Consider the following 113,365-nt stretch of genomic DNA (forward strand, 5'->3'; position numbering starts at 1 on the left):
GGGAAACGCCCGGTCACATTCCGAACCCGGAAGCTAAGACTCTCTGCGCCGATGGTACTGCAGGGGGGACCCTGTGGGAGAGTAGGACACCGCCGGACTAAACTTGAAACACACAAAATGGCCACCTCAAGGGGTGGCCATTTTGCGTTAAGTTACGCTGGACAAGCCGGTCGTCATGACAGGCCAAATTACACAGGAGACACAGTGAGCCCTTCAGGAACGAACGACAACGAATCACGCGACGGCGGACGAGGCGAACGTCGTTCCAACGGGGGTTACCAGGGTCGGTCGGACCGCCCCCAGCAGGGTGGTGACCGTGCCCCGCACCGGGGCAACTCGGACCGTCCGCAGCGTGATGGCGAGCGTCCTCCCTACCGCGGCAACTCTGAGCGCCCCTCCAACGGTGGAGAGCGTGCGCCTTACCGTGGCAACTCCGATCGCCCGTCCACCGGTGGATACCGCGGCAACTCCGAGCGTCCCTCCAATGGGGGAGAGCGTCCTCCGTACCGCGGCAACTCCGAGCGTCCGCAGCGTGACGGGGAGCGTCCTCCGTACCGTGGCAACTCCGACCGTCCCTCCACCGGTGGCTACCGTGGAAACAACGACCGTCCGCAGCAGGGTGGCGAGCGTCCTCCGTACCGCGGCAACTCCGAGCGTCCTCAGCGTGATGGTGAGCGTCCTCCGTACCGCGGCAACTCGGACCGTCCGCAGCAGGGCGGCGACCGTCCTCCCTACCGTGGCAATTCCGATCGCCCCTCCAGTGGCGGCGCCGAGCGCAAGCCGTGGGCCAAGGACGGCGAACGTGCTCCGTATCGTGGCAATTCCGAGCGTCCGCAGCAGGGCGGCGACCGTCCTCCCTACCGTGGCAATTCCGATCGCCCCTCCAGTGGCGGCGCCGAGCGCAAGCCGTGGGCCAAGGACGGCGACCGCCCCCAGCGCAACGATCGCCCCCAGCAGGGTGGCGACAAGCCCTGGACCCAGCGCGGCGGTTCACCGAACCGGGCCGGCGCCCCGCGCGGAGACGCCGGGAAGAAGCTGTGGACCCGCGACGGGGCACCGGCCCGCGGTGACCGCGATGCCCGTGTCGTCGAAGAGGAGATGACCGAAGAGCAGCGCATGCAGCGCGAGCTGCGTTCGGTGCGCCCCCGCCACGACGACCCCGAGCTGCCCGACGACATTACGTCGCAGGACCTCGACCGGATCGCCCGCAACGAGCTCAAGACCCTCAGCAAGGACAACGCCGAGGCCGTCGGCCGTCACCTGGCCATGGCTGCCCGGGTCATCGACGAGGACCCCGAGCTGGCTCACCGCCATGTCATGAGCGCCGCACGACGCGCCGGCCGGATCGCCGTTGTGCGTGAGAGCCTCGCCATCACCGCATACGCCACGGGCGACTTCGCCCTGGCGCTGCGGGAACTGCGCACCTACCGTCGCATCTCCGGTTCCAACGATCAGCTTGCGCTGATGGTGGACAGTGAGCGCGGCGTGGGCCGCCCCGACCGGGCGCTCGAGCTGGGACGCTCCGTCGAGCGGGCCTCGCTGCCTGCATCCGTTCAGGTGGCCCTCGCGATCGCCATGTCCGGCGCCCGTCTGGACCTCGGCGAGACCGAGGCGGCCCTCAGCGAACTCGAGATCCCGCAGCTGAACCCGAAGACCGCGTTCTCCTACAGCGCCGAACTGTTCGCCGCCTACGCCGAGGTTCTCGGCGAGCTGGGCCGCGAGGACGAGGCCGACCTGTGGAACGAGCGGGCCGAACGGGCCGACGCCGCGGTGTCGGGCGTGACCGCGTTCGACGAGACCATGGAGATCCTCGAGATCGACGAGGAAGAATCAGACGACGACGACGACGCGACTGACGTCTCGGACGAAGAGTTCGCGGACGAGTCCGACGAGATCGACGAGTCCGACGAGGACACCGACTCCGAGGACACCGACTCCGAGGACACCGACTCCGAGAACACCGACTCCACCGACGACGAGGCGGAGCACGATGCTGAGGCGTCGCCGCGTGCGTGAGCCGGTCACCCCGCTAACCGGCGTCGACGTGGTGCTGGCCGACCTGGACGGCGTGGTCTACGCCGGTCCGGCGGCCATCCCGTTCGCGGTCGACAGTCTGAACCGCGCGGCTGAAACCGTGCGCGTGGGCTACCTCACCAACAACGCATCGCGCACCGACCAGTCCGTGGCGGACCACCTCTCCGACCTGGGCCTGCACACGGTGGCGACGGATGTCGTGACCTCGCCCCAGGCCGCCGTGCACCTGCTCGCGAACGAGGTGCCGGCCGGTTCGCGCATCCTCGTGATCGGCGGCGAAGGTCTGCTGAACGAGGTCGAGAAGGGTGGCTTCGTCGTCACCCGCTCGGCCGACGACGCTCCGGCCGCCGTGATCCAGGGCTTCTCGCCCGACCTCGGCTGGAAGGATCTGGCCGAGGCCGCGTTCGCCCTGCACCCGAACCAGGACGGCGTGGAGATCCCGTGGATCGCCACGAACACCGACTGGACCATCCCGGTGGCCCGGGGGATCGCCCCCGGCAACGGCACGCTCGTCTCGGCCGTGCACATCGCCGTGGGACGCCTGCCCATCGTGGCCGGCAAGCCCGAGGTGGCCATCTTCACCGAGGCCGTGACCCGGTTCGGCGCCCAGGCGCCGCTGTTCATCGGCGACCGCCTCGACACCGACATCCTGGGCGCGAACCGGGCCGGCATCCCGTCCGCCCTCGTGCTCACCGGTATCGACAAGGCCAAGCAGACCCTGGCCGCCGATGCCAAGTCGCGGCCGACGTTCATCCTCGACGACCTGCGCCAACTGCACGAGCCCTACCCCGAGACGGTGTTCTCCAAGGACGGCTCCTCCGCCACGGTCAGTGGGGCCACGGTGCGCATCGTGGGTGCCGACGTCGAGGTCGTGGCCGACGGCGACGGGGCGATCAACCTGCTGCGCGCCGCCTGCGCCGTGATCTGGGCATCCGGTCGACCCATCTACGGGCTGAATGTTCCGGAGCGACTGTATCTCGGACGGTAACGTGGAGAGGGTGAATCAGCCCCAGGTGACGACGCACGACGAAACCCCCGATCTTCTCTCGCGGCTGGCCGCGATCGAAGGCCGGCCGCTCGAGGAACGCGCGGCAGCCTACGTGCAGGAGCACGACCGGCTGCAGCGCGATCTCGAAGGCGGAGACGTACCCCGGGTGGGCCGGTCATGACGGGTTCCGACGGAACCCCGCTGGATGCCCCGGAGAGCAGCGTGCCCGACGCCAGCCCCACCGATCCCAGCGTCACCGGCGACCGGATGCCCGACCAGCGCCTCGACTCGGCCCTCGCCGAGCGCGGGCTGGCCCGGTCGCGCACCGTCGCCGCGCAGCTGATTGTGGCCGGACTGGTCACGGTCGACGGCGTGCCCGTGGTCAAGGCATCCGCCAAGGTGCGCCTCACCCAGGTGATCGAGGTGGCGGCCACCGACCACTACGTCAGCCGCGGCGCCCACAAACTCATCGCAGCGCTCGACGCCTTCGCCATTCCGGTCGACGGGCGCACGGTGCTCGATGCCGGCGCGTCCACGGGCGGCTTCAGCCAGGTGCTGCTCGAACGCGGCGCCGGCCAGGTCATCGCGGTCGATGTCGGGCATGGGCAGTTGGCACCCCAGCTGGCGAGCGAGCCGCGGCTCGTGCTGGTCGAGGGCTTCAACCTGCGCTACGCCACGGCCGAGAAGATCGCCGCGGCCTCCGGCGTTCCGCAGCGGGCCGACCTGGTCGTCGGAGACCTCTCCTTCATCTCACTGACCACCGTGTTGCCGGCCCTGGCGGCGACGGCAGCCGAGGGCGCCGACTTCGTGCTGCTGATCAAACCGCAATTCGAAGTCGGGAAGGGCAGCATCCGTGAGGGTGTCGTGCACGATCCGGGTCTGCGCGCCGATGCGATCGCCGGTGTTCTCTGGGCCGCCTGGGACCTCGGCCTCAAGACCAACGGCCTGATCGCGTCGCCCATCGCCGGCGGCGCCGGAAATCGCGAATACCTGTGCTGGCTGTCGAGCGCGGTCGGCAGCAATCCGACAGAATGGATCGAACGCACGACAGCACTGGTGGGAGTGACGAAATGAGCGCACCGCGCAACATCCTTGTCGTCGCGCACACAGGTCGCACGGATTCCCTCGAAGCCGCCGTCACCGTCTGCCAGCAGCTGCTCGCCGCGGGCGCCGTGCCGGTGCTGGCCCGCACCGAGCGCGCCGACCTGCTCGCGCACTGCCCGCACCTCGACGACCAGCTGGCGATCCTGCACGAGACCGTGGCCACCACCGAGCTCGAGCTCGTGATCGTGCTCGGCGGCGACGGCACCATCCTGCGCGCCGCCGAGATCGTGCGCGGCTGCTCCGCGCCACTCCTCGGCATCAACCTCGGCCACGTCGGGTTCCTCGCCGAGAGCGAGCGCGACGACCTGGGCGAGGCGGTGCGCCGCGCCCTGCTGCGCGACTACCTGGTCGAAGAGCGCATGGCCCTGGCCGTGCGGGTCAAACTCGGCGACGACGTCATCTATGAGACCTGGGCTCTGAACGAGGCCACGGTCGAGAAATCCAGCCGCGAACGGATGCTCGAAGTCGTCATCGAGGTCGACGGCCGCCCGCTGTCCTCCTTCGGTTGCGACGGGGTGGTCATGTCCACGCCCACAGGCTCCACCGCCTACGCGTTCTCCGGCGGCGGCCCGATCGTCTGGCCGACGCTCGACGCGCTGCTGCTCGTGCCGCTCAGCGCCCACGCCCTCTTCGCCCGCCCGCTCGTCGTCGGCCCGGACTCCTCGCTGGCCGTGGAGGTCCTCGCCCGCACCGGGGGGGCCGCCGTGCTCTGCGCCGACGGCCGTCGCGTGCACGACCTGCCGCCCGGATCGCGCGTGATCGTGCGCCGCTCGCCCGTTCCCGTGCGCCTGGCCCGCCTGCACAGCGGCCCGTTCACCGACCGCCTGGTCAACAAATTCAACCTGCCCGTCACGGGCTGGAGAGGCCCGGTCGGGCGTGAATAGGCGTTTCGCATGATCGAGGAACTCGTCATCCGCGACCTCGGCGTCATTGCCGAGGCCACCCTGCCGCTCGGTCCCGGCTTCACCGCCGTCACGGGCGAGACCGGCGCCGGCAAGACCATGGTGGTCACCGCGCTCGGCCTGCTGCTCGGTGAGCGTGCCGACCCGGGCCTGGTCCGCCAGGGACAGCCGAAGAGCTCGGTCGAGGGTCGCTGGCTGATCCCCGCCGACGGCACCGTCGCCGGTCGCGTGCGCGACGCCGGGGGAGACCTCGACGGACCCGAACTCATCCTCAGCCGGTCGGTGTCCGCGGAGGGACGCAGCCGGGCCGTGGTCGGCGGACGCAGCGCCCCCGCCAGCGTGCTCAGCGACCTCGGCGGCGACCTCGTGGTCGTGCACGGCCAGTCCGACCAGGTGCGACTGCGCACATCCGTCGCCCAGCGCGCCGCGCTCGACCGGTTCGCCGGTCCGCCGCTCGCCGAGACCCTCGCCCTGTTCCAGGAGGCGTACCACCGCTGGCAGGGCCACCAGGCCGACCTGGACCGACTCGTCGACGAGCAGGAGCAGCGCACCCGCGAGGCCGGGGAGCTGCGCACCGCCATCGACGAGATCGAGCTGGTCGCCCCGCAGCGCGGCGAAGACGAGGCGCTCGGCGAACGCGCCGAACGCCTCGGCAACCTCGAGGAGCTGCGCGTCGCCGCCGCCCAGGCCCGGGAATTCCTCTCCGCCGAGGAGAACCTCGACGACCTGCCCGACGCCGTGGCCCTGCTCGACTCCGCCCGGCGTCAGCTCGAACGGGCCGGCGAGCACGACCCGGCCCTGCCGCCCCTCGCCGAGGCTCTCGCGAACGCCGGTTTCCTGGTCGCCGACATCGCCGCCCAGCTCTCCAGCTACCTGGCCGGGCTCGACGCCGACGGTGCCCGCGAACTCGAGGTCGTGCAGGAGCGCCGCGCCGCACTCACCGGTCTGGCCCGCAAGTACGCGGGCGGCATCGACGAGGCCATCGACTTCCTCGACACCGGCAGCGCCCGCCTGCTCGAACTCGACAGCGACTCCGACCGCATCGACACGCTCCGGGGTGAAACGGATGCCGCGCGCCAGTCGACCGACGACCTCGCCGACCGGCTCACCGGCATCCGCCTGGCTGCCGCGGAGGCCCTCGGAACGGCCGTGACCGCCGAACTGGCGGCCCTGGCGATGCCGAACGCATCGCTCGTGGTGGAGGTCGACGGCCGCGCCGAGATCACCGCCACCGGACGCGACACCGTGAAGATCCTGCTGCGCCCGCACGCAGGGTCGGAGCCGCGCAGCCTGGCGCGCGGCGCCTCCGGGGGCGAACTGTCCCGGGTGATGCTCGCGATCGAGGTCGTCATCAACGCGACCGACCCCGTGCCGACGTTCGTCTTCGACGAGGTCGACGCGGGCGTGGGCGGTGCCGCGGCCATCGAGATCGGCCGCCGGCTCGCCCGGCTGGCCGAAACCGCCCAGGTGATCGTGGTCACCCACCTCGCCCAGGTCGCCGCGTTCGCCGGCAACCACCTCAGCGTCGTCAAGGACAGTGACGGCTCCGTCACCGCCAGCAGTGTGCGCCAGCTGCACGGCGACGAGCGCGCCGCCGAGATGGCACGACTTCTCTCCGGCCTGCCCGATTCCGCGAGCGGACTCGAACACGCCCGGGAGCTCATGAACCTCGCTCGCACCAACCGTTAGGTCAGCCCTCAATGCTAGAGTCGAAGCCCGTGGTGGAAAATAAAAGCACGGACGAATCAGTACGCAACGACACGACGCGGCACATCTTTGTGACCGGTGGTGTCGTCTCTTCTCTGGGCAAGGGCCTGACGGCGGCAAGCCTCGGCAACCTGCTCACGGCCAGCGGTCTCCGCGTGGTCATGCAGAAGCTCGACCCCTACCTCAACGTGGACCCGGGCACGATGAACCCGTTCCAGCACGGCGAGGTCTTCGTGACCGACGACGGCGCCGAGACCGACCTGGACATCGGGCACTACGAGCGGTTCCTCGACATCAACCTCAACCAGGCCGCGAACGTCACGACCGGCCAGGTCTACTCGCAGGTGATCGCCCGGGAACGCCGCGGCGAGTACCTCGGCGACACCGTGCAGGTCATCCCGCACATCACCGACGAGATCAAGCGCCGCATGCGCCTGCAGGCCAGCGACGCGCTGCGCCCCGACGTGATCATCTCGGAGATCGGCGGCACGGTCGGCGACATCGAGTCCCAGCCGTTCCTCGAGGCGGCACGCCAGGTGCGCCACGAACTCGGCCGCAACAACGTCTTCTTCGTTCACGTGTCGCTGGTGCCGTTCCTCGGTGCCGCGGGGGAGCAGAAGACCAAGCCCACCCAGCACTCCGTCGCCGCCCTGCGTTCCATCGGCATCCAGCCGGATGCGCTCGTGCTGCGCAGCGACCGGCCCGTCTCCGACTCGAACAAGCGCAAGATCGCGCTGATGTGCGACGTCGACGAAGACGCCGTGGTCAACGCGGTCGACGTGCCCAGCATCTACGAGATCCCCACCATGCTGCACGACCAGGGCCTCGACAAATACATCACCGACCACCTCGACCTGCCCGTCACCAGCGTCGACTGGACCGGCTGGCAGAAGGTGCTCGACGCCGTGCGCGAGCCCAAGCACACCGTCACCATCGGCCTGGTCGGCAAGTACATCGACCTGCCCGACGCCTACCTGTCCGTCACCGAGGCGCTGCGCGCCGGCGGGTTCGCCAACCAGACCAAGGTCAACATCACCTGGATCGGCTCCGACGACTGCGAGACCGAGGAGGGCGCGACCCGCCTGCTCGGCGAGCTCGACGGCATCTGCGTTCCCGGCGGCTTCGGCGTGCGCGGCATCGAGGGCAAGCTCGGCGCCCTCAAGTTCGCCCGCGAGAACGGCATCCCCGTGCTCGGCCTGTGCCTCGGCCTGCAGTGCATGGTCATCGAATACGCCCGCAACAAGGCCGGCCTCGCCGGCGCATCCTCGTCGGAGTTCGACGAGGAGACCGAGTTCCCGGTGATCGCGACCATGGAAGAGCAGGTCGAGATCATCGCCGGCGGCGACCTGGGCGGCACCATGCGCCTCGGCCTCTACCCGGCCGCACTGGCCGAGGGATCCATCGTGGCCGAGCTGTACGGCGCCCCCGAGGCGTCCGAGCGTCACCGTCACCGCTACGAGGTCAACAACGCGTTCCGCGGTCAGATCGCGGATGCCGGCATGTGGTTCTCCGGCACCTCGCCCGACTCCCACCTGGTCGAGTACGTCGAGCTGAAGCGCGACGAGCACCCGTTCTACGTGGGAACGCAGGCGCACCCGGAGCTGCGCAGCCGGCCCAGCCACGCGCATCCGTTGTTCCGCGGCCTGATCAGCGCCGCCCTGGACCGCCAGCAGGCCAGCCGCCTGTTCGAGGTCGAAGCCAAGGAAGAAGCCTGAGTCGTGACTGACGCCAGCGTGACCGCCTCGAACGTGACCGCCGAGAAGTCCGGCGAATCGGCCTCCGCCCCGCTGGCGGATGAGCCGGCCTTCGCGGCGGTCTCGGCCAGCGCGATCGTGTTCGACGGCAAGGTCTGGGATGTGCGCCGCGACACCTTCGGGTACAACGGCTCCGGCATCATGCGGGAGTACCTGGACCACCCGGGCGCCGTCGCGATCCTCGCCCTCGACGAGCAGGACCGGGTGCTCTTGATCAAGCAGTACCGGCACCCCGTGCGCACGCGCGACTGGGAGCTGCCGGCCGGTTTGCTCGACGAAGACGGCGAACACCCGCTCGTCGGTGCGCAACGGGAGCTGGCCGAAGAGGCCGACCTCGTCGCCACCGAGTGGAATGTGCTCGGCGAGTTCGCCACCTCGCCCGGCGGCTCCAACGAGGTCATCCGCATTTACCTGGCCCGCGGTCTCGCCGCGGCCGCGGACGTCTTCGAGCGCACCGAGGAGGAAGCCGACATCGAGGTGCGCTGGGTACCGCTCGACGACTGCGTCGACGCCGTGCTCGCCCGCCGGGTGCAGAACCCGTCGCTGGTGATCGGCGTGCTCGCCGCCCAGGCCGCCCGCGCACGCGGGTGGAGCACCCTCGGCGCAGCGGACGAGCCGTGGCCGCGGCATCCGGTCAATTGGGACCACACGGTGTGACCGGTTGGCCTCGCCTAACGATGTGAGCGGTGCGGGGGACGGTTCCGGCGTCGAAGTCGGCGTTGCCGCGGGCAGTCGCGTGCCGCCTGTCGGCGTTGTGCCGCCTGTCGGCGTTGTGCCGCCTGTCGGCGTGCCGCCTGTCGGGCCGGCCGTCGCGGCGGCCGTGGACTCGTATCTGCGCCACGTGGCGATTGAGCGTGGGTTGAGCACCAACACGGTGTCCGCCTACCGGCGCGACCTGGCCATCTACAGTCGTTGGCTCGGGGCCGAGCGCCTGACCGGCCTGGCCGAGGTGACCAGCCGGCACATCTCCGAATATGTGCGGTACCTCGGTTCCCGCGAGGAGTCGCCGCTGACGCCGGCGTCGATCGCGCGCATCCTCTCGACCGTTCGCGGGTTCCACCGGTTCCTGCTGGAGGAGGGCGTGGTCGAAACGGATGTCGCGCACGAGTCGAAGCCTCCGAAGCTCGGCACCCGGCTGCCCAAGGCCATCTCGATCGAGCAGGTGACCCGGCTGCTGGCGGCGACGGACGGCGACGAGGTGGCGAACCTGCGCGACAAGGCGCTGCTGGAGTTGCTCTACGCCACGGGAGCCCGCGTCTCGGAGGTGGTCAACCTCAACGTGGATGACGTGCTCGATCCCGAGGTGGTGCGTCTGACCGGCAAGGGCGACAAGCAGCGCATCGTGCCGGTGGGCAGCTACGCGCGCACGGCCATCGACACGTTCCTCGTGCGGGGGAGACCCCTGCTCTCGGCGCGCGGTCCGGCGACGCCGGCCCTGTTCCTGGGTCTGCGCGGCAAGCGGCTGAGCCGGCAGAACGCGTGGCTGATCATCCGGGCCGCCGCCGAAAGAGCCGGACTCGAGGGGCACGTGTCGCCGCACACGCTGCGGCACTCGTTCGCCACGCACCTGCTCGAGGGTGGGGCCGATGTGCGCGTGGTGCAGGAGCTGCTCGGTCACTCATCGGTGGCCACCACCCAGATCTACACCCTCGTCACCGCGGACACCCTCCGCGACATGTACACGACGGCGCACCCCCGAGCCCGGGTCGCCCGCCCTGCGCCGCTGGTCGGGCCGCCCGCGGTGGTCGAGCCGCCCGCGGTGGTCGAGCCGCCCGCGGTGGTCGAGCCTGTCGATGGTTGAGCCTGTCGGTGGTTGAGCCTGTCGGTGGTTGAGCCTGTCGAAACCCGGTGACCTGCCCCCTTCCGTTGGTTGACCCGGTCGGTGGTTGAGCCTGTCGAAACCCGGTGACTCGGCCTCCGAGCCCCGCCCCCAGACATCCGTCACCAAGGCCGTCCTTGCATAACTCCTGCAATTTGAGAGAGGCACCGTAATCGCCCGCGTGTTTCCGGGGGTTCCGGTGCCGATCCTGAGAATTTGCAGGAGTTATGCACGTTCGGTGCTCGTTTTAGGAATGCCAGCCTGCAGCTGCCCAGCGAGCCGTCCAGCCGGATCCGCCCGCGGCCATGGCGGCGCCCGATCGGTGGTTGAGCCTGTTGAGACACGGTGACCTGACCCGCAATGCCGCGTGACTGTTCCCGTTTCGGACAACTGTTGCCCGTGTGCCGGCAACAGTTGTCCGGAACGGGAACATTAGCGGTCGGGAGCCGGCGCGCCGCCCGCGCGCCGCCCGCCGCCCACGGGCATCCGTCGCGTTGCTAACTTCGGAGATTCTCGCAACACGCCGTTCGTGCAGCGACGAAATGCGGCGTGTCGCGCTTTTCTCCGAAGTTACGTGACGGATGCCGCGAGCGCCCCGTTCGCGGCCGGTGCGGCCCCCATCGGTGGTTGAGCCTGCCGAAACCCGGTGACCCGGCCCGCGAACGCGCCTGACTGTTCCCGTTCCGGACAATTGTTGCCCGTGTGCCGGCAACAGTTGTCCGGACCGGGAACAATCGCGGCGGGGTCACCGGTTCAGGTCGGCCTCAGAGCAGCCGCAACCCCACCGCGGTGATGATCGGTTCGCGCTGCCCTCCGGAATGCACGATGTGCGCGCCGTCGACGGTGAGCTGGCTCGCGTGGCAGCGCAGGGCATCCGTCACCGTGGCGAGGTACTCCGACAGGTCGAACCACTCCGCACCGTCAACCATCGAGTGCACGACCTCGGCGAACGCGACCCGGGCCGTGCGACTGGCCGCCAGCGCCGCCTCGTGCATGCGCACGTGATCCGGATGCCCGTACCCGCCGCCGTTGTCGTAGCTGATCACCAGCGCCGGCCGAAGTCCCGCCATCAGGGCGGCCACATCCGCCGTCACCTCGGCCAGCGGCGCCCGCACCAGAGCGTCGTCGTCGATGTCGGCGGCTGGCCCGGCCAGGCCGGGGCGGATCCAGGTCATGCCCGAATCCCGGTAGGCGCGCGGTGAGAGGCCACGAGCGCGAGCGGGCGCGGCCCCCAGCCAGAACCGGTCTCCGGCTGCGATGCCGAGGGCCGCTGTGGCGCCCGCGAGTTCCCGTTCGCGTTCGCGGGTGAGCGCCTCCGTGCCCTCGAGCACCGACAGCGGCCCGGTCACAACCTCACCCTGCTCGCCGCGCGTGGCGGTCAGCAGCGACACGCGGATGCCGCGGGCCACCAGCTCCGCGATCAGCGCACCCGTCGCGATGGTTTCGTCATCGGGGTGGGCGTGCACGAACAGAACGGTGGGAACCCCGTCGAGCAGGCTCACGCGCGCAGCAGTGAGGGGCTGCGGTCGCCGGCCCCGGGCCGCACCAACGAGCGGTAGACCGTGACGAGGCCGTCGGCCGATCGCGGCCAGTCCAGGTGCTCGGCCCGCTCGCGCGCGGCCAGCGACAGGCGCCGGGCGAACGCGGGGTTCGAGAGGATCTGGGTGAGCGCCCCGGCCCAGACCTGCGGGTCGCGCGAGTCGACTACCACGCCGGTGTCGCCGTCGAGCACCGCTTCGCGCAGTCCGCCGGCCGCCGCGGCCACCACGGGCACGCCGCTCGCGGCCGCTTCGAGGGCCACGAGCCCGTAGGTCTCGGAGTGTGAGGGCACGAGAACGATCCGGGCTCCGCTGAGCAGCAGGGCCAGGTCCACGCGGGACTGCGGCCCCACGAATCGCACGCTGCGCTCGATCCCATGCCGGGCCGCGAGGGCCCGCAGCTCGTCGATGTAGCCGTCGTAGTCGGCCGACGCGTCGCCGGCGATCACGAGTTCGGGCCGGATCGCCTCGGGCACGGCCGCGATCGCCTCAATGGCCAGGTCGAGACCCTTCAGCGGCTGCAGGCGGCCGGCGACGACGGCGTAGCCACGGATGTCCCGCGGCCCCGCCGCGTAGTCCCGCGGCTCGGCCGGCAACAGGTCCGTCGGCCGGAACAGGATCCCGTCGACACCGGGCAGAACGATCGTGATGCGCTCGGGCGAACCGCCGAGCCGCTGCACGATGGTGTGCGCCTCGGCCTCGCTGATGGCGACCAGGGCGTCCGACTCCTGGGCGAGCCATTCCTCGCCGGCCATCCGGCCGGGGGACTCGGGGCGCTCGCCCGCCGACAGCGGCGTGGACGGGTCGGCCGCGATGCTGTGGAAGCTCTGCACGTGCGGAACGCCGCGGCGGCGGGCGAGCGGCAGCGCGGCCATCCCGGAGAACCAGTGGTGCGAGTGGATGACGTCGTAGGGTCCGAGGGCATCCATCTGCAGTCGGAAGGCGTCGATGAAGTTCTCGTGGTCGCCCTTGGGCACGGGCCGAGCCGGGCCGGCGTCGAGGAAGCGGAGCGTCACCCCGGGGCTCAGCTGCTCCGTTTCCGACAGGGGGGAGGACCGCCGGGTGAGGATTTCGACGTGGTGGCCGGCGGCGGCGAGAGCCTCGGCCTGGTGGCGCACGACCACGTTCATGCCTCCGGCGTCACCCGAGCCAGGCTCAGCGCCCGGCGAAGTGTGCAGGCAGACGAGAGCGATCCGGAGGGGTGTGATGAGGAGAGGCACTTCAAAATCTTAACTCACGACCCTGTGACCGACCCCGTTCCGTCCCATCCAGCGGATGACACGCCCGATTCCCGCCGGATTCAGGCCGCAGACCGGCGATTTTCGGCGATCCGTGCCGCACCTTGCCCGATCCGATCGCTACAGTGGACACAGTGACAGGTGTAAGACGGATCGAGGACATCTCAGTGGCGCGCAAGCAAGATGACCGGACGCGACTTCCCGGTTTAGACGAGGTACCGGTCGGTGTGACCGGCCGCCCCAAGCGTGACTTCGACGAGCCCCCGGTTCTGCCCGGCCACGGCCCGGCGCGCATCATCTCGCTGTGCAACCAGAAGGGCGGCGTCGGCAAGACGACGACCACCATCAACCTGGGTGCCGCCCTCGCCGGCTACGGCCGTCGCGTGCTGGCCATCGACTTCGACCCGCAGGGCGCCCTGTCCGCCGGTCTCGGTGTGCCTACCCACGATGTGACCACCATCTACGACCTGCTGCTCAGCGGCTCGGTCAACCCCTCCGACGCCATCCAGAAGACCTCGGTGCACAACCTCGACATCATCCCGGCGAACATCGACCTGTCCGCCGCGGAGGTGCACCTGGTCAACGAGGTCGCCCGCGAGCAGATCCTGGCCCGTGTGCTGCGCAAGGTGTCCGGCGACTACGACGTCATCCTGATCGACTGCCAGCCGTCGCTGGGCATCCTCACCGTCAACGCCCTCACGGCCAGCCACGGCGTGCTGATCCCGCTCGAGTGCGAGTTCTTCGCCCTGCGCGGGGTGGCGCTTCTGATCGAGACCATCGACAAGGTGCGCGACCGGCTCAACCCGGCCATCGAACTCGACGGCATCCTGGCCACCATGTTCGACTCCCGTACGCTGCACTCCCGCGAGGTGCTCGAGCGGGTCGTGGACGCGTTCGGCGACAGCGTGCTCGAAACGGTCATCGGCCGCACGGTCAAATTCCCCGACGCGAGCGTCGCGGGCATCCCGATCACCGAGTTCGCGCCCGAGCACGCGGCGGCCAAGGCCTACAAGCAGGCGGCGCGGGAACTGATCCAGCGTGGCGCCGTCGCCTGACGCGGCCGCACCGAAGTCGTTCTCGGTTGCCCTCGGCAACTTCGAGGGGCCGTTCGACCTGCTCCTGTCCCTGATCGGCAAGCACGAACTCGACATCACCGAGATCTCGCTCAGCCGCGTCACCGACGAATTCATCGCCTACCTGCGCGGCCTCGACCACGACGAGGAGCTCGACCAGGCCACCGAGTTCCTGGTGGTCGCGGCCACCCTGCTCGACCTCAAGGTGGTCGGGCTGCTGCCGCAGGGTGAACTCGTCGACGCGGAGGACGTGGCCCTGCTCGAGGCCCGCGACCTGCTGTTCGCCCGGCTGCTGCAGTACCGCGCCTTCAAGAGCGCGAGCGCCTGGTTCCAACAGAGGCTCGACACCGAGTCCACCCGGCACGTGCGGGCGGTGCGGCTGGAGGAGAAGTTCCGCCGAAAGACGCCCGAACTGGTCTGGACCCTGTCCCTCGGCGACTTCGCCGCCCTGGCCGCCCTCGCCCTCACTCCGCGTGAGCTGCCCCGCGTGGGGCTCGAGCACCTGCATGCGCCGCTGGTCAGCATCCGTGAGCAGGCAGCCTACGTGGTGCGGATGCTGCGCGGCGGCGACACCCTCACGTTCCGCGAGCTGATCGTGGGGGCCGAGGAGAAGGGCGTCGTGATCGCCCGTTTCCTGGCCGTGCTCGAGCTCTACCGCCTCGGCGCCCTCTCTTTCGACCAGCTCGTGCCGCTCGGCGACCTCAGCCTGCACTGGAGTGCCGAGAACTGGTCCGACGACACCCTCGCCAACCTCGGAGCCGACTATGAACAGTGACACAGCGACCGCGACAGCGACCGCGGCAGTGAACGCACAGAACGCACAGAACGCAGAGAACACAGTGAACGACGAGGGCGCGGATGCCCGCCGCCTCCCGCTCGAACGCACCCTCGAGGCCATCCTGATGGTCGCCGACGAGCCGCAAGGGCTGCTGCAGCTCGCGGCCGCGGTCGATGCCACGCTGGCCGAGACGCGGGCATCCGTCGCCCGGCTCGTGGCCGACTTCGACGGGCTCGCCGGCACCGTGCGCCGCGGCTTCGAGCTGCGTGAGGTGGCCGGCGGCTGGCGCATCTACGTGCGGCCCGAACACGATGTGACGGTGGCCGACTTCGTGGTGACGCAGAACCCGAGCCGGCTCTCGCAGGCGGCGCTGGAAACCCTCGCCGTGATCGCGTACAAGCAACCGATCAGCCGCGGGGCTGTAGCCTCGATTCGTGCCGTAAATGTGGATTCGGTCGTGCGCACGCTGCTCGGCCGCGGTCTGATCACCGAAGCGTTCACCGACAGTGAGACCGGTGCGATCAATTACGGCACCACAGACCTTCTGCTAGCCCAGCTCGGAATCAACTCGCTCGACGAGTTGCCCTACCTATCGCCGTTGCTCAATGACGGCGCGAACGGATTTGAGGAACTGCCATGACGAACGACAACCAGGGGATTCAGGGGACACCCACCAACCCCGAGGCCGCCGCCGACGGCGTGCGCCTGCAGAAGGTCATGGCCTCCGCGGGCGTCGCCTCGCGGCGCGTGTCCGAAGAGATGATCGCCGCCGGCCGCGTGCGCGTGAACGGCAAGGTCGTCACCGAGCTGGGCCGCCGCATCCACCCGGACTCCGACCTGATCATGGTCGACAACGTGGCCGTGCAGCTGGACACCAGCCGCCGTTACGTGATGCTGAACAAGCCCGTCGGCGTGGTCTCGTCGATGCAGGACGAGAGCGGACGCCCCGACCTGCGCGAGTTCACCGACCAGTTCGAGGAGCGCCTGTTCAACGTGGGCCGCCTCGACGCGATGACGAGCGGCCTGCTGATCCTGACCAACGACGGCGATCTCGCGCATGTGCTCGCGCATCCGTCGTTCGGGGTTCTGAAGACCTACATCGCCAAGGTCGAGGGCCGCGTGTCGCCGCAGACCATCCAGCTGCTGCAGAACGGTATCGAGCTGGACGACGGCCCCATCTCCGCCGACAAGGCGCGCCTCCTGACCAGCCCTCCCGGCGACGGTTTCAGCCTGGTCGAGCTCACCCTGCACTCCGGCCGCAACCGCATCGTGCGCCGCATGATGGAGGCCGTCGGCCACCCCGTCGTCGACCTCGTGCGCCGCCAGTTCGGCCCGCTGCACCTCGGCACGCTGCGCGTGGGCGATGTGCGCGACCTGACCAAGGCGGAACTCGGCCAGCTGCTCACGGTGTCGCGGGCCGAAACGAAGATCTAGTCCAGGAGCTCCACGTGGTTGAATCTCGCCTGATCGGGCCCGTGCGCGTCGTGGGTGCCGGCCTGCTCGGCACCAGCATCGGCCTGGGCCTTCGCGCGCGCGGCATCGACGTCATCCTCGCCGACGCGTCGCCGACCAACCTCAGCATCGCCGTCGACTACGGCGCCGGCCGGGCCGGGCGACCCGGTGATGCGCCCCAGCTGATCGTGGTCTGCGTGCCGCCCGATGTGACGGCCGAGATCGTCGCGCGCGAGCTGGCTGCCTTCCCGCAGGCGATCGTGACGGATGTCGCGAGCGTCAAGCTGGCCCCGCTGCAGGAGCTCCGAATGATGGGGGCCGACGTGTCCCGCTACATCGGCGGTCACCCGCTGGCCGGCCGCGAACGCGGGGGACCGCTCTCCGGCCGCGCCGACCTGTTCGTCGGCCGCCCCTGGGTGGTTGCCGCGCACGACGCGATCAGCTACCAGCAGGCCACCGCGATCGACGACCTCATCCTCGACCTGGGCGCGACCCTGGTGGAGATGAGCCCGGAGGAGCACGACCGCGGCGTCGCGTTGATCTCTCACGTGCCGCAGGTCGTCTCCACGATCATGGCCCGCCGGTTGACGGATGCCCCCGGCTCGGCCCTGAACCTCGCCGGGCAGGGTCTGCGCGACGTGACCCGCGTCGCCGCGAGCGACCCGGATCTGTGGGTGCAGATCCTCGGCGCGAACGCCGAACCCGTGCGGGACATCCTGCTGGCCTACCGTGACGACCTCGACCGGTTCATCGACGCGCTCGCCGACCCGGCCGCGCCCGGAGCACGGCGCAAGGTGGCCGAGGAACTCACCGGCGGCAACGCCGGGGTGGCCCGCCTGCCCGGCAAGCACGGCCAGGACCGCCGCTACGCCTCGTTCATCGTGATGATCGACGACCGGCCCGGCCAGATCGCCCGGCTGCTGCACGAGATCGGCGAGCTGAACGTGAACATGGAAGACCTGCGCCTGGAGCACTCTCCGGGCGCCCAAATCGGCTTGGCCGAAATTTCTGTACTCCCTGAGGCCGTAGGTCGCCTCACCGAAGAGCTGGCCGCCCGCGGCTGGCGGATTGCTGGTTAATCATGGGTCGTCACTCAAGCCCCCACATCGTCGCGATCGACGGACCGGCCGGCAGCGGCAAGTCCAGCGTCAGCCGCGCCGCCGCCCGCCGCATCGGCTTCGACTACCTCGACACGGGCGCTGCCTACCGGGCCTTCGCCTGGTTCGTCAGCGACCGGGGGATCGACACCGAGAACACCGACGCCGTCGTGGCCGCCCTGGGCGACTTCGACTACTCCATCGGCATCGCCCCCGACGAGCACGTCGTGCGGGTCGGTGAAACGGATGTCACCGACGCGATCCGCGATCCCGCCGTCTCCGCCCTCGTCTCCTCCGTGGCCCGCATCCCGGAGGTGCGCACGCACCTCACCGAGCTGTTCCGCAGCATCGCGGCGAGCTCCCAGCGCACCGGAATCGTGATCGAAGGCCGGGACATCACCACCGTGGTGGCCCCCACCGCGGAGATCCGTATACTGCTCACGGCTTCCGAGGAGGCTAGAATGGCTAGGCGCTCTGCGGAAATATCGACCCAATCGGCTGAAACCGTGGCGGAACAGATGCGATCGAGGGATCGCGCTGACTCACAGGTAGTCGAATTCATGAGCGCCGCAGACGGTGTGACCACCGTCGACTCCACCCATCTCGACTTCGAACAGACCATTGACGCGGTCCTCGACGTCATCAATACATACCGCGAGGCCATCGCATGACCAACAACAACGACTTCGACGACACGATCCCCGACCTCGACTCCGAGCTGGTAACGCGCTTGGACGACCTCGATGACGATCTGGTGACGCAACGCGCCGCCGCGCTTCGCACCGGGCTCAATGAGTACGATCTCGCCGACGAGGACTTCGACGTTCTCGACTCGGTGACGGAAGACCCCGACGCCATCCAGTACCTGCCGGCCCTGCCGGTCATCGCCATCGTCGGCCGCCCGAACGTGGGCAAGTCGGCACTCGTGAACCGCATCCTCGGCCGCCGCGAGGCCGTCGTGGAGGACACCCCCGGGGTGACCCGCGACCGCGTGACCTACAAGGGTGAATGGCACGAACGCCGCTTCAGCCTCGTCGACACCGGCGGCTGGGAGCCCGACGCCAAGGGCATCGACGCCTCCGTCGCCGCCCAGGCCGAACTGGCCATCGAACTCTGCGACGTCGTCATGTTCGTCGTCGATGCCAACGTGGGTCCCACCTCCACCGACGAAGCCGTCGTGCGTCTGCTGCGCAAGGCCGGCAAGCCCGTCTTCCTCGTCGCCAACAAGGTCGACGACATCCGCCAGGAGCCGGAAGCCGCGAGCCTGTGGGCGCTCGGCCTCGGCCAGCCCTGGCCCGTCTCGGCCCTGCACGGCCGCGGCGTCGCCGACCTGCTCGACGCGATCCTCGAGGAACTGCCCGAGATCTCCGCCGTCGCCAAGCAGGAAGTCGGCGGACCGCGCCGCGTCGCGATCCTCGGCCGCCCGAACGTGGGCAAGTCGAGCCTTCTGAACAAGGTCGTCGGCGAGGAGCGCGTTGTCGTCAACGAGCTCGCCGGCACCACGCGCGACCCGGTCGACGAGCAGGTCGAGCTCGGCGGCAGGGTATGGCGCTTCGTCGACACGGCCGGCATCCGTCGTCGCGTGCACCTCTCCCAGGGCGCCGACTTCTACGCGTCGCTGCGCACCAGCGCCGCCCTCGAAAAGGCCGAAGTGGCCGTGGTCCTGATCGACGTGACCGAGGTGATCAGCGAGCAGGACGTGCGCGTGATCGACCTGGTGCTCGAATCAGGTCGCGCCCTCGTGCTGGCCTTCAACAAATGGGACCAGATCGACGACGACCGTCGCCGCTACCTGGAACGTGAGATCGAGCAGGACCTGGCGCACGTCTCCTGGGCCCCGCGCGTGAACATCTCGGCCAAGACCGGCCGCCACATGGAGAAGCTCGTTCCGGCCCTCGAGACCGCTCTCGAAGCCTGGGACACCCGCATCGCCACCGGCAAGTTCAACGCGTTCCTCGCCGAGCTGGCCGCGTCGCACCCGCACCCCGTGCGCAGCGGCAAGCAGCCCCGCATCCTGTTCGGCACCCAGGCGTCGAGCCGCCCGCCGACCTTCGTCATCTTCACCACCGGGTTCCTCGACCCGGGCTACCGTCGCTACATCCAGCGTCGCCTGCGCGAGGTGTACGGCTTCGAGGGAAGCCCGATCAACATCAGCATGCGCGTGCGCGAGAAGCGCAAGCGCTAGGCAGCCGCTCAACACCAGACCCCGGACAGGCGTGGAACTCCACACCCCCCGTTCGGGGTCTTTGGTTTGTCCGGGGGCGCGTCTAAATTTATCGTGAGTCAATTTCAGAGACTCCCACAGCAGTCCCAGCCCGCATGCCCGACGGCACTGGACCCGAAATCCGCTTCGCCCGAACACTCCGGGACCTCTCCCGACGACCCGCCGATTCGCCAGACCCGATATCTCGCGAATCGATTCAATCCCTGGCCCTAACCGAGGATTCTCCATGCTCACGAAGCCGAAAACTTCGCCTGCCCGCAAACGTCAATTCGGTGCCGAACGCAGCACCACACCCCTCCCGATCGTGCATGACCGGCCCAGTGACGCCAAGATCACCTGGGGTCGTGTGGCCATCCTGGTCACCGTTCTCGCCTGGATCGTCTACCTGGTGTACACGATCATCCGTGAGTTCCTGAACAACGGAACGCAGAGTTTTCGGTTCACCACCGAGGCCATCTCCTATGTGGTCGTCGTCACGTGCCTCACCTTTTCCGCGCTGATGTACCTGATCATGCGTCAGGGTGCCCTGCGCCGGTTCCGGGACCACGTGCGTGTGCCCCGCGCCGAGCTGGACAGCCACTTCGCCGTGAATCAGGGATCGATGACCGTGCTGGTGCCCTCCTACAGCGAGGAGCCCGGCGTCGTGCGCGGCACCCTGTGGTCGGCCGCCCTGCAGGAATACCCGTCGCTGCGGGTGGTGCTGCTCCTGGACGACCCGCCTCACCCGGCCGACCCGGCCGTCGCCGCGCAGCTCGCGGTGTCCCGGGCGATCGCCCAGGGCATTGCCGACGCGCTCGAGGAGCCGCGGTCCCGCTTTGCGAACGAGCTGCTGATCTGCGAGCTCGAACTGGCGGCGAACCCGGAGGTGAGCGCCGACGCCGTGCGCGAGCTCGCCGGCAACTACCGCTGGGCCGTCTCCTGGCTCGACCGGATGGCCGCCGCGGAGACCGTGGCCGACCACGTGGACACGTTCTTCGTGGAGCAGGTGCTCGGTGGGCTCGCCGCCGAACTGGCCATCACCGCCACGGCCCTGCACGCCGCGGCCGACGAGAACACGGCCCCCACCGGGCAGCGGATGCTGGAACTGCACCGCCGTCTGGTCTGGACCTTCTCGGCCGACCTGGCCACCTTCGAGCGCAAGCGCTACGCCTCCCTGTCGCATGAGGCCAACAAGGCCATGAACCTCAACGCCTACATCGGGTTGATGGGCGGCTCGTACCGCAGTGAGGACACCCCGGCCGGTACCGTTCTGCGGCCGCTGACCGGCCGGGACGCCGCCGGCGCCGACGTCGTCGTGCCCGACAGCGACTACCTGCTCACCCTGGACGCCGATTCGCTGCTGCTGCGCGACTACTGCCTGCGCCTGGTCTACTTCCTCGAGCAGCCCGACAACGCCCGCGTCGCGGTGACGCAGACCCCGTACTCGTCGTTCCGCGGTGCGCCCACCCGCATCGAACGTCTCGCCGGGGCGACCACCGATATTCAGCACATCCTGCACCAGGGCATGTCGTTCTACGGCGCCGCCTTCTGGGTGGGAGCCAACGCCGTCATCCGCAAGCGGGCGATGGAGGACATCGTCGAGGTCGAGACCGTCGGCGGCTTCGAGGTGCGCCGCTACGTGCAGGACCGCACCGTGATCGAGGACACCGAATCGAGCATCGACCTCGGCACCCACGGCTGGACCCTTGCCAACTACCCCGAACGGCTCAGCTACAGCGCCACGCCACCGGACTTCGGTTCGTTGATCGTGCAGCGTCGCCGCTGGGCGAACGGCGGGTTGCTGATCCTGCCCAAGCTGTGGCGCCAGGTGCGCGAGCGCAAGCGTCAGGGGCACCCGGTGCCGCTGACCGAGCTGTTCCTGCGCATCAACTACATGACCTCGATCACCTGGGCCAGCTTCGGCCTGGTGTTCCTGCTGGCCTACCCCTACGACAGCAAGCTGCTCAGCCCCGTCGTGGTGCTCGCCGCCCTGCCGTACTTCCTGGCCATGGGCAGCGACCTGCGCTACTGCGGCTACAAGTTCAGCGACATCTTCCGCATCTACGGGTTCAACCTGGTGCTGCTGCCGGTGAACCTCGCCGGTGTGCTCAAATCGCTCGAGCAGGCGCTGACGAGCAAGAAGATCCCCTTCGCCCGCACCCCGAAGGTGAAGAACCGCACCGCCGCTCCGCTCCTGTTCGTGCTGGCGCCCTACTTGATCGTCGCGTTCTCGGCGCTCACCCTGTGGCGTGACCTGCTCGCCGAGAACTGGGGCAACGCGGCGTTCGCGGCGTTCAACGCGGTGTTCGCGCTGGCGGCGATCCTGGCCAACATCGGCCTGTGGAGCTCCGTCGTCGACGTGTGGCTGGGCCTGACCCAGTGGATGTACGTGGACCGCAAGCCGCGGGCATCCGCCGAGCAGGCGACCGCCGGTCGACCGGATGCCGCGCTGGGCTGGCGTGCGGTGATCTACCATGGGTATGCGCCGGGCGAGGTTCCCTCGGGGGTGCGGTCGGCATCCGATGCCGGCGCTGACCTGCACAGCATTCGGAGCCGTTCATGAGCGCAGCGACCGCGAAGGCCCACTCGACCGGACGTTCGCGCCGGCTGTCCCCGTTGCGGGTGCTGCTGTCGATGGTGCTCGTGGCCATCCTCAGTGTCAGCGGCTATTTCGGCTTCCAGCTGTGGAGCAGCGCCCAGGCGGCCGACGCCTACGAGCCCTGGTTCGCCGGCTACACCGACCTGACCGCCACCCCCGTGTACAACTTCGAGACGCCCGATTCCGAGGCCGGGCGCGACGTGGTCTTGTCGTTCATCGTGGCCGATAAGACGGATGCCTGCACGCCCACCTGGGGTACCTACTACACCCTGGACGGAGCGGCGGAGGGGCTCGACCTCGACCGGCGTCTCGCCCGGGCCGAGCAGCTCGGCGGGCAGGTCGTGGTCTCGTTCGGCGGGTTGCTGAACGACGAACTGTCGACCGGCTGCACCGACCCGGCCCAGCTGGTCGAGGCGTACACCGCGGTGATCGACCGCTACGAGGTGACCACGATCGATCTGGACATCGAGGGTGGCAACCTGACCGACACCGCGGCTGGTGAGCGCCGGGCCGCTGCCATGGCGACCCTGCAGGAGAAGCGCAGCGCGGCCGGCCAGGACCTGGCCGTGTGGCTCACCCTGCCCGTGTCTCCGGCCGGGATGACCGCCGACGGCGCGGCATCCGTCAGCCAGATGCTCGAAGCAGGTGTGGATCTGGCCGGCGTGAACCTGATGACGATGGACTACGGCGCCAGCCGGGCCGACGGCGACAGCATGGCTGAGGCGTCGATTCAGGCGTTGCAGGCCGCGCACAAGCAGTTGGGCGGGCTCTACAAGCTGGCCGGCATCGACCTCACCGCGGCCACGCTGTGGACGAAGATCGGTGCCACGCCGATGATCGGCCAGAACGATGTGGAGGGGGAGATCTTCAGCCTGAAGGACGCCGCCGAGTTCAGTGCGTTCGCGCAGGAGACCCGGATCGGGCGCATGTCGTTGTGGTCGCTCAACCGCGACCAGACCTGCGGCTCGAACTATGTCGACCTCAAGCGGGTGTCGAACTCGTGCAGTGGCGTCGACCAGGGTGACACCCGGTTCGCCGACGTGCTCGCGAAGGGCTTCGACGGCCGCCCCGAGGCCGGGGCGTCAGCCCAGACGACGGATGAGGCGGACCTGATCGGTGACCTGACCGATGACCCGGCGACGAGCCCGTACCCGATCTGGGCCGAGGAGTCGTCGTACCTCGCCGAGACCAAGGTGGTCTGGCACCGCAATGTGTACCAGGCCAAGTGGTGGACGCGCGGCGACCTGCCCGACAATCCCGTGCTGAACTCGTGGGAGACGCCGTGGACGCTGATCGGGCCGGTGCTGCCGGGGGAGAAGCCGTTCGAGGCGGCCACCCTGCCGGCTGACACCTACCCTGCCTGGGACGGGGCCGCCACCTACGAGAAGGGTGCGCGCATCCTGATGGACGGTGTGCCCTTCGAGGCCAAGTGGTGGAACCAGGCCGAGAGTCCCGAGGCAGCCTCGTCGAACCCCGACGGTTCCCCGTGGACCCCGCTCACCGCGACGGAGATCGCCGCCCTACTGAAGTGACCCGTCCCGGTCTCGACAGGCTCGACCACCGCTCGCCCCGGTGGTCGAGCAACCCGGTGGTCGAGCTTGTCGAGACCCGGCGACCCAACCTCAAGACGCTCGCACACTCTCCTCCAACTCGCTCTCCTGCTTCTCCGCCGTCTCCGCCTTCTCACCCTCGCCGCTCTCAACGCCCGACTCACCAGCATCCGTAACCGGCACCGCCGTCACTCCCAGCTCGTCCTCAAACTCCTCCTCCTCGTCAACAACAACGACGTCCTCCACAACACTCGCCACCACGGCACCCCGCACCCGCACCTGCGACGCCAGCGCCAGCAGCATCCCCAACACTCCCGCCCCAATCAGCACGCTCCCCAGCGTGCTCCCGGACTGCGCGGCAAAGTACCCCGCATAATCCTGAGACGCCGAGGTGTAAAACTCGGCCTGAGCGCCATTCGACGAGCTCAGCACCAGCCACCCCACCACGGTGACAATCACGCCGGCCACCCATAGCGCCACCAGGGGAAGGTTGAGTTTGGTCAGGATGCCTGCAGTCTTGTTCGCCATGATTTCCTTCTCTCGTGATGCGGCCCGTTCGGCCGATCGCCAAGGTACGTTCGCAACCTATGAGCCCGCTATCAACGCGCGCGGGAATCCCTGAACGCCACCTGCGCGCCCGCGGTGAGCCCTGCTCCACAGGATTCATCGCCCGGATTTGCCCGCTGAGGCCCCATACTGTGCGCGAGTGCTCTCCGGACGCGGTAAGCTATTCGAGTTGTCTCCTGTTGGTTCTGTTAGTCGGAATCGCGCAGGAGCGGCGGGCTGTGGCGCAGCTTGGTAGCGCACTTGACTGGGGGTCAAGGGGTCGCAGGTTCAAATCCTGTCAGCCCGACCAAATGTCCCGGGAACTCAAGGGTTTCCGGGACTTTTTTGGTTAAGAGATTTGATGTTCCCATCACTACCCCATCACTTTCAGCCCATTTCAGCCGCTTTGCCGGCCCTGCCGTGCGGTGCGCCGAGGTTGGTTTCGGTTCCTCCCGATCGTCCGGGATCGCCCGGCACACCTCCTGGGTATGAGCATTCACAACGAGAACCCAACCTCTCCTTCCACCGACGACTGGGGCCTGGAGCCCCTGGTGGACGTTGCCGAGCTGGCCGCCTACCTGGGCATCCCGATCTCCACCGTCTACGACTGGCGGGTGCACGGCAAAGGCCCTGCCGCCTGCCGGTTCGGCAAACACCTGAAGTTCGTTGTCTCCGATGTGCGGGCCTGGATTGCCGAGCAGCGCGAGCCGGGTGGCGCCGTCCGGTCGGTTCGACGCTCGGACCCGTTACCGGGACTGGGACGGTCGGACGCGCCAGAATTAGGCCACCGGAGAGACCACCAGGGCTGCTGAGCGATCGCTGAAGAACAAGCTCACGACGAGATACCTGCAGCAGCCGATGAATACGTCGCTGACGCCGGAGAGATCGTTCGAGGACTTGGCGACGTACTGGCTCGAGGGCATCGACATGGAAAAATCGAACCGTCGAGGACGACCCGGAATCTGTGCGAGCGCAACATGCGGACGCTCGTGATCCGAGTGTGCCGCATATTGCGATCAGACAGTCGCAGAGATACTGTCACGAAACCCTCTCAAAGGAAGCCTCCAATGAAACCCAACCCCGAGTCCGACGGCGAGTACACCGACACGGAACCTGAAGCCGACGCGACGACCCCAGCTGACGGGCGTGCTTTAACTGAATCGGACGTCGAAGGCGAGTACACAGATAGCGACACCCCCAACGAGGCCAACCCCCAGGACACCCCTCCGCCGACCTAGAACCTGATCGAGTCCGACTGGCTCTGTCCCCGTTGAATCTCTCGTTCCCTCTGCCTCGAGCCCTGGAGAAGGTCTGCTCTAGCACCGCCTCACGGCACGTCTTCCGGGGTCTGAAGCCACCCACCGATCTGAGGCTATTCGGGCCGCGGACGGGCCACGGCTGCCCGGCAGTGGCAAGCTCAGCGGCTGCGGGGCTCAGCGTAACGGCACACCGGTTGGCCCATGGCGACCAAGCGAAACGGCCTGCCAACCAGAGCACTCGCGCCGACGGCCGCGAGCCGCAGAACCAGGCATGGACCGTGGCGCCGCGGCCGATTCTGGCAGATTGAGATGGCACCCGAGCACGTCGAAAGACTTTTTCACGAACTGGTGATCGGTGGAGATCCTGAAGTCGTCGGCGCGATTGGGAACCCCGAGCACGGCCTCCTGAAGCTTCGGGCCGTTGGCCCCCGCGTTTTCGCGCCGCGGCCACCGGTTCACCTGCCTCAAGTCAGACGAACACGCGGTCACGTCATCCACGCGCCATCGCTGCGGTGCGACGCCGGTCTGAGCGATGCGGATATACCTCGCCGTTGTGGGCACTATCGCGATCGGGCGTTTCCATCTATATGCAGTACCAGTGCTGACATGCAACGATCTTGAATCACTCGCCTCCGGTTATTGACGCCGAACTTGCGACGAAGGACACCGAATCGTCGCTGTTGGTGCCCGGCACGTTTCCGGATCCGAATAACGTTCCGAAAACAAACTCAGAATATGTCGGCGCTTGGGGTCTTCAGAGGCGGGCGGACCTCTGCAGCGTCTGCACGCAGTTGAGGCAACCCCAGTCGGCGCAGGTGTAGCCCGCCGAGTACCAGAAAAAGTGCCGAGAGGAGCGCTGCGGCGGCCAGCGCCGGCAGGTCTGGCGCGGTGCCGAACACCGGTTTGACCAGCTCGGCCAGTGCTAGTGAGAAGATAAGGGTGAAGCCCAGCACATACAGGGCCGGCAGCAGCACAAGGCCGACGCCGCGGTTGCGGAATACGAGCACAGCGAGGATCAGGAACGCGGGCATGATGAAGCCCAGGTCCAGGATGAAGATGGAGTACAGCGAGTCGATCTGGTCCCGGTCGCGCATGAGTGGGATCAGCATCGCTATCCAGAGTGGGTAAAACATCAGCGGCTGGAGTAGCGCGCCGACAGCGGAGACAACCCGCAGCCCGCGCGGCATCGTTGCCTGCTCCATCACCTCTCGCCGCAGGTTGGCCGTGCCGTAGACCACGCTCCAGAACGCCAGGGTGAAGATCGCCAGGTAGACAAGGTAGAAGCCGTTGTAGGCCCGCTCGATCACGTAGATGCCGTACGCGTAGAAGAGGTAGCCGAGCAGGCCCAGCGCGAGTAGCTGCTGCCGGCACCGATTGGGACGGGCAAGAGCGGCAAGCACGAGAAGACCGATCCCGGCGAGCACCGAGATGATGTCCTGTGCGAGCGCCCCAGGAAGCAGCGTCTCGGCGACGAGTCCGGCGTAAAGGCTCGGATTCAGGATGCCGGCGACTGCGGCGACGATGGCCGTCCCGCCGGTTACAGACCATAGCAGCCGGTTCAGCCCGAGGTTCGCGATCATACTTGCTTCCTAGTCCTTTGGGCGAAGATTCGCAGCGCACACAAGTGGGCCCCCCGAATACGGGACGTTCCGTTGTCGGTGGTTAGGCCCAGCTATCCCCGGCCTTTGGGATGCGAACGCACTTCGTCAGTGGGTGTGGCCGCGTTGCGCACACTTAGGTGAGCAGCTTTTATGGGCATCCGCCGCACGTGAGTTCGTGGGCTCGAAAGCGCTAGCCCACGAGGAGAGAAGTAGTACATCTCAGACGCGACTGAACGATTGCATGCACGGCAGGCACGTCGCCGCTAAATGCCCACGCAACACCCGGTCGGCATCCGTGGCGGTGGAGCTGCAAGTCATAGTGTCTTGCTCGAGAAAGCGTTCGGGTCGAGACCGGCGATTCGACGCGCATGATCTTGGAGTGCTTCTTCGCTCACGGTGTGTCCAACATATGCAAATCGTTCGCGCAGCGCGTCGAGGACTTGGGCTTCGCTGTGGCCGGCGAGGTCGGCTTCCTCCTGTGCGAGAATACCCGCTACTTTGGCCTCGTCCGATTGAGAATGCTGGTCTTGGATCGGTTCACTCTGTGTACCGTTATCAGTCATGCTGGTCCTCCGATCTCAGGGGTTGTGCTGGTAAGCCTAACGTTCAGAGTGACGACTCGTCCGCCGCGGCCGCCCAAGAAGTCGTTCGGTTCTGGCGCACTCCCATAATCACTCTCCGACTATCCCGGGGGACCCTACGAACGCGATCCCGTTTGTGCGGTGAATGCTCTCCTACCGGCTATCCGGAGCTGGGAACACGGACGACTCTGCCGCTAGTGGATTGGAGGCGCCGGATCTGCCCGGCCGGGTCCGCCGATCAGGACAACCCGACGATCTCGCCGTTCTCGTCTATGTCGATGCCTTCGGCTGCCGGTGCAGACGAGAGACCAGGCATGGTGCGCATGTCGCCGCAGAGGGGATAGATGAACCCGGCCCCGATCGAGGCACGCACCTCACGCACCGGCAGTCGCCACCCGGTGGGTGCTCCCTTGATTTTGGGGTCGGCCGACAGGGACAGGTGTGTCTTGGCGATGCACACCGGCAGGCTTCCGAAGCCTGCCCGCTCGTACTTGTCGAGTTGCCGAGCGGCCAGCGGCGAGAGGTCCACGCCGTCGGCGCCGTACATCTCGCGCGCGATCACATCGATCTTGTCGACCAGGGGAAGTTCGTCGGGATAGAGCCGGTGGAAGCTCGACGGTTCAGCGCAGGCCTCCGCAACCGCCTCGGCCAGCTCGACCGCACCCCTGCCGCCTTCGGTGAAGTGGTAGCTGATCGCCGCGCGCACACCTTCCTCTGCTGCGACGTCCATGATCGCCTGATGCTCACTGGCGTAGTCGGTGGGAAATGCGTTCACCGCAATGACCGGCGTCACTCCGTGACGGCGGATGTTGGCGATCTGCCGGCGCAGGTTCACTGCCCCGGCGATGACGTCGTCGGGATTCTCGGCGAGCATCTCCGGCGGCAGCGGTCGGCCGGCGACGACCCGGTACTTGTTTGAGTGAGTTTTCAGGTCACGCACGGTCGCGACGATGACGGCGGCATCCGGCGCCAGCCCGGAGGCACGGCACTTGATATTGAAGAACTTTTCCGCGCCGATGTCTGCACCGAACCCCGCCTCGGTGATGAGGTAGTCACCGGCATGGATGCCGATCAGATCGGCGAGCACCGAGGAGTTACCGGTGGCGATGTTCCCGAACGGACCGCTGTGCACGAGCACTGGCGTCTGCTCCACGGTCTGCATCAGGTTCGGCTTGATGGCGTCCTTGAGTATCGCGGTCATGGCGCCGGCCGCCTTGAGCATCTCGGCGGTCACCGGTTCGCCGCCGCGGTTGTAGCCGACGACGATTCTTCCCATCCGTTCACGGAGATCCCGCAACGACGTGCACAGCGACAACAACGCCATCACCTCGCTGGCTGCGGAGATGTCGAAACCGGATTGGAACGGATTGCCGTCGTCAGGACCGCCGAGCCCGGTGATGATGGTGCGCAGCTCGCGATCGTTGACGTCGAGGACACGTCGCCAGGTGATCTCATGGGGGTCGAACCCGAGACGGTTTCCCTTGTGAATGTGGTTGCCGATCATCGCCGACAATAGGTTGTGGGCCGCGGTAACGGCGTGCGTGTCGCCGGTCAGGTGCAGGTTCAGTGCCTCCATCGGGACCACCTGAGCGTAGCCGCCACCAGCGGCTCCGCCCTTGATGCCGAACGTCGGCCCCATCGACGGCTGCCGTATCGCGACGATCCCGAGCTTGTCGATGTGCCGGAAGCCCTGACCGAGCCCCACCGCGGTGGTCGTCTTGCCTGACCCGAGTGGAGTCGGCGTGATTGCGGTGACGACGACATACTTGGCCCGTGGACGGTCACGGAGCTCATCGATCGCATCGAGGGAGATCTTCGACGCCGCACTTCCGTACGGTTCCAGCAGGTGTGGACCGATGCCCATGTCGGCTGCAACCTCTTCAAGCGGACGACGGACCGCAGCGCGCGAGATAGCGAGATCCGACGGCATGGTCGTGGTGATTGATCGAGATGGCTTGAACATGGTGCCTCCTCAGCGACTCAGCGCCCCTGGGGCCTGGTGACCCAAGCGTACTGTCAGGCCCCGGGCTCAGTGACTAGGTCAGGCTCAGCGTTTCCTCGTCGGCCGCAACATCCGTCTGCACGGCGAACTGGGTCCGGTGCAATTCCTCGTACCGCCCACCCACAGCCAGCAGTTCCTCGTGCGTACCGCGCTCCACGATCGAGCCGTCCTCAACCACGAGGATCAGGTCCGCGCTGCGGATGGTGGAGAGGCGGTGTGCGATCACCATCGCCGTCCGTCCCTCGAGCGCCTCGCTGAGCGCCGCCTGCACGGCGGCCTCAGACGTCGAGTCCAGCGCCGCCGTCGCCTCGTCGAGGATGACGACGCGCGGCTGGGCGAGCAGGAGCCTCGCGATGGTCATCCGCTGGCGCTCACCCCCGGACAGCCGGTAGCCACGCTCCCCGACCATGGTGTCCAGCTGGTCCGGCAGGGACCGGATGAGCGGCTCGAGCCGCGCTCGGCGCACGGCGTCCCACACCTCGTCGTCGGACGCCTCCGGCCTTGCGAGGCGCAGATTGGAGAGGATGGTTTCGTGGAACAGGTGGCCGTCTTGCGTCACCATGCCCAGGCTGTGCCGCATGGAGGCGAAAGTGACATCGCGGACATCCGTCCCTGCGAGGCGCACGGCGCCGCTGTCGACGTCGTACAGGCGCGAGAGGAGCTGCGCAATTGTGGACTTGCCGGCACCGGATGTCCCAACGAGGGCAACGGTCTGCCCCGGCTCGATCCTGAAGGATACGCCGTGCAGCACCTCCTCGCCGCCGCGGGTGTCCAGCGTGGCAACCTCCTCGAGAGAGGCGAGGGACACTTTGTCCGCGGACGGGTAGGCGAAGCGCACGTTGTCGAACTCGACGGCCACGGGGCCTTCGGGAACGGCGACGGCGTCGGGCTTCTCCTTGATGAGCGGGTCGAGGTCCAACACCTCGAAGACGCGCTCGAAGCTGACCACCGCGCTCATGATCTCCACCCGTGCGTTTGCGAGGCTGGTGAGCGGCGCGTAGAGGCGGGTGAGGAGGAGCGCCAGGGTGACCACGTCACCGGTATTCAGCTGGCCGGCGAGTGCGAGGAAGCCGCCGAGCCCATATACGAGGGCGAGGGCGAGAGCGGAGACGAGCATCAGGGCGGTGAAGAAGACGAACTGCAGCATCGCGGTCCGCACCCCGATGTCGCGCACACGGGCGGCGCGAACGCGGAACTCCTCGGCCTCCTCGTCGGGCCGGCCGAACAGCTTGACGAGGGTGGCGCCAGGCGCCGAGAAGCGCTCGGTCATCTGCGTGCTCATGGCGGAATTGTGATCGGCGGCCTCGCGGCGCAGCGCGGCGAGGCGGCTGCCCATGCGGCGCGCGGGTATCAGGAAGATGGGGAGCATGATCATGGCGAGAACCGTCACGAGCCAGGACGTGTTGAGCATGACGATCAGGGTGAGGGTCAGCGCCACGAGGTTCGTGACCACGCCGGACAGCGTGCCGCTGAAGGCCTGCTGGGCGCCGATCACATCGTTGTTGAGGCGGCTCACGAGGGCGCCCGTCCGCGTGCGGGTGAAGAACGCGATCGGCATCTTCTGCACGTGGTTGAAGACGGAGGTGCGGAGGTCCAGGATCACGCCTTCGCCGATCCGCGCCGAGTACCAGCGCGTCACGAGTGACACGGCGGCGTCGGCCACGGCCACGAGGGCGATGACGACGGCGATCCATATGATCGTGGTGACCTCGCCCTGGGCGACGATGACGTCGACCACCTGGCCGGCGAGTACCGGCGTTGCGACCGCGAGGAATGCTCCCACGATGGAGAGAGCGATGAAGATCAACAGCTTGGACCGGTAGGGCACCGCGAACGTCATGATCCGCCGCACGGACTCACGGGAGAAGCCGTGTTTGCCGTCCCTGGCGGTAGAGATCTTGTACAGCGAGCTCCAGGCCGCGCCTTCCATGCTCATTGAGGTTCCTTCCGTGGGCAACAGTCCAGCTTAGATGGCGAGTTGCCCGAGCTTGGCGACGCGGCTGCCGAGGTGACGCGCGGTGCGGCGGTCAGGACCGCGGCGGGGTTCGCGGTCATTTCACGACTGTGCGCCGGCTCCGAGGTAGCAGCCAAGACGGTTGTCGTCATGGTCGGTGGACGTGGTGGTGTTCCAGCCGGGGAGCGGCCCGAGACTGACCCAATGCATGCCTGAACGGGCGAGGGCGCGACTGGAAGTTGCTTTCAGCGCTGGTTTTCGGCCCAGGCGATGGAATGCTGGGCCTGCCCCGCAGTGAGGACCGTTTCTGCTCCGCAGTTCGTGCACCGGTTGACGTATGTCGTCGAGAACGCGAACAGTGAAATGAAGAACAAGGTGAATCGGTTGGAGCGCCGGATCACGTCTTGCGTTGCCTCGACGTGGCAGTACCCGCAGACGAAGGAGACCACATTCACGATGCTCTCGGTGAGGCGATTGCCGAAGATTAAAAGCATGAACTAGTCCTTCTTCTGAATTCGGGCGTAGCGGGAGGGCGGGGTTGCTCAGCTCTAAGACGTCAGCGGAAAGCGGAACGTCACGCACAACGATGACTTTCGGAGCATTCTGAAGAACGGCCGTGTCGACATCGACATCATCAGATGTGCGTGTGAAGTCCTGGTTGATGCGGGTCTTGCGAAACAAGAGCATGGGTCGGCTGCGAATGCGGCCCCCGCTTACGGGCCCGCTTGACGACAGCACATCCCGCTTCTGCGAGTTGCTGTACTCTGAACGGACTGTCCCGAACGAGACAAGTGATCTCTGAGGGGGGATGCAATGGCGCGGTGTTATCAAATCCCAGCCTCATTCCTCTATTTCCGGAAGATGTGATGCACGAAAGCAAGAACGATTTCGTGGTTGCTGAACCCACGGATTTGTGTCTGCCGTTTATCGACGACCTCGGCGTCACCGGTGTGACAATCGCCGTTTTCGGACCGAGGGGCGGTCAATCCACCATCTGCTCGAGTGATGCGGTCGCGGCGCGGATCGACGAATTGCAGTTCGATCTTGGCGAAGGCCCGCAGTGGGCCACACTCAAATCCGGACTCCCGACGCTCGTGCCGGATGTTTCTACAGGCACCCATGATTCCTGGCCCATTTTTGCAGCTTCGATCAGTTCACTTCCTGTGGGCGCGCTCTTCTCGTTCCCCTTGCTTATGGGAGCAGTCACTGTCGGCACCGTCGGGTTATACCGGCGAACTGCAGGCGCCTTGAGCCCGCAGCACAGAGAGATCGCAGTGACTTTGGCGTCGGCCATGACGGATGTTGCCGTGCGCCACGCCATCGCAGGTGCCGACAATGAAGACGCACGAGAGTCGATGGTGACCCCGGCGATGAGGCGCGAGGTTCATCAGGCCATTGGCATGATCCTTGTGCAACTAGATACCACTGCTACGATCGCCTACTCGCGCCTGCAGGCCCACGCTTTTGCCAACGGTCGAACCGTTCAGGACATCGCCCGCGACGTCGTCAGTAGGCACATGAGCTTTAGATCTCTCCCCGAATAATTTCACTACCGAGAAAGAGCAAGCCATGGCTGACCTCACGCGCGAAGCGAAGCTGAATAGAGCGTTCGTTAAACTCGCCGACACCCTCACGGACGATTTTGACGTCGTTGACCTTCTCCAGAACCTCGTGGAACAGTGCTCGGAAATTCTCGACACCCAAGCCGCGGGTCTGATGCTCCTCGATGGTTTGGGCGAGTTGCAGCTCGTGGCATCCACCAGTGAAGAAACGACACTCATAGAGGTGATGCAGCTGAACGCGGGCTCCGGACCGTGTGTCGAGTGCTTCACGACCGGGCAACCGGTGACCGTTGGCGATATCGAAGGTTCCGGGGATCGGTGGCCGGCCTTCCGTCTTGAAGCGATACGACAGGGTTTCAAATCCGTGCACGCGACCCCAATGCGTCTTCGAGGCCAAGTGCTTGGGGCTTTGAACATGTTCAGCATCCACGTGGGTGAACTGGTCGCCGCTGACGCCGCTGTTGCGCAGGCCCTGGCCGACGTTGCCACCATCGGACTGCTGCAGGAGCGAGGAAGCAGAGAGCAGACTCTTGTCGCTGCGCAGTTGCAGCGAGCCCTGAACTCCCGAGTTCTGATCGAGCAAGCAAAGGGCGTTGTATCGGAAAGCGCTGGGCTGACCATGGACGAAGCATTCGCGGCTTTGCGGAAATATGCTCGCGACCGCAACCTCACGCTCACCACCGTGGCCACCGCGGTTATCGACCGCAGCATCGATTTGGGAAGCCGCGTCGGCGCGAAAGGCGAAGCCGGCTCACGAGTCTGAATCTGGCACGGCGAATGGCCGTGTCCCTGATGCTGACGAGAATTGACTCGCAGGCAGCTCGGCCATAGGGTCTAATTGTTGCTCCAGCCCTCGGCAGCGGTTTATTCGCTGATCCGGGGAGCACAAATGCGTGACAGTCGGCTTTATCCACGCACCGATGACGCATTCACGAGCACATCGTTTGCCGATCTTATTAACGAAGACGCGGCGAACTACTGCTGCAGTCACTGCATGTCGATCACGCAGATGTCGGCTTACGGCTGGCTGGTGCGTCGCGAGCCTCGCGTGGAAAGTTCTGATGGACTCCTCGGCTGCGTGGAGCAACAAAACAAAAGTTTCCAAGGAATGGAAATCGGCGGCGGTTTTCGCTGGACCACCTTCACAGCGCTTCGCGCGCTTGGCATCGCGGCAGAGTCCGGATCCGCCCGGTTGGTGAGCGCATGACCGCGATCACTCCTGTGGGAGTTCCGACGAATGGCTCCGATCGCCGGCCCGCGCTGCCGCAATCTGCTGTTCGCGGCAGTGTACTGACGTTCTCAGCCGACCTGACTGCAGTCATCGCCCTGTGGGTTTCGGAAATCGCCGTGCCCAATTCGAGACGATCCCCACACGAGGAAGCCTGTGTGGAGCGCCAGCGTCAGGCGTAGCGTTCGCCAATGAGTATGTACAACGATGGAAAGGTTGTCGTCGAGGTCATGAGGGCACTCGCAGAAGCATCGGAATCCGGTTACGAAGCCAGCGACACCCTTGACCTCTTGGTGCAGGCCGCAACCTCGTTCACGCGTGTTGTTGAGGCCGGCATCCTGATAGCTGACTGCGATCAGCACCTTCACGTTGTCGCCTCTTCAAAGGAGAGGAGCGCTGACGTCGAGGAAGCGCAGCTGGGCTTCGAGCAAGGGCCGTGCCTCGTGGCGTTTCGTACTGGTGAAACTTTGGACGTGCCGAACATCGCTGCATCTTGGCGCGCTTGGCCTACGTTCGCTGCCATCGCCGAAGCCCGCGGGTTCCAGGCCGCGCACGTGGTTCCCTTACGTCCCCGGGGACACAACGCCGGGGTGTTGTGTCTCTTTTTGGAGGAGCTCGGCCCAATGAATGACAGAGATGCTGCGTCGATCGAGGTTTTGGTCCGTGCCGCGACAACCAACCTCGACGAGGAATTGCCTCAAGCGCTTGACGCTCGGGTGACGATAGAGCTAGCCAAAGGGGTTCTCGCTCAGCAGTATGGAGTGCCCATGGGCGTCGCGTTCTCACTCTTGCGCGCTCATGCGCGGAAGACGGATACGCGATTGAGCGATATCGCCGGAAAGATTGTGGACAGCCGAGGCAAATTTAGATGAACGCAGACGACCATGCTGAAGAGGAGGATCAGCAGCAACCGGTCAGGTAAGCCACGGCGGAGGCTTACTGTCTCAGGATGCGGGATTTCTCCTGTTCGAACTCAGCGGTGGTCAGCACGCCCGCTGACAACAGCTCGCCAAGCTGTGTGAGCTGGGCGATCCGGTCACTCGCGCCGGCCGGCTGGGCAGGGCCCTTTGGTGCCGGCGGTTCCGGGGTCGGCCCGCCCGGCACGGACTAATTTTGGTCAGCCCACCGGGCTTGCTGCCGCCGCTGCACTCGGCCGTGAACGGAACTGGCAACAGCAACAGTAGCTGCGGTCTTCAACAGGCCCACGATGCGACGTGCTTCCGCCGCTTGCGACATGGGGAGAGGGACTTGCTCGCGGCGCGGGCAGGTTGGTAGCTACGCCCAACGGGTCCTTCGGCTCGTTCCATCGCGTCGTTGATCCCTCACATCAGGACACGGTTCTTCTCCGTTCGCGCCCAACGTGGAGGCCCGTATTATCGTCAATCTGCGCGACCCGGCGGTCCGCCTTTCAGCGGGCATAGACCTTGGGGACGCCGTCGCGATGCTCTCCTCGTCGTGATTGTCGGTCCTGTCGTCGTGCCTGTCGGTATGGTCGGGGCATGACCATCGAACTGCGCACCGTATCCGCTGACGACTGGCGGGTCTGGCGGCCGGTGCGGCTCGCGGCGCTGACCGACGCGCCTGGCGCCTTCGGTTCACGCCTGCAAGAGTGGGCAGACGCGTCGGATGACCGTTGGCGTGAGCGTCTGTCGATCCCGGGAGCGATCGATATTCTGGCTGTCGATGTCGACGGGAACACCCCCGTCGGCATGGCCACGGGGATCCCGTGCACGGATGCCGCCAGCCGCGCCGAGCTCATCTCCATGTGGGTCGACCCCGCCGTTCGTAGTCGTGGTGTCGCCAGTGCGCTCATCACCGCGATCGCACGTTGGGCGGCGAGCACTGGCGCGACGACGCTCGTTCTGTCCGTGATGCCGGACAATGTCGCAGCCCGACGAACCTATGAACGAAACGGCTTTGTCGTGTCCGATGAACCCGGCGATCTACTGCCGAGTGGCCGGCGCGAGCTCGTCATGCTCCGCGATCTCAGCCCCGAGCGCACCGAGAGGGACTAAAAACGTGCTGCCGGACGAGACCGCGGGGACTCTCGTGTCGGATGCTTTTGCGATGGCGAGAGGGCTCGCTCCCAGGCCGTCTGGTTTTGGGTGACATATTCGGCAGCGTCACGCCAGAAGTCCCCGTGGCCGTTGACGTACATATCGGCCCACGGTTGGTGTCCGGTCTCGTTGGCGTTGCGCAACATGTCGAACATGGCCGCGGTCCGTTTCGCCATGGCTGCCGGAAGGGCCGCACGGAGTTCGGTATCGGCCCCGTACCCGTCGACGAAAGCACGCAGCCTTGACGCTGCCGCCTCGACAGGTTCACCCTTGATTAGCATGCCAAAGGCTTGGGCGGCGTAGGCCAGATCCCACAGCCGGGTGCTCGGGCCGGTCGCATCCCAATCGATGAAGACCCAGCGATCGCCGATGACCAGATTCCACGGCGCAAGATCGTTGTGACACATCAGGTTCGGATTCTCGACTGGCAGCAGCATCTCCCAATCCCTAGCGTCGGGGATGGGAACGGATTCACTCACGTCGTGGATTCGGCGAATCATTCGACCCACCCGCCGCAGATCAGCGGCTCTGAGCGGCATCTGGCTTGACGCCATGCTGCCTTCCGCAAACTCGACCGATTGACGACCGGACTCATCGCGGCCGAGTGGTTGAGGAGCATCCACTCCGTGTGCTCGGAGAATAGCGAGATAGCTCTGCACGAAAGCTGTGTTTTCGATCCAGGGCTTTCGCACGGTCCCGCCGACTTGGACGACGGCGCCTGAGGCGTTGCCCCCGGTGAGTTCTTGCTCTTCCTCGCCCATACCAGCAGGCTACTGCTCACAGGTCAGCTCGAGAGGCGCCTTCAGCGGGAGCTAGACACTGCTTTGGTGCCTGATTTCGTCAAGAATCCTGCGTAAGCGGTGCTCAAAGTTCACAGGCACGTTGTCGGGCAGTTCTGTTACTGGCCACCAAGCGACATCCTCGCTCTCAGTGCTGGTGGACGGGGTTATGTCTGTTCTCGCGATTGCGCCGAAGCCGATGTCCCAATGAACGCTGCACCGTGCAAAGCCGGCACCCAGGGCGTGCTGGTCGACATCCAAGATGGCGCCGACCGGACGGATGTCGTTGATGCCGCCTTCCTCACGGGCTTCGCGGAGGGCCGCCGAGGCAACTGATCTGTCCGTTGCTTCAACGTGACCGCCAAGCTGAACCCAGAATCGACCCTTCTTATGGAAGCAGAGCAGCACCTTGTCCAGATCGGGGGTGAAGACGAAACAGCTCGCAGTCACGTGCTCCGCACCCCCGTCGCGATCCAGCGCAGATCCAGGAGAGGCACCGACGAAGGAGACGTACTCATCACGCAGCGCGCCCTGGGTGTGCCCAAGGGATTTCCAGGCGTTGAGCGTGTCAATCAAATCTGCAGAGACGACCGGGTAGGTACCTGCAGCGTTGACCATGACCCCACCCTACTGAGACACCGGCACGTGGGCTCATAAACCCAACGGTCTCCGGGCGTGTGTTTGTTGGTAAGTGGCCTGCGAGCTTGGCAGTCTTGCCGAGTGCTTGTTTCGGAGCCGGAGCCGGAGACTTGGGTTGGGTATGCGTGGCCGCGGCAATAGGCTGTGGCTAACCGAGGGGGACATCGGGGAATCGCTTTGGGTCCTCCGCTCGCATCCCACCTGTTCAAAATAGTTAGGTGATGTGGCCGGGACGGAGCTCAAGAAAGGATCCTCGCAGTGGAGATTGTGACCTCATTCGCTGGGGCCGTGCTCTCACTGGTCGTCCTTGGAATCGTGCTCTATGCGGTGATCCTGACAGCCAAGCTATTCAGATATTGGCGACAGACTCGCTCTGCGGAACGGGCGCGGAGAAGGCAAGAGCTTTCCGATTCGCGGATTCGCGATTCGCTTCAGGTGGCTGGATTCAAGGACTCGGAAATCGAAGATGCTCTCCGCAACTCCGGGAGCGTTGGGCCACCGACAGCTCAGGAGTGAGACGCTGACGGGAACGGTCTCCGGGCGTGTGTCCTTGTTCTATTGCGACATTGTGAGGCTGAGCCAGCGTTCTTCGATGGCATAGCCGAGATGTTCATTCATGCGGATGCTGCCGGCGTTAATCTGAGCACCCCCGGTGCCGAAGATCCTGACTCCCTCGTCGGCTAATGCCGTGATCGATGCGGCCTTCACAGCAACGGCGAGCCCTCTGAGGCGGTAGGAGCGGTGGACGGAAGTGAATTCGGTTTCCGCGCGCGTGGCCGTCAGGCCAATTACGCTGACGGCCGCGAGTTGCCCGTCAGTGATGGCACCAAAGAGGCGGTACCCCGATTTCCACAGTTCGCGCATGTCGGACTCGTCTCGGTGCGGCACGGATGTCGCTGGCGTAAACGGGTAGTCGGCGTGGTTCAAGGCTTCCAGGGCCGTGACCTGAGGCGCCCAGCCGGGATCGAGTTCCTCGATCAGGAATCCTTGTTCCGTTGCCGCGACGACCGCCGCGCTCAACACCGATAGGTCGGGTGGATCGCTGAGGCGCAGGCGGGCGCCCCACGATTCGCCGACAACGACGTACCCCGCCTCGGTTAGATGCTGCAGGCGTGGATCGTTGAATTGGACTACCTCTATATCCGCGGTCACGAGGACAGTTTGTCAGAGTGACTGTTGGCGAACGCCTTCGGGGCGCTCCCGTAGGGCGGAGTGCTTTCAGGGTAGGTGGTACATGAAATTGGTCTCTCGGCGCCGACCTCATTTCGGTCACGACCGAACGAGGCGCACGCCGGTCGCGAGCAGCCAGACGAGCCAGGCGGCGAACCCTAGGAGCCCGACGAAGATCAGCGTCGAGCCGTCGGCGATCGCGAGGCTGCCGAGCCCCGCGGCGAGCAGCAGGCTCCCACTCACCAGGCCCAGCAGGCGCTGCCAAGCCGGAGTCAGCCCGCTCGCGTGCGCGGCGAGAGTCACGCCGAAGCAGGTGGTGCCGATCATCGGCAGCGCCAGCGCGAACGCCGCCGCGTGAATCTGCCAGACGAGCTCGAAAGCGGGCGTCGGCTCGGCGAGCCCGCCGGCGGAGAGCGCGAGCCCGATCTGCGTGACGTTGAACAGCACGAAGATCGCCGCCAGCGTCGCGCCAGCGGCCAAGGCCAGGCGCGACCAGCCGACGCCCGCTCCGCCGCGCCGCTCCACGAGGCCGTGCAGGCCCGTCACGAACACCAGCAGCAGCGGCAGGTACAAGGCCACCAGACCAGAAATGATCGCGATCGCGTCGCGGTTGGTCGCGTAGTAGGCCAGCACTTGCTCGATCGGATCGCCATAGCCCGGAGCGCCCGTTACCGTGAACAACACGTTCTCTATCACCACCAACACCGCGAAAGCGATCGCCGCGGCACCGACGAACCGGCCTCGAGCGAACGCAGTGCGGGCTGGCGGGGTGGCGGTGTTCTTCGGTGATTTCATTTTTCTCTCCTGAGATGCGGCCGGATGGCCGGCGGGATGTCGAGGGGGTTCATGATGTGAGCGCGCCACGCCTCGCACGACCGCGCCTGCGTCGGCTGGTCCGTCGCAGGATAAGTAACTCCGCCACGACACTGTTGATCAAGAAACCCGCGGCGACCAGCCATGCCTCGCCGAATGAGTCGACCTCACCGACATTGAGCGTCCACAGTGTGACGACGAGCGCCTGGGTTCCGCCGGAGACAGCGATCGCGTAGGCGCGCGTCATCCATGCTCCGTGCGCAACGAAGTCGCGACGCGTGATCGCGATCACGGCGAGCACAAGAAACACTGTCATCGGCACGGCGAAGACGAGTCGAAACATCGCGAGTGCGAATTCATCAGGGGGTCCACCGAAGAAAACTGCGAGCCAGATGCTTGACAGTGTCGCGATTAATCCAGCGGGGATCAGTGCACGGCCGGCCGTACGGTGCCAACCGCGCCGAATTCGCAGTGCTGGAGAGAACTGGATTGCGCCGAGAATGCAGAACACGCTCATGGCCACGATGTGCGCAACGACCGCTACGGATGTAGCCACCAGCATTTCGCTCTCGGGCTCAGCGATCCCGTCCGTCAAGCGAAGCACACCGCCGAGTACGGGAAGGGCGCTGAGGATCAAGAGGCCGGTTATGGCAAGCCATCCGCTCCTCGGTCGCTGCCGCTCGCCCTTCTGCTGAGCAATTGGGCGGGTGGCCGTCATCTTTTGGTCGATCGAGAAGCTCTTGTCGAGGGGGTTCATGATGTCTCTCCTGGGGTGTCGAGGGAGCGCACGGCGCGCCTGTCGCGGATGAAGATCTGGCGGCCTACTCCTTGGTGTTGTTCAGGCTGGTGACGTTGATGGTGACCTTCCCCCTGGCGTGCTCCTCAACGAAGTAGCGGATCGCCTCAGGCGTCTCAGCGAGCGGGTAGCTGCGGTCGACTGGCGGCGTGATGGTGCCGGCGTCGATGAGCTGCCGAAGAACTTCGAGGTCGACCCCGCTCGCGTTCGCGGAGAGGGGTCGTAGGTTCTGGGTCACGAACATGCCCAGCAGCATCGCTGCAAGCATCCGTCGGATCGGACCGAGCACGCGTCCCCCGTTGCCCGACGCCAGCACCAGAGTTCCGCGACGAGTGAGGGCCCGCCTGCACTCGGCGACCGATCGGTTGCCGACGAGGTCGATGATCACGTCGTAGCGAGCCTCGCCCGTCGCGAAGTTCTCAGCCGTGTAGTCGATCACGTGGTCTGCGCCCAACGTGCGCACGAACTCGAGATTTGCGGTGCTGCAGACGCCAGTCACTTCGGCCCCGAACGCCTGAGCCAACTGCACGGCGAAGGAGCCGACTCCGCCGGACGCCCCGTTGATCAGCACCTTGTCGCCCGGCTTGATCTTTGCGACTTCCCGCACGCCCTGCAGCGCCGTCGTTGCGGCGATCGGCACGGCAGCCGCCTCGCTGAAACTGATTCGCGAGGGTTTCTGAGCGAGGCGCTTCTCGTGGGCGACGGTGTACTCAGCGAAGCTGCCGGCATCCACCTCCGCATAAACCTCCTCGCCAACGCTGAAACGGCGCACGTTGTCGCCCACAGCCTCGATCACGCCGGCCACATCCCTGCCCCGCGTCAAGACCGTGGGCCGCCGCAGGCCGAACGCCAACCTCGCAACGAAGGGTTCACCCTGCATGAGCAGCCAATCGGCCGAGTTGACGGATGCTCCCAGAACCCGGATGAGGACTTCGTCCTTCGCCGCGACGGGCCGGGCAACAGTCACGTATTCGAGAGTGTCCAGTCCGCCGTAGCGGTATTGGGTTATCGCCTTCACCGTTCTCAGCGCCCCTCGGGGTCGAGCCCGTTGACCGGCTCGTGGAGGATGTCGCCACCCCGGAGCTTGTCGATTTCGCCGGGCTGGTACCGGTGGTGGTAGTCGATGTAGAGGACGAGGAACATGAGGCTCGTCCAGGCTGCCGCAGGCTTGGCTTGCACGGGCATGCGCAGATCTTGCAGCGTGCTCTGGGACGGCGGATTCTCTCGTGCTGTGTGGGATCGAGGCGTTCTCATCACAATGCTCCTTGGCTTGATTCGTCGAATCATGACTTACGACTGTAAGGACTGATCGCCAGAGTAGCCTTACGAGCGTAAGTGCGCAAGGATGGGTGGATGACGCCGCGCGCACCGCTGAGCAGGGACAGCGTTATCGGCGCGGCCGCTGCGGTGGCCGACCGCGCGGGTGTTGCGGCCGTGAGTATGCGCAGTGTCGCGAAGGTGCTCGGCGTTGAGGCTATGTCGCTCTACCATCACGTGCCAGGCAAGGAAGCGCTGCTCGACGACCTTGCCGACTGGGTGTTCGAGAGGATCGAGCTGCCCGAGGTCGGTGGAACCTGGCGGGAGGCGCTGACCGTCCGGGCACGATCGGCGCGGTCGGTGCTCACGGCTCATCCGTGGGCGCTGGGGATGATGGAATCGCGCCCTCACCCCGGCCCGGCACTGCTGCAGCACCACGACCGGTTACTGGGCGTGCTGATGACCGACGGCTTCAGCGTCGCGCTCGCGATACACGCGTTCTCCGCCATCGACGCCTACGTGTACGGGTTCGCGCTGACCGAGACGAGCCTGCCGTTTGAACCGGGGGATGGCGCCGAGGAGGCGTTCGCCGTCACGGTCGCGGCGCCGGCGGAGCTGTATCCGCACATTGCGCGCTCGCGCGCCGAGCTGTTCGGCGATGGCGGTTACGCGTTCGCGGACGAGTTCGACTACGGCTTGGAACTGCTGCTGGAGAGCCTGGAACGTCGGGTCGCCGACGCGGGCCCCGCGCTACGCCAGCGTTCTGATCCAGGCGCCAAGCGAAAACCGTAAGAACCAACGAAACGTCTAGGCTCCTGAGGTCATCCGGGCAGCCCCGCCCGGCGGCGGTTGTGGGTTCTCTGATGACGCCTTCCTTGTAGATGAACTCCTTGGCGTCGTCTGTCGACGACATGACCGCCGTGTCAGTCGCCGCAGCGTCTCGTTGCGAGGTCCAGGCGTGAGGTTCGGTCGCATCGGCCGGGGCCTCGAACGTGCCCACCCAGTAGACGGCGGTGATGTCTTCGCTCCCGAGCTCCCAGTCGATGCTGATGACACTCCTGCGGTCTCGGTCAGGCCGAGCCACTCCACGGCGCGGGCACGATGATCCACAGCACGACGGCCGGCTCTCCACCCTCGACCTGCCAGGTGTGCGGCTCGCGACCGGGGAAGGTCAGCGCGTCGCCGGCGTGGACGGCCACGGTTCGACCGGCGAATCGCACGGTGAGTGATCCCGAGACGACGTGGAGCGCTTCGACGTCGCAGTTGATCGTGTAGAGATCGGCCCCGCCGTGCGCGTCGGGCTCGAGTTCTGATCGCAGCAGCTGAACCCGCTCCTCGCCGCGCGGCGACATCAGCCGCTCGTCGGCGCGCACTCCGCCCAAGTTGATCCGCGGAGCGTCGGCGTACGCGACATGGTGGATTTCGGGTTCGGCGAAGAGCGCTCCGACGGGCAACGAGAGCACCTGACACAACTGGACAAGCGTTGCCACGCTCGGTGACGTCTCGTCGCGCTCGACCCGGCTGATGAAGCCCTTGCTGAGGCCCGTCGTCTGAGCGACCTGGGCGAGTGACATGCCCTGAGCGGTGCGCGCGGAGCGCAGCTTGGCGCCGATGGGTGTCGCGGTGCCTTCGGCGGTGGGATGGATGGCTCGCACAGGTCCTCCTCGACGCTGCTCACACATTCGTCCTTGACGATCCGCGCGGGGCAGCATACGGTTAGCGCAGTAGTTGTCTACAGCGTACCGAAAGTTGTCAAATATGCAACCGTTCAGCAAAGATGCGACGAGTGAGCCCCGCGGGCCGGTGGACGCAAGTGTCGTGCCCCGGTTCGCTGGAATCGCGACCTTTGCGCGACTCCCGCGGCTCGACGAGGTCGAGCGGGCAGACATCGCGATCGTCGGCATTCCCTTCGACAGCGGGGTGAGCTACCGACCCGGTGCTCGCTTCGGTCCCGCGCATGTGCGCGAGGCCTCGCGTCTACTGAGACCGTACAACCCGGCGCAGGACGTCTTCCCGTTCGGCGCCCAGCAGGTCGCCGACGCCGGTGACATCGCCGCGAACCCGTTCGACATCGCTGCTGCCGTGGCCGAGATCGAGGCGGGTGCGCGCCAGCTCAGCGAGCACGCCGACCGATTAGTCGCCATCGGCGGAGACCACACGATCGCTCTGCCGCTGCTCCGTGTCGCGCACGCGCAGCACGGGCCCGTCGCGGTGTTGCACTTCGACGCCCACCTCGACACGTGGGACACGTACTTCGGGGCGCCGATGACTCACGGGACCCCCTTCCGTCGAGCGTCCGAAGAAGGCCTCATCGACCTGACCGCGAGCATGCACGTCGGCATCCGCGGCCCCCTGTATTCGAAGGACGACCTCGAGGACGACGCCCGGCTCGGCTTTGCGATCGTCACGAGCGAATTCGTCGAAGAGCACGGCGTCGCGGCCGCCATCGAACGCATCCGCGCCAGAGTCGGAGATGCACCGCTCTACATCTCGATCGACATCGACGTACTCGACCCCGCCCACGCTCCGGGAACAGGAACTCCGGAGGCGGGCGGGCTCACGAGTCGAGAACTGCTCCGGATGCTGCGTGCCCTGGCCGACCTGCGCATCATCGGCGCCGACGTGGTCGAAGTCGCCCCCGCGTACGACCATGCCCAGCTGACTGCTGTCGCGGCCAGCCACGTCGTCTACGAGTTGCTGAGCGCGATGGCACCTGGATGACCCACCCCGTGCGACACGGCCCCGACCCGACGTAGAAGTCCCGAACCCGACCGATTAGCCCGACACAGGAGACGCCCATGACACTGCCCACCCCGACGGACGAAGCAGTCCATGCCGCGGCATCCGCCATCGTCGAGGCGTTCGCCGCCACCGACGGCCCGCGCTACTTCTCACTCTTCGCACCCGACGCAACCTTCGTCTTTCACACCGAACCAGCGCGAATCGAGGACCGGGCTGCCTACGAAGCCATGTGGGAGGAGTGGGTGGGTGGCGGTTGGAGTGTGGAATCCTGCGCATCGAGCGCGGCCGCAGTGCAGGCGTTTCCCGGCGGAGCCGTCTTCACCCACTCCGTCAGCACAAGCGTGATCACCGCGGACGGACCGATGTCCTACAAGGAGCGCGAAACGATCGTCTTCCGGTCTGATTCTGCCGGCCTCATTGCCGTCCACGAACACCTCTCACCCCAGCCCTGACCCGACCCCATTCATCGAGGAGCCCAAAGATGTCGCTCTACACCCGTATCGAAGGCCGACTGGACACCAATTCAGATGACGCGGGCCCGGTTCGCGGAACCTACTCGCTCGGCCGCGTGCTCATGATCTGGCTGGCCGCGAACCTTGTAGTCACCACCCTTCTTACCGGCACCCTCTTCGTGCCGGATGTGCCGTTCGGCCTCGTCATCGCCCTGATCGTCGGCGGAACGATTGTCGGAGCAGCAGTGCTCGTGACGATCGGCGCGATCGGAACGCGCACCGGCCTGCCGACAATGGCAATCACGCGCGGACCCTTCGGGACCCGTGGGAGCCTGTTGCCGGTGGCCGCCAACGTGGTCATCCTCATGGGCTGGAGCTGGGTGCAGGCGATGCTCGCCGGGATCGCCCTCAACTACATCGTCGCGTCGATGACCGGGTTCTCGAACCCCGTCATCTTCGCGGTGCTCTGCCAGACGATCGTCGTGATCCTCGCGATCTTCGGCCACGCCGGAGTCGCTCGGGTGGAACCGTGGTTCGCCGCGGTCATCCTCGCGATCGCCGCCTACATCTTCGTCGTGGCATTCTCTACGTTCACGCCGGCTGAGTTCTCGGCCATCCCGGCGTCGCTCGAGCCGTTCTACTCCCCGGGACTGGCGTTCGATGTCGTGGTCGCGACCGCCATCTCGTGGACGGTGCTCTCGGCCGACTTCAACCGCTTCGCATCGTCGACCCGCGCGGGCGTGGTCGGCTCGGGAATCGGTTACACGCTGTCGACGGTGATCTCGATGTCGCTCGGCGCGAGCGCGATCGGCTACGTCGTTCTAGGGGGCGGCGACGCGATGCCGTTCGATCCAGTGACGATCATCGAACCCTTCGGCGCCCTCTTCGCCGTCGCGATCTTCCTATCCGTGATGGCGACGAACACGATGGTCGTCTACGGCATGGTCACAAGCGTGGTCAACGCGCTCCCCGGCCGCCGGGTGAAGTTCCTGCCCACCGCGATCGTCCTCGGGCTCATCTCGATCACCGGTTCGACCTTCTTCGGTCTGCTGGCCCAGTTCACGACCTTCCTGGTCACGATCGGCGCCCTGTTCGCACCGATCTTCGCGATCATGATCGTCGACTACTACATCGTTGCCCGCGGCAGCTACAACGCCGACATCCTGAAGGCTCAGGGTGGTCGCTACTGGTACACCGGCGGCATCAACTGGCTTGCTGTCGCGTCATGGGTGGTCGGTGCGACGTCTGCCTACGTGTGGGCCTACGTGTGGCCGCTTCCGTTCGGTGCGACCATTCCCGCCTTCCTCCTGACCTTCGCCATCTACTTGGCTTTGTCGCTCGCGCGCCGCAGCAGGACGCCTTTCGAGCCCAGCCAGCACCTCGCCGATGTCGACACCTCTCGCTGACGGCCCTGGAGCGCCGCCGCGCACGGCGCTCCGGGACCTCAGCCACCCGATCACCGACGGCATGCCGGTGTATCCCGGCGACCCGGCGGTCCACGTCGAAGCCGCGCTGGACCTCGACCGTGACGGGGTGGCCGTGACGGGGCTGCGAATGGGGTCTCATACCGGGACGCACATTGATGCGCCGTCCCATACCGTCCCCGGTGGCCGGACAATGGCCGATGTGGCCCTCGACGAGCTCCTCGGCGATGCGCTGGTGGTGCGGGTACGAGCGCTCGCCGAGGGCGAGGTATACGGGTGGGACCGGCTGAATGCGGAGCATCCGCTACCGGATCGACTGCCCCCGATCGTCGTGATCGACACGGGCTGGGCGCGGTGGTTCGGCGACACACGCTCCGTGCGGCATCCGGCCCTCGATGCCGGTGCTGCGAGCGAGCTCGTCGCCCGCGGGATGCGGATCCTCGCGGTCGACACGCTGAGTCCCGACCCGACCGGTACGTCGTCGGCCGACTTTCCCGTGCACGAGGTCGTGCTGGGCGGTGGCGGGCTGATCGTCGAGAACCTCTGCGGACTGGATGACCTGCCCTCACGGGTGCGGATCGGCTTCTTCCCCCTGCGCCTCGGCGGCGACGGGGCGCCAGTGCGCGCGGTCGCCTTCCTCTGAGGCCGGGCAGGAAACGATCCGGTCGAGATGTCCGTTTTCCCACCCGCTTCGAATGCAAGCAGGGGGGAACGCTCGCCTTTCCAGCAATCAAGAACCCCCATTGAACCGGGGGTGACACTACTGTTGCCGTATGTTCACGAACGAGCCGCTGCCCAGCCACCCCGCTCCGGATAACCCGTCCGGGAAGCTGATTCTCTTGCGTCACGGTGAGACGGAGTGGTCGAAGGCTGGCAAACACACTGGGCTCACGGATATTCCGCTCACTGCCCGGGGGGAGGAACTTGCCCGCGGCGCGGGCAGGTTGGTAGCCGACTACGATTTCTCGCTCGTGCTGACGTCGCCGCTGCAGCGTGCGCGACGCACTGCTGAGCTCGCCGGCCTTCATGCTGAGGTCGATCCGTTTCTCGTCGAATGGGACTACGGCGGGTACGAGGGGCGCACGACGCGGGACATCCGCAGCGAACTCGGCTACAACTGGAGCGCATTCACCCACGGCGTGATTCGCGGTGAAACGCCCGGCGAGACGGTCGAGGAGGTTGCCGCCCGCGCGTCGCGGGTTCTCACACGGGTGCTGCCTGCGATGGTCGAGGGAGATGTCGCTCTGATCGCGCACGGCCATTTCCTGCGCATTCTGACCGCCGTGTACCTGAGGATGGCCCCTCGATTCGGTGCTCAAATCACCCTGGATGCTGGATCAGTCTCCGTGCTGAGCTTCTACCGTGAGCAGCCGGCCATCTTGTCGTGGAACTACGGAGACGAACTGCCGTTGGTGCCCTCAGAGTCCTAAGTCGTGACCCACGTCGTCGAGGTCTGATCTCAGCGCACGCGTTGGGCGGTGAACTGCAGGCGCGGATGAGCGTAGAAGTTCTGAGCCTGCACCAGCTGCAGTTCTCGCTCACCCGACTGATACGTCAGCTCGATGAGATCGAACACGCTGGACGCTGTCCGTGCCAGCGCTTCAGCGGCGTCACCGGTCGCGCGGTAGTGCGCCGAGAATAGAGCCGCAGTAACGTCACCCGATCCGTTCGCTTTGAAAGGCAGATGGGGAGTCTGAACGATCCAGGCGCCCGCAGCATCCACTGCCAGCATCTCGATGGTGCCGGGCTCGCGGTCGGGGCGCTCCACGCTCGTCACGAGAACGGTGCCCGGTCCCATCGCCCGGGCGAGGTCGACGGAGGCGAGCGTCGAGTCCAGCGTCGTCGGCTCGGTTCCGGTGAGGAATCCCAACTCGAACTGGTTCGGAGTAATGATGTCGGCCACAGGGACCACCCGATCCCGCAGCAGGTCGGGGATCTCGGGCGCCACGAAGCACCCGGACTTCGCGTTGCCCATCACAGGGTCACACGCGTAGATGGCCGCGGGGTTCGCCGCTTTCACCCGCCGCACCGCATCCACGATGACGTCGCCGATCCCAGTGCCGCCCTGGTATCCCGAGAGCACGACGTCGATCTGGGGGAGCACGCCCCGTTCCTCGATGCCGAGGATCACATCGTGCACATCCTCGGGCGCGATGAGGGATCCACGCCACGCGCCATACCCCGTGTGGTTGGAGAAGTTCACCGTGTTGACCGGCAGCACCTCTACCCCGATGCGCTGGAGGGGGAACACCGCCGCTGAGTTGCCAACGTGGCCGTGAGCGACGGCCGACTGAATCGAGAGAATCTTCACAACCTCAATCTTCCTCTCTTCGAGCAGTCCGGGCTGCCGAGGAGCACGACGGTGGGCTCGGGGCCGCTGCCCTCGATCAAGGACGTCCACGCACAGTGACGCGATCTCCGAAAATTCGGCGTGCTGCGTGCAAGACTGACGGCGGAAGCGACATATTCAGTACGTGAGCATCGCCGACACCCCAGCCACCGCCGACATGAGCGAGGAAGCGGCGATGCCCGACAGCGCAGACCCACCCAAGCCGGCGGCCGACATCGACTGGTTCACCGAGGTCGTCCGGGAGCACTCGACTGCGCTCGTGCGCTACTTCGCCCGCCGCGGACCGCGTCAGGATGCCGAGGACCTGGCCGCTGAGGTCTTCGCCACAGCCTGGCGACGCCGCAACGACCTGCCACGGGAGGCCGTGCTGCCGTGGCTGTATCGCACGGCGGGATTCACCCTCGCGAATTCGCGCAGGAAGCACCTCGATCTTCCCGTCGACGCGGTGCCCGAGTCGGGTGCGGTGCGAGTCGACGGCGATCCGGAGCTGAACCTCCTGTTCGATGCGGAGCTCCGCGGCGCGCTTGCCAGCGTGGGGGAGCGCGACCGGCACATCCTTCTCCTCCATGCGTGGGAAGGTCTCGACGGAGCCGAGCTCGCCGGCGTGCTCGGCATCTCCCGATCCGGGGCGGACGCCGCGCTGTCGCGTGCACGCAAGCGACTGCGAGAAGCCTGGGGCGAGCGGATGTCGTTCTAGGCTTCTGCAAGATTCGGCGGCTTCTGCAAGATTCGGCACGCTCCGCACATATCCCAGGTGAACCGAAATTCCGGAGGCTGATCGACATGAACGACGACGACGAACAACGAGACCCGGTTGCCCGGCTGCGTGCCGCCGACCCGGCGGGGGATATCGAAGCGCGTGCCGGGTTCGCCGACGAGGTCGTCGCGCGGATCACCGGCCCTGAGGCCGAACCGATGGTCGACTCGGCACCCGTGGCCGACCTGGGCACGGAACGAGCACGCCGCAGGCCACGCTGGCTCCCGTTCGTCGCGGTCGCGGCGTCGATCGCGATCGTGGGTGGCGCGGGATACGGGATCGGAGCGACCACAGGCGGGTCGAGCAGCCTCGCCGACGGCGCTGCTCCGCCCATCACTCTGCAGTCCAACGGGGGGCCCGAAAGCGTCGTGCAAGGCGGCATCGAGCCATCCGTTGGCGCCGGCGCCGCTATCGACCAGAAGATGTCTCCCTTGACTTACCCCTACGGATCCGGCCGGAACGCCTTCAGCGCCTCCGGTCTGGGCACACAGGCGGGCACAGCTCAGTCCTACGCCTACGACCCCCGTTCGGCATCCAACGCAGACACGGTCGCGGCGCTCGCCGCGGCGCTCGGCATCGGGTCATCAGTGGAACTGCGGGATGGCAGCTGGGTCGCCGGCCCGTCGGACGGCAGCGCCCCGAGCCTGTCAGTGAGTCTTGACGGCATGCTGTCCTTCTACTTCCAGAACCCCGAGGTGAACCCGTGGCAGTGCGAGGGTGACCAGGCCTGCGAGCCGACCGGTCAGCCGCCCAGCGAAGACGCCGCGATCGGGGCACTGCGGGAGCTCCTCGCCGCCGCCGGTCGGGACCCTGCCGCGTTCGAATTCACCTCTCAGGTGTGGGAGGGCTCTCCCACACGAAGCGCCGAGGCAAAACCGGTCATCGATGGGCAGCAACTCGACCAGGGGTGGGCAGTGGAGCTGGCAGAAGACGGTGTCGTCAACGCCACCGGGGCCCTCGCCGACGTCGTCGATCTCGGGACGTACCCGGTGGTCAGCGAGCAGGAGGGCTTCGAACGACTCTCAGACCCGCGGTTCAGCGCAGCGGCGACGACTCTGCCGATCGCCCTCCGCGATCAGGCGACCACGACCGAGGAATGGGTGGCACCGACGGAACCGCCTGCAACACCCGTCGCCGGCATCTCCGTCTCCTGGCCGGTGACCAACGTCGAGATCGTCAGCGCACGCCTCGGTCTCACCAGCCAGTGGCAGCCGGACGGGAGCGTCCTGTTAGTCCCCGCGTACGCGTTCACGGATGCCGAGGGCGGCACCTGGTCGGTTCTCGCCGTGGGGGAATCGATGCTCGACTTCCGGGCCTTCTAGACCATCTGTCGGTGACGAGCATAGTTTGCAGTCATGACGGTGGGATCGCGCGACGAACCAAGCTGGGGGAGTCGTGGCGCCAGTTACGAAACGACGCCTGACAGAAATCGCGGCGGGCCCGAACCAGTAGGTTGTGGCTATGCGTATCAGGGGGTTTCGAGGGGCGAGTGCGGTTCTGGCGGCGGCTTGTTTGGCGGTGGCAATGAGCGGATGTTCTGGGTCGTTACCGGAAACTGGAGGGCCAGTTTCTGCGCCGACGGTGACCGTAACCATGACTCCGACTCCGACGCCGACCCCGACTCCGACGCCAGAAAGCGATACATGCGACAACGCTTTCACCGCTGATCTGAATTCGAAAATGGCGACGGACGGGCTCACTTTTCGTGATGACGGCCCCCGCGGAGACCTGGATTCACTGGTCGGAGCTGACGGTCTGCGCTGCGAGTGGACGAAACCGCAGACGGACCTGACCATTCGGTACGCGAGCTGGACTCGGGATATGCCGGCTTGGGATGTTCTGAGAGCTCAGCTTCTGGCCGACGGGTATACCGAGACCGGCCCGTGGGCGGTTAGCCGGCCGACTCCGGAGTTCGACTCCGCGTACAGCTACCGCGACGGCGTCATCCACTACGCGAGCCCAGCCCGTTTCATCGGGTGGGTAACTGCACTGCAATAGGCGGTGGCGCTCGCGGATGGTGACCGCTCACCGCACCTAACGACCAGCGTCCGGAACCGGCCTGGCCGTAGGAGCCAATCGAACCGACATTCGCCCCATGCTAGGTGACGGGGACTCGGCCGCGCCCCTCTTGTTCCCCGTTCTGGGGTGAGCGCCTTGTCTCCGACCACGCCCCGCCTCCAGTACGTTTCGATCAGGCGTGTGTGCACTCGGTGTCGAGCGCATTGGAATGGGGATCAAATGACGAATTTCGGCGAGCAACAAGAGCAACCAGCGACGGCTCAAGCGGGCGACGAAACGCCGTTCTTCACCTTTGCCTCCGACATTGACGGCAAGAGCGCCACCGTCTCGGTCTTCCGGGATCGAATCGAGTGGTACAGGCTTCCTGGTGCGTCCGGTGGCACGCTCACGGCCGGTCTAGTGAATCTGGGCACGTCGCTCTTCGCGTCAGCCTCAACGAACGGCAAGAGCGCGACAGGGAGGATCCCCGTTGCGGACATGTTGAGCGTCACTACTTCGCGAGGCCTTCGCAAGACGAAAGTCTCGCTGGTCGCCGCAGGCACCACCGTCGACTTCCGCGTGTCCCACGCCGATGCCGTCCGGGTCAAGAGCGTTCTCAAACAGCTGATCCTCGAGGCACACCCGCCGATGATGGCCCGACTCGGGAAATCGTTGGTCTCGAACTTGACGGGGTCCCAGCCGACTCTCAGCACCTGGATTCTTGGCGGTCTGGTCGCTTTCTTCGCCCTGATGTTTGCGATCGTTGGTGGATTCCCGGCAATTCTCGTCATTCTGGGAATGGCCGCCCTGGTGACCGGTGTGTATGCGATCGCCGGTCGCCGGCCATGGGCATCCCTTCCGGCCCGCCAGACCGTTGTGGTCGCGCTGGCTGCCAGCCTCGTGTTCTTCATTTCGGGTGGGGTCGTTGCTGCGGCGCCAGGTGCAGGTGATATTGCTGTTGCAGAGCAGCCCACGGCTAGTGCGACACCGAGCGCAAGCCCCACCCCGACCCCGACACCGACGCCGACTCCTGGCCCGGAGTTCTCCGAAGAAGCACCGGTCGACCCCACGACAGTCTCCGCTCCGACCGAGGCCGCATCGGTCGTCGCAATAGACACAGGCTCCACCAACACGACGGCCCTCGAGCTGCTCGCAACGATCCCCGTCAAGGGCAAGGCCGCAAAGACCGGCTACGAGCGCACCGGCATGTTCGGCTCCGCCTGGATAGACGTGGACCAGAACGGATGCGACACCCGCAACGACATCCTCGCCCGGGACCTGACCACAATCACCCTGTCCGGAACCTGTCGGGTGATGACCGGTTACCTGGTCTCGCCGTACACCGCCTCGCCAATCGCCTTCGTTCGGGGTCAGGACACGTCAGCGTTCGTGCAGATCGACCACGTCGTGGCTCTGTCCAATGCGTGGCAGACCGGAGCTCAGCAACTCACTCAGGCTCAGCGCGTTTCCCTGGCAAACGATCCCATCAACCTCCTCGCCGTCGATGGTCGCTCCAACGCTCAGAAGGGCGACGGCGACACCGCAACCTGGCTGCCATCGAACAAAGCGATCCGCTGCGGCTACGTCGCCCGTCAGGTGTCGGTCAAGGCAACGTATGGCCTGTGGGTCACTCAGGCCGAGCACGACGCGATGACTCGCATCCTCGGCTCCTGCACGGGTGAAATGGCGCTGACCTCCTCGTTCACTCCGGCGCCCGCTCCGGTTGTTGTCGCTCCTCCGGCGCCGGCTCCTGTCGTGGCACCGGTACCGGACCCGGAACCGGCACCAGCAGCCCCGGCCCCGGCCCCTGCACCAGTCGACGTTTACTACGAGAACTGCGATGCTGTGCGTGCCGCGGGAGCGGCCCCCATCCAAGCTGGATCGCCGGGCTTCCAGCCCAAGTTCGACCGTGACAAGGACGGCATCGGCTGCGACGCCTGATGAATCGCGGCCAACGGCCTCCAATTTTTGAACGAACACCGCACTGCTAGGTTTGCGACATGGTCGAAATTTCAGTCCGCGACGAAATCGCGGCCTTCGTCGCCGAGCGTGATTGGGCGCAGTTCCACAGCCCCGAGAACCTGGCGAAGAGCATCGCCATCGAAGCCGGCGAACTACTCGAGTGCTATCAGTGGAACGCCGATGCCGACACCGATCGCGTGCGCGATGAACTGGCCGACGTGCTGACCTACTGCCTGCTTCTGGCGGACCGCCTCGGGGTGGACGCCGACCAGATCGTTCTCGACAAGCTGGTCAAAACCCGCCAGAAGTATCCGGTCGACAAAGCCCGGGGGCGCAGCGTCAAATATGACGCACTTTGAGATCGAGCGGCTCGACTTCACTAAAGAAGCGGTGCGGGCCTGGGCGCCGCGCGACCACCGCAATACCAATTGGCCGGTCGTCTACGTTTTGGACGATGCTGAGGCCGGCGGTAAAGCCGCGGTCAGGGGCAGCCTCAACGATGTCTACGTGGGGGAGTCGCGCAACGCGGCCGGGCGCATGCGGCAGCACTTCGAGTCGGCCGGCAAGAAGCACCTGAGCACGGTGCGGGTCATCGTCGACGCCACTTTCAACAAATCGGTGTGCCTGGATCTCGAGTCCTACCTGATTCGGATGCTCGCCGGCGACGGTTTCTACCGCGTGCTGAACCGCAACGACGGAATAACTGAGGCGGACTACTACGATCGCGGTCGGTACCGTGAGACCTTCCGCGAGGTGTTCGACGAGCTCCGGCGTGACGGGGTCTTCACCCGGAGCATTCCCGAGATCGAGAACAGCGATCTCTTCAAGCTGTCCCCGTTCAAGGCGCTCTCGACCGATCAGGCCGTCGCCGTCGATGGCATCCTCGAGGGGCTCTTCGAAGATCTGAGGGCAGGCACCGACAGCACGATCGTCGTGCAGGGTGACCCGGGCACCGGCAAGACCGTGGTCGCGATTTACCTGCTCAAGCTGCTCGTCGACATTGCGACCTCGGCTCCTGACGATGATGTAGACAGTGATTCCCTGTTCTCCGAGTTCTTCGTGCCGGGTTACCGGGAGCTTCTCACGGACATCCGGATCGGCCTGGTCGTGCCACAGCAGTCCCTGCGTGAGTCCATCAAGAAGGTGTTCCGCAAGACGCCCGGACTGCGCCCGGACATGGTAATGACCGCATTTGACGTTGGTTTCGCAGAGGATGACTTCGACCTGCTCATCGTCGACGAATCGCACCGGCTGAACCAACGAGCCAATCAGCCCTCGGGTGTTCAGAACAAGAACTTCAGCGAGATCACCCAGAAGCTCTTCGGGAGCGACGACAAGACGAAGACCCAGCTCGACTGGATCACCGCGAAGAGCAAGCATCAGATCTTCCTGCTGGACGCGGCGCAGAGCGTTCGCCCGGCCGATGTGCCACCCGAGTTGTTGACCGGTCTCGTGCAGCAGGCGAAACTCTCGAGGCGTCACCATCCGTTGATGTCGCAGATGCGTGTGCAGGCCGGGGCGGACTACGTCGGCTACGTCAGGCGCATCCTCGACACGACCACCGGGACCGGCACCTCGCCGGCAGTAACTGCCGAGCTGTTCGACGGCTACGATTTTCGCCTGTTCGACAGCATCGCTGGGATGCAGGCGGAGATCCGTCGGAAGGATACCGAGGTCGGCCTCTCGCGCCTGCTCGCCGGGTATGCGTGGGCCTGGAAGACAAAGACCGACAAGACCGCCTACGACATTGAGATCGGCGGTTGTCAGCTGCGCTGGAACAGCACACAGACCGACTGGATCGCGTCGCCCAAGTCGGTGGACGAGGTCGGATCGATCCACACCGTGCAGGGATACGACCTCAACTACGCGGGTGTGATCATCGGCCCGGACCTTCGCTTCGATCCCGTGGCGGGCAAGCTGATCATCGATCGCGGGTCGTACTTCGACAAGAAGGGCAAGGAGAACAATCCGGTCCTCGGCAAGACGTACACCGACGACGACCTCCTGCGGTTCATCACCAACATCTACGCGGTACTGCTCACCCGCGGAATCCGGGGGACCTACGTGTATGTCTGCGATCCCGCGCTTCGCGAGTACCTGCGTGGATTCATCCCGATCGCTGTGTAGTCGACCTGACCCGGGTGCCTGACCGCAACGGCCCGACCACCCCCAGGCAGTAGTCTGTGACGAGCGCAGCACACCCGGGGGGAAGAGCCGCATCGTGAGTATGACGAATGTTTCAGTGTCGAGCGCTGCTCGTCAACGCATCCGTTCGTTCTCGGTCTGGGTGTGGGTTTTCGGCACCATGGTGCTTTTCGTCTTCGCGCTGAACACGTTCGGCGGAGGCGGCGAGAACGAGTTGGCGAACGGCGATGCGTTCAGCCCGTGGGAAGTTGCGGACCCACCTGTCTTCGAATCAAACGGAGTCACGTATTCGGGTGAGGCCAGCGGCCTGATCAAGATTCCCCTCGAGGATCACGATCAGGCCCCGTATCTGGTGAGCCTGGTCACCGGCGGCTACGTGAGCCTGTACGTGACCGAAACCTACGATATCGGTCAGGATGCCGACAACCGTGCCTACCCGACCAATGTGGGCGCGGTCGTGGGCCCCGAGGAGTTGCTGTTCGTCCCGCCCGACGCCGATCTCGAGCTCTGGGTGGAGACCGACGTCCCCTGGGAAATCACGCTGAAGCAGCCCCGGGTCACCGAGATCGCCGGCGGCTTCGCCAGCGGGGCGGGCAACGACATCCTCGTCTACCGGGGCGACGCGGCCAGCGCCCGCTTCGTGCACAAGGGAACGGGTGTGTTCTACGTCACCTTCACGACCCTCGGCAGGCCGGTCGGCGGGTCGATCATCAGTAACGGCGAGGTCGACGTGCGCCAGTCCTGGCCACCGAGCGACGCTGTCTACTTCTCCATCGAGTCCGACGGTTCCCCGAACGCCTGGTCCGTCGATATCGACGAACTGGCGACGGATGCCCCGACGCCCGACCCCCAGAAAGGAACGCAATGAGTTTCGCCCAGACGCTCGACCAGGCCTTCAAAGCCCGCCTGCCGCTGCTGTACATCGAGACCAGCGAGGAGGTGCGCGCGCTCGAAGGAATCACTCGCGCCGCCCAGGCGCTGCGGCGCCCGCGCGAGGTCTGGACCTGGACCAGCGCCACCGGGCTGATCGGCCCCGACGGCAAGGGCGTCATCAACACGGCCACCCCCACCCGGGCGCTCGACCATGTCGTCGGCATCCCGGAGAACGCGGTCTTCGTCTTCTGCGACCTGCACGCCTACTTCGGCTCAGAGCAGCGCCCCGGCGACCCGGTCATCATCCGCAAGGTGCGCGAGACGGTGCTCGAGCTTCGGCACGCGGATGCCGCGCGTGCGCTGATCGTGACGGCCCCGGTGCGCGCCATCCCGCCGGAGCTGGACAAGCTCGCCCACCTGCTCGAATTCCCGCTGCCCAACACGACCGAGCTGCGTTCCATGCTCGACGCGATGATCGAGAACAACTCGTCGGGCAGCGGCCGCATCAGCGTGAAGGCCGACGAGAAGACCCTCGAGGCCCTCGTGCAGGCGGCGCGGGGCCTCACCATGTCGGAGGCCGAGAACGCCTTCGCCCGGGCCATGGTCGACGATGGCCAACTCGCCGCGGGCGACATCACGGTCGTGCTCGACGAAAAGCGCCAGATCGTGAGCAAGTCGGGTCTGCTCGACTTCGTCACCAAGGCGCTCGACCTCGACTCCGTCGGCGGCCTGAACAACCTCAAGCGCTGGCTGTCCCGGCGCGACGGCTCCTGGCTGGGCGAAGCCGAGGAGTTCGGCCTGCCGGCCCCCAAGGGCGTGCTCATTACCGGCGTGCCCGGCTGTGGCAAGTCGCTCACCGCAAAAGCGATGGCCGCCTCCTGGGGGCTGCCGCTACTGCGGCTCGACATCGGCCGGATCTTCTCCGGGCTCGTCGGCTCCTCGGAGCAGAACCTCCGCAACGCCCTCGCCACCGCCGAAGCCGTCGCCCCGTGCATCCTCTGGGTCGATGAGATCGAGAAGGGCTTCTCCAACACCACGGGCACCGGCGACTCCGGCACCACCGCCCGGGTCTTCGGCTACTTCCTCACCTGGATGCAGGAGAAGCAGCATCCGGTGTTCGTCGTCGCCACGGCCAACAACATCGACTCGCTGCCGCCGGAGTTCATGCGCAAGGGCCGTTTCGACGAGATTTTCTTCGTCGACCTGCCCACCGCTGTGGAGCGGCGCGCGATCTGGACCATCCAGCTCTCCTCCAACGCCACCGGCGGCAACGGTCTCGCGGCCTTCGGCGCCGCCGACGTCGAGAAGCTCGTCGCCGACAGCGAGAACTATTCGGGCGCGGAGATCGAGCAGGCCGTGATCGTGGCCCTCTACGAGGCCTTCGCCGAGCGCCGCCCGGCGACCCTGCGTGACCTCACCGAGGCGATCACCAACATGATCCCCCTCGCCGTGACCCAAGCGGAGGAGGTGCAGACCATCCGGGCCTGGGCCGAGGTGCGCGCCGTGCGGGCCACGGGCAGTGAAGACATCGACCCCGAAGAAGACGCCCTGGTCGGCGCCGTCGACACCGGTGCGGGGCTCTCCAGCCGTCGCGGTGGACGCACCGTGGATTTCTAAGGACATCCCATGACAGACAAGCAGCTCATCGTGCAGGTACGCCCCGACGGCAGCGTGCACGCCGAAACCCTCGGCATGCACGGCAACGAGTGCCTTGACTACATCGCCGTGCTCGAGAACATGCTCGACGCCGAGACCACCGCGTCGTCGTTCACGGATGCCTATGCCCAGGTCGAGGCGCAGCAGGAGTCGACGGCAGAGAACTGGGACGGCACGCCGTGACCCTGCTCGAGACACCGCGGATGCGCGGAGCGAGCCCCGCGCTCGGCACCGTTGAACCCACCGAACGACCCGGTGGTGAGCTGCGCTGGTCACGGTTCCTGCCCGCGACGACGGCCGAAGGCCCCGGCCTGCGCGCGGCCCTCTGGGTGCAGGGCTGCAGCGTTCGCTGCCCCGGCTGCTTCAACCCGCAGCTGTGGGCCGAGACCGGCGGCCGGCTCGAGAACACGGCCGATCTGGCCGCGAGCTGGGTGACGGATGCGCTCGGCGCGCACGCCCAGGGAATCACCCTTCTCGGCGGTGAACCGTTCGATCAGGCCGAGGGCCTGGCGACGGTCGCCGAGGCCTTCCGAGCCGCCGGACTCAGCGTGATGACCTTCTCCGGCTACCCCCTCGAGCGGCTCACCGAGTGGTCGGCGGCACGGGTCGACGTGGCCCGGCTGCTCGCCGCCACCGACCTGCTCATCGACGGGCCCTACCTCCGCGACCAGCCCGATGCCGTGCGCCCCTGGCTCGGCTCGACCAACCAGGGCATCCGTGCGCTCACCCCCGTCTACGCCGACGAGGTCGCCCGCATCGAACAAAACGGCGGGCTCGACCGGCTCGAGATCCGCATCCGCCCCGACGGGCAGATCGACGTGAATGGCTGGGCCGACGACGCCGCCCTCGAGCAGCTTCTGCACGACCTTGGCCCACGCCAGGACCGTCCCCAATCGCACCGGCCCGGAATGAAAGCGAGACTCGCATGAGTGTCACCCTGATCCTGCTTCCCATCGCCCTGGCCGCTGCCGCCGCGGCCGGAGGAGTCGGTGTTCTCGGCGCCGCGGTCACGGCGAAGGGCGGGAACGACTCCGGCCCGGCCGCAGAGATCCGGGTGCGCACCCGGATGAAGGACAGCACGCTGCTCGCCGAGGCCCTGACGAACCTCGGCGCCTCTGCGATCGACGTGTCGCGCACCCGGGTCACCGCTGAAATCGACGGTGTTTCGCTGACCATGACCCTCACCGACGACGGCGTGTGGGAGGCCCATGTCGAAGGCCGGGACGGGCACGAAGTCACCCTCGCCAGCGCGACCGAATTGCTGCAGCGACTCGACGGCGAGTATGCCGCGATGGTGCAGCGGGCCGTCGCGGAGAAGATCCGCGCACGCGCGGAGAGCTCGGGCTTCGACCTCGTCTCGGAGACCAGGGAAGCGGATGACACCGTGACCATGGTGCTCAACGTTCGCGCCCAGGCGTGATGAACCGATGACCAACCGATGACGAACAGGGCGAACACGGCGTCCGCGACGGGACCCTCGATCGGCTGGCGCCTGGGCGCGAGCTCCTGGTTGCTGCTCCTTTTCGTCGGTAGCGGCGCCCTGGCTGCGCTGGCGTTCGGGCTCCTCGCCGGTGTCGCCCGGCGTCGGTCCTGGACGATCTTCGCCGGGGTGTACGCGGTGGCCGCCATCATCGCGCGGATCCCAGAGGGGAATCTGGGGCAGATCACCCAGGGCAGTCTGTTCCTGGTGGTGATGCTGCACGGCCTGATCATCAATCAGAGTTGGCTTCTGCTGCTCTGGGGCCGCAAGGAGAACGGCCTCACGTTCATCGGCACTCCACGCCGCGCCCCACGCCGCAGGAAGTCCCGTGCCCGGACTGCCGCCACGCCCCGCCGGCGCGCGGCGGCGGTCACGAAAGAAGCAGTCCCGAAGGAAGCCGAGAAGCTGCTCAGCGGCGGCGGCACGTCGAGGTCTGATTACGTCGCCGATACGCCGGCATCGACGCGTTCGGCGCCGGTCGCCACGGTCGCCGCCGCCGAACTGGTCGACGTGAACACGGCGAACCAGCGTACGCTCGCGAAGCTCCCCGGCATGGACCGCTTGCTGGCGAAGGCGGCGGTCACCGAGCGCAGCAAGCGCGGCGGCTTCGCCTCCCTCGACGCCTTCGCCGCGTCGGCCGGGCTGCAGCCGCACGAAATGGTGCGCCTGGGCAGTGAGGCCTTCTGTTCGACCCGCCCGCGGGCCCCCCGCAGCTTCGGCCGCCGCGTCGACTACTGAGCCGGCAGCTGCCTGCAACCCGCGGGCTTAGAACGGTGGGGGTTCGTCCGGCTCCGGCGGCCCCATCGTGGCGTCAGTCGGCCGCACCGGAGCCGGCCCGGAGTCACCCGTCGACCTGGGCCGCTTGTCAGGCGGGCGGATGATCGTGGCCGGCTCGCTCAAGAAGGTGCGCCCCGTCGGGGAAGTCCACTCCAGTGTGCCGTCGGCACGATGCACGTAGCTCCACCGGGTCTCCGACTTCAGCGCGTGGTCGGCCGGGCACAAATGCGCGAGATTATCGTGCGCCGTCAGACCTTCGAACTGCCAATCGAGAGTGTGGTCCAGGTCGGAATGCGCCGCGGCCCGGCGGCAGCCCGGCCACCGGCAGGTTTCGTCCCGCACTCGCAGGTACCGTCTCAGGTGTTTCGGCACCTTGTACCGGGTGCGGCCGACGGACAGCACGACCCCGGTTTCCGGGTGGGTCAGGATTCGGATGAAACTCGGCGCCCGGGCCGCGATCTCCCGGGCGGTGTCGGGGTCGATGGGTCCGTATCCCTCCAAATGGCCGGGTTCCTCCGAGTGGCCGAGGAGGGTCAGCACCGGGACGGTGACATGAACGGTGCCGCGGACACCTTTGCCGACACCTTTCGCGGTGACCCCGTCGAGGATCAGGTCGGCGAAGGTGTCCGCGCGTAGCTGGGTGAGGGTGCGGGGCTCGTCGGGGGCCAGCAAGCTGATCCCCATCACGGTGATGCGGTCGTACGCTGCTTTCACTTTTTCCGCCGAGTCGACCCAGGACAGTGACGCCATCCCGTCGGCCTCGGGTTCGAAGACCACCCGCCGGTCAGCGACGGATTTCTGGTGCCGGGCGGTGATCGTTTCGGGGTGCAGCCGTTCCCGCAGCACGCGCGCCTTGTACTTCAGGTTCGCCACGGTCAGATGGGGTGCGGATCGCAGGAGGGCCTGTTCGAACCCGGGTAGTGCCTCCGCGGGCAGCGACCAGGCCTGGTGCATGATCGCCTGCGCGTGCCGGTACGTGATCGACCCATCGAGCAGGGCGGCCCTCGTCGCCGGCAGTTCGTGCAAGAGGGTGCGGCTTTCGGCGATCAGGGTCTCCGCCGACCGCACCGGCAGCCGCAGGGTGCAGGCCAGCTCGGTCACGAACTCTCGCTCGGCGATCATTGCGGCGTCCCACCGGGCGAGGGGCACCTTCGCGGCCAGCGCGACCTTCGTCGGAACCATGGCTGCTTGCCGAGCCGCCGTCTCGGCGAACCGGCGGGCCTCATCGACCTGTTCGACGAGGCGTGCGTGCACCCGCGCGGCCTCGGCCTGCGTCTCCCGGATCGCGTCGAAGTGACGACCGAGGGTCTCCATCTGCTCCACAGCTGAGGGCTTCATGAGACACACGTTACGGGCACCCACTGACATTCGACGTCGCATCCGGGCACCCTCCTGCACCCTGTGGATAACCTGATCAAACCTGGTTTGTGGAGGAGGAGATGACGGCGGAGGGCATGCTGAATTTCGGTCAGGAGGCCGCCCCGGCGGGCGTTCGTCACGAAGGGACGGTGGCGGGTGAGAGACTGGCCAGACACAGTCAGCCCGGCGGGCGCACCCCGCACCAGCTGTTCCTACCAAGGAGTTCAACGATGAACATGCCCGTCGCAGCATCCGTAACACTGCCCGTCGCCGGCCTCGCGCCCCGCGAACAGCGAGCAGGCCTCGATGTCGCCGTCTCGTTCGCCGCGTTCGTCGAGAATGAAGCGCTGACCGGCACCGGCATCGCCGCGGACGCCTTCTGGCAGGGCTTGAGCGCGCTGATCAGCGACCTCACGCCCAAAAACATAGAACTGCTCGGCACCAGGGATGACCTGCAGGCCCGGATCGACGCCTTTCACCAGGCTCACCCCGGCCAGCCGGATCCGGCCGAGTACCGCGCCTTCCTGACCGAGATCGGGTACCTCGCGCCCGAACCCGGAGACTTCACCATCACCACCACGAACGTCGATGCGGAGATCGCGTCGCAGGCCGGGCCGCAGCTTGTCGTTCCGCTGCTCAACGCGCGGTTCGCCGTCAACGCGGCGAACGCACGCTGGGGTTCGCTCTACGACGCGCTCTACGGCACCGATGCGATCCCGGACGACGGCGGCGCGGCCCGGGGAGACTCCTACAACGCCGTCCGGGGCGCACAGGTCATCGCCCGCGGACGGGCTCTCCTCGACCAGGCCGTCCCGCTCGAGAACGGTTCGCACACGGATGCCGTCGCGCACCGGGTCGAGAACGGCAAGCTGGTCGTCGCTCTGGGGGACGGGTCATCCGTCGCATTGGCCGACCCCTCGGCGCTGGTCGGCTACCGGGGCGAGCCGTCGGAGCCGTCGTCTCTGCTCTTCGTTCATCACGGACTGCACCTCGACGTGATCATCGACCGGGCCGCACCCATCGGGGCCACGGATGCTGCGGGCATCCAGGACATCGTGCTGGAGTCCGCGGTCACAACGATCATGGACCTCGAAGATTCGGTGGCCGCAGTCGACGCCGACGACAAGGTGCTCGGCTACCGCAACTGGCGCGAGCTCATGCGCGGAACGCTGAGTGAGACCGTGCGGAAGGGTGCCGGCGCCTTCACGCGAACCATGAACGGCGATCGCGTTTACACGGCTCCTGGTGGCGGCGAGTTGACGCTGCCCGGCCGGAGCCTGCTGCTGGTGCGCAACGTCGGGCACCTGATGCAGACCGATACCGTGCGTGACGCCTCCGGCGTCGAGGTCTTCGAAGGCATTCTCGACGCGGTGGTGACCGTTCTCGGTTCGTTCCCCGATCTGGTCGGCGAGACCCGCGGCGGCAACTCACGCACCGGCTCGGTGTACATCGTCAAGCCGAAGATGCACGGCCCCGACGAGGTGGCGTTCACCGTCGACCTGTTCGCGCGGGTGGAGCAGCTCCTCGGCCTGCCCCCGCTCACCGTGAAGGTGGGGATCATGGACGAAGAACGGCGAACGACGCTGAATCTGCGGTCCTGCATCGCCGTAGCCGCTGAGCGCATCGTCTTCATCAACACGGGATTCCTCGATCGCACCGGCGATGAGATCCACACCTCCATGCACGCCGGGCCGATGGCCACCAAGAGCGAGATCCGCTCCATGCCCTTCATGGCCGCCTACGAGAACGCGAACGTCGACGCCGGTCTCGCAGCCGGTTTCCCCGGCCGGGCTCAGATCGGCAAGGGCATGTGGGCCATGCCCGATCTCATGCACGACATGCTCGAGAAGAAGGTCGCGCATCCGCTCTCGGGCGCAACCACGGCCTGGGTCCCGTCTCCCACGGCGGCGACGCTGCACGCGACCCACTATCACGCGGTCGACGTGGCCGCCCGCCAGCACGAACTGACTGGTCGCACTCGCCAGGCGCTGCAGCCGATTCTGGTCCTCCCACTCGCCGAACGAGAGCTCAGCGATGAAGAGCGCCAGACCGAGCTCGACGACAACGTTCAGTCGATCCTGGGCTATGTCGTTCGCTGGGTCGATCAGGGCGTCGGGTGTTCCAAGGTGCCCGACATCCACGGCGTCGGGCTGATGGAGGACCGTGCGACGCTGCGCATCTCCAGCCAACTCCTCGCGAACTGGCTCACCCACGGCGTCATCAGCAAGACGGATGTCGACGCGAGCCTCGGGCAACTGGCGGCGGTCGTCGATGCGCAGAATGCCGGTGACCCGACCTATGAAGCACTGATCGGGTCGACCGGGCCCGGGCTCGCGTTCCTGGCTGCCCGTCGACTCATCCTTGAGGGCGCATCCTCGCCCAACGGATACACCGAGCCGATCCTGCACCAGGTGCGGAGGGCCAAGAAGCTGCAGTAGGGCAGGATGGATTGATGAAGATATATAGCCCACCACGTACGAACCTGCAGGCGTCGAATGTCATTCTTGGCCTGATGAGGATCTCGGAAATGGGGGATGAGGAGATCCGCACTCTCGTCGGCACCGCCCGGGATGCCGGCATCAACTTCTTCGATCACGCTGATATCTATGGCGGGGCGCACGGATGCGAGAAGCGCTTCGGTGATGCCGTCACGTTCACGGAGGCAGAGCGTGAGTCGGTCATCATCCAGTCGAAGGTCGGCATCCGCCAGGGCTTTTTCGATTTCTCGAAGGAGCACATCCTCCGCTCGGTCGATGAGTCGCTTGCGGCGCTGAACCTCGACTACCTGGACATCCTGCTGTTGCACCGTCCGGACACCCTGGTCGAGCCCGAGGAGGTCGCGTCGGCGTTCGACGCGTTGCACGCCACCGGGAAGGTGCGCAACTTCGGTGTCTCCAACCAGACGCCCGGGGTGATCGACCTGCTCAAGCGCTCGGTCAACCAGCCGCTCGCCTTCAACCAGGTGCAACTGAGCATCACCCATGCGCCGTTGATCTCTCAGGGAGTCGCGGCCAACATGGCCGGGCTGGACCAGTCCGTTGTCCGGGACAACGGCCTTCTCGAGTACAGCAGACTGAACGACATGACCCTGCAGGCCTGGTCGCCGTTCCAGAGCGGCTTCTTCAACGGGGTGTTCGTGGGTGACCGGGTGAATTACGGTCCGCTCAACGACGCGCTCGAGGAAATCGCCGCCACCCACGACGTCACGCCGACGGGGATCGCGGTCGCCTGGATCACCCGGCACCCGGCCAATATTCAGGTGGTCCTGGGCACGACCACGCCCGCACGAGTGGTGGAGTCTGCTGCAGGGTCCGAGATCCCGCTCAGCCGTGAAGAGTGGTACCGCCTCTTTACGGCCGCGGGACACGCCCTCCCGTAAACCCGAGCGGTCAGGCCCGGGAACGAAGTAGCGTGAAGGACCCGGCCCGCACGAGGAGCGTGCTCACGGAGGTTGACATCTTCTGACCCGGATCGCTGGTGGCGGCGAGTTCCCATTCCTGGTTCGGTGACAAGGGAATGGTGAACTCCACCGTGTTCGTGGCGGCGTTGAGCAGGAGCGCAAACGCATCGGCGCCGGTCCACCGAAGACGCCGACATCAACGAACGCCGCGACCGGATGCGCCGCAATCTGATGGCCACATTGCTGCTCGCGGCGGGCATCCCAATGATTCTCGGCGGCGACGAACTCGGCCGCACCCAGGGCGGCAACAAGTGGCCTCGTTGTGCTTCTCGTCGAACATGGTGAGATCGGCGAGGGTGAACCCGTCGTGGGCCGTCACGAAGTTCACGCTGGACAGGGGTGAACGTCGATCCGCCTCATAGACATCGGGACTGCCCAGTATTCGTTGGGACAGTGTGCCGAGCAGCGAAGACTCACCGTGCCAGAAGCCGCGCACATCGTCCCGGAACATACCGTTCCACTCCGACCACTCGGCCGGGAAGCCACCCACTTGATACCCGGCTGTGTCCCACGGCTCCGCAATCATCTTCACATGCGCGAGCACCGGATCCTGCTGGATCAGCGTGAGGAACGCACTGTGTTCGTCGGCGTCGCCGTCCTGCCTGGTCAGGGTCGTGGCCAGGTCGAACCGAAAGCCGTCGACGTGCATCTCGGTGACCCAGTAGCGCAGCGAGTCCATGATCAAGCCCAGCGCCGCCGGGTGGCCCACGTTGATGCTGTTGCCGGTGCCCGTGGTGTCGAAATAGTTGGAGCGGTCACCCTCGACGAGCCGGTAGTAGGACTCATTATCGATGCCCTTGAACGATAGTGTCGGCCCCATGTGGTTGCCTTCCGCGGTGTGGTTGTAGACCACGTCGAGAACCACCTCCAGGCCTGCGCTGTGCAGGGCCTTGACCATCTCCTTGAACTCCGCGACCTGACCGCCCTCGTCGCCTGCGGCGGCGTAATCGCCATGCGGCGCGAAGAAACCGATGGTGTTGTACCCCCAGTAATTGCGCAGGCCCCTGTCCGTCAGGTTGCTGTCCTGCACGAACTGGTGCACGGGAAGCAGTTCGACCGCGGTGACGCCGAGGTCAGGGAGATGCTTGATCGCTGCCGGGCTTGCGAGGCCCGCGTACGTGCCTCGGATCTCCTCCGGCACGTCCGGATGGGTCTGCGTGAAGCCCTTCACATGCAGCTCGTAGATCACCGAGGAACTCAGTGGCGTGAGCGGGGCGGAATCACCGGCCCAATCGAAATCGGGGTCGGGTATCAGGCAGTGCGGGGTGAACCCGGCCGAGTCGGACGGATCGAGTTCGGAGGGGGTCGTCTGATCGTGCCCGAACTGTTCCTGGCCCCACGCGTAGTCGCCTGAAATGGCCCGCGCGTGCGGGTCGAGGAGCAGTTTATGGCCGTTATGACGGAGTCCGTTGCCGGGATCCCACGGGCCGTGCACGCGGAGGCCGTAACGGGTGCCGATGCGGGCGCCCGGCACGATGCCGTGGAAGACGTGCCCGGTGCGCTCGGTGAGCGGGGTGCGCGTCTCGGCGCCGAATTCGTCGAACGCGCAGAATTCGACCTTTTCGGCGGTCTCGGAGTACACCGCCATGTCGACGCCGCCCTCGACCAGAGTGGCACCCAACGGGTAGGGCAATGAGCGGTGGGCCGAGGAGGTCATGGTTCTCTTTCGCTCGGGAACATGATTCTCCCGGGTTGTGGACTTATTGATCACGGACGCAGGTCGTTGCCGGCCGTAGGCGAGCACGATGTGGAAACGAGGTGAAACCCGGCGGCATGGCCGACCCGGTCGAGCTCAACCGCTCAATCGGGTCGGCCATGCCGCCGGGGGCAGGCGCTACTCGGCCGGGGTCTGCCCCGCGTGCTTCGCTTCGTCGCGGACCTCGCCGACAGCGTCGGTGGTCTCGGACTTGACGGTGCCTGCCGCATCGGTGGCTGTGACTTTCACTGCCTCTGCGGCGTCGGTGAGCGGCTGCTTGAGGTTTTCGCCGACCTGCTTCGCAGCGTTGGTCGCCTCCTGGACCAGCGGCTCAGCAGCGTCGGTGATGTTCCCGGCGATTCGCTTCTCCGTGGTGCTGGCCGGAACCAGCGACGATGCCAGCCAGCCGACGCCGAAGGCGATCAGACCGATGGCCAGGGGGTTGCCCTTCGCTTTTTGGGCAGCCTGGTGTGCCACGCCGGAGGCGTCGTCGGCCACACCACTCAGGGAATCGCCCACGTCGGAGGCCGAGCCCATCAACTTGTCTTTCACAGAGCCCACGGCTCCTTTCACTTTGTCGGTCTGACGTTCCATGATTTTGGCCGGCGTGACCTTGTCAGCCAGGGCGTCGACGTCGCTGCCGAGTTCGCGGCGGGTCGTCTCGATCTCGGCGCGGAGAACATCCGGATCCGTGCTCGTGCCGGGAGTGATGTCGGTGCTCATCGGTTTTCCTCATTTCTTTTGAGTGCGTCTGGAATCTGCTTCAACGAATCGACGGTGCGTGGCGCACCAGGAACGGTCTTGAGTTCCTTGCGGCCCAAGACGTACAGCACGGCGGCCACGATTCCCCACACCGCGGCGACGATGAATGCCGCCCAGGCGATATCAATGACCTGGCCGAGTCCCCACCAGGCTGCGAGCGACAGGAAGAGGACGGTCAGGTGGCCGGCATACCCGGCACCCCCGAGCAGTCCGGCTCCCTTGCCGGCGCGGGAGGCGGACTGACGCACTTCCGCCTTGGCCAGTGCAACCTCCTGGCGCATGAGGGTGGACACGTCACGGGTGACCTCGCCGAGCAGGTCGCCCAGCGAGGTCTCGGCGGCCTTGCGTTCGGACGGGGTGTGCACGTCGGTCATCGTGGCAGCCCACCGAGGTTGGAGCCGGTGGAGCGGAACTCGGGGCCGGAGCCGAACTCGGGGCTCACGGTGTAGTCGGGGTTGGCGGCGGTGTATGCCGGGGTGACCCTGGATTCGGTAGTGGGCTCTTCGTCAGAGTCCTTCTTCTCTTCGATGACTCCGCGCGTCAGGCGTCCGGCGAGCACACCCGCCACTGCGGCGATCGCGATGAAGGTTCCTGGCTTGCGCCGGGCATAGTTCTTCACTTCGGTCAGGAGGGAACCTGGGTCGCGCTGGTCCAGCCAATCTGCGACTCCGGCAGCTCTCGTCGCAGCCTGCTGGGCGAGGTCGCTGGCTACACCCTGGGTTTCGGCTGTCCCGGCCATCGCGCCGATCTCGTCACCGAGCGATCGGATGCCCGAAGCAACCCGCTTCTGCTGGGCTGCGGCCTGCTCCGAGAGCTCCGTCTGGGTTTCCCGGTAGAGGTCTTTCGCCTGCTTCTTGGTCTCAGAGCCGACCTTGTGGATCTCTTGCTTTGTGATGCCGGCGACGTGTTGGCCGGCGGCGACCGACGTGTCTGTGACGTCGGCGGCCCGGTCTCCCGCGGTGGAGTTTTGGCCCGCGGCGACGGGGGTGACGTTGCTGTCGATACGGGTGCTCTCTGCGGCCGTGTTGAAGTCATATCCGGCGGCACCGGGGACGAATGTTGGATCGGCGTTGGACATGGCTCTCCTTCGATAGGGTGATGGGCCCGTCGACGATGGCCGACGGTATTCCCGGTTCGGCACCTATCATGGGCGGGCGCGAGGAAGCGGCGCAAGCTACCTGTGAAGACTGGCGAATGTTGCCAGAGAGCGTGACGAAATGCGAAAAATCCCGTCACGGAAGACTGTGCCACCGTCGAGAGGGCCCGCTACGGGCCGGTTTTGACTCCGGCTAGGGAGTGACGCGGCCGAGTATGCAGCTAGCGGCATGCACTCGACGCAGGCAGCTACCGGCTGACCAGGTGAGTGCGGGGCAGGTCGCCGAACGCGACGTTCTGCTCGATGTCCAGGGTCAGCGCGTCATCCCCGAACTCGAGGGTGAACGTGCGTGAGAACGGCGTGCCCACGTCGTGCGCCCGCACGACCAGAGTGGCGGGGGAGACCCACGCGCCGCTCGCCAGAACCATGACGTCGCCGGAGGCCACCCACTGACCGTGGCCGAAGGCCAGCGCCGTGCTGACGCCGCCACGGATGATCGTGAGCAGCCCCGGCTCGAAAGTCACCTCGGTCACCTCCGCGTCGTCGAAGCCGAAACGGATGCCTGCCACCCGCGCCGCCGTCGGTGAGGACGGTTCGCCGTCGACGGTCGGCAGGGTGAGGGACGCCAGCGTTCCGGCGAGACCGCTCTCCAGCTCGGTCAGCTCGGTCATCTCGGCCAGCTCGGGGAGCGGCTGGTCGGTGAACGCGGGCAGCAGGTGCTCCCAGACGAGGTCGAGGGCGCGCTGCGCGGTCGGGAGCGCCGCAGTCAACACGATCACGGCATCCGTTTCCGGAAGCACCAGGCAGAACTGGCCGAAGGCGCCGTCGGCGCGGTAGCCCGTGGGCCGGTTGCGCCAATACTGGTAGCCGTAGCCCTGACGGCCGTCGAGATCGTGTTCGCTGCCCGACGTGTCCACCTGCACCGCGGTGGCCTCATCGATCCACGCCGCCGGAACGAGCTGCGTGCCGTTCCACCGGCCGCGCCGCAGCAGCAGCTGGCCGAACGTGGCGAGCTGCTCGGTCGTAAGGGACAGTCCCCAGCCGCCGGCGTCGATTCCGCGCGGGCAGGTCTCCCACGTGGCGCCGACGATGCCGAGCGGGGCGAACAGTCGAGGGGTGAGGTAGTCGAACAGCCGCTCCCCGGTGAGCCGCTGCAGCACCGCGGAGAGCAGATAGCTGGCCCCGGTGTTGTAGACGAACCGGGTGCCCGGCGCGAACTCGAGAGGCTGGGCCAGGATGGCCCGCGCCCAGTTGTCACCGGGCGCGTCGTCGGCGAGCGACACCGTGTCGGTCGCATGCCCGGTGGTCATGGTGAGCAGGTGGCGCACGGTCAGCGCAGCCAGGTGCGGGTCGATCTGGGCGGGCAGTTCATCGGGGAGCAGGTCGACGATGAGGCTGTCGAGCGTGAGCCGGCCCTCGCCGATGGCGAGCCCGACGGCGGTCGAGGTGAAGCTTTTGCTCACCGAGAACAGGGAGTGCGGATGCTGCGCCGCATACGGGCTCCACCAGCCCTCCGCCACGACGCGGCCGTGACGAACGACCATCAGGCTGTGCAGGCTCTCGAGTTGTTCCTCCGCCGCGGCGATGAAATCGACAATGGCAGCGGAGGAGATGCCCTCGGCTTCGGGGGTGCTGCGGGGGAGCGGAGTCATGGTCCAATTCTGCCGGGTGGAGCGGATGCCCACGCTCAGTGCCGCGCACTCGTCTCGCATCGCGTCAGCGCCCACTCGGTTCTTTGTGCCGATCGTGCACAGGGCTGTGCGCTTGGTGCTCATCCGATGGTGGCCCCGGTGGCAGATGCTGGTCGTGTTGGTGCGAGCGAATGTGTGTGTCGTGTCGCAGTCGAATCGGTTCAAGGAGGAACAGATATGTCGAACCACAAAGCAGACTATGTCGTCGTCGGGGCGGGATCTGCAGGCAGTGCGATTACGCGGCGTCTCATCGACGCGGGGTACTCAGTGCATGTGATCGAAGCCGGACAGGTGGACACCAATCCCAACATCCACAGTCCGCAGGGCTGGCCAGGTCTTCTGATGTCCGATGACGACTGGGCCGTGATGACCGCACCGCAGTCGCACGCTGCGGGTCGTTCTCTCTACTGGCCGCGTGGCAAGGTTCTGGGTGGCAGCAGCTCACTCAACGGCATGATCTACATGCGGGGCGACAAGAGCGACTACGAAGCGTGGGAAGCCGCCGGCGCGACGGGCTGGGGTTGGAAGAACGTCTTCCCGCTCTTCAAGAAGTCTGAGGATCACCAGGATGGAGCAACCGAGTACCACGGCGCCGGCGGACCGCTGCACGTTGAGCGCATTCCCCTCGCTGATCGTCACCCTGCCGGGCAGGCCTTCGTCGAAGCGGCCAAGGCCACCGGTATTGAGCAGACCGACGACTTCAATGAGGACAAGCTTGATGGTGTCGGCTTCAACCACACGACTACGAAGAACGGGAAGCGAGCGAGCGCCTGGCAGAGCTTCGTCGTGCCGATCCTTGACAGCGATCGGCTGACGGTCACCACCGGAGCACTGGTGCACCGCATCCTGATTGAGGGCGGCCGCGCTGTCGGTGTCGAGTTCGCCGTGGCCGGCGTGGTTCAGCAGGCACGTGCCGAAGCCGAAGTGATCATCAGTGCGGGCACCATCGGCAGCCCGAAGATCTTGATGCTGTCAGGCATCGGTCCGGCGGCCCAGCTCAAGGAGCACGGCATTGCCCTGGTGAAGGATCTCCCGGGTGTCGGCGAGAATCTCCACGACCACCTTCTCGTGAGCAACATCTACGAGTCGAAGGAACCGCTGGCGCCCGGCAAAGCGAACCTGCTCGAGAGCCAGCTCTTCGCTCGCAGCAGCCAGTGGGACGGCCCCGCGCCCGATCTGCAGCCTCTGTTCCTGCACTTGCCGTACCCGACTGACGGGGGCTCGACCCCCGAAAACGGCTACACCATCGCGCCGGGGATCGTGCGCCCCGCATCGCGCGGAACGCTGAAGCTTGCGTCGGCAGACCCGAACGATCAGGCGATCTCCGACCCGAACATCTTCTCCGAGGACTATGACCTCGAAGCGATGGTTGACGCGCTCATCTTGTGTCGCGAGATCGGTCAGCAGGATGCGTTCGCGCCCTTCCGCAAACTGGAGTTCAAGCCGGGGCCAGACGTCACCACGCGCGATGAGCTCCGTGAATTCTGCCGGCGCATGGCAGGCACCTACCACCACCAGGTTGGCACCTGCCGGATGGGAACCGACGATCTCGCAGTCGTCGACCCCACGCTCAAAGTTTTCGGTATCGACCGGCTTCGCGTCGCAGACGCTTCCGTCATGCCGAGTATTCCGAGCGCGAACACGAACGCCGCGTCGATCATGATCGGCGAAAAACTCGCCGAGATGCTGCTGGGCGTGAGCACCGAGCCCGTACCCGCCCTCGCCACAACGTCACGCTGAGCACACGAGCACTGGAGAAGAACAACATGACAATTGAGACCCCCACCGCCACCCCGCACGACAGCTCCAATGAGCCGGTCTTCACCACCGGAATGCTGGTAGGAGGGAAGTGGCGCGCCGGAAGTGAAACCTTCACGGACCTCAACCCCGCCACCGGCCAGCCGCTCGCCGAAATTGCGAGCGGAACAGGCGCGGACATCGACGACGCAGTCAAAGCAGCTCGCGCAGCCCTCAACGGAGTGTGGAAGCAGACGCCGGGCGTTCAGCGCGGCAAGCTCCTGAACAAGATCGCGGACCTCATCGAGCGCGACGGTGAATACCTCGCCCGTCTCGAGGCCCTCGATATCGGGAAGCCCGTTGCGCAGCCCGGCATGCTCGACATCCCGAATGCAGCGGCGACCTTCCGACACTTCGCCGGCTGGGCAGACAAGATTCAGGGCCAAACCATCCCGACCGCCGGGGCAATGGGGCAGCCGACGCTGTCGTACACCGTGCGCGAGCCGATCGGCGTCATCGGTGCCATCGTGCCGTGGAACACGCCGCTGATGATCGCCGCCTGGAAGATCGCGCCGGCCCTCGCCGCCGGCAACACACTGGTCGTGAAGCCCGCCGAAGACGCCCCTCTGTCGATCCTGCACCTCGCGACCCTGATCACCGAGGCCGGCGTGCCCGACGGCGTGGTCAACGTAGTGCCGGGGCTCGGTGCAACGGCCGGCCAGGCTCTCGTCGAACACCCCGACGTGGACAAGATCAGTTTCACAGGCAGCCCCGAGGTCGGCCGCCGAATCGGGGCCACCGCTGCGCAGACCTTCAAGCGCGTCGTGCTCGAGCTTGGAGGCAAATCGCCGCAGATCATTTTCGGCGACGCGAATGTCGAGGCCGCGATCGGCGGCTCAGCCATGGGCCTGTTCTTCAACCAGGGTGAGGTCTGCGCCGCCGGCACGAGGATCCTGGTGCACCGGTCGATCTACGAGCAGGTGGTGGAAGGGCTGGCCGGCGCGGCATCCGCTCAGGTACTCGGTGACCCCTTCGACCCGGCGACATCGATCGGGTCGCTCATCAACAAGAAGCAGCAGGACTCGGTGCTCGGCTACATCGAGGAGGGAAAGGCGGAGGGTGCCCGCTTGGTCGCCGGGGGAGACTCCGGACAGGCGGAGGGATTCTTCGTTCGGCCGACGATCTTCGCGGATGTCGACAACAGTATGAAGATCGCCCAGGAGGAAATCTTCGGCCCTGTCGGCGTCGTGATCCCCTTCGACACCGAGGCGGAGGCGATCGAGATTGCCAACGCAACGCCCTACGGACTCGCTGCGTCCATCTGGACGTCGAACGTGTCGACCGCCCACCGCGTCGCCGGAGAAATTCGGGCCGGTGCGGTTTGGGTCAACGGCTGGGCCGCCATCGATCCCGCCCTGCCGTGGGGTGGAATGAAGACATCCGGTGTGGGCCGTGAACTCGGCTACGCAGGAATCCTCGCGAACACGGAGGAGAAGGTCATCACCATCGTGCTGTAGAACGAAGCTGGGACTCGGCTACGGCACAAGGCCGTCAGCCGAGTCCCGCCGCGATCGGAACGCGCTCGGCGTCAGGCCGAACTCCTGGCGAAATGCCCGCGAGAAGCTGGCAGCGTCGGGGAATCCCCAGGCTGATCCGATGGACCCGACCGCACGGCTGGCGAAAGCCGGATTCGACAGATCTTTGCGACACTGTTCCAGGCGGCGGTGGCGGATCCATCCACTCACGGTTTCGTGCTGGTCTTCGAAGAGTTTCTGGAGGTAACGCACGGAAACGTGGTGTGCGGCTGCGATCTCAGTGACGCTGAGGCCGCTATCGCTGAGGTTCGCCGCGATGAAGGTCTCGATGCGGATGAGCAGGGACCGGCGGCGGCTGCGCTCATCGGTGACACCGTCCGGACCGAGGCGCTCAGCGAGGCTCGCCGTGACAAGGTCGAGCACTGCGTCACCGAGAGAGAAGTCGCCCACCAGTGGGTCAGCGTCGAGCTGCCGGCTCATCTCTCGCAGAAAGCTCGATGTGATTGCTCCGAGACCGCTCCGGCCCGAGAAGCGGGACGCAGTGAGAGACGACAGCAGGCTGCGGTCGAAGCGGATGAGCTCCGCCGGGAACATGACGACGAACATCTCAAACGATTCTGCGAAGTCGAGAACGTAGGGACGACTCGTGTCGTAGATGGCGAAATCGCCGGGCGCCAGCGCCGCGTCGCGATCATCCTGCGAGATGACGCTGTAACCCCGCACCTGGAGGCCGAGTTTGATGAAGCCTGGGTCGTTCTGCGCGATAGCCCGAGGCGAGCGGCGCACTGCCATGCCGGAGCCCGCAACTGTCGAGATTTCCGAGCGACCGAGTGATTGCGAAACAATCCGCCCATCGAATTCGGACCCGTGGACCGGATCTTTCAGGTCAGCGCGGAGAGGCACAAAGTTTCTATTGACGGCATCGGACCAAGCATCGAATCGATCGCTGGGTTCAAGGGACGAACAGTCGAGAATTGAGCGGACGACTGGTTGCGTCAATGCTGTTGGTCGGACATTTCCCACTGTGCACAATCCTTCGGCGACGAGTCGCCGGCCACTGCTTTGTGGCTCCGGGTCGGTGTGACGAGGTCGTTGAGGTGATGCACTGGATGCAGAGTTCGGTGCTTCTTCCGAACCTTACAGAACAAGCGTTCGGTGAGTAAACCCCTCACAACATCGGAGCAGTTCGCTCGGACCCGTTTCATATCCCACGGTCAGTGCCGGAGTTGCGCCTCCGCCGTCGGGTCCGGAGAGCCGTCAGAGGGTACGGACTCGTCCTGGTCGAGGTACTGCGCCGAGATGCGGCGGTACGACTTGGTGAAGAACGCACCGATGGCCGCAAGCACCATCAGGATGCCCGCGATGAGGAACACGAGAGCGATGCCCCGCACCTCTCCGTCACCCAGAAGCCAGCCGAGGCTGTCTCGTCCGGCAGCCGAGTTCATGAACGGGATGATGATGAACTCGGCGATCGGTGCGATCAGAAACGCGGTGATCGGGGCCGCCGCAGACTCGAATGCTGCAGCGAACCCGAACACACGGCCCTGCTCGCGGAACGGCACCACCTTCTGGATGACGGTCTGCTCTGACGCCTCGACGGCAGGGATAAGCGTCATGTAGAGCCAGATGCCCGCAGCGTACAGCCACCACCACTCACGGATCGTGAACAGCGCCCCGAGCACGCCCATCAGGATGACGAGCAACAGCATCGTGCGGATCGGGTTGCGCCCGAGTCCGAACTTCGCGATCAGCAGACCACCGATGATGAAGCCGGTCGACGTGACACCGAGCACGATTCCCCAGATCTCGACGGGAAAGAGCTCGAGGCCGTAGGGGTCCATGAGTGCCATGTAGACGCCGCCGATGAAGTTGTTGAACGTCGAGAAGATGATGAGCGCGAAGAGCCCGGTTGCCGCCCGCACCGCCGTGATGCTGCCGCGCAGGTCGATCAGCGGACGCCGCTCGCCATCCTGCTGGGGTTGGTCCTCGGGGATGCGCAGGAACAGCAGGTGCAGGAGGGCCGCCGCCGACAGCACGATCGCGATGAGGAGCGTCCACCCCATGCCCAGAAACCCGATCGCGAGGCCGCTGAAGACACTTGTCACCATGAAGGCAAGCCCCTGCACGGTGCCCACCAGCCCATTCGCGTTCGCGTGCCGCTCGGTCGGGATCAACAGCGTCACGACCGTCGACAGGGCGATGTTGCGCATGTTCTCGATGACGGCGCCGAAGAGGATGATCCCGCTGAACAGCCAGAACATCGGCCCACCGATGTCAAGCAGCGTGGACTCCGGGAACAGTAAGTACAACCCGCCGCCGATGCCGAAGGCGATCAGGGTGACCAGGCCCGCGAAGACCATCACGAGGTGCTTGCGATGCCGGTCCACGATCGTGCCGAACGCCATCGAGAACACCGCGACGAGAAGCATGTACGCTCCGCCGATGACACCGGTGGCGAGCACCGAGCGTGTCTCCAGGTAGACCCAGAAGGTGAGGGCGAACCAGAGGAAACTCGTCGTGACGTTCGCGACCGCCGTGTTCACGAGCACCTGCGCGAACGTGCGCGAACCACCGGGCGGCGGTTCGGTGTGCGACTGGGATGCGGCGGGTGCGTTGTCCGTGCTGCCCATATGATCGTCCTCCCCGGGTGCGTTGAGAGTCTCGACATCATTCTAGGGAGACGCAGTGAGCCTGTCGCGGGTGATCTTGGGGGTCGTTGCGGGTCCTCGCACGCTCGGGCCTACACTGGCGGGCATGGCCGACTCCTCACGCGTGACGTTCAGAATGAGATCGGCGTGAGAGCCGTCGTCTACGACCGGTACGGCCCGCCCGACGTGCTGCGGATCGAGGACACACCGGTGCCGGCGCCTGGCGCGAAGCAGGTGCTCGTGGAGGTTGTCGCGACATCCGTCAACCTCTCGGACTGGGAGGGGCTGACGGGGTCACCGTTGTACGCCCGGATCGGGGGACTCCGCGCCCCCCGGCGACGGGTTCTCGGTTCCGATATTGCCGGACGTGTCGCCGCGGTCGGCGACGGCGTGACCCGGTTCCGTGTCGGGGATGAGGTGTACGGCGACAATCTCGCCCTGATGGGCGGTTTCGCTGAGTACGCCGTGGTGCCTGACGCGATGCTGGCGCACAAGCCGGAGGGGTTGACGTTCGCCGAGGCCTCGACGCTGCCGCAGGCAGGTGCGATTGCGCTCACGGGCACAGCACGGATCCATTCGGGGCAGCGCGTCCTGGTGAATGGCGCCGGTGGCGGATCGGGCACGTTTGCGATCCAGCTCGCCGCGCTCGCCGGAGCGCATGTGACCGGTGTCGACAACGCCGGCAAGCTCGACTACCTTCGCCAGCTCGGCGCCGATGAGGTGGTCGACTATCGCCGAACGGACTTCACGAGGCTCGAACCGTTCGACGTCGTGCTCGACCTCGTCGCCCACCGCTCCCTCTTCGCCTACCGGCGGGCGCTGGCTCCGGGCGGCCGCTATTCCTGCGTCGGCGGAGCCGTGCCGACACTGCTGGGGGTCGGCACGATCGGCGCTGTGCTCGGCCTTCTCACCGGGCGCCGGATGGGCGTTCTCGCCGTCAGACAGGGCCCGGCTCACTTCATGCCCGTAGCCGAGCTGTGTGTCGCCGGCGACCTCCGCATCCGAGTCGACCGCACCTTCACTCTCGACGAAGTGCCGCAGGCCCTCGCCTGGGTGGGGGAGGGCCGTGCGCTCGGCAAGGTGGTCGTCGCCCCGCACGGAACATAACCGGCGGAGAGTGACGCGGCCACCGGGTACCTGGTTGATTCGGTCGGTCAGGCCGAGTGATGCCGCGACACCCATGCTGCGACGGCAGTCCGATTCGGCAGACCCAGACGACGAAGGATGCTGCTGACGTGATTCTCGACGGTTCGCTCCGACAGGAACAGCCGCTGTGCCACTTCGCGATTCGTCATCCCCGCTCCGACGAGCTCGGCCACCTCCGCCTCGCGCAGAGACAGGGGATCCAGCAGCGACCGTGCAGATCGAGGCGATGTGGGTGCGCCCAGCAGAGCGATCGCCTCTCGGGCCCGGCGCGAAAACGCGGGCGCATGCATGTCCTGGCTGCTCGTGAGCGCCGTTTCGTAGTGCGCCCGCGCACTCGCGGTCCGTCCCAGGAATGCGGCCAGGTCGCCGAGGTAGAGCGCGACCGCGCCCGCGTACGGGGTCATGACGGTCGGCATCACATGCAGGTTCCCGTGTGGGCTGAGCATTTCGTAGAGGTGAGCGGCAGAGCGCTGATCGTGCGCGACGATGCTGAGCTCGGCGTGAGCGGTCGTCGCGAGCAGCCACTCCATCGCGGTGAGCGGAACCTCATCGAGGTGCGGCGCGAGCGCGCGCCAGATCTCGAGAGCGTCGTCGCGTCTGCCCAGCGCGATCAGGATGCCGGCCCGCCAGCTCTGCGCCTGAAACGGTGCATCCGCCAGAGCGCGACGTACTTCCTCCTCGATGCCCGGGAGTCCATCGCCCGTGCGGAGGGCGAGATTGGAACGCAGGACCAGGTCGATGAACGCGGCCTCCTCCACCCCCGCGGCCACCCCGAGCCGCGCGGCCTCCGCGGTGAGCGGCGGGACGTCGTCGATGTGGTCATCCAGGAGCGCCAACGCCGAGCGGATGGTCGCCACCCGCCACCGCCATTGCGGGCTGTCCAGCCGGCGGATGACGCCGACCAACTCAATGAACTCCGTGTTGAGCTCGATCCGCCGGCCGAGCTGAGCGAGGGCATCCAGCCGCCACAGCATCCCCCACGCGGTATCGTCGTCCCGGTGCACCGCGCTCGCCGTGTCTCGTACCCGGGTCGCGATCTCGAAACGTTCTGCAAGCCGGGCAGGCGCCATCGCCGCGGCGTGCGCGGCGCGCAACTCGAGAATCACTGCATCCGCCTGCACTTCGCTCAGGAAGGGGGCGGTCACCGCGGGCCGCTCTGTCCACCCGCCGGACAGCCCGGCGAGGTAGAGCTCCAACCGTTGACGCTGAGCGGATGGCCCGGGGTCCAGCATCCTGAGAGCCTCGAGACAGAGGGCCTGGCGCGCGGTGGTCATGTGGTGCGAGCCGATCTGGGGACCCGGAATCAGCGTGGCCGCGTCTGCGACAAGGCCGGCGTCGCCGAGCTCCCGACCGATTCCGCCAGCGCTTAGGCAGGCATCCCACGCACGTTCGACGGAACCGCGGGCGAGTTCGTCGCGTGCCAGGGCGAGCGCAGCCAGCGCGTCGGAGCGTAAGGCTTCGCCATCGGCAGTGTTGTCGCTACTCATCGTGACCTCGAAGATAACTGCGTGATTCCACGGATGCCGCCCGATGGTCGCGAGCGTACCGTGAGAGTCACTGATGAGGGAGGTGAGCCGCATGAGGGCTCGACGGGTTGCGATATCCGGTGGTTGGGCGGCTGTGGTCGCGGGAATGCTCGGGGCGGGGGCGGCGGCGTTTCTGTTGGTCGTGCCGCCGGTGGTGGAGGCTGACCGGTACAGCTTCCCGCTCACCGCGGCGGGGTTCGCGATCATCCAGATCGCCTTCTTCCTCCATCACCTGCTTGTCGTGTGGGCGCTCTGGGCGTTCTGGCGGGCGGGGTTGGCCGGCCGCGGAGTGCTGGCAACCATCGGCGGAATCGCGTCGGTACTGGCGATGCTTGCGCTCTCGGTGCAGGAACTGCTGGTGATCAACGCCGCCGATTCGGCCTACCCATCACCGCTTACCGATGTGATCGAGGCCGCCTTCGGCACGATCACGCTCGCCACGGGTGCCGCGCTCATCGTTCTCGGAATCGCCGCGGTGCGGGCGCGGGTGCTCTCCGGCAGTGGGCGCTGGCTGATGCTCGGCATCGGAGTCTGGGTTATCGTGCCGCTCACTCCCGCTATCTTCGCCGGGTTCGAACTCGGGCGGATCGCGATTGGGCTGTGGCTGTTGCTGTTCACCTGGCTCGGCGCTGAGATGATCCGGTACGCCCGCACCTCAAACGCTGCGGTGGCCGACACGGTGGCACAGCCCAGGATCGGCGCCGGGCGATGACCAGCCGTCGCGTCGGATCGACCGTGGCTCTCGGCGCACTGTGTGGGCTCGCCTGGGCCGCGTCCTTCCGCGCAGTGATGAGCGAATTCGTCGGCTCTGGATCGACGGTCGTCTGGCTCGACACGTTCGCCGCCATTCTGCTTCCCGGGGTGATCGTCGGCGCCCTGTTGGGTTGGGCGCACACGATTCGGCTGAGTGGGGGACACCCCGGCTGGCGGTGGCTCGGTGCCGCGCCCGCGGCGTTCGCCATCGCCCCGATGCTCCTCCCCGACGCTATTTTGGCGCTTTTCACGCTGGGTCTGGGCGGGGGAGCCATAGCGGTCCCCGTGCTCGCAATCGGTGGCGGGTTCGCCATCGCGGGGCGCGGCCAGCTCTGGGCACGCATCGTGTGCGGCGTGATCAGCGCCCTCATGATCGTCGGCATGGTGCTGGCAACATTCGTTATCGGTGGACCACGCCTCGCCGTGACCGAGCCGCGCGGCGCCTGGGTCGCACTGCTCGCATCCTCGCTGCTGACCCTGTTCGTCCTGGCGGCGTCGATTCCGTTCCGGCCGGTGATGGAGGCTCACCTCGACGAGGGCAGCAGAGTCGGCCGACGGTTTCCCCCTCAACAGGTTGATCATGCTGATCATTCGCGCGGCACCGGCACGGAGCGAAGCCGTGCCCTCCGCACGACTCCGCATTCTTAGGCGCCGCCACGGCCAACTAGGCTGAAATCCCGGCGAACAGTCGCCCCGCGATGGAGCCGCTATGCCTAGTGATGAACGAACCCGTGCACGACGGACCCCGTGGGCAGACCTGTTGCGGAGCATCCCGATCTCCTGGCGAGATTTTTCTCTGGCCGGTGAACAGTTCGCGGCACGCCGCGTGTTCTCCCCGCGCCTGCACCTGATCATGCCCGTGCTGGCCGTGCTCAGCGCGCTGGTGGGCTACCTCGCTTTTCCGGTCGGCCGCGGTATGGACAGCTGGGGTCTGTATCTGGGGACGCTCGCCATCGTCTGCATGTCGTGGACCTTCATTCTCGCGTCACGCCTGAACGTGGTGCACGCTCTCTTCGGCGGCTTCGACCGCAGCTACATCTGGCACCGCTGGTTCGCGATCGTCGCCGTGGTTGCGCTCCTGTTTCACGCCGACGCTGACAACGACGCCCGCGTTGCACTGCTCCCGTTCGGCGAAAACCTCGAAGACATCGGCAAGGACCTGGCCGAGGTCGCCGAGATCCTGGTGATCGCCCTGATCATGCTGTCGATTCTGCGGGCACTGCCGTACGGGCTGTGGAAACTGACCCACAAGTTCATGATCATTCCCTACGCGTTCTCGTGCTTTCACTTCATCACCGCGGAAACGACATTCCCCTGGGTCTCCGGCTGGGGCCTGTGGTTCGGCGTCATCATGGCCGCGGGAGTGCTCTCCTACCTCTACCGGCTGCTCTGGGTCGACCTTGCCCTGTCGGATTTCCGCTACCGGGTGAGCCGGTTGGAGACGACATCGGATACCTTCACGGGGCTCCACCTGACCCCGGTCGGCCGTCGGCGCCTGCGCGCGCGGGCCGGCCAGTTCGCGTTCGTGCGTTCCTCGGTGTCGCCGTGGGCCGAGCCGCATCCGTTTTCCATCGCGTCTACGCCGACGGATGCCGACCTCAGCTTCTTCGCGCGCGTCACCGGAGACTGGACCGCCACGCTCGGCTCGAGCCTCTCCGTGGGCGATCTGGTCACCCTGTCCGGTCCGCACGGCAATCTGGAGGTCGTCGCCGGGTGTGATCGCGCCCACATCTGGGTGGCGGCCGGGTCGGGCATCACCCCGTTTCTCAGCGTGGGCGACGTGTTGGCGACCCTCGCGACGCCCCCACGCCTGATCTACAGCTTTCGCGGCGTGGCCACGGCCATCGGCCTCGACACGGTGCGAGCCTGGCGCGACCGGGGACTGATCGACCTGATCGAACACGATTCACACACGCAGGGGCGCCTGACCATGGGCACCGTGCACGCCCTCATCGCCGGCGACCTTGCCGCCGGCACACCGCCACGTCGCCTGCACGTCGCCGTCTGCGGCCCGTTCGAGCTGATCCGCGGGGTGCAGAAGACAGCCCGGGGCCTGGGCATTCGCTCGGTGGACTTCGAAGTGTACGACTACCGCTCGGGTTACGGCCCGAATCTGACTCCCGTCACGCGAGCGGTTCTCGACCGGCTGACCGCAGCGCTGAGACGGTGATCGCCGGTCGCGGTGCGCTCACCAGATTCAGCTGAACCCACCACGACGGGACCGGCGGCCACCGCTCGCTATCGCGGTGCGATGAGATCGGCCGTCGCCCGAAGGAATGCAGCGACAACCGCCGCCTGGTCAGGCTTGTCGTCTGCCTCCGCAACGGGGATCGCGGGGGTCGGCACCGGTGAGACGGGACCGGAGTCCGGGGTCGCCGTGATCACCGCGAGGGTCGCCGGCGGGGTGGGAGGAACATCGGCGAGCGAGGCGAGAAGCGTTCTCTCGAGCAGTGCCGGGGGCTTCACGACGGGTGTCTGTCGTGGATCGTTGCCGAAAGCGGCGAGCACTGCCTCGTGAAAGGCCCGGTTTGTCGACGAGCCGATCGCCTCGCGGAAGAGCGGCAGTGCCCGGGCCGTGAAGTCACCCTGCGAGCCGGTCTCGTAGGCGACCTGCGTGGCCAGGCAGGCGCCGAAGAACACGCCGCGCTCATTGTCCCGGGCCGTCGAGCGCGCCAGGGAGCCCCGCTTGGCTTTGTACGCCTCGATCTCCTCTCCGCCCAGGCTCACCAGACGCTTGCGGGATCCGACGGCGGACAGGGTGTGTGTGTTGATGTCACGCTGCCCGCCTCCCGAGTGGCAGGAGTCGAAGAAGATGGTGAGGTTGACACCTGCCGGGAGCAGGTCCCAGATCTCGCCGAGGTCATCGTCAATGATCAGGTTCCCCTCGCGGAAATCCACCGGGCAGAGCGCCTCATCGACGAGTTTGTGGTCGGGATCTCCACCGTCCACATTTCCGGGTTCGCCGGCATCCTCCAACAGCTCATCCTGGTTGAGGTCTTCGACGGTGGTGCCGTGACCCGAGTATTGCAGGGCAATGACGTCGCCTGCCCGGCTGGAGACGACCAGTTCACGGATCGCGTCCAGCATGCGCTGTTGGGTGGCCTGTTCGTTCAGCAGCGTTTCGGTCTCGAACCCGGCTGCAGAGAACGCCGCCTGCCAGGCGAGCGCATCCGAGACACAGCCGAGCAGCGCATCCGTGGGATAGCTGTCGATTCCGATGCAGAGGGCGCGCCGCCGCGGCGAGACAGTCGCCGCTTCGGCTGTGTCACTCGTGTCCTGTTCGACATAGTCGAACACCTCCTCTTCACTCGGCCAGAGGGGATCAATCGCACGGGTCGCCGAGAACGGGAGGATGCTGTCGCGATCGAGCACGCGGCGGGCGACGCTGTTCATGGTGGGCGCGTCGTTGTCGAAATCCCCGTGTGCGCGGGACTGCGAACTCGAACGAGGACCGGAGTCTGACTTCGACCAGACCACCTCGACGCGTGAGCCGGTCCCGGGGCGCTGGAAGAGTTCCGACATTTCCGGGTCGGCGGTCAGACTGACCTCGAGTCCGAGAATCTTCGCTCCGGGTTCGGATTCCAGGGCGCCGCGGATCAGGTACAGCAGCGACTTCTTGTAGATGCCCAGGCACGTGTCCTTCTGCTCGATGTCATCTTCCATGGTGAACATCGTGAGCGCGTCGATCCTGCCGAGCCGGGGCACGATCTGCGTCTTGAAGGTGTCGATGCGGACGGCCGGTGCCAACAGGCTGAGGCTGTCGATACGCGGCACACCGGCGGTGAGCAAGGCCGGAATCAGGTAGGAGTGCACGATCGATCCGGCACTGTGGCCGATCAGGTGCACACTGATCTGGCCCGGATGCGCACGCATGTAGGCACTGAGCAGGGTGGCAAGCGCCGTACCGCCGCCGGTCGGGCCTGACGCGTGCTCGGCATCGCGTTTCATCGCACTCCAGACCACATCGCCTCGGGCCGATCGCGCCGCAGCCTCGATGATGCCGTCAAAGAAGTCGCCGAGGTTGCGCTGCCGGCCCGGGAGTGAGTCCTTGACCGCGTCCCAGAGCGAGCCTGCGAGACCGCTTTCCCACACCAGATGAATCGGGTACGCGCCGTTGTCCCTCCACCACTCGACCTGCTTCTTGGCGATCTTCAAACCGGAACCCTTGTTGACCAGGCCACCGTGCGCATAGATCACCAGCGGAACGGGCCCCGGTCGTGCCTGGTCAGCGATGAAGGCCGGCAGATGGGTGCGGAAGACTTCCGACAGGTCGGCCTGGGTGGTTCTGAAGTCGGCGTCACTCGTCGGCGGGACGCTGGGCCCCTTCGCCAATTCGCCGTCCGTCAGATTGACGACGTGCGGCTGCAGGGCCAGCAGTTGGGCTGCAGAGAGCCCGGAGTCTCGGGGGATGGAGCGGGTTGCGTCAGAGGTGGACATTGCGCTGCCTTTCGGTGGGAGTCGGTGAGCATCGAGAGTGCCGGGCGTGATGGAGTCCGTGGCCGAAGAGGCGACGGGCGACTCGAGTCCCACCACTTCGACGCGAGCGTCCGGGTGGGCGTAGACGGTGTAGGCGAGCCAGGAGGTGTCGCCGGACTTGCGCGCCTCACGGCGGGCGTCGATGGTCGCTTCGGCGATGGTCTTATTCGCACGGAGACCGGCATAGAAGGCGCGCACGAAGTCCCGTGCCGGCTCGTCGCCGACCGACCACAGGCAGCCGACGAACGCCGCGGCCCCTCCGCGCAGGAAAGCTTCGGCGAAGCCTCCTTGCTCGGAGTGCTTCGAGGGAGGGCGCCCGAGCCGGCAGGAGTTGAGCACGACCAGGGGACCAGGGTCGTGAAAGGCGAGCGGTGGGCGGTCAGGTAGGTCACGTCGCAGGTCCTCCAGCGAATAGGCATCAGGGGAGTCGGTGGTCGATCGCACGAAGTTGGCCAGGAGCAGCTGTTGCAGCGGCGGGTCTGCTGCGTCGTCGGTGAGGCCGTGCCCGCCGAAGTGCAGCAGGTCCATTTCTCCGTTCGTGAGCAGGGTACGGATGCTGTCGGCGTCCCCTGGCGCCAATTCTGTGGCAGCGAAGTCGGAGATGAGGTAGTCGAGTTCGTGTTCGGCGTCGATCAGCGCCAACTCCGTATCGGCGTAGCGAGGACACAGATACCGAGCGCGGCCGGCTGAAATTCTGAGCGTCTCCGGATGCGGCGTGTTGTAGATCCATCGCACCAGGCCGGCGCGGCCGAGGAAGCCGGATTCGTCCTTGGCATCGTCGTCGATGTCGGGATCGGCGATGTAGACCAGCTCCCACGGGATATCGGTCTCCCCGCTGGTCAGGATCGTGAGTTCATCGATCTGTTCCGGGTGGGCTGCGAAGAACGATCGCAGGTCTGCCGGGAGAACGTCTTCAGCCAGCTTCACTCCGAGTTGCTGCAACCGGGCACGAAAGGCGAGGCTCCGTTCGCGCGCGGTCGGCAATGCCTTGAAGTCCTCCCAGGCAGCGTCGATTGCGCCGTAAACCGCGCCGACAAGGGCCGGTTTGTCTTCGATGACCCGCTCGAATCTTTTTCGAGTGCCCGGGAGAACGAGTTCGAAGCTGAGGCGCGAGTGAGCGCCGACCCGGTTTTCGTCGATCGTGAGTGTCTTCGGGGCGAGGAATTGACGGACCCTCGGTGAGAGGAAGCTTGTAATCAGCGCCGCATCCGGTCCTTCGGCGGTGGGGGACACCGGGCCTCGTTGCACGGTCGCGTTCAGCCAGAGCGTCGCGAGGGGCATCGGTTCCCCCTGGCGCACGACAACCTGCACTTCGCCCTCACCGATTTCGAGGCCGACCACGGTGAAAGTGACCACCGATTCTTCCAACGGCGGTGGCAGGTACAGCTCGCGGTTGTCGGGTGCGTTCTCAGACACCGAGAAATTACGGCAGAACAGTGCGATGTTCACGGTCTGGGCAGGGTCGACGACGATCACGTGCTCGTCGTGGGCCTGGCTGGAATCGATGGTCACCTCGCCCCGCGACAGCCGCACCGTCACGGTGACGGGCGTGTTCAGTTGAACGAGCGGCGGCATACTCGCGCCGACCTGGGCGAACTCGAACCGGCCGCCGTCCAGCGGTTCAGCGTGCGGTGCCGCCCCGACAGGCGACGGCGCAAAGCCCTCCTGATCAGCGACGACTGCCTGTTCAGCTGCGGCTTCAGCGGCGACGGCGCCCTGCACCAGGCGAACATTCGTCAGGTCGAAGTCGACCTCGGCCAGGCCGACAGCTCGCACGACCAGGGCCAGTTCTCGGTCGGTGTCGCACTCCAGCACGAAGACGTCGACGTGTTGGTGAGACGATAACGTCACCGCGAAGCTCTGGATGCCGGGGGTCGACTCGGTCGGTTCGACGGAGCGAACGTCGCCGGACGCACTCCGCTCCAGCACCGCCGAAACCCGTCCGGCGTGTGAGCGCACCGTGATGTGCGCTGTTCCGGATGCGTCGCTGGATGACACGGTCAGAGCGGCCAGAAGTGAAGTAGCCGGTGACTGGTCAAGGGCGTGGCTCAGAGCCGGGTCGGGCTGGTCGACCTGCTCCAGGACGAGACCTGGGCTGGCCTCGGCGCTGACCCGCCCGTCGATGCTGATGATCCTGAACGACCCGGCCACAGTTCCTCCTATGAGGATGCTCATTCATGGGTTCTGAGCGGACTATATGGTGTGCTCACCAGCCGGACAACCGCTCGCACTGACTGCCGGCGCCGAGAGGCAGTCGCGGGCACTGGTCCGACGTGCGGCCGGCTAGACAGGTGGGACCTGTTGCATCGTTGTCCTACACGTTCAGAACTTGCCCCACCGTCGCACCGCCGTCGGCGATGAACTCGGTGCCCGTGGAGTAGGTCGCATCCGCGACCAGGTACAGAATCAGCTTGGCCACTTCCTCCGGCTCACCGATCCGGGGGATCGGCTGCCCGGCGTACATCGCCGAACCTTCCATGCCGGCGGTCATCGGGGTGCGGATGCCGCCCGGGTGAACCGAGACCACACGGATGTTGTCCTTGCCGAGATCCAGGGCCGCGGCTTTGGTGAGTCCGCGTACGCCCCACTTGCTGGCAACGTAGGCGCTCAGGTTGGAGTAGCCCATGATTCCCGCGGTGGACGACACGTTGACGATGACGCCTCCGCCGGCGGCTTTCATCGACTCAGCGACGGAGCGGATACCGAGAAAGACGCCGGTCAGGTTGATGCCGATGACGCGGTTCCACTCCTCCAGCTCGGTGGTGGCCACCGGGGTGAACGCGACGATCCCGGCGTTGTTGATGAGGATGTCGATGTGACCGACGGTGGTGTCGACGTCGGCCACCACGGCCTTCCACTGCGTCTCGTCGGACACGTCGAGGTGCCGGTAGAGTCCGCCGATCGAGTCCGCCAGCGCCTGGCCCGCGTCATCCGCCAGGTCGGCGACGATGACTCGAGCTCCCTCTGCTGCCAGCAGCTTCGCATCCGCCGCTCCCATGCCCGAGGAACCGCCGGTCACGAGCGCGATTCTGCCGTCGAGTTTTCCCATGATTCGTCTCGATTCTGCTTTTCTCGCCCCGCTCCAGTTGCACGACGAATGTTTCGCCAGATTAGCCACGTTCCCCGGATTGGACAGGGCTGCGCCGGGGGCAACGCATGATAAATTCGAGTGTTCCGGTATCGGGGCGTGAGAGCACGTACAACATCGTCGAGAGGCTCAAGCATGAGCGAGCAACCGAGCATCCGAGTCCGACGTCTGGGCAAAGGGCATCGGGCAGCGTTTGTCACGTTGTTCGCCGAGAACCCGCAGGCCGAGATCGACGACGCGCCGGAGACCTACTTCGACGACACCATCGAACTCCAGATCGAGTCCATGGCTCTCGCCCTGGTCGCCGAATCCGAAGACGGCCGGCTCCTCGGCGCCGTCGTCACCGAGCCCGACAGCTACGTCGACGAGAATCAGCTCAACGAAGACTCCACCGACGAGGACATCGACGACGCCATCGTCAGCGACCACGGCACCGCCGTCATCGAACTGCTGATCACCGATGGATCCGCGGAGGTGTGCCGGGCGCTGCTCAACACTCTCGCGCCGGCCCTCACCACCCGCGGTTTCGCTCAGGTGCACGCCAGCATCGCACCGGACCTCGCCGAGGTGTTCCGCGGCCAGGGCTGGGTTGTTCTGCCCGAGAACACGGGCATCGCGTGGATGGGCATGGACCAGTCCGACGAGCAGGTCCGCGACTACGAAGCGATCCCGCACGGGTCGCTGTCCGCCTACCTGATCATCGACCCCAATGTGTACATGGCCTGGCCGTATGACGCGCCTCGCGATCCGGAAGACGACGAGACTCGCCAGGAGAACATCGCCAGCGGCATGGAGGAGTTCGCGGCCCGGGTCGAGGCGGACGCATCCTCAGAGGGCCCCTCAGGCAACTGAACGAGACGCCGAGCCTGCCGATCGTCGCCGTCGGATGTCGTAGGTCACCACCATCATGTGCGGCACGGTGAGCCCGGCCAGACCGATGAACACCAACTGCAAGATCTGGTCGCTCACAACGGCGCCGGACCCGAAGACCGCGAGGATGGCCCCCGCTGTCAGGAGGGGCACCACGGTGTAGACCGTGACCAGGACGGCTGTCTTTCGCCCGCCGCCCCGCTCCTCCTGGAAGCCTCCCAGCAGGTGCCGGAAACTGTGCAGTGCGCAGAAGTAGAGCAGGAAGAAGATAAGCGGTTCGGTGGCCAGGCCGAGGGCGGTGGCGAGAACGATTTCGATACTCTGGCTCGGTCGGCGCCGCAGCGCGACCACGGCCGCGACCAGCAGACCGGCCACGGCGAGCGGCCCGAGCCATTCCTGCACGGCGGCGACCGATGCGCCTCCCTCGCCGGACAGCACCACGTAGATGGCGCTCACCTGGTCGGGATGCGACAGCGCCGGCAGCGTGAGCAGACCGAAACCGGCGAGAAAACGCAACCAGACCGGCCGATCGGCATTCCAGTCGGATCCGAAGTGCAGAGCCGACACCAGGAGGAACGCGACCAGGCTCAGCACCGGCGCGACCAGCCAGAGCAGCACCACGGCGACCACGACGAGAATGTAGATCGCGTTGAACCCGGCGAAGCCCAGCGGAGTGCGCCACAGTCCGGCCCGGCGCGCGATCAGCGGATCGAGGGCCCCGTGGGGCAGGCCCAGCACGCCGCCGAGGATGCCCAGCAGAATGATCTGAACTGTGGGCGATGGCATGGGAAGGCCCAGCGCGACGACGAAAAGAGTGATCAGGGCCAGGCTGGAGAACACCAGCGTTTCAACGGGCACGCGCCGCCACCGTGGCGTTACCCGGGCTTCTGCTTCGCGGGGAGGAGCGGTCTGATCGGTCATCGCTGCACGCTGGTTTCTGTTGTCGGCGTCGGCTTGGCGGCCGGCAGAGTCTGTGCCGGGCTGAACGTCGCGGGCGCGGCTACCTGGGCAAGAAAGGGGGTCCACGGCAGGCTCGAGATGATGCGCGCATAGTCCGCGGGCCGAGCGCCGTCACTGAGAAAACGCACCAGCGCGGCCGGTGCGACGCCGCGGGCCAGGGCGAGAAAATACTCCGCGGTGCGTTCCGGATGCGCCCGAACGGCCTGCAGGAAGATGCGATCGAAGGTGCGCCGCACCCGGGGCTCTTCCGGGTGCCCCACTGCCCCCTGGCCGGCAAGCAGGCTCTCCGTACAGAGCCGGGCCCAGCGCTGAATGCGCAGAAACCCGTAGCCGGAGGCGGCCCGCAGCGCCCCGCCGGCATTGCCGGCGTACACAACCCCGGGTATCGACTCCGCGGTCTGCTTGCCCAGCCCCATGGCCAGCACACCGCCCTCGGTGCGCACCCGGCGGGCGTCGGCCAGGCCGAGCCCGGTGAGCACCTCGTCGAGCTCGCCGACCAGGCGCTCCCGCTTGATCGGAGCCATGCCGAAGCGGGTCCATTCCACGATCGCGCGGTTCGGGCCGAGCGGCAGGGTGTAGACGAACCGCAGGCCCTCGGCATCCGCGGTGAGCGATCCCATCAGCGTGACCTCTCTCGGATCGAACGGGAACGGATGCTCCCTCTCCAGTTCGAAGCCCACGAAGCTCTGGTACAGCATCGACTCGGTGGCCCGTGGCCGGGTGTCGACCACCTGGCGCGCCAGCAGACTGCCTGCGCTCGTCTCGACCCGCACACCGCCGGCGACTGCGGTGACCGTCTCGGCACTCACTCCGAGGCGCAGATCGACGCGCGATGACAGGGCGATGTCGGCCTGCATGCTCGCGTAGAAATCACGGGCCCGAATGTACTGGTAGGTCAGGCCGGGCACCTGGTGCCGAAAGGTGCGGCCCGCCGGATCCGAAAAAGTCCAGGTTTTCCAGCTCTGCGAGACCAGATGCGACAGGTCGTTCTGCTCCGGTCGCCAGAAGCACCAACTGCGGTCGTCCTGGTAGACCGTGCGCGGTTCCAGCACCACGACGCGCAGACCGGAACGTTCTCGTGCCAGACGGGCGGCCAGCGTGAGCCCGGCCAGTCCACCGCCCAGAATCACCAGGTCAGCGTCCAGCGCAAACGTCATCTGTGCTCCTTGCGTTCGATCACATCCGGAGGGCTTACTGGGTATTTTCGAACATCCTAGCTGCCCCGGATGTGCATGTTCCGTGCGCTCACCCAGCGTCGAAAACCGGAGCCAACCAGTAGTTTGGAGCCCTCAGTGGATGACGGCGAGCAGCACGCCGACGGCCACGAAAAGCACGCCGAAGACGCGGTTCAGCATCTGCTGACCCCGAGCGTCGCGGGTGAACCGCTGGAATGAGCGCGCCGTCCCTGCGAAGAAGAACCACATCACCAGAATGTCGATCACGACGACGGTGGCGGCGACGATCAGGTACTGGAACGGTAGCGGTCGGTCGACCCGGATGAACTGGGGGAGAAAGGCCAGGAAGAACACAATCGCCTTGGGGTTCAGGATGTTCACCCACAGCCCGCGCCGGAACATCGACCAGCGGGGCTCATTGCTCAGCGCGCTGACGCTCTCGGCATCGAGTTGCGGTTTGGCGAGGAACTGACGGATGCCCAGGTAGACCAGGTAGGCGGCACCCGCGTAGCGAATCACGTTGAACGCGATCGGCGAACCGGCCACGAGCAGGCCGACGCCGAGCGCCACGATCACGATGTGGACCAGCAGCGCGGCCTGCTGGCCGAGGATGCCCCAGATGGAGCGGCGGAAGCCCGCGTTCAGAGCGTTGCTCATGGTGTTGATCGCCCCCGCCCCGGGCGTGAAACTGATCAGGGCGCCCGCGCCGACCAGGGCCACCCACAGGGAGAACTGCATCGGACCATCCTCGTTTCGTTCGGTTGACGCGCCCGGCAGCGGGCAACGGGGTCAGGCAGCTACGCGTTCGGCCTGCTGTCGCTTGCGAAGGCGCGACACCGCGGCCAGGATGACGACGATGATCAGGCCGAGGATGAGACCGAACACGAGCGACATCGCTGTGTCGGTGACCCAGACGATGACGGGTCCGGCGGATTCGACCGCATGCGTGACGGCGTGCACGACGTCGTAGGGGCTGCTCCAGATCGTGTCGTTGAGGTTGGCGATCACCAGGTGGCCGCCGACCCACAGCATGGCGACCGTGCCGACGATGCTGATCACGCGGAACACGGCCGGCATCGATCGCACGATGCGCGCACCGGTGCGTCGCACGCGTCGTACCGAGTGCTTCATCAGCGCGAGCCCGATGTCGTCGATCTTGACCAGCAGGGCCACGGTGCCGTAGACGAGCACCGTCATCCCGAGACCGATCACGACCAGGGCGCCGAGCGTCATCCAGATCCCGAAATCGGGGTCGAGACCCGCCAGTGCGATCAGCATGATCTCCGTGCTCAGGATGAGGTCGGTACGAATGGCGCCGAAGACGAGTTTGCGCTCGTCCCGAGCTTCGGTCTCGTCAGCGTCGTGATGAACGCCGAACCACTCGGTGACCTTCTCCGCACCCTCGAAGCACAGATAGGTGCCGCCGATGATCAGCAGCCACGGCAGCACCCCCGGCGCAAAGGCCGAGAGGAGCAGTGCGAGCGGAATGATGATGACGAACTTGTTGAACACGCTGCCGAGTGCGATCCGCCACACGATGGGAAGCTCGCGCGCCGGCGACAGACCCTGAACGTATTGAGGGGTGACGGCCGCGTCGTCGATCACGACGCCCGCGGTCTTGGCGCTCGCTTTGAGAGCGGCGGTCAAGATGTCATCGACAACGGCGAGCAAGCCGACAGACATGGGGTTCTCCTCAGAGTCAGGGGCGTCGTCCTGGTGCGAGGCGACGACAACGGGGTCCACATTACCGCGTGGCCGGCTGGGTACAGGCGCTTCCCAGACGGCGGAATGAAGATGGAATTTGTTTCGCCATCAGGTTGCGAGCGATATATCGTTAAGTATCGCCGAGTCGTGGTGGCTCGAGCACTGAGGAGGACATCATGAGCGGTTCATTTATGGGTGACGGGTTCGGGGCGCGCCGGGGCGGTGCCGGCGACGGCTGGCCCAGCGGCATGTGGGACGCGATGGAGCAGCTGCGCGGACAGTTCGACCGCAAGGTCGGCACCCGGATGGCACGCGGGGATGTGCGTGCGGCGGTGCTGGCGCTGCTCGCCGAGATGCCGATGCACGGCTACCAGATCATCCACGAGATCGAGGAACGCAGCAACGGCACCTGGAAGCCGAGCCCCGGCTCGGTCTATCCCACGCTTCAGCTGCTCGCCGACGAGGGACTCATCAACGCCGAGGAGTCCAACGGTCGCAAGACCTACTCGCTCACCGACGAGGGCCGAGGTGTGGCGGATGCCGCGGCAGGTCAGGCGGCCCCGTGGGAGGCCCAGAGCACGCGGGACAGCGGCCGGGCGACCGCGCTGCCCAAGGCCGGCATCGACCTGGCCCAGGCCGCAGCCCAGGTCGGGCGCTCCGGCAGCCCGGAGCAGGTGAAGCAGGCCGTCGCCATCCTGGATGAGGCGCGTCGTAAGCTCTATTCCATCCTCGCCCAGGACTGACCGAGTGCCCGCAGCACGTCGGCATCAAGGAGAACAGATGACCGACGTCAGGAACATGCGCGCCCGCTCCCGCAGGATCCTCCGGTTCGCAGCTCGCTATCTGGTGCAGTCCTGGTGGTACGAAGTGTTCCTGCCGCGGGTCGGACTCGCCCGGCTCGCGGCACGATCCAGGCCGGCGCGCCTGCAACACATTGCGAAGCGCTTCCACGTGCTCGCGGTCGACCTCGGCGGACTCATGATCAAGGTCGGGCAGTTCATGTCGTCGCGCCTCGATGTGCTGCCGCCAGAGATCACGAAAGAGCTCGAAGGTCTGCAGGACGAGGTGCCGCCGGTGCCCTTCCCGGCGATCCGCGCCCTCGCCGAGGCGGAGCTGGGGGTGACCCTCGAGCGTGCGTTCTACTTCATCGATCCGAATCCGCTGGCGGCGGCCTCCCTGGGTCAGGTGCACCGCGCGCGGCTCTCGGCAACGGATGCGGCCGACACCGGCCTGCTCGACGTCGTCGTGAAGATTCAGCGGCCGGGCATCGGCGCCATCGTCGACGTCGACCTCAGCGCCCTGCGCCGGGTCGCCCGTTGGCTCAGCCACGTGCGCCTGGTCTCGGATCGCGTCGACATGCCCGCCCTGGTCGAGGAGTTCGCCTTCACGAGCCTCGAGGAGATCGACTACCTGCACGAGGCGGCGAGCGCCGAACGATTCGCTCAGGACTTCGCCGACGATGAGCGGGTCAGCGTTCCCGAACTGGTGTGGGAGCGAACCACCCGGCGCGTGCTGACCCTGCAAGACGTGACCGCCATCAAAATCAACGATGTCGACGCGTTGCGGGCTGCGGGAATCGACCCCTCCGACGTGGCCGACGCTTTCGCATCCGTCATGTTCGACCAGCTCTTCGTGAACGGCTACTTCCATGCCGACCCGCACCCCGGCAATATCTTCGTCACGCCGCTCGGCGGCGACGGCGCGACCGGTGGTCGGGCCTGGAAGTTCACCTTCATCGACTTCGGCATGATGGGCGACGTGCCCGACGCCCTGCGGCAGGGACTCGTGAAGCTGCTCATCGCCGCCGCGGCCCGTGACGGCAAGGGGATGGTGGACGGCATCCGTGCCGTGGGCGTGCTCCTGCCCTCCGCTGACACCGCGGAACTCGAGCGGGCGATGACGAAACTGTTCGCCCGGTTCGGCGGGATGGGCTTCGCTGAGTTGCAGGATGTCGACCCGCGCGAGTTCCGCGCCTTCGCCCTCGAGTTCGGTGATGTGGTGCGCTCGCTGCCGTTTCAGCTGCCGGAGAACTTTCTCCTCATTGTGCGCGCCATGTCGCTGACCTCGGGCATGTGCAGTTCGCTGGACCCGGCCTTCAACATCTGGAATTCCGTCGAGCCGTATTCCGCCCAGCTGATCCGCACCGAGGGCGGGAACGTGGTGCAGGCGGTCGCCAAGCAGGCCCTGTCGGCGGCGGGCGTGATCGCGCGGCTGCCCCAGCGGCTCGACAACCTCACGACACGGTTCGAAGAGGGCGCCGTCTCGGTGCAGACACCGCGGCTCGAACGCCGCCTGGTCGTCCTCGAGCGAACCGGGCGGCAGATCATCTCGGCCATCCTCTTCGCCGCCCTGCTCATCGGCGGCATCCTGCTGCGCACCGACGATGCCGCGATCGGAACGGTGCTCGTGGTCGTGTCTGCGCTCCCGCTGTTGCACGCCCTCTTCGCGGGGATGCTCGCGCGGCGCGGCCCCCTGCCGTAGTCCCGTCCGGGCGGAACACCTCATTCGTTACTGTATTTATATGACTAGTCAGCATAAGAAGCAGGATCCGGAGGGGCCGTCGGCCTCGCGGTCACGACGGGCGACCGACGACGAAGACCACGCCACGGAGCGGCGGGAACACCTGTGGAGCAGCCGACTGCTTCATCGTGTGGGTGACGCCACCTCGCTGGCCACGGTGGGGCTCGGTGTGGGAGCCGTGACGGCGCTCTGGCTGGTGGGCGGCTTCTTCGTTGAATTTCCGACGTGGTGGAACAACGTCCTGTACACGGTGACGTCCTCGATCACGCTCGTCATGGTGTTCGTGCTCCAGCACACCCAGGCCCGGCAGCAGGCCGCGACGCAGCGCAAACTCGACGAGGTGGTGCGAGCACTTCCCACCGCGAACAACCGACTCATTGCCGTCGAGGAGGCCGCCTCCGATGGGGAACTGGACGATCTGGCGCACACGAACCTTGATCACCGCAAGGAGGCGGAAACCGAAACCCAGCTATAAACCGGGCTTGATCACGTGTTTTTCTCCGGAGAGCCGGTCGGCCTGACAACTCGTGGCGGCCATTCGGGGGTGGCCGTGCGACACTAAGCTTCTACCCTCACCCAGGCTTTCAGCCTGCGTCCCCATCAAGTTCGACATCTGCGCCTCCAATTGCGCCCCTGCCGGTGGCGGTGACCCGGTGTGTTATCGACCCGAAGAGGTTTTGATGTGTGGGATTTTCTAGGTGCTCAGTATGAGCAAATCCTGTTCAGCAGCTGGCAACATTTCAGTCTCGTCGTACAGTGCCTTCTTCTGGCGACGGTCATCGCCGTTGTGCTGGCTGCCCTCGTCTACCGCAATTCCACGCTGACCGGGATCGCCAACTCGGTATCGGCCATCGGCCTGACCATCCCGTCGTTCGCCTTCATCGGACTCCTCATCGCGCCGCTCGGCTTCGGCGTCGTTCCGGCCGTCATCGTCGTGGCGTTCTTCGCCACGCTGCCCATCCTGCGGAACGCGGTCGTGGGCCTGTCGGGCATCGCCCCCTCCATCGTTGAATCCGCCCGCGGGATCGGCATGAGCCGGTTTCGCACGCTGCTTCAGGTGGAACTGCCGATGGCGTGGCCGATCATCCTCACCGGCATCCGGGTCTCCGCACAGATGGTGATGGGAATCGCAGCGGTCGCCGCGTACTCCCTCGGCCCGGGTCTGGGTGGGTTCATCTTCTCCGGCCTCTCGCGCCTCGGTGGCGCCAATTCCCTCGAGTCGGTGCTGACCGGCGTCATCGGCGTCGTCGTGCTCGCCCTCATTCTTGATCTCCTTCTCGTCGGCCTCGGCCGCCTGACCACACCTCGAGGTATCCGTGTCTGAACGCATCGCATCCACCCCCGCTGACTCAACCAGCACCGACGGTTCCATCAGCATCTCAACCGGCATCACCGGTGCGAGCATCCTGTTGGACCATGTCACGAAGCGATTCCCCGGCCAGGCGCGCCCTGCCGTCGACGGTCTCACCATGGAGATCCCGGCCGGCAAGATCGTCATGTTCGTCGGCCCCTCGGGCTGCGGCAAGACCACGACCCTCAAGATGATCAACCGACTCATCGAACCGACCGAGGGCCGAATCGTCGTCGACGGTGACGACGTGACGGATATGAACAGCGACACCCTGCGCCGAGGCATCGGCTATGTCATCCAGGCGGGGGGACTCTTCCCGCACATGACCGTCGCCACCAACATCGGCATCGTGCCGAAGATGCTCGGCTGGGACAAAGCCCGCATCGCGGCCCGCGTCGACGAACTCCTCGAACTCGTCTCCCTCGACCCGGCGCTCTACCGCGACCGCTACCCCAAGGAGCTTTCCGGCGGCCAGCAGCAACGCGTCGGTGTGGCCCGCGCCCTCGCGGCCGACCCACCCATCCTGCTCATGGACGAGCCCTTCGGCGCCGTCGACCCGATCACCCGACTGCGCCTGCAGGACGAACTGCTCAACATTCAGGAAGAACTGCAGAAGACCATCGTCTGCGTCACCCATGACTTCGATGAGGCCGTCAAACTCGGCGACTGGATCGCCATCTTCAACGAGGGTGCCCAGCTCGAGCAGTACGACACCCCGGAACGCATCCTCGGCGACCCGGCCAACGAGTTCGTCGAGAATTTCATCGGCTCCGGCGCCGGCCTCAAACAGCTCACCCTGACCCGGGTGACGGATGTCGCCCTCAGCGACGCCATCACCGGCAACCCCGGAGAACAGGCAGCGGATGTCCTCGCTCGCATCGTCGAGGCAGGCCACGGTCACGCGGTCATCATCGATGGGCGTCGCCGGCCCATCCAGTGGCTTTCGCGCCGCAAGCTGGGGCGCCTCGACGTCATCAGCGACGTTCCCGACCCGAAACTCCCGGTGGTGGGCAACCGGTCCACGCTCAATGACGCGCTCGACACGATGCTCGTCTCGAGCGCCGGGGCCGCACTCGTCACCGGCCGCCGCGACATGTTCAAGGGCGTCATCGACGTGAAGACCGTGATGGACGCCATCACGCGGTCACAGGCTGCGGCCGTGCTCGTGTCAGACCAGGCGCCGGTCGGCCTGAACACCGGCCTGTTCCAGGCGCAGACGTCTGCGGCCGAGGCTGAAACCAGTGACGCGGTTCCGAGTGAGACGGCCCCGAGCGCCACGGGCCCGGGCGAGTCCGAGGGCAGCGCCACCGACACGAGGACCGTTCAGTGAACACCCGCACGAAAGCGGAAGCCGGCATCGCCGGCGGCGACAGCGCCGTCGAACCGCCGGGCGACCCGGCAGTGCCCGCCATCCCGGTCACGCGTGCCCGGTTGGTCTGGCTGTCCTGGCGAGGACTGGTCTACCAGCTGGCCGGCATCCTGCTCGCGTTCCTCGCTCTGGTGATCTGGCTGCTGACGGCGAACCTCTCGCCGATCGAGCTCACCACCCTCGCCCCGTCCGCGCTCTGGATCTACACCCTGGAACACATCCAGCTCACACTGCTCGCCGCGGTGATCGTGTTGGTCATCGCGATTCCGCTCGGGATCGCCCTGACCCGCAGACCCCTTCGGTTTCTGACCGCTCCCGTGCTCGCGTTCGCCAACGTCGGCCAGGCCGCCCCCGCGATCGGCGTCGTCGTGCTGCTCGCATTCTGGGTCGGCTTCGGCTTCTGGGCCGCGACACTGAGCCTCGTGCTCTACGCGGTGCTCCCTGTTCTGCGCAACACCATGGTCGGCCTGCAGCAGGTCGACGCCCGCCTCGTCGAGGCCGGGCGGGGCATGGGCATGAGCTCCGCCGCCGTGCTGTTTCGCGTGGAACTCCCGCTTGCCGTTCCGGTCATGCTCTCGGGCGTGCGCACGGCTCTCGTGCTACTGGTCGGAACCGCCGCCCTGGCGACATTCGTCAACGGTGGGGGACTGGGCATCCTGATCACCACGGGCGTGAATCTCAGCCTCACTCCCGTGCTCGTCACCGGAGCCCTGCTCGTTGCGCTCCTCGCCCTGCTCATCGACTGGATCGGCCGTGTTGTGGAACACATTGCCCGCCCGAAGGGACTCTAGATGTTTCGCTCCTCGTCTCGCATCCGTCGCACGCCCCTGGGCCGCTGGGGTGTGGCCACCGGTGTTCTCGCCGTCTGCGCCCTCGCCCTGACCGGCTGCGGCCTGAAGCCGGCGACCTCGTACGTTCCCGCGGTGGGACCAGGGTCGATCACCCCTCTCGACGGGGCCGAGGGCGTCGGCCTCACGGTCACGTCCAAGAGCTTCACGGAGCAGCTGCTGCTCGGCAAGATCGCGGTGCTGGCCGGAACCGCGGCGGGATTCGACGTCACCGACCTCAGCAATCTGCCCGGCAGTCAACCGACGCGCGAGCTGCTGCTCTCCGGACAGGCCGATGTGCTCTGGGAATACACGGGAACGGCGTGGCTGACCTACCTCGGTCAGGAGGAGGCGATCGCCGACCAGGCCGAGATGTGGCAGGCCGTGTACGACATCGACATCAAGAACGGTGTCACCTGGGGCACGCCGGCACCGATGAACAACACGTTCGCCCTCGCGGTGCGCAGTGAGGCGATTCCGGAGCTCGGCGGCATCACGACCATGTCCGAACTCGCCGCGCTGCCGGTCGAGGATCGAACCTTCTGCGTCGAAGCCGAATTCAACTCCCGGCCGGACGGCATGAACCCCATGCTGGCCCACTACGACCTGGAGCGGGGCGCCGCCGCCGGCGTGCCCGACAGCAACATCGGCATCTACGACACCGGCGCGATCTACAGCGCGACCAACGACGGCGCGTGCAACTTCGGCGAAGTCTTCACCACCGACGGCCGCCTCGACGCGCTCGACCTCACGGTTCTGATCGACGACCGCGCGTTCTTCCCGGCCTACAACGTCGCTCCCGTCTTCTACAGTGAGACGCTCAAGGCCACCCCCGGTCTGGAGGAGATCTTCGCCGAGATCTCGCCCCGGCTCACCGATGAGGTGCTGCGCGGGATGAACCGGCAGGTGGACGTCGACGGTGCCGACCCGGCCGATGTCGCCTACGCCTGGATGATCGACGAGGGGTTCATCACCGACCCGGACGACTAGGAGTACCCGGCGCCGGGGCCGGGGCCGGCGCGACGGCATCCGTCGTCACGCAAAAGAGGAGATTTTCGAGAAACGCCGGTCGTGGTGGCCGGGCGAGCGGCGTGTTGCGAAAATCTCCTCAGTTAGCGCGACTTGATGTCGACGGATGCCCGGCTCAGCGCACGGACTTGCGCTCGTAGAGCGCCGTCGACCAGACGAAGCCGGCGGCCGCGATCACGACGCACCATCCGATGGCCAGCACCGGGTTCCAGCCGAGCGGAGTGCCGAGCAGCAGCCCGCGCAGGGTCTCGATGAACGGGGTGAACGGCTGGTACTGCGCAAACCACTGCAACCCGGCCGGCATCGACGCGGTGGGCACGAAGCCACTGCCGAGCAGAGGCAGGATGGTCAGCAGGAGCGGCAGGTTGCTGGCGGTCTCGACCGACTTCGATTGCATCCCCATGCCGACCGCGAGCCAGCTGATCGCAGAGGAGATGAACGCGATCAGTCCGGCGGCGGCGAGCCAGTCCACCGGTCCGGCGGTCGGGCGGAAGCCGATCAGCAGCCCCACGGCGAGCACGAGGGTGACGGCGATGATCGCCTGGATGGTGTTGCCGAGCACGTGCCCGGCGAGCACCGCCGTGCGCGAGATCGCCATCGTGCGGAACCTGGCCGTGATGCCCTCGGTCATATCCATCGCGACCGTCGTGGCGGTGCCGCCGGCTGTGCCCGCGATGGTGATCAGCAGGATGCCCGGCATCACGTAGGCAAGGTACGCCGCCCGTCCGCCGGCCGGGTCCACACCGGGCAGGCCGGCCCCGAGGGTGCCGCCGAAGACGAACAGCAGCAGCAGCAGAATCACCACGGGACCGCCGATGGTGAACATGGACAGGCCCGGGTAGCGCACCATGTGCAGCAGGTTGCGGTGCAGCATGGTGATCGAATCGGCGATGACGTGCGAGCGCCGACGGGCAGGCGACCCGCCCGGGGCATCCGGTGCCCCCGGGGACGGGCGCCGGGTGGTGATGGTGGTCATGTCTCCGTTCCTTTCGTCTCGACCCGGCCCGTGAGCGCGAAGAACACGTCATCGAGATCCGGGGTGTGGATGCTGAGGTCGTCGACCTCGAGATGGGCCGCGTCCAGGCGGGCCAGCACGGTGCGCAACGCGCCCACCCCGCCGTCGGCCGGCACGGTGAGCGTGAGCCCGGGGTCGTCCCGGTCGGACTCAGGGAGCAGGCGGGCGGCGGCGTCGAGCGCCGCGGCATCCGTGAACCGGAGCCGGAGGTGACCGCCGGGCACAAGGCGTTTGAGTTCGTCCGGCGTGCCCTCGGCGACGATGCGGCCGCCGTCGAGCACCGCGATGCGGTGCGCGAGTTCATCGGCCTCCTCGAGGTGCTGGGTGGTGAGCAGCACCGTCGTGCCGTCCGCGACCAGGCCCCGCACGATGTCCCACATGGTGCGGCGGCTGCGCGGGTCCAGACCCGACGTGGGCTCGTCGAGGAAGAGCACGCGCGGTGCCTGCACCAGGGTCATCGCGAGGTCGAGGCGGCGGCGCATCCCGCCGGAGTAGGTGGCCAGCGGCTTGCGGGCGGCCTCGACCAGGTCGAACTGCTCGAGCAACTCGGCCACGCGGGTCTTCGACCGCTGCGACCCGAGGTGGCGCAGCCGGGCCATCAGCAGGAGGTTCTCTTCGCCCGTGAGCAGGCTGTCGACCGCGGAGAACTGGCCGGTGAGGCCGATCGCGGCGCGCACGCCGTCGTGGTCGCGCCAGACGTCGCATCCGTTCACGAATGCGGTGCCGGCATCCGGTTTCAGGAGCGTGGAAAGGATGTGCACGGTGGTCGTCTTGCCGGCGCCGTTCGGGCCGAGCAGAGCGGTCATGGTGCCCGCCCTCACGGTGAGGTCGACGTTGTCGAGCACGACCTTGTCGCCGTAGGACTTGCGGAGCCCGTGGACGTCGATCGCTGGACTGGTCATGGGTCGTTCCCTTCGCTCAGGCGCCCTCGGTCATCGCGAGCGCTGGATGCTGATGTTGCCGAACTGGGTGCGTGCACGCACGGCGACGGTCTGCTCGGATTCGGCGGGAGCGGTGTCGCCGTCGAGTTCGTTGCGCACATGCCCGTTTTTCGAGGACAGGTCGAGCCAGGCAGGCACCCCGGGGCGCACGCCGATGGTGACCTGGCCGAAGCCGCTCTCCACTTGGATGGAACCGCTGGAAACCTCGTGCAGCTGGATGCTGCCGTAGGCGGTGGCGGCCGAGACGGAGGAAAAGGCCCTCACGATCTCGAGGTCGCCGTAGGAGAGCTTCGCGTCGAGCTCACCGCCGGCGTCGCCGACCGTGATCGAGCCGTGCGACGCCTTGAGGAGCGCGTCGCCGGTGACCGTTCCGATGCGGATCTGCCCGTGATCTGCCGTGATCTCGACCCCGCCCTCCGCGGTGCCCAGGGTGGCGTTGCCGTGGCCGGCCCGCAGCCACAGGTCGCCGGTGGCGCCGACCTCCACCGGGCCCGTGGAGCTCTTGATCCGGGTGGCGCCGAGGCGTCCGATGGAGCGGAGGCCGCCGACGGCGATCTCCGCAGTGAGCCGAGAGCCGGTCGGCAGCTCGACCTGGATATCGACCGATTCGGTGGGGCCGATGAAGCTGATCCGCGGTCGCGGACCCGTGATCGTGAGCCGCTCGCCGTCGAAGGCGACCTGGGTTTCCTCCGCGCCCCGGCGGTCGACAGCCTTGGCGGGGTTGGTGGGGGACACGGTCACAACCGTGTCGGCGCGGTCGCCGGCGACGACCACGATTTCGCCGACCTGCAGGTTGATGGCCAGGTCGATGGGGGTAGGGGTGTTGTAGGTAGGCATGCTGGCGCTTCCCTTTCTGGGTTCGTGCGTGAAGGTGTGGAGGTACGGTGGGCGGACCCCGCGGCTGGGCGGGGCTGGTGCGTCTGATGGAGCCGAGCGGTTTAGCGCGCCCAGCCCGCGAAGTTGTCGCCGGTGCGCCGGGTGCGCTGCGCAGAGCGTCGTTGTTTGGGCTGGAGTGCGGCGGCAACCGCACGCACCAGCCAGGTGTTGACGGACAGGCCGTCAGCCGCCGCCGCCTCGTCCACTCGCGCCTTGAGGGCGTCCGGCAGGCGCAGCGTCGTGCGCGAGGTGCTGGCGTCGTCCAGGTCGACGGATGCCGCGGGCCGCTCCTCGCTGTCCGGTTCGGTGTTCGGGAGTGCCACCACGAACTCGATCTCACGCCCGCGCAGGCGCAGGTCGACCGATCCGGGGGCAAGGTCACGGGTGATCTCGCCGGCCGCGGCCGACAGCACGTCGAGGAGCACGAGCCGTGCGGCGGCATCCAGCCCGGCGGCGATGCGCTCGGCGACGACGCGAGTGTCCTCGGCGCCGTTCGCCGCGGCATCCGTCAGGTGTCGCTGCAGGTCGTTCACGTACTGTCCGAGTTCCATGTCACCATAGTGACACCAGAGTGGTGTCACGTCAAGCGATTATGGTGTCACTCGGGTCGAATTGTTCCGACGGCGGGCAGCGCCCACCTGCCTGTCTAGGCTGGACCCATGGCCACAGTCATCCTCGTGCGGCACGGCCGCACCACAGCGAACGCCACCGGCCTGCTGGCCGGACGCACCCCCGGGGTGCGCCTCGACCAGATCGGCCAGGACCAGGCGGCCCTGATGGGCAAGCGTCTGGCCGTGGTGCCGCTGGTCGGCGTGGTCACAAGCCCCCTGGAGCGCTGCCGGCAGACCTCACGGTTCATCCTCGACCACCAGTCCGGCTCGCTCGTGACGCCGGTGGAGGAGGGCATCACCGAGTGCGACTACGGCGACTGGCAGGGCAAGGCCCTCGGCGACCTCGCGAAGGAACAGCTCTGGTCGACGGTGCAGGCCCAGCCGTCGGCCGTCACGTTCCCGGGCGGTGAGTCGATGGCGACCATGCAGGCCCGGTCGGTCGCCGCCATCCGTCGTCATGACGCGGTGTTCGAGGCCGAGCACGGCCCCGGAGCGGTATGGGTGGCGGTCAGCCACGGTGACATCATCAAGTCCGTTCTGGCCGACGCGCTCGGCATGCACCTCGACCTCTTCCAGCGCCTGGAGGTGGGCCCGGCATCCGTCTCGATCGTGCGCTACGGCACCAGCCGGCCGAGCGTGCACGCCATCAACACGGATGCCGGCGACCTCTCCTGGCTCGGCGCCGCCGCCCCACCGACCGACGCGCCCCTCGGCGGCGGTTCCGGTCAGGCGCCGCACACCACCGTCGCCTAAAATACCGACATGCCCACAATCGTCCATGAGTTCGCCTGGCCGGATCGGATCGTCGTCGGCACCATCGGTCTGCCGGGTTCACGCACGTTCTACCTGCAGGTGCGCACCGGAGCTCAGATCGTGAGCATCGCCCTGGAGAAACAGCAATCCGCCCTGCTCGCCGAGAAGATCGACGAGATGCTCGACCAGCTGATGAGCCACGAGGGCAACCCGTTCAGCATCCCGACCAGCACTCCCATCGAGCTCGTCGACAACGACCCGCTGGATCAGCCGGTCTCCGAGGAATTCCGCACCGGCGGAATGAGCCTGGGCTGGGACCCGTCGACCGTGCAGGTCGTCATCGAGGCCTATCCGCTCGTGGAAGTCGACCCGGGCGCCGAGGATGTGCCGGACGAGGACCTGCTCGATGCGATCATGGTGGAGCCGGAGGAGATGCTCCTGGTGCGGATGCCTGTCGGCACCGCCCGGGCCTTCGCGAAGCGCACCCGCGAGGTGGTGGGTGCCGGCCGCCCGCTCTGCCCGTTCTGCGGCGAGCCCATCGACGTCGAGGGACACGTCTGCACCCTTCCCGGCAGCCTCTGATGATGGCCGATGCGCCCCTCGGCGACGGGGAGCGCAGCAGCGACCTCGACGGCGAGCTCGAACTGACGGGCCGCATCACCACGGCCTCGAACGCGACCTTCCTGGGCAGCATCGGCGACGTCACGGTGGTCTACAAGCCGGTCGCCGGCGAGAATCCGCTCTGGGATTTCCCCGACGGTGACCTTGCCGGCCGGGAGGCGGCGGCCTACCTGGTCTCCCAGGCCTTCGGCTGGAACGTCGTGCCGCTCACCTGGCTGCGGGACGGCCCGATGGGGCCGGGGATGGTGCAGCTCTGGCAGGACTCCGATCCCGATCAGGCGGCCGTCGACCTGGTCCCCTGGGAGGCCGCGCCGTCACCGGGCTGGTGCCGGGTCTTCGACGGGCGGGACGAGCACAATCGTGCCGTCACCCTCATCCATGAGGACTCGGCCGCGCTGCGCCGGATGGCCGTGTTCGACGTGGTGGTGAACAACGCCGATCGCAAGGGCGACCACATCCTGGCGATGCCGGACGGCCACCGGCACGGCGTCGACCACGGACTCACCTTCCACGCCGAGCACAAGCTGCGCACCGTGCTCTGGGGCTGGCTGGGGGAGGAGCTCACGGCGGAGGAGCTCGACGGGATCGACCGGGTCAGCGCGCAGCTGGCCGGTGAGCTCGGCGCCGCGCTGGCCGGGTTGCTCACCGAGGTCGAGATCGCCGCGCTGGCCGCACGCTGCGACCGGCTCCGCGCCGACGGCTGCTTCCCGGCCCCGCGCGGCGACATGCCCGCCGTGCCCTGGCCGCTGTTCTGAAGGCTAGATCAGGGCCCGCTTCTCGATCTGCTCATAGCGGCTGGTCGCATCCTTCAGACTGCCCCACAGCGTCACCTGTCCGGAGCGCAACGACGCCTTCACGTCGATGATCCGCTGGTTGCTGCTGCCCCGGAACTGCAGGCCCGGATCGCGCCTGGCCTGCTCGAACCGGCCGTCGACCAGGATGTCGATGGAGCCGAGCAGGGCGAGCTTGTCCTCACTCTCCAACAGCAGCTCCTCGAACGTGTAGCCGGTCCAGCACCACACATCCTTCGACGTGCCGAGTTCCCGGCGCACCCGGTCGAGCAGCGCCAGACACACCCCGGTGTTGAGGAACGGCTCCCCGCCCAGAAGCGTGAGGCCCTGCACATATTCCTGGCCGAGGTCGGCCAGGATCTGGTCCTCGAGCTCCTCGGTGTACGGCTGCCCGTAACGAAAACTCCAGGTGGCCTCGTTGAAGCAGCCCTCACAGGCGAAGAGGCACCCGGACAGGTACAGGCTGCACCGCACCCCCTCGCCGTCGACGAAGACGAAGGGCTTGTAATCGCCGACGTGCCGCTGACTCAGCTTCTCCGAGAGCCACTCGCCGGGCTGGGGGTTACGCATCCTCGGCGACGGATGCGGAGGCATCCGCCCCACGGATGCCGGTCGCCCCGGCCATGTGCTTGACCCGGGAGGTGATCTCCGTGTGCCGGCCGTGCACCATGGGGCGGGCCTGCGGGTTGCCGAGGTACCCGCAGGTGCGCTTGACGACGTCGCAGGTCATCGGGTCGGAGTTGTGGCATTCGGGGCATTCGAACCCGCGCTCGGTGGCGTCGAAGTCGCCCGAGAAGCCGCAGGCGTAGCACCGGTCGATCGGAGTGTTGGTGCCGAGGTAACCGACGCGGTCATAGGAGTAATCCCAGACGGCCTCGAGGGCCTTGGGGTTCTGCTGCAGGATCGGGTACTCGCAGTAGTGGATGAATCCACCCGAGGAGAACGTCGGGTAGACCTTCTCGAAGTCCAGCTTCTCAAACGGCGTCGGGTTCTTGCGCACGTCGTAGTGGAAGCTGTTGGTGTAGTAGTCCTTGTCGGTGATGTTCGGCACGGAGCCGAACTTCTCGGTGTCGAGGCGGCAGAACCGGTCGGTCAGGCTCTCGCTCGGCGTCGAGTACACGCTGAACTGGTAGCCGTACTCGTTGCTCCACGCCGTGGTGCGCTCGTGCAGGGTGCGCAGGATGTCGATGGTGAAGTCCCGCGCCTCGGTGTTCGATTCCCAGTCGCCGCCGTAGAACGCCGCAGCCACCTCGTACAGGCCGATGTACCCCAGGGACACGGTGGCGCGCTTGTTCTTGAAGAGGGTGTCGACGGGCTGGCCGGCATGGAGATGCTGGCCGAAGGCACCGTAGACGTAGAGGATCGGGGCGTTCTGCGGGGTTGCCTCCTTGCACCGCTCGATTCGGAAGAGCAGGGCGTCGCGCGCCGTGCTCACCCGTTCGGCGAGAATGCTCCAGAACCTGTCCTTGTCGCCGGCGGCCTCCAGGGCGATCCGGGGCAGGTTGAGCGTCACGACGCCGAGGTTCATCCGGCCCTCGGAGACGTCGTTGCCGTTCTCGTCGGTCCAGCCCTGCAGGAAGGAGCGGCAGCCCATCGGCACCTTGAAGCTGCCGGTGAGTTCGACGATCTTGTCGTAGTTGAGGATGTCCGGGTACATCCGCTTGGTGGAGCATTCCAGCGCCAGCTGCTTGATGTCGTAGTTCGGGTCGGTCGAGTCGAGGTTCAGGCCCCGCTTGACGGTGAAGATCAGCTTCGGGAAGATCGCGGTGCGCTTCTCGCTGCCCAGCCCCTCGATCCGGATCTGCAGAATCGCCTTCTGGATCTCGCGCTCGAACCAGCTGGTGCCGAGTCCGAAGCCGAGCGAGGTGAAGGGAGTCTGACCGTTCGAGGTGAACAGGGTGTTGATCTCGTATTCGAGGCTCTGCATCGCATCGTAGATGTCCTTGAGGGTCTTCTCCTCGGCGTAGGACTGGTGCAGCGTCTCGTCCGCGATCCACTTGCGGGCGTCGGCCAGGTGCTTCTCGAGGTTTCTCTCGGCGTAGGGGGCGAGGACCTCGTCGATCCGGTTGCCCGAGCATCCGCCGTACTGGGTTGAGGACACGTTCGCGATGATCTGGGAGATCTGCGCCGTCGCCGTCTGGACCGACCGGGGCGGGTCGACGTCGGCGTTGCCGATGCGGAAACCCTGGCTCAGCATCGTCTTGAAGTCGATGAGGCAGCAGTTGGTCATCGGCGCATAAGGGTGGTAGTCGAGGTCGTGGTAGTGCAGGTCGCCCTTCTGGTGGGCGTTGGCCACGTGCGGGGGCAGCATTTTCAGGCCGATGGCCTTGCCGACGGCTCCGGCGGTCAGGTCGCGCTGGGTGTTGAAGACATCGCTGTCCTTGTTGGCGTTCTCGTTGACGACCGACTGGTCTTTGCTGATTAATTTGACGATCGAATGGTTAATGTCCGTGGCTTTGCTGCGTGCGAAGTCCCGCTGGATGCGGTAATTGATGTAGGCCTCGGCGGCGTCGTATTCCTTGCTGTCCAGCAGGGCGTGTTCCACGATGTTCTGCACCTCGTAGATCTTTATATCGACCGTGAAGCGGGAGGCTATCTCACGATTGACACGAGCGACCAGATCGCGGATGGTGCGGTGCGTGAGCGGGGTCAGTTCGCCGTCGACCTCCGTGAAGCTCTTGGCCAGTGCCGCGTAGATGCGGGCGTCATCGAAGGCGAGCCGGCGGCCATCCCGTTTGGCCACCATGAGCGTACTCAGAGTGTTCCCCGTCGTGAGGGTTCCTGCGCCGGGATCATCCATTTTCAACACTCTGTGCCATCTCCTTGGGTCAGCACCCACGACATTCGGGCGGGGGGTTGAGCCGGGCGAAGGAACCATATCTAGTGGTTGGGGTGTGATCTACATACTACCTGTGGTGGTTGGCGGTCGTTCGCTGCGGCTCGCCGTCAACACGTCCCCGTTGGCGGGCCGGCTGCGGGGCGACGTACGATCAGTGCATGCCACCGCCGTCCCCGTTGCCCCGGCGCCACGGGCTCGAAGCCGCGTGGGTGTGCACGCCGGAGCGGGATCGCGAGCGGCCGCATCCGTGGCCGACCATGGGAGCCTGGCTGCTCGAGCGTCTTGCCGGGTTCGTGGACGTCGCCGGGTTTCTGGCCGACGAGCGCTTCGTCTATCAATCGGGCACGCCGGTCGTCGGCGACGACCCCTACGGCCCGTACACCTTCGTCTGGTTTCACCGCGATCTCGCCGAGGAGACAGTGGTGCCCGGGATCATCCACGTGGTGCATCAGGATGCCCGCCTCGTTGTGATCGACAAACCCGCCTTTCTCTCCAGCATCCCGCGCGGCCGGCATGTTGTGCAGAGCGTGGTGGTGCGCCTGCGTGCCGAGTTGGGACTGCCCGAGCTTTCACCGTTGCATCGCCTGGATCGGGTGACGTCGGGACTGCTGGTCCTGGCGACGGAGCGACGCTGGCGCGGGGAGTATCAATCGATGTTCCAACGCGGTGAGATCGACAAGACCTATCGTGCGCTGGCTCCGCTGCGGCCGGATCTGGAGTTCCCGGTCACTGTGCAGAACCACCTCGTCACCCGGCGGGGTCAGTGGCAGGCCGAGGTGACCGACGAGCCGGCCAATGCCGAGTCGCTGATCGAGCTGGAGACCGTTCTGCAGGGCACGGCCGTCTATCGGCTGACGCCGCGCACCGGACGCACACACCAGCTGCGGATGCACATGCTGGGCCTCGGCATCCCCATCGTCGACGACCCGCTGTACCCCGTCGTTCTGCCCGTCGCGATCGACGATTTCACCCGGCCGCTGCAACTCCTGGCCAGTGCGGTGGCTTTCACCGATCCGATCGACGGGGGAGCGCGCCGGTTCGAGAGCGTGCGCATGCTGCCGCTGCAGGCCGAGGTGGGCGCCTGTGGTTGAGCCTGTCGGAACCCGGTGGTTGAGCCTGTCGAAACCCGGTGGTTGAGCCTGTCGAAACCCGGTGGTTGAGCTTGCCGAAACCCGGTGGTTGAGCCTGTCGAAACCCGGTGGTTGAGCCTGTCGAAACCCGGTGGTTGAGCCTGTCGAAACCCGCCCGAACGCCTGGTGCTCGCGAGAACGGATGTCCGCGCGCGCCGCGCGCACGTCGACGCTCAGAACAAATTACTTTCGATGTCTATTCGAAAAGTATTGACTCTAGTCTCGAACACGTTTACTATTGAGGCATGGCAGGAGCCCCCACTCCGCACCACCCCACCGCCTCCACCCAGGCGGTGACTTCCCTCGTGCAGCAGCTCCAGCAGGCGCGTGATCTGGCCGCGTCCGTGCTGGACTCGGTCTCCTTCTCCTTGCTGAACGAGGCGGATGCGATGGCGGTGCTCGGCACGGTCGAAGATCTGGGGCGTCGGGTCGATGCTGCGAGGGTCGCCTCCGCCGCCGACATTTCGGTGCGGTCCCGCCGCATCCTCGGCCACGACTCGTTGGCCTACAAGAACGGGGCCTCCAGCGGTACCGACCTGATCACCCGCTTGGCCCTCATCTCCGCCCGGGAAGCGACCCGGCGGGTGCGGCTGGGCGACAACGTCACCCCGCGCCTGGCCGGCACCAGCGTGTTGCCGCCGTACTACCCGGCCGTGGCGGATGCCCTCACCGCCGGTGATCTCGGTGTCGACGCGGCCGAGAACATCGTCACGGCCCTCGACAAGATCGCCGCCCGGGTCGCACCCGACGACCTCGGCACCGCCGAGCGGGCTTTGGTCGGAGCTGCGACCGGGGCCGTCACCGAGGAAACCGTCGGGCTTCCCGGCGAAGGGTTCGCGTTCCCCGCCGATCTGGTGCGCGGCATCGCCACGCAGTGGCAGGCCCGCCTCGACCCTGACGGTACCGCCCCGAACGAGCCCGTCGCCGAGGCCCGCAGCACCGTCGGGTTCGGGCTGTTCCGTGACGGCCTCTACCCTTTGCGGGGCGGGGTCACCCCTGAGCTTCGCGGCATCATGAACGGCATCTTCGACACGTATCTCTCCGCCCATGCCGCGCCGGCGTTCCCCACCGAAGAAGAGCAGGCGCGCATGGACTCGGGTCAGCTCATCCCGGGTGCGGAAGCCGCGGCCCTGAGCGACGATCGTAACGGCGGCCAGAAGCGCGCCGACATCCTCCGCGGGGTGTTCGAGGCCGCCACCCGCGACGCGGGAACCCCGACCATGGGCGGTGCGGCGCCCACGGTCATGATCCACGTGAACCAGGCCGACCTCGCTGCCGGCCGCGGTGTGGGCTGGATCGACGGCGTCGACGCTCCCGTCTCGCTGAAAACCGTGAAGCAGGCCCTCTGCGCGGGCGGGTTCCAGGAGATCCTGTTCGGCGAGAACAACGAGGTCCTCACCCTGAGCACCGAGAAACGTTTCTTCAACCGGGCCCAGCGCCGCGCCATCGCCGCCCGCGATGGGGGCTGCGCCATCACGGGCTGCACCGTGCCCGCAGCCTGGTGCGAGGTGCACCACGTCATCCCCTGGTACCAAGGCGGGAAAACCGACATCGGCAACGGGGTGTTGCTGTGCTGGTACCACCACCACAGCATCGACACGTCGGGCTGGGAAATCCGCATGATCCGCGGCAAACCCGAAGTCAGGGCACCGTACTGCTACGACCCCACCCGAATCTGGCGGCCCGCGGGAGCACATCGGGCGGGGGCTGGTCCCGGGTCTCGACAGGCTCGGTCTCGACAAGCTCGACCAACGTCGACGTGAGTTCCCGGGGGCAGGTCGCCTGGGTCTCGACAGGCTCGACCAGCGTCAGCGTGAGTCCTTGGGGTCGGGTCGCCTGGGTCTCGACAGGCTCGACCAGCGTCAGCGTGAGTTCTTGGGGGCGGGTCGCCTGGGTCTCGACAGGCTCGACCTCGGGCTGGTCCACCGCCTGTCCGGGCGGCTCAGGCCGCCACTGCCAGTGGAACGTGCCACTCTGGTCACATGGATCTGGAGGTGTCGCCCGCGCTCACCATCCCCGAGCGCGAACTCGGCTGGAGGTTCTCACGGTCGTCCGGACCGGGCGGCCAGCACGTCAACACGTCCGACAGCCGCGTCGAACTCTTCTGGAACGTCGCCGAGTCGTCGACACTGTCCGACGACCAGCGGATGCGCCTGCTCGCCCGCCTCGCCAAGCGTCTTGTCGACGGCGTGATCACCGTGACGGCATCCGAGCGGCGCTCCCAGCTGCGCAACCGTGAACTCGCCCTGGCGAAACTCGCCGATCTCGTGGCTGCGGGTCTGGCTCCCGACGCGCCTCAGCGCCGCCCGACCAAACCCACCCGGGGTTCGGGCCGGCGGCACCTCGCCGCAAAGCAACAGCGCTCGGCCACCAAGAAACAGCGCCAGCGGCCGTCCGCCGAATAGCCGCGCTGCCGCGCAGCTGCGAGGCCGAGTAGCCGCGCAGCCGATTAACTAACCTCCCTGGGCAGTACAGCTAGCGCAGCACCAGCAGCATCTGCCGGAAGAAGGCGGCCAGCTCAGCGGTCGCCGTCAGAGGCAGAACGGCCGCCACGTACATGTCCGGGCGCACCACCACGACGGCACCCCCGCGGTCGATGCCGCGCAGCTCGAACACGTCGCTCTCCGGGTCGGTCGCGTAGAGCTTCTCGTAGTCGATCAACTCGTACGGGCCCGTTATCGGCAGGAACGCGCGGGGCACACGACCAAGATCTACGCCGGTGTGCTCCTGCTGGTACACGACCTTCACGTCGAAGACACTGTCGATGTCGGTCCCGCCGGGGGTGTGCGCGAGCAGCGGCGACTCCGGCGACGTCTGGATCCACTGGGCCCAGTCGGACAGCGCCGATGCCTCACCGGATGCCGCGGCATCCGCGAACGCATACACGCGCCACCGGCCGTCGGCCCGGTGGTGGTGCCCGAGTTGCACGGGATTGGCGTCAGCGACGCGCACCACCGGTGCGGACTTGAAGCGCTTGCCGAGCGGGAACCCGGTCGCCAGACCCTGGTGGGTGGCCTCGCCGATCAGCATCGACGGCGGGTACTGCGTCATGAAACCGGACGGGAACTCGGCGGTCTGCGTGTAGAACTCCTCCAGCGGAACCTCGAGGTCCTCCGACTTCGTCGCCATCAGGGTCGACCAGGTCTTGTCGAAGTCGATCAGGTTCTTCGCGATCACCTGGCGCTCGGCCGAGTAGGTGCCCAGCAGGGATTCGGGGCTGCGGCCCTCGAGCACATGGCCGAGCTTCCAGGCCAGGTTGAAGCCGTCCTGCATCGACACGTTCATGCCCTGGCCGGCCTTGGCGCTGTGCGTGTGGCAGGCGTCCCCGGTGATGAAGACCCGCGGCATCCGGGTGCCGATCTCTGCGGGGAGGACGTCGTCGAACCGGTCGGTGAGGCGGTGGCCCACCTCGTAGACGCTGTTCCAGGCGACATTCTTCACGTCGAGTGTGTAGGGGTGAATGATGCCGTTCGCCTTGGCGATGATCTCGTCGATCGTGGTCTTGCGCACGGCGCCGTTGTCGTCGGCGGCCACCTCGCCCAGGTCGACATACATGCGGAACAGTGATCCGCCCTCACGCGGAATGAGCAGGATGTTGCCGCCCGACTCGGACTGGATGGCGCACTTCAGGCGGATGTCCGGGAAGTCCGTGACCGCGAGCACATCCATCACGCCCCAGGCATGCCGGGCCTGGTCGCCGGCGAGCGTGCAGCCGATCGACTCGCGCACGGCACTGCGGGCACCGTCGGCACCCACCACGTACTTGGCGTGCACGACGCGCTCCTGGCCTGCCCGCTCCCCGGTGGTGTGCACGAGCGTCACCGTGACGGGGTACTCACCCTCATCGGTGTTCACCAGGCGGCGGAAGTCGTAGCCGAAATCCGGTTCCATGCGCGTGGGGGAATATGCCATGACCTCGGCGAAGTAGTCGAGCACGCGCGCCTGGTTGACGATCAGGTGCGGGAACTCGCTGATGCCGGTGGGGTCGTCCACGGCACGGGCCGAACGGATGATGCGGGTCACGTCCGTGGGATCCGGCGTCCAGAAGGCCATCTCCGTGATGCGGTAGGCCTCGGCGATGATGCGCTCCGCGAAACCGAAGGCCTGGAAGGTCTCGACGCTGCGCGCCTGGATGCCGTCGGCCTGCCCGATCGCGAGGCGCTCGCCCCGGCGCTCCACGATGCGGGTCGTGATCCCGGGGAACTGGGAGAGCTGGGCGGCGGTGATCATGCCGGCCGGCCCCGTGCCGACGATGAGCACGTCGACGTTCTCGGGCAACTCGTCGGGGCGGTCGATTCCCACGCCGGCGGCGTC

104 protein-coding genes, 1 tRNA gene, 1 rRNA gene and 1 pseudogene (1 of these 107 cut by a window edge) are annotated in these 113,365 nt (G+C 66.6%); 67 read left to right on the plus strand and 40 right to left on the minus strand.

Annotation, left to right across the window (positions count from 1 at the left end; translation table 11 throughout):
- From rrf to xerD, 10 genes are all read left to right on the plus strand, one after another.
- Nucleotides 1–98: ribosomal RNA gene (gene rrf / locus E3T49_RS00005) — 5S ribosomal RNA — on the plus strand; the annotation flags it as partial.
- A gap of 106 nt (nucleotides 99–204) precedes the next feature.
- Nucleotides 205–2,016: a hypothetical protein gene (locus tag E3T49_RS16440; protein WP_174722364.1), complete on the plus strand. Its 1,812-nt coding sequence runs from the start codon at nucleotides 205–207 to the stop codon at nucleotides 2,014–2,016.
- A complete protein-coding gene (locus tag E3T49_RS00015; protein WP_134422263.1) occupies nucleotides 1,991–3,022 on the plus strand; it encodes an HAD-IIA family hydrolase in 1,032 nt (343 codons plus the stop codon). Before E3T49_RS16440 ends, E3T49_RS00015 begins: the two co-directional genes overlap by 26 nt.
- A 10-nt stretch (nucleotides 3,023–3,032) precedes the next feature.
- Complete coding sequence (locus tag E3T49_RS16010; RefSeq protein WP_166785417.1) at nucleotides 3,033–3,203, plus strand: hypothetical protein; 171 nt, start codon at nucleotides 3,033–3,035, stop codon at nucleotides 3,201–3,203.
- 86 nt (nucleotides 3,204–3,289) lie between these two features.
- Nucleotides 3,290–4,096, plus strand: a complete 807-nt coding sequence (locus tag E3T49_RS00020; RefSeq protein WP_134422542.1) for a TlyA family RNA methyltransferase — start codon at nucleotides 3,290–3,292, stop codon at nucleotides 4,094–4,096.
- Nucleotides 4,093–5,010 (plus strand): NAD kinase, encoded by a 918-nt coding sequence (locus E3T49_RS00025; RefSeq protein ID WP_134422265.1) that lies wholly within the window; start codon nucleotides 4,093–4,095, stop codon nucleotides 5,008–5,010. Before E3T49_RS00020 ends, E3T49_RS00025 begins: the two co-directional genes overlap by 4 nt.
- A 9-nt stretch (nucleotides 5,011–5,019) precedes the next feature.
- A complete protein-coding gene (recN, locus tag E3T49_RS00030; protein WP_134422267.1) occupies nucleotides 5,020–6,717 on the plus strand; it encodes a DNA repair protein RecN in 1,698 nt (565 codons plus the stop codon).
- A gap of 11 nt (nucleotides 6,718–6,728) precedes the next feature.
- Nucleotides 6,729–8,450 carry a CTP synthase gene (locus tag E3T49_RS00035; RefSeq protein ID WP_134422269.1) on the plus strand — a complete coding sequence of 574 codons (1,722 nt, stop codon included), beginning with the start codon at nucleotides 6,729–6,731 and terminating at the stop codon, nucleotides 8,448–8,450.
- Between the two features lie 72 nt (nucleotides 8,451–8,522).
- Nucleotides 8,523–9,146 (plus strand): NUDIX domain-containing protein, encoded by a 624-nt coding sequence (locus E3T49_RS00040; RefSeq protein WP_241972565.1) that lies wholly within the window; start codon nucleotides 8,523–8,525, stop codon nucleotides 9,144–9,146.
- Nucleotides 9,147–9,261: 115 nt separating this feature from the next.
- Nucleotides 9,262–10,290: a site-specific tyrosine recombinase XerD gene (xerD, locus tag E3T49_RS00045; RefSeq protein WP_277613072.1), complete on the plus strand. Its 1,029-nt coding sequence runs from the start codon at nucleotides 9,262–9,264 to the stop codon at nucleotides 10,288–10,290.
- 782 nt (nucleotides 10,291–11,072) lie between these two features.
- Here the strand turns inward: xerD and E3T49_RS00050 are convergent.
- Nucleotides 11,073–11,810: a PIG-L deacetylase family protein gene (locus E3T49_RS00050; protein WP_134422271.1), complete on the minus strand. Its 738-nt coding sequence runs from the start codon at nucleotides 11,808–11,810 to the stop codon at nucleotides 11,073–11,075.
- Nucleotides 11,807–13,066 carry a glycosyltransferase gene (locus E3T49_RS00055; RefSeq protein ID WP_241972559.1) on the minus strand — a complete coding sequence of 420 codons (1,260 nt, stop codon included), beginning with the start codon at nucleotides 13,064–13,066 and terminating at the stop codon, nucleotides 11,807–11,809. Before E3T49_RS00055 ends, E3T49_RS00050 begins: the two co-directional genes overlap by 4 nt.
- Before the next feature lie 185 nt (nucleotides 13,067–13,251).
- Between E3T49_RS00055 and E3T49_RS00060 the strand changes: the two genes are divergently transcribed.
- The 9 genes from E3T49_RS00060 to E3T49_RS00100 all read left to right on the plus strand — a co-directional run bounded on the left by E3T49_RS00060 (nucleotide 13,252) and on the right by E3T49_RS00100 (nucleotide 23,818).
- Nucleotides 13,252–14,139, plus strand: coding sequence for a ParA family protein (locus E3T49_RS00060; protein ID WP_134422550.1), 888 nt, complete (start codon nucleotides 13,252–13,254; stop codon nucleotides 14,137–14,139).
- Entirely contained in the window at nucleotides 14,123–14,932 is an 810-nt protein-coding gene (locus tag E3T49_RS00065; protein ID WP_134422273.1) for a segregation and condensation protein A, read from the plus strand. Before E3T49_RS00060 ends, E3T49_RS00065 begins: the two co-directional genes overlap by 17 nt.
- A complete protein-coding gene (scpB, locus tag E3T49_RS00070; protein ID WP_134422275.1) occupies nucleotides 14,922–15,575 on the plus strand; it encodes an SMC-Scp complex subunit ScpB in 654 nt (217 codons plus the stop codon). The genes E3T49_RS00065 and scpB overlap by 11 nt, the downstream gene beginning before the upstream one ends.
- Nucleotides 15,572–16,369, plus strand: coding sequence for a pseudouridine synthase (locus E3T49_RS00075; RefSeq protein WP_134422277.1), 798 nt, complete (start codon nucleotides 15,572–15,574; stop codon nucleotides 16,367–16,369). The genes scpB and E3T49_RS00075 overlap by 4 nt, the downstream gene beginning before the upstream one ends.
- 14 nt (nucleotides 16,370–16,383) lie before the next feature.
- Nucleotides 16,384–17,466 (plus strand): prephenate dehydrogenase, encoded by a 1,083-nt coding sequence (locus tag E3T49_RS00080; protein WP_134422279.1) that lies wholly within the window; start codon nucleotides 16,384–16,386, stop codon nucleotides 17,464–17,466.
- Between the two features lie 2 nt (nucleotides 17,467–17,468).
- A complete protein-coding gene (gene cmk / locus E3T49_RS00085; RefSeq protein WP_134422281.1) occupies nucleotides 17,469–18,155 on the plus strand; it encodes a (d)CMP kinase in 687 nt (228 codons plus the stop codon).
- Nucleotides 18,152–19,669 (plus strand): ribosome biogenesis GTPase Der, encoded by a 1,518-nt coding sequence (gene der / locus E3T49_RS00090; protein ID WP_134422283.1) that lies wholly within the window; start codon nucleotides 18,152–18,154, stop codon nucleotides 19,667–19,669. The genes cmk and der overlap by 4 nt, the downstream gene beginning before the upstream one ends.
- Nucleotides 19,670–19,934: 265 nt before the next feature.
- On the plus strand, nucleotides 19,935–22,250 hold the full coding sequence (locus E3T49_RS00095; RefSeq protein WP_134422285.1) for a glycosyltransferase family 2 protein: 2,316 nt from the start codon (nucleotides 19,935–19,937) through the stop codon (nucleotides 22,248–22,250).
- The gene (locus E3T49_RS00100) at nucleotides 22,247–23,818 is read left to right on the plus strand and encodes a chitinase (RefSeq protein WP_198414190.1); all 1,572 of its coding nucleotides are present in this window, start codon (nucleotides 22,247–22,249) and stop codon (nucleotides 23,816–23,818) included. Before E3T49_RS00095 ends, E3T49_RS00100 begins: the two co-directional genes overlap by 4 nt.
- Before the next feature lie 90 nt (nucleotides 23,819–23,908).
- Here E3T49_RS00100 and E3T49_RS00105 read toward each other — a convergent pair whose 3' ends face one another.
- A complete protein-coding gene (locus E3T49_RS00105; RefSeq protein ID WP_134422287.1) occupies nucleotides 23,909–24,364 on the minus strand; it encodes a hypothetical protein in 456 nt (151 codons plus the stop codon).
- 251 nt (nucleotides 24,365–24,615) lie between these two features.
- Between E3T49_RS00105 and E3T49_RS00110 the strand changes: the two genes are divergently transcribed.
- Both E3T49_RS00110 and E3T49_RS00115 read left to right on the plus strand, forming a co-directional pair.
- A tRNA-Pro gene (locus E3T49_RS00110) sits at nucleotides 24,616–24,692 on the plus strand.
- A gap of 178 nt (nucleotides 24,693–24,870) precedes the next feature.
- Nucleotides 24,871–25,194, plus strand: a complete 324-nt coding sequence (locus E3T49_RS00115; RefSeq protein ID WP_134422289.1) for a helix-turn-helix transcriptional regulator — start codon at nucleotides 24,871–24,873, stop codon at nucleotides 25,192–25,194.
- A 1,175-nt stretch (nucleotides 25,195–26,369) separates the two neighbouring features.
- On the opposite strand, the gene E3T49_RS00120 is transcribed toward E3T49_RS00115, so the two are convergent.
- The 5 genes from E3T49_RS00120 to E3T49_RS00145 all read right to left on the minus strand — a co-directional run bounded on the left by E3T49_RS00120 (nucleotide 26,370) and on the right by E3T49_RS00145 (nucleotide 32,273).
- On the minus strand, nucleotides 26,370–27,221 hold the full coding sequence (locus tag E3T49_RS00120; RefSeq protein ID WP_134422291.1) for a hypothetical protein: 852 nt from the start codon (nucleotides 27,219–27,221) through the stop codon (nucleotides 26,370–26,372).
- Nucleotides 27,222–27,556: 335 nt separating this feature from the next.
- Nucleotides 27,557–27,805 carry a hypothetical protein gene (locus tag E3T49_RS00125; RefSeq protein ID WP_134422293.1) on the minus strand — a complete coding sequence of 83 codons (249 nt, stop codon included), beginning with the start codon at nucleotides 27,803–27,805 and terminating at the stop codon, nucleotides 27,557–27,559.
- Between the two features lie 256 nt (nucleotides 27,806–28,061).
- Complete coding sequence (locus E3T49_RS00130) at nucleotides 28,062–29,786, minus strand: formate--tetrahydrofolate ligase (protein WP_198414191.1); 1,725 nt, start codon at nucleotides 29,784–29,786, stop codon at nucleotides 28,062–28,064.
- Nucleotides 29,787–29,859: 73 nt separating this feature from the next.
- Nucleotides 29,860–31,761 carry an ABC transporter ATP-binding protein gene (locus E3T49_RS00135; protein ID WP_134422295.1) on the minus strand — a complete coding sequence of 634 codons (1,902 nt, stop codon included), beginning with the start codon at nucleotides 31,759–31,761 and terminating at the stop codon, nucleotides 29,860–29,862.
- A gap of 263 nt (nucleotides 31,762–32,024) precedes the next feature.
- Nucleotides 32,025–32,273, minus strand: coding sequence for a zinc-ribbon domain-containing protein (locus E3T49_RS00145; protein ID WP_134422297.1), 249 nt, complete (start codon nucleotides 32,271–32,273; stop codon nucleotides 32,025–32,027).
- Nucleotides 32,274–32,645: 372 nt separating this feature from the next.
- On the opposite strand from E3T49_RS00145, the gene E3T49_RS00150 reads away from it, so the two are divergent.
- From E3T49_RS00150 to E3T49_RS00170, 5 genes are all read left to right on the plus strand, one after another.
- Complete coding sequence (locus E3T49_RS00150) at nucleotides 32,646–33,323, plus strand: GAF and ANTAR domain-containing protein (RefSeq protein WP_134422299.1); 678 nt, start codon at nucleotides 32,646–32,648, stop codon at nucleotides 33,321–33,323.
- Between the two features lie 25 nt (nucleotides 33,324–33,348).
- A complete protein-coding gene (locus E3T49_RS00155; protein WP_134422301.1) occupies nucleotides 33,349–34,104 on the plus strand; it encodes a GAF and ANTAR domain-containing protein in 756 nt (251 codons plus the stop codon).
- A gap of 126 nt (nucleotides 34,105–34,230) precedes the next feature.
- Nucleotides 34,231–34,548, plus strand: a complete 318-nt coding sequence (locus tag E3T49_RS00160; RefSeq protein WP_134422303.1) for a hypothetical protein — start codon at nucleotides 34,231–34,233, stop codon at nucleotides 34,546–34,548.
- Entirely contained in the window at nucleotides 34,545–34,751 is a 207-nt protein-coding gene (locus E3T49_RS00165; protein ID WP_134422305.1) for a hypothetical protein, read from the plus strand. Before E3T49_RS00160 ends, E3T49_RS00165 begins: the two co-directional genes overlap by 4 nt.
- A gap of 9 nt (nucleotides 34,752–34,760) precedes the next feature.
- Entirely contained in the window at nucleotides 34,761–35,441 is a 681-nt protein-coding gene (locus tag E3T49_RS00170) for a GAF and ANTAR domain-containing protein (protein ID WP_134422307.1), read from the plus strand.
- Between the two features lie 64 nt (nucleotides 35,442–35,505).
- On the opposite strand, the gene E3T49_RS16695 is transcribed toward E3T49_RS00170, so the two are convergent.
- On the minus strand, nucleotides 35,506–35,673 hold the full coding sequence (locus E3T49_RS16695) for an SHOCT domain-containing protein (RefSeq protein ID WP_277613069.1): 168 nt from the start codon (nucleotides 35,671–35,673) through the stop codon (nucleotides 35,506–35,508).
- A 395-nt stretch (nucleotides 35,674–36,068) separates the two neighbouring features.
- Here E3T49_RS16695 and E3T49_RS00180 point away from each other — a divergent pair, with 395 nt between their 5' ends.
- Entirely contained in the window at nucleotides 36,069–36,584 is a 516-nt protein-coding gene (locus E3T49_RS00180) for a GNAT family N-acetyltransferase (RefSeq protein WP_134422309.1), read from the plus strand.
- Here E3T49_RS00180 and E3T49_RS00185 read toward each other — a convergent pair.
- The 7 genes from E3T49_RS00185 to E3T49_RS16375 form a co-directional block, all read right to left on the minus strand.
- A complete protein-coding gene (locus tag E3T49_RS00185; protein ID WP_134422311.1) occupies nucleotides 36,581–37,387 on the minus strand; it encodes a phosphotransferase in 807 nt (268 codons plus the stop codon). The two genes, E3T49_RS00180 and E3T49_RS00185, sit on opposite strands and share 4 nt — an antisense overlap.
- Nucleotides 37,388–37,438: 51 nt before the next feature.
- The gene (locus E3T49_RS00190; protein WP_134422313.1) at nucleotides 37,439–38,023 is read right to left on the minus strand and encodes an NUDIX hydrolase; all 585 of its coding nucleotides are present in this window, start codon (nucleotides 38,021–38,023) and stop codon (nucleotides 37,439–37,441) included.
- 576 nt (nucleotides 38,024–38,599) lie between these two features.
- Nucleotides 38,600–39,196, minus strand: coding sequence for a GNAT family N-acetyltransferase (locus E3T49_RS00195; protein WP_134422315.1), 597 nt, complete (start codon nucleotides 39,194–39,196; stop codon nucleotides 38,600–38,602).
- Nucleotides 39,197–39,313: 117 nt separating this feature from the next.
- The gene (locus tag E3T49_RS00200) at nucleotides 39,314–40,009 is read right to left on the minus strand and encodes a hypothetical protein (protein ID WP_134422317.1); all 696 of its coding nucleotides are present in this window, start codon (nucleotides 40,007–40,009) and stop codon (nucleotides 39,314–39,316) included.
- Nucleotides 40,010–40,058: 49 nt separating this feature from the next.
- Nucleotides 40,059–40,784 (minus strand): DUF2306 domain-containing protein, encoded by a 726-nt coding sequence (locus tag E3T49_RS00205; protein WP_134422319.1) that lies wholly within the window; start codon nucleotides 40,782–40,784, stop codon nucleotides 40,059–40,061.
- A gap of 64 nt (nucleotides 40,785–40,848) precedes the next feature.
- Nucleotides 40,849–41,841: an NAD(P)-dependent alcohol dehydrogenase gene (locus E3T49_RS00210; protein ID WP_134422321.1), complete on the minus strand. Its 993-nt coding sequence runs from the start codon at nucleotides 41,839–41,841 to the stop codon at nucleotides 40,849–40,851.
- Between the two features lie 5 nt (nucleotides 41,842–41,846).
- Entirely contained in the window at nucleotides 41,847–42,008 is a 162-nt protein-coding gene (locus E3T49_RS16375) for a hypothetical protein (RefSeq protein ID WP_198414192.1), read from the minus strand.
- A gap of 168 nt (nucleotides 42,009–42,176) precedes the next feature.
- Here E3T49_RS16375 and E3T49_RS00215 point away from each other — a divergent pair, with 168 nt between their 5' ends.
- Nucleotides 42,177–42,872 carry a TetR/AcrR family transcriptional regulator C-terminal domain-containing protein gene (locus E3T49_RS00215; protein WP_134422323.1) on the plus strand — a complete coding sequence of 232 codons (696 nt, stop codon included), beginning with the start codon at nucleotides 42,177–42,179 and terminating at the stop codon, nucleotides 42,870–42,872.
- Nucleotides 42,873–43,150: 278 nt separating this feature from the next.
- On the opposite strand, the gene E3T49_RS00220 is transcribed toward E3T49_RS00215, so the two are convergent.
- Nucleotides 43,151–43,735 carry a helix-turn-helix domain-containing protein gene (locus tag E3T49_RS00220; protein ID WP_134422325.1) on the minus strand — a complete coding sequence of 195 codons (585 nt, stop codon included), beginning with the start codon at nucleotides 43,733–43,735 and terminating at the stop codon, nucleotides 43,151–43,153.
- Between the two features lie 103 nt (nucleotides 43,736–43,838).
- Here E3T49_RS00220 and speB point away from each other — a divergent pair, with 103 nt between their 5' ends.
- The 5 genes from speB (at nucleotide 43,839) to E3T49_RS00245 (ending at nucleotide 48,128) form a co-directional block, all read left to right on the plus strand.
- Nucleotides 43,839–44,801 carry an agmatinase gene (speB, locus tag E3T49_RS00225; protein ID WP_134422327.1) on the plus strand — a complete coding sequence of 321 codons (963 nt, stop codon included), beginning with the start codon at nucleotides 43,839–43,841 and terminating at the stop codon, nucleotides 44,799–44,801.
- A gap of 77 nt (nucleotides 44,802–44,878) precedes the next feature.
- Nucleotides 44,879–45,274, plus strand: coding sequence for a YybH family protein (locus tag E3T49_RS00230; RefSeq protein ID WP_134422329.1), 396 nt, complete (start codon nucleotides 44,879–44,881; stop codon nucleotides 45,272–45,274).
- Between the two features lie 29 nt (nucleotides 45,275–45,303).
- On the plus strand, nucleotides 45,304–46,680 hold the full coding sequence (locus tag E3T49_RS00235) for a purine-cytosine permease family protein (RefSeq protein ID WP_134422331.1): 1,377 nt from the start codon (nucleotides 45,304–45,306) through the stop codon (nucleotides 46,678–46,680).
- On the plus strand, nucleotides 46,661–47,341 hold the full coding sequence (locus tag E3T49_RS00240; protein WP_134422333.1) for a cyclase family protein: 681 nt from the start codon (nucleotides 46,661–46,663) through the stop codon (nucleotides 47,339–47,341). The genes E3T49_RS00235 and E3T49_RS00240 overlap by 20 nt, the downstream gene beginning before the upstream one ends.
- A 130-nt stretch (nucleotides 47,342–47,471) precedes the next feature.
- On the plus strand, nucleotides 47,472–48,128 hold the full coding sequence (locus tag E3T49_RS00245; RefSeq protein WP_134422335.1) for a histidine phosphatase family protein: 657 nt from the start codon (nucleotides 47,472–47,474) through the stop codon (nucleotides 48,126–48,128).
- Between the two features lie 29 nt (nucleotides 48,129–48,157).
- On the opposite strand, the gene pdxY is transcribed toward E3T49_RS00245, so the two are convergent.
- On the minus strand, nucleotides 48,158–49,009 hold the full coding sequence (gene pdxY / locus E3T49_RS00250; protein WP_134422337.1) for a pyridoxal kinase PdxY: 852 nt from the start codon (nucleotides 49,007–49,009) through the stop codon (nucleotides 48,158–48,160).
- A 163-nt stretch (nucleotides 49,010–49,172) separates the two neighbouring features.
- Between pdxY and E3T49_RS00255 the strand changes: the two genes are divergently transcribed.
- The 12 genes from E3T49_RS00255 to E3T49_RS00310 all read left to right on the plus strand — a co-directional run bounded on the left by E3T49_RS00255 (nucleotide 49,173) and on the right by E3T49_RS00310 (nucleotide 60,657).
- Nucleotides 49,173–49,745, plus strand: coding sequence for an RNA polymerase sigma factor (locus tag E3T49_RS00255; RefSeq protein ID WP_241972560.1), 573 nt, complete (start codon nucleotides 49,173–49,175; stop codon nucleotides 49,743–49,745).
- Nucleotides 49,746–49,831: 86 nt separating this feature from the next.
- Nucleotides 49,832–51,127, plus strand: a complete 1,296-nt coding sequence (locus E3T49_RS00260; protein ID WP_134422339.1) for a hypothetical protein — start codon at nucleotides 49,832–49,834, stop codon at nucleotides 51,125–51,127.
- A gap of 499 nt (nucleotides 51,128–51,626) precedes the next feature.
- On the plus strand, nucleotides 51,627–51,803 hold the full coding sequence (locus E3T49_RS16020; RefSeq protein ID WP_166785419.1) for a hypothetical protein: 177 nt from the start codon (nucleotides 51,627–51,629) through the stop codon (nucleotides 51,801–51,803).
- 498 nt (nucleotides 51,804–52,301) lie between these two features.
- On the plus strand, nucleotides 52,302–53,744 hold the full coding sequence (locus E3T49_RS00270; RefSeq protein ID WP_241972561.1) for a GmrSD restriction endonuclease domain-containing protein: 1,443 nt from the start codon (nucleotides 52,302–52,304) through the stop codon (nucleotides 53,742–53,744).
- Between the two features lie 59 nt (nucleotides 53,745–53,803).
- The gene (locus E3T49_RS00275; protein ID WP_134422343.1) at nucleotides 53,804–54,124 is read left to right on the plus strand and encodes a nucleotide pyrophosphohydrolase; all 321 of its coding nucleotides are present in this window, start codon (nucleotides 53,804–53,806) and stop codon (nucleotides 54,122–54,124) included.
- Nucleotides 54,111–55,892 (plus strand): DUF2075 domain-containing protein, encoded by a 1,782-nt coding sequence (locus E3T49_RS00280; RefSeq protein WP_134422345.1) that lies wholly within the window; start codon nucleotides 54,111–54,113, stop codon nucleotides 55,890–55,892. The genes E3T49_RS00275 and E3T49_RS00280 overlap by 14 nt, the downstream gene beginning before the upstream one ends.
- 100 nt (nucleotides 55,893–55,992) lie before the next feature.
- Entirely contained in the window at nucleotides 55,993–56,778 is a 786-nt protein-coding gene (locus tag E3T49_RS00285; protein WP_134422347.1) for a hypothetical protein, read from the plus strand.
- On the plus strand, nucleotides 56,775–58,400 hold the full coding sequence (locus E3T49_RS00290; RefSeq protein WP_134422349.1) for an AAA family ATPase: 1,626 nt from the start codon (nucleotides 56,775–56,777) through the stop codon (nucleotides 58,398–58,400). Before E3T49_RS00285 ends, E3T49_RS00290 begins: the two co-directional genes overlap by 4 nt.
- Before the next feature lie 9 nt (nucleotides 58,401–58,409).
- Nucleotides 58,410–58,622: a DUF2997 domain-containing protein gene (locus tag E3T49_RS00295; protein ID WP_134422351.1), complete on the plus strand. Its 213-nt coding sequence runs from the start codon at nucleotides 58,410–58,412 to the stop codon at nucleotides 58,620–58,622.
- Nucleotides 58,619–59,368 (plus strand): 4Fe-4S single cluster domain-containing protein, encoded by a 750-nt coding sequence (locus E3T49_RS00300; RefSeq protein ID WP_241972562.1) that lies wholly within the window; start codon nucleotides 58,619–58,621, stop codon nucleotides 59,366–59,368. The genes E3T49_RS00295 and E3T49_RS00300 overlap by 4 nt, the downstream gene beginning before the upstream one ends.
- Nucleotides 59,365–59,859 carry a hypothetical protein gene (locus E3T49_RS00305; RefSeq protein WP_134422353.1) on the plus strand — a complete coding sequence of 165 codons (495 nt, stop codon included), beginning with the start codon at nucleotides 59,365–59,367 and terminating at the stop codon, nucleotides 59,857–59,859. Before E3T49_RS00300 ends, E3T49_RS00305 begins: the two co-directional genes overlap by 4 nt.
- Nucleotides 59,860–59,877: 18 nt before the next feature.
- Nucleotides 59,878–60,657: a ComEA family DNA-binding protein gene (locus tag E3T49_RS00310; protein WP_134422355.1), complete on the plus strand. Its 780-nt coding sequence runs from the start codon at nucleotides 59,878–59,880 to the stop codon at nucleotides 60,655–60,657.
- Between the two features lie 27 nt (nucleotides 60,658–60,684).
- Here E3T49_RS00310 and E3T49_RS00315 read toward each other — a convergent pair whose 3' ends face one another.
- Nucleotides 60,685–62,034, minus strand: coding sequence for an HNH endonuclease signature motif containing protein (locus E3T49_RS00315; RefSeq protein ID WP_166785420.1), 1,350 nt, complete (start codon nucleotides 62,032–62,034; stop codon nucleotides 60,685–60,687).
- Between the two features lie 251 nt (nucleotides 62,035–62,285).
- Between E3T49_RS00315 and E3T49_RS00320 the strand changes: the two genes are divergently transcribed.
- The gene (locus E3T49_RS00320; protein WP_241972563.1) at nucleotides 62,286–64,493 is read left to right on the plus strand and encodes a malate synthase G; all 2,208 of its coding nucleotides are present in this window, start codon (nucleotides 62,286–62,288) and stop codon (nucleotides 64,491–64,493) included.
- Nucleotides 64,494–64,507: 14 nt separating this feature from the next.
- The gene (locus E3T49_RS00325; protein WP_134422359.1) at nucleotides 64,508–65,434 is read left to right on the plus strand and encodes an aldo/keto reductase; all 927 of its coding nucleotides are present in this window, start codon (nucleotides 64,508–64,510) and stop codon (nucleotides 65,432–65,434) included.
- A gap of 334 nt (nucleotides 65,435–65,768) precedes the next feature.
- On the opposite strand, the pseudogene glgX reads toward E3T49_RS00325, so the two are convergent.
- From glgX to E3T49_RS00350, 5 genes and pseudogenes are all read right to left on the minus strand, one after another.
- A pseudogene (glgX, locus tag E3T49_RS00330) lies at nucleotides 65,769–67,172 on the minus strand (glycogen debranching protein GlgX); the annotation flags it as partial.
- A gap of 177 nt (nucleotides 67,173–67,349) precedes the next feature.
- Nucleotides 67,350–67,934, minus strand: a complete 585-nt coding sequence (locus E3T49_RS00335) for a DUF3618 domain-containing protein (RefSeq protein ID WP_134422363.1) — start codon at nucleotides 67,932–67,934, stop codon at nucleotides 67,350–67,352.
- Nucleotides 67,931–68,347, minus strand: a complete 417-nt coding sequence (locus tag E3T49_RS00340) for a phage holin family protein (RefSeq protein ID WP_134422365.1) — start codon at nucleotides 68,345–68,347, stop codon at nucleotides 67,931–67,933. Before E3T49_RS00340 ends, E3T49_RS00335 begins: the two co-directional genes overlap by 4 nt.
- Complete coding sequence (locus tag E3T49_RS00345; RefSeq protein WP_134422367.1) at nucleotides 68,344–69,051, minus strand: hypothetical protein; 708 nt, start codon at nucleotides 69,049–69,051, stop codon at nucleotides 68,344–68,346. Before E3T49_RS00345 ends, E3T49_RS00340 begins: the two co-directional genes overlap by 4 nt.
- A gap of 266 nt (nucleotides 69,052–69,317) precedes the next feature.
- Entirely contained in the window at nucleotides 69,318–70,721 is a 1,404-nt protein-coding gene (locus E3T49_RS00350) for a serine hydrolase domain-containing protein (RefSeq protein WP_134422369.1), read from the minus strand.
- Nucleotides 70,722–70,937: 216 nt separating this feature from the next.
- On the opposite strand from E3T49_RS00350, the gene E3T49_RS00355 reads away from it, so the two are divergent.
- Together E3T49_RS00355 and styD are read left to right on the plus strand one after the other, a co-directional pair.
- Nucleotides 70,938–72,500: a GMC family oxidoreductase gene (locus E3T49_RS00355; RefSeq protein ID WP_134422371.1), complete on the plus strand. Its 1,563-nt coding sequence runs from the start codon at nucleotides 70,938–70,940 to the stop codon at nucleotides 72,498–72,500.
- A 26-nt stretch (nucleotides 72,501–72,526) separates the two neighbouring features.
- Complete coding sequence (styD, locus tag E3T49_RS00360; protein ID WP_134422373.1) at nucleotides 72,527–74,014, plus strand: phenylacetaldehyde dehydrogenase StyD; 1,488 nt, start codon at nucleotides 72,527–72,529, stop codon at nucleotides 74,012–74,014.
- 18 nt (nucleotides 74,015–74,032) lie between these two features.
- On the opposite strand, the gene E3T49_RS00365 is transcribed toward styD, so the two are convergent.
- Entirely contained in the window at nucleotides 74,033–75,055 is a 1,023-nt protein-coding gene (locus E3T49_RS00365; RefSeq protein WP_166785421.1) for an AraC-like ligand-binding domain-containing protein, read from the minus strand.
- Nucleotides 75,056–75,246: 191 nt separating this feature from the next.
- Entirely contained in the window at nucleotides 75,247–76,662 is a 1,416-nt protein-coding gene (locus E3T49_RS00370; RefSeq protein WP_134422377.1) for an MFS transporter, read from the minus strand.
- 165 nt (nucleotides 76,663–76,827) lie between these two features.
- Here E3T49_RS00370 and E3T49_RS00375 point away from each other — a divergent pair, with 165 nt between their 5' ends.
- Nucleotides 76,828–77,787 carry an NAD(P)-dependent alcohol dehydrogenase gene (locus tag E3T49_RS00375; RefSeq protein ID WP_134422379.1) on the plus strand — a complete coding sequence of 320 codons (960 nt, stop codon included), beginning with the start codon at nucleotides 76,828–76,830 and terminating at the stop codon, nucleotides 77,785–77,787.
- A 47-nt stretch (nucleotides 77,788–77,834) separates the two neighbouring features.
- Here E3T49_RS00375 and E3T49_RS16380 read toward each other — a convergent pair whose 3' ends face one another.
- Entirely contained in the window at nucleotides 77,835–79,313 is a 1,479-nt protein-coding gene (locus E3T49_RS16380) for a helix-turn-helix transcriptional regulator (protein WP_206750817.1), read from the minus strand.
- 91 nt (nucleotides 79,314–79,404) lie between these two features.
- Between E3T49_RS16380 and E3T49_RS00385 the strand changes: the two genes are divergently transcribed.
- From E3T49_RS00385 to E3T49_RS00395, 3 genes are all read left to right on the plus strand, one after another.
- On the plus strand, nucleotides 79,405–80,064 hold the full coding sequence (locus E3T49_RS00385) for a hypothetical protein (protein WP_134422381.1): 660 nt from the start codon (nucleotides 79,405–79,407) through the stop codon (nucleotides 80,062–80,064).
- The gene (locus E3T49_RS00390) at nucleotides 80,061–80,753 is read left to right on the plus strand and encodes a hypothetical protein (protein WP_134422383.1); all 693 of its coding nucleotides are present in this window, start codon (nucleotides 80,061–80,063) and stop codon (nucleotides 80,751–80,753) included. The genes E3T49_RS00385 and E3T49_RS00390 overlap by 4 nt, the downstream gene beginning before the upstream one ends.
- A 61-nt stretch (nucleotides 80,754–80,814) precedes the next feature.
- Nucleotides 80,815–82,275, plus strand: a complete 1,461-nt coding sequence (locus E3T49_RS00395) for a ferredoxin reductase family protein (RefSeq protein WP_134422385.1) — start codon at nucleotides 80,815–80,817, stop codon at nucleotides 82,273–82,275.
- 68 nt (nucleotides 82,276–82,343) lie between these two features.
- Here E3T49_RS00395 and E3T49_RS00400 read toward each other — a convergent pair whose 3' ends face one another.
- Both E3T49_RS00400 and E3T49_RS00405 read right to left on the minus strand, forming a co-directional pair.
- On the minus strand, nucleotides 82,344–86,756 hold the full coding sequence (locus E3T49_RS00400; protein WP_134422387.1) for a caspase family protein: 4,413 nt from the start codon (nucleotides 86,754–86,756) through the stop codon (nucleotides 82,344–82,346).
- Nucleotides 86,757–86,895: 139 nt separating this feature from the next.
- Nucleotides 86,896–87,630: an SDR family oxidoreductase gene (locus E3T49_RS00405; protein WP_134422389.1), complete on the minus strand. Its 735-nt coding sequence runs from the start codon at nucleotides 87,628–87,630 to the stop codon at nucleotides 86,896–86,898.
- A gap of 174 nt (nucleotides 87,631–87,804) precedes the next feature.
- Here E3T49_RS00405 and E3T49_RS00410 point away from each other — a divergent pair, with 174 nt between their 5' ends.
- Nucleotides 87,805–88,521 (plus strand): hypothetical protein, encoded by a 717-nt coding sequence (locus E3T49_RS00410; RefSeq protein ID WP_134422391.1) that lies wholly within the window; start codon nucleotides 87,805–87,807, stop codon nucleotides 88,519–88,521.
- Here the strand turns inward: E3T49_RS00410 and E3T49_RS00415 are convergent.
- The 4 genes from E3T49_RS00415 to E3T49_RS00430 all read right to left on the minus strand — a co-directional run bounded on the left by E3T49_RS00415 (nucleotide 88,510) and on the right by E3T49_RS00430 (nucleotide 92,357).
- The gene (locus tag E3T49_RS00415) at nucleotides 88,510–89,460 is read right to left on the minus strand and encodes a Brp/Blh family beta-carotene 15,15'-dioxygenase (protein WP_134422393.1); all 951 of its coding nucleotides are present in this window, start codon (nucleotides 89,458–89,460) and stop codon (nucleotides 88,510–88,512) included. The two genes, E3T49_RS00410 and E3T49_RS00415, sit on opposite strands and share 12 nt — an antisense overlap.
- Complete coding sequence (locus tag E3T49_RS00420) at nucleotides 89,457–90,656, minus strand: FAD-dependent oxidoreductase (protein ID WP_134422395.1); 1,200 nt, start codon at nucleotides 90,654–90,656, stop codon at nucleotides 89,457–89,459. The genes E3T49_RS00415 and E3T49_RS00420 overlap by 4 nt, the downstream gene beginning before the upstream one ends.
- A 132-nt stretch (nucleotides 90,657–90,788) precedes the next feature.
- A complete protein-coding gene (locus E3T49_RS00425; protein WP_134422397.1) occupies nucleotides 90,789–91,412 on the minus strand; it encodes a LysE family transporter in 624 nt (207 codons plus the stop codon).
- A gap of 51 nt (nucleotides 91,413–91,463) precedes the next feature.
- The gene (locus tag E3T49_RS00430) at nucleotides 91,464–92,357 is read right to left on the minus strand and encodes a DUF808 domain-containing protein (RefSeq protein ID WP_134422399.1); all 894 of its coding nucleotides are present in this window, start codon (nucleotides 92,355–92,357) and stop codon (nucleotides 91,464–91,466) included.
- Between the two features lie 197 nt (nucleotides 92,358–92,554).
- On the opposite strand from E3T49_RS00430, the gene E3T49_RS00435 reads away from it, so the two are divergent.
- The 7 genes from E3T49_RS00435 (at nucleotide 92,555) to E3T49_RS00465 (ending at nucleotide 99,435) form a co-directional block, all read left to right on the plus strand.
- Nucleotides 92,555–93,121: a PadR family transcriptional regulator gene (locus E3T49_RS00435; protein WP_134422401.1), complete on the plus strand. Its 567-nt coding sequence runs from the start codon at nucleotides 92,555–92,557 to the stop codon at nucleotides 93,119–93,121.
- A gap of 37 nt (nucleotides 93,122–93,158) precedes the next feature.
- A complete protein-coding gene (locus E3T49_RS00440) occupies nucleotides 93,159–94,859 on the plus strand; it encodes an ABC1 kinase family protein (protein WP_134422403.1) in 1,701 nt (566 codons plus the stop codon).
- A gap of 40 nt (nucleotides 94,860–94,899) precedes the next feature.
- Entirely contained in the window at nucleotides 94,900–95,373 is a 474-nt protein-coding gene (locus E3T49_RS00445) for a low affinity iron permease family protein (RefSeq protein ID WP_166785423.1), read from the plus strand.
- A gap of 207 nt (nucleotides 95,374–95,580) precedes the next feature.
- Nucleotides 95,581–96,222: an ABC transporter permease gene (locus E3T49_RS00450; RefSeq protein WP_134422407.1), complete on the plus strand. Its 642-nt coding sequence runs from the start codon at nucleotides 95,581–95,583 to the stop codon at nucleotides 96,220–96,222.
- 46 nt (nucleotides 96,223–96,268) lie between these two features.
- The gene (locus tag E3T49_RS00455) at nucleotides 96,269–97,579 is read left to right on the plus strand and encodes an ATP-binding cassette domain-containing protein (protein ID WP_241972568.1); all 1,311 of its coding nucleotides are present in this window, start codon (nucleotides 96,269–96,271) and stop codon (nucleotides 97,577–97,579) included.
- A 110-nt stretch (nucleotides 97,580–97,689) separates the two neighbouring features.
- On the plus strand, nucleotides 97,690–98,409 hold the full coding sequence (locus E3T49_RS00460; protein ID WP_420898519.1) for an ABC transporter permease: 720 nt from the start codon (nucleotides 97,690–97,692) through the stop codon (nucleotides 98,407–98,409).
- The gene (locus E3T49_RS00465) at nucleotides 98,410–99,435 is read left to right on the plus strand and encodes a glycine betaine ABC transporter substrate-binding protein (RefSeq protein WP_134422409.1); all 1,026 of its coding nucleotides are present in this window, start codon (nucleotides 98,410–98,412) and stop codon (nucleotides 99,433–99,435) included.
- Nucleotides 99,436–99,589: 154 nt separating this feature from the next.
- On the opposite strand, the gene E3T49_RS00470 is transcribed toward E3T49_RS00465, so the two are convergent.
- The 4 genes from E3T49_RS00470 to E3T49_RS00485 form a co-directional block, all read right to left on the minus strand.
- Nucleotides 99,590–100,450: an ABC transporter permease gene (locus E3T49_RS00470; protein ID WP_134422411.1), complete on the minus strand. Its 861-nt coding sequence runs from the start codon at nucleotides 100,448–100,450 to the stop codon at nucleotides 99,590–99,592.
- Nucleotides 100,447–101,391: an ATP-binding cassette domain-containing protein gene (locus E3T49_RS00475; RefSeq protein WP_134422413.1), complete on the minus strand. Its 945-nt coding sequence runs from the start codon at nucleotides 101,389–101,391 to the stop codon at nucleotides 100,447–100,449. The genes E3T49_RS00470 and E3T49_RS00475 overlap by 4 nt, the downstream gene beginning before the upstream one ends.
- A 30-nt stretch (nucleotides 101,392–101,421) precedes the next feature.
- Nucleotides 101,422–102,267 (minus strand): DUF4097 family beta strand repeat-containing protein, encoded by an 846-nt coding sequence (locus E3T49_RS00480; protein WP_134422415.1) that lies wholly within the window; start codon nucleotides 102,265–102,267, stop codon nucleotides 101,422–101,424.
- Between the two features lie 101 nt (nucleotides 102,268–102,368).
- Nucleotides 102,369–102,857 (minus strand): type II toxin-antitoxin system HicB family antitoxin, encoded by a 489-nt coding sequence (locus tag E3T49_RS00485; protein WP_134422417.1) that lies wholly within the window; start codon nucleotides 102,855–102,857, stop codon nucleotides 102,369–102,371.
- A gap of 108 nt (nucleotides 102,858–102,965) precedes the next feature.
- Here E3T49_RS00485 and E3T49_RS00490 point away from each other — a divergent pair, with 108 nt between their 5' ends.
- Genes E3T49_RS00490 through E3T49_RS00500 form a run of 3 tightly spaced genes read left to right on the plus strand, consistent with a single transcriptional unit; the run spans nucleotide 102,966 to nucleotide 105,046 of the window.
- Nucleotides 102,966–103,670, plus strand: coding sequence for a histidine phosphatase family protein (locus E3T49_RS00490; RefSeq protein WP_134422419.1), 705 nt, complete (start codon nucleotides 102,966–102,968; stop codon nucleotides 103,668–103,670).
- Nucleotides 103,671–103,679: 9 nt separating this feature from the next.
- Nucleotides 103,680–104,252: a DUF3090 domain-containing protein gene (locus E3T49_RS00495; protein ID WP_134422421.1), complete on the plus strand. Its 573-nt coding sequence runs from the start codon at nucleotides 103,680–103,682 to the stop codon at nucleotides 104,250–104,252.
- A gap of 2 nt (nucleotides 104,253–104,254) precedes the next feature.
- Nucleotides 104,255–105,046 (plus strand): SCO1664 family protein, encoded by a 792-nt coding sequence (locus E3T49_RS00500; protein WP_134422423.1) that lies wholly within the window; start codon nucleotides 104,255–104,257, stop codon nucleotides 105,044–105,046.
- 3 nt (nucleotides 105,047–105,049) lie between these two features.
- On the opposite strand, the gene nrdG is transcribed toward E3T49_RS00500, so the two are convergent.
- Complete coding sequence (gene nrdG / locus E3T49_RS00505; RefSeq protein WP_134422425.1) at nucleotides 105,050–105,652, minus strand: anaerobic ribonucleoside-triphosphate reductase activating protein; 603 nt, start codon at nucleotides 105,650–105,652, stop codon at nucleotides 105,050–105,052.
- Nucleotides 105,645–107,882, minus strand: a complete 2,238-nt coding sequence (gene nrdD, locus E3T49_RS00510; protein WP_134422427.1) for an anaerobic ribonucleoside-triphosphate reductase — start codon at nucleotides 107,880–107,882, stop codon at nucleotides 105,645–105,647. Before nrdD ends, nrdG begins: the two co-directional genes overlap by 8 nt.
- A gap of 197 nt (nucleotides 107,883–108,079) precedes the next feature.
- Between nrdD and E3T49_RS00515 the strand changes: the two genes are divergently transcribed.
- From E3T49_RS00515 to arfB, 3 genes are all read left to right on the plus strand, one after another.
- A complete protein-coding gene (locus E3T49_RS00515; RefSeq protein WP_134422429.1) occupies nucleotides 108,080–109,012 on the plus strand; it encodes a pseudouridine synthase in 933 nt (310 codons plus the stop codon).
- 284 nt (nucleotides 109,013–109,296) lie between these two features.
- Nucleotides 109,297–110,814, plus strand: a complete 1,518-nt coding sequence (locus E3T49_RS00520; protein ID WP_134422431.1) for an HNH endonuclease signature motif containing protein — start codon at nucleotides 109,297–109,299, stop codon at nucleotides 110,812–110,814.
- A 219-nt stretch (nucleotides 110,815–111,033) separates the two neighbouring features.
- Nucleotides 111,034–111,456, plus strand: coding sequence for an alternative ribosome rescue aminoacyl-tRNA hydrolase ArfB (gene arfB / locus E3T49_RS00525; RefSeq protein ID WP_134422433.1), 423 nt, complete (start codon nucleotides 111,034–111,036; stop codon nucleotides 111,454–111,456).
- A 70-nt stretch (nucleotides 111,457–111,526) separates the two neighbouring features.
- On the opposite strand, the gene E3T49_RS00530 is transcribed toward arfB, so the two are convergent.
- Nucleotides 111,527–113,365 carry the 3' portion of an FAD-binding monooxygenase gene (locus E3T49_RS00530; protein WP_134422435.1) on the minus strand. 48 nt of this gene lie beyond the right edge of the window, so only the last 1,839 of its 1,887 coding nucleotides appear in the window; its start codon lies off the right edge, out of view; its stop codon occupies nucleotides 111,527–111,529.

It is taken from the genome of Cryobacterium cryoconiti, assembly GCF_004403065.1.
Lineage (GTDB): Bacteria > Actinomycetota > Actinomycetes > Actinomycetales > Microbacteriaceae > Cryobacterium > Cryobacterium cryoconiti.

Excerpts from the sequence above, each read along its gene's own strand:
- E3T49_RS16380 (WP_206750817.1), bottom strand. The coding sequence starts at position 79,313 with ATGAGTAGCGACAACACTGCCGATGGCGAAGCCTTACGCTCCGACGCG.
- E3T49_RS00105 (WP_134422287.1), bottom strand. The coding sequence starts at position 24,364 with ATGGCGAACAAGACTGCAGGCATCCTGACCAAACTCAACCTTCCCCTG.
- E3T49_RS00240 (WP_134422333.1), top strand. The coding sequence starts at position 46,661 with ATGTCGACACCTCTCGCTGACGGCCCTGGAGCGCCGCCGCGCACGGCG.
- E3T49_RS00190 (WP_134422313.1), bottom strand. The coding sequence starts at position 38,023 with ATGGTCAACGCTGCAGGTACCTACCCGGTCGTCTCTGCAGATTTGATT.
- E3T49_RS00400 (WP_134422387.1), bottom strand. The coding sequence starts at position 86,756 with ATGAGCATCCTCATAGGAGGAACTGTGGCCGGGTCGTTCAGGATCATC.
- nrdG (WP_134422425.1), bottom strand. The coding sequence starts at position 105,652 with ATGCGTAACCCCCAGCCCGGCGAGTGGCTCTCGGAGAAGCTGAGTCAG.
- scpB (WP_134422275.1), top strand. The coding sequence starts at position 14,922 with ATGAACAGTGACACAGCGACCGCGACAGCGACCGCGGCAGTGAACGCA.
- E3T49_RS00495 (WP_134422421.1), top strand. The coding sequence starts at position 103,680 with ATGCCCACAATCGTCCATGAGTTCGCCTGGCCGGATCGGATCGTCGTC.
- E3T49_RS00435 (WP_134422401.1), top strand. The coding sequence starts at position 92,555 with ATGAGCGGTTCATTTATGGGTGACGGGTTCGGGGCGCGCCGGGGCGGT.
- E3T49_RS00180 (WP_134422309.1), top strand. The coding sequence starts at position 36,069 with ATGACCATCGAACTGCGCACCGTATCCGCTGACGACTGGCGGGTCTGG.
- E3T49_RS00425 (WP_134422397.1), bottom strand. The coding sequence starts at position 91,412 with ATGCAGTTCTCCCTGTGGGTGGCCCTGGTCGGCGCGGGCGCCCTGATC.
- E3T49_RS00415 (WP_134422393.1), bottom strand. The coding sequence starts at position 89,460 with ATGACCGATCAGACCGCTCCTCCCCGCGAAGCAGAAGCCCGGGTAACG.
- E3T49_RS00145 (WP_134422297.1), bottom strand. The coding sequence starts at position 32,273 with ATGCTTTTAATCTTCGGCAATCGCCTCACCGAGAGCATCGTGAATGTG.
- E3T49_RS00150 (WP_134422299.1), top strand. The coding sequence starts at position 32,646 with ATGCACGAAAGCAAGAACGATTTCGTGGTTGCTGAACCCACGGATTTG.
- E3T49_RS00355 (WP_134422371.1), top strand. The coding sequence starts at position 70,938 with ATGTCGAACCACAAAGCAGACTATGTCGTCGTCGGGGCGGGATCTGCA.
- arfB (WP_134422433.1), top strand. The coding sequence starts at position 111,034 with ATGGATCTGGAGGTGTCGCCCGCGCTCACCATCCCCGAGCGCGAACTC.
- E3T49_RS00500 (WP_134422423.1), top strand. The coding sequence starts at position 104,255 with ATGGCCGATGCGCCCCTCGGCGACGGGGAGCGCAGCAGCGACCTCGAC.
- E3T49_RS00325 (WP_134422359.1), top strand. The coding sequence starts at position 64,508 with ATGAAGATATATAGCCCACCACGTACGAACCTGCAGGCGTCGAATGTC.
- E3T49_RS00345 (WP_134422367.1), bottom strand. The coding sequence starts at position 69,051 with ATGTCCAACGCCGATCCAACATTCGTCCCCGGTGCCGCCGGATATGAC.
- E3T49_RS00445 (WP_166785423.1), top strand. The coding sequence starts at position 94,900 with ATGACTAGTCAGCATAAGAAGCAGGATCCGGAGGGGCCGTCGGCCTCG.
- E3T49_RS00295 (WP_134422351.1), top strand. The coding sequence starts at position 58,410 with ATGACAGACAAGCAGCTCATCGTGCAGGTACGCCCCGACGGCAGCGTG.
- E3T49_RS00340 (WP_134422365.1), bottom strand. The coding sequence starts at position 68,347 with ATGACCGACGTGCACACCCCGTCCGAACGCAAGGCCGCCGAGACCTCG.
- recN (WP_134422267.1), top strand. The coding sequence starts at position 5,020 with ATGATCGAGGAACTCGTCATCCGCGACCTCGGCGTCATTGCCGAGGCC.
- E3T49_RS00280 (WP_134422345.1), top strand. The coding sequence starts at position 54,111 with ATGACGCACTTTGAGATCGAGCGGCTCGACTTCACTAAAGAAGCGGTG.
- E3T49_RS00310 (WP_134422355.1), top strand. The coding sequence starts at position 59,878 with ATGACGAACAGGGCGAACACGGCGTCCGCGACGGGACCCTCGATCGGC.
- E3T49_RS00370 (WP_134422377.1), bottom strand. The coding sequence starts at position 76,662 with ATGGGCAGCACGGACAACGCACCCGCCGCATCCCAGTCGCACACCGAA.
- E3T49_RS00100 (WP_198414190.1), top strand. The coding sequence starts at position 22,247 with ATGAGCGCAGCGACCGCGAAGGCCCACTCGACCGGACGTTCGCGCCGG.
- E3T49_RS00130 (WP_198414191.1), bottom strand. The coding sequence starts at position 29,786 with ATGTTCAAGCCATCTCGATCAATCACCACGACCATGCCGTCGGATCTC.
- E3T49_RS00025 (WP_134422265.1), top strand. The coding sequence starts at position 4,093 with ATGAGCGCACCGCGCAACATCCTTGTCGTCGCGCACACAGGTCGCACG.
- E3T49_RS00260 (WP_134422339.1), top strand. The coding sequence starts at position 49,832 with ATGAACGACGACGACGAACAACGAGACCCGGTTGCCCGGCTGCGTGCC.
- E3T49_RS00095 (WP_134422285.1), top strand. The coding sequence starts at position 19,935 with ATGCTCACGAAGCCGAAAACTTCGCCTGCCCGCAAACGTCAATTCGGT.
- E3T49_RS00290 (WP_134422349.1), top strand. The coding sequence starts at position 56,775 with ATGAGTTTCGCCCAGACGCTCGACCAGGCCTTCAAAGCCCGCCTGCCG.
- E3T49_RS00490 (WP_134422419.1), top strand. The coding sequence starts at position 102,966 with ATGGCCACAGTCATCCTCGTGCGGCACGGCCGCACCACAGCGAACGCC.
- E3T49_RS00350 (WP_134422369.1), bottom strand. The coding sequence starts at position 70,721 with ATGACTCCGCTCCCCCGCAGCACCCCCGAAGCCGAGGGCATCTCCTCC.
- E3T49_RS00420 (WP_134422395.1), bottom strand. The coding sequence starts at position 90,656 with ATGACGTTTGCGCTGGACGCTGACCTGGTGATTCTGGGCGGTGGACTG.
- E3T49_RS00305 (WP_134422353.1), top strand. The coding sequence starts at position 59,365 with ATGAGTGTCACCCTGATCCTGCTTCCCATCGCCCTGGCCGCTGCCGCC.
- E3T49_RS00410 (WP_134422391.1), top strand. The coding sequence starts at position 87,805 with ATGAGCGAGCAACCGAGCATCCGAGTCCGACGTCTGGGCAAAGGGCAT.
- der (WP_134422283.1), top strand. The coding sequence starts at position 18,152 with ATGACCAACAACAACGACTTCGACGACACGATCCCCGACCTCGACTCC.
- E3T49_RS00170 (WP_134422307.1), top strand. The coding sequence starts at position 34,761 with ATGAGTATGTACAACGATGGAAAGGTTGTCGTCGAGGTCATGAGGGCA.
- E3T49_RS16020 (WP_166785419.1), top strand. The coding sequence starts at position 51,627 with ATGCCGGCTTGGGATGTTCTGAGAGCTCAGCTTCTGGCCGACGGGTAT.
- E3T49_RS00395 (WP_134422385.1), top strand. The coding sequence starts at position 80,815 with ATGCCTAGTGATGAACGAACCCGTGCACGACGGACCCCGTGGGCAGAC.
- E3T49_RS00485 (WP_134422417.1), bottom strand. The coding sequence starts at position 102,857 with ATGGAACTCGGACAGTACGTGAACGACCTGCAGCGACACCTGACGGAT.
- E3T49_RS00285 (WP_134422347.1), top strand. The coding sequence starts at position 55,993 with ATGACGAATGTTTCAGTGTCGAGCGCTGCTCGTCAACGCATCCGTTCG.
- E3T49_RS00035 (WP_134422269.1), top strand. The coding sequence starts at position 6,729 with ATGCTAGAGTCGAAGCCCGTGGTGGAAAATAAAAGCACGGACGAATCA.
- E3T49_RS00390 (WP_134422383.1), top strand. The coding sequence starts at position 80,061 with ATGACCAGCCGTCGCGTCGGATCGACCGTGGCTCTCGGCGCACTGTGT.
- speB (WP_134422327.1), top strand. The coding sequence starts at position 43,839 with ATGCAACCGTTCAGCAAAGATGCGACGAGTGAGCCCCGCGGGCCGGTG.
- E3T49_RS00215 (WP_134422323.1), top strand. The coding sequence starts at position 42,177 with ATGACGCCGCGCGCACCGCTGAGCAGGGACAGCGTTATCGGCGCGGCC.
- E3T49_RS00475 (WP_134422413.1), bottom strand. The coding sequence starts at position 101,391 with ATGACCAGTCCAGCGATCGACGTCCACGGGCTCCGCAAGTCCTACGGC.
- E3T49_RS00520 (WP_134422431.1), top strand. The coding sequence starts at position 109,297 with ATGGCAGGAGCCCCCACTCCGCACCACCCCACCGCCTCCACCCAGGCG.
- styD (WP_134422373.1), top strand. The coding sequence starts at position 72,527 with ATGACAATTGAGACCCCCACCGCCACCCCGCACGACAGCTCCAATGAG.
- E3T49_RS00465 (WP_134422409.1), top strand. The coding sequence starts at position 98,410 with ATGTTTCGCTCCTCGTCTCGCATCCGTCGCACGCCCCTGGGCCGCTGG.
- E3T49_RS00160 (WP_134422303.1), top strand. The coding sequence starts at position 34,231 with ATGCGTGACAGTCGGCTTTATCCACGCACCGATGACGCATTCACGAGC.
- E3T49_RS00430 (WP_134422399.1), bottom strand. The coding sequence starts at position 92,357 with ATGTCTGTCGGCTTGCTCGCCGTTGTCGATGACATCTTGACCGCCGCT.
- E3T49_RS00165 (WP_134422305.1), top strand. The coding sequence starts at position 34,545 with ATGACCGCGATCACTCCTGTGGGAGTTCCGACGAATGGCTCCGATCGC.
- E3T49_RS00275 (WP_134422343.1), top strand. The coding sequence starts at position 53,804 with ATGGTCGAAATTTCAGTCCGCGACGAAATCGCGGCCTTCGTCGCCGAG.
- nrdD (WP_134422427.1), bottom strand. The coding sequence starts at position 107,882 with ATGGATGATCCCGGCGCAGGAACCCTCACGACGGGGAACACTCTGAGT.
- E3T49_RS00315 (WP_166785420.1), bottom strand. The coding sequence starts at position 62,034 with ATGAAGCCCTCAGCTGTGGAGCAGATGGAGACCCTCGGTCGTCACTTC.
- cmk (WP_134422281.1), top strand. The coding sequence starts at position 17,469 with ATGGGTCGTCACTCAAGCCCCCACATCGTCGCGATCGACGGACCGGCC.
- E3T49_RS00020 (WP_134422542.1), top strand. The coding sequence starts at position 3,290 with ATGCCCGACCAGCGCCTCGACTCGGCCCTCGCCGAGCGCGGGCTGGCC.
- E3T49_RS00155 (WP_134422301.1), top strand. The coding sequence starts at position 33,349 with ATGGCTGACCTCACGCGCGAAGCGAAGCTGAATAGAGCGTTCGTTAAA.
- E3T49_RS00515 (WP_134422429.1), top strand. The coding sequence starts at position 108,080 with ATGCCACCGCCGTCCCCGTTGCCCCGGCGCCACGGGCTCGAAGCCGCG.
- E3T49_RS00205 (WP_134422319.1), bottom strand. The coding sequence starts at position 40,784 with ATGAACCCCCTCGACAAGAGCTTCTCGATCGACCAAAAGATGACGGCC.
- E3T49_RS00200 (WP_134422317.1), bottom strand. The coding sequence starts at position 40,009 with ATGAAATCACCGAAGAACACCGCCACCCCGCCAGCCCGCACTGCGTTC.
- E3T49_RS00270 (WP_241972561.1), top strand. The coding sequence starts at position 52,302 with ATGTTGAGCGTCACTACTTCGCGAGGCCTTCGCAAGACGAAAGTCTCG.
- E3T49_RS00245 (WP_134422335.1), top strand. The coding sequence starts at position 47,472 with ATGTTCACGAACGAGCCGCTGCCCAGCCACCCCGCTCCGGATAACCCG.
- E3T49_RS00480 (WP_134422415.1), bottom strand. The coding sequence starts at position 102,267 with ATGCCTACCTACAACACCCCTACCCCCATCGACCTGGCCATCAACCTG.
- E3T49_RS00015 (WP_134422263.1), top strand. The coding sequence starts at position 1,991 with ATGCTGAGGCGTCGCCGCGTGCGTGAGCCGGTCACCCCGCTAACCGGC.
- E3T49_RS16375 (WP_198414192.1), bottom strand. The coding sequence starts at position 42,008 with ATGCCCGTGCAAGCCAAGCCTGCGGCAGCCTGGACGAGCCTCATGTTC.
- E3T49_RS00120 (WP_134422291.1), bottom strand. The coding sequence starts at position 27,221 with ATGATCGCGAACCTCGGGCTGAACCGGCTGCTATGGTCTGTAACCGGC.
- E3T49_RS00405 (WP_134422389.1), bottom strand. The coding sequence starts at position 87,630 with ATGGGAAAACTCGACGGCAGAATCGCGCTCGTGACCGGCGGTTCCTCG.
- E3T49_RS00235 (WP_134422331.1), top strand. The coding sequence starts at position 45,304 with ATGTCGCTCTACACCCGTATCGAAGGCCGACTGGACACCAATTCAGAT.
- E3T49_RS00440 (WP_134422403.1), top strand. The coding sequence starts at position 93,159 with ATGACCGACGTCAGGAACATGCGCGCCCGCTCCCGCAGGATCCTCCGG.
- E3T49_RS00125 (WP_134422293.1), bottom strand. The coding sequence starts at position 27,805 with ATGACTGATAACGGTACACAGAGTGAACCGATCCAAGACCAGCATTCT.
- E3T49_RS00470 (WP_134422411.1), bottom strand. The coding sequence starts at position 100,450 with ATGACCACCATCACCACCCGGCGCCCGTCCCCGGGGGCACCGGATGCC.
- E3T49_RS00115 (WP_134422289.1), top strand. The coding sequence starts at position 24,871 with ATGAGCATTCACAACGAGAACCCAACCTCTCCTTCCACCGACGACTGG.
- E3T49_RS00135 (WP_134422295.1), bottom strand. The coding sequence starts at position 31,761 with ATGAGCATGGAAGGCGCGGCCTGGAGCTCGCTGTACAAGATCTCTACC.
- E3T49_RS00230 (WP_134422329.1), top strand. The coding sequence starts at position 44,879 with ATGACACTGCCCACCCCGACGGACGAAGCAGTCCATGCCGCGGCATCC.
- E3T49_RS00075 (WP_134422277.1), top strand. The coding sequence starts at position 15,572 with ATGACGAACGACAACCAGGGGATTCAGGGGACACCCACCAACCCCGAG.
- E3T49_RS00335 (WP_134422363.1), bottom strand. The coding sequence starts at position 67,934 with ATGAGCACCGACATCACTCCCGGCACGAGCACGGATCCGGATGTTCTC.
- E3T49_RS00185 (WP_134422311.1), bottom strand. The coding sequence starts at position 37,387 with ATGGGCGAGGAAGAGCAAGAACTCACCGGGGGCAACGCCTCAGGCGCC.
- E3T49_RS00385 (WP_134422381.1), top strand. The coding sequence starts at position 79,405 with ATGAGGGCTCGACGGGTTGCGATATCCGGTGGTTGGGCGGCTGTGGTC.
- E3T49_RS00320 (WP_241972563.1), top strand. The coding sequence starts at position 62,286 with ATGAACATGCCCGTCGCAGCATCCGTAACACTGCCCGTCGCCGGCCTC.